The following is a 92,546-nucleotide window of genomic DNA, read 5'->3' as shown; positions in this document are numbered from 1 at the left end:
GCGCCTTTTTCCCGTATCCATTGGTTCCTCCTGAAGATAAGTCAGAAGGTGTAAACCTTATTCAGGACGAGACACCCATAAATAAAAAGGCCGCGATCCATATTGGATCGCGGCCTTTTCATTGGCTTCGATTCAGGCGTCAGACCGCATCCAGCTCCGGTTCGTCCGCCTGGATGTTAACGGTTGCTTTCACTTCATCGTGACGACGGATGAACTTCCAGTCCGCCTCGTCGATGTAGATACCGTTCGGGCCGCTGCCGCCTTCCAGGTCGATGGCGACGCTGGCGCAGACTTGCGGCTTCACACTCGCCAGGATCGGCACGAAGCCCAGTTGCAGGCTGGTTTCCAACAGCGCTGCCTGGTTCTTCTCGTCGATGTCCGCTGCCTCGTCGAGGTAGTACGGCAGGCGCACGCGACCGGCCTGGTCGCGGTCCATCAAGTGCAGCAACAAGTACATGTTGGTCAGCGCCTTGATGGTCATGGTGGTGCCGTTGGACGCCGCGCCGTCGATGTCGGTGTGGATCACCGGTTGGCCATTGACCTTGGTGATCTCGAACGCCAGTTCGAACAGATCCTTGAGACCGAGCTGATTGTGGTTGGCCGCCACCAGCCGTGCCAGGTATTCCTTGGCTTCTTCGTTCTTGTTGTCCTGCTCGGCGCTTTGGCTCAAGTCGAAGACGGAGAGGGTTTCGCCTTCTTCGTACTGACCGGCGCTGTGGATGATCTGGTCAATGTGCTTGAGCGCTTCCTTGTTCGGCGCGAGCACGATACGGAAGCTCTGTAGGTTGGAGACCTGACGTTTGTTGATCTCGCGGTTGAACAGCGCCAGTTGATGTTCGAGGCTGTCGTAGTCGCTGCGGATGTTGCGCAGGGTCCGGGCGATGTCGGTAACCGCCGCGCGACGCGCCTTGCCGAGGGTCAGGGCTTCATCGGTGCGGTGTGCGTACGCGTTGATCAGCAGTTGCAGGCGACGCTCCATGTCGTCTTCGCTGTCGAACTTGGCCACACCCTTCAGGCGAACCTGCGCGTAGAGCGCGTCGATCTGCCCGTCGGCCCGCAGCAGGCCTTGCCAGCTGTCCTGATAGTCATTGAGCAATGGCAGCAGGTTGTCCATGGAGTCGTCGACCGGGTCCATGAACGGCGTGCCGAACGGCAGGTCGGCCGGCAACAGCTGACGGCGGCGCAGGGCATCGTCGAGGGTGCGTTGCTTGGCTTCCATGTCACCGATCTGCCGGCCGACCAATTGCAGCTTGGCCGACAGTTGCTGGACGCGTTCGGTGAAGGCATCGCTGGAGCGTTTCAACTCGTCCTGGGCGGCTTCCATCTGCGCCAATTGCTCAAGCTTGTCGCCTTCTTCGGCGCTCAGGGTTTGCGCGCGGCGGAAGTCTTCCAGGGCTTTCTGCGCATCCAGCACCTGTTGGTACAGCGCCTCGGTCTGGGTCTTGCTGGCCGCACGGTCGGCTGCTACGGCTTGCTGGGTTTTCAGTTGCTTGAGTTCTTTGTCCAGACGCTCTTTCTGATCGCGCAGTGCCGCACGGTCGGCCAAGGCTTGCAGGGCCGGCGGCTCGATGTGCGACAGGTCGATGGACAGGCCCGGCACTTCGAAGCGCTCGCCTTTGAAGCCATCGAGGATCAGCTCCATGGACTTGACCCACTCACCGTCTTCATCCAGCGCGATGCCGTGTTCACCCAACGGCAGGCTGAACAGCGCGCTGTTGAACAGTCGCATCAGGCGCTCGACGTCCTGCTGCGAGAACTCTTCGCGCAGACGGGCATAGCTGTTGTTGTCAGCGTGATCGAGTTGTTGCTTCACCGATTTCAGGCGTTTTTCCAGATCCCGCAGACGCTCCTCCAGGTCTTCGGCCGAAAACTGCCGCGACTGGGCCAGCGCACCGGCCAGTTCATCGTGCGCGTCCTTGGCGGCGAGCAATTGCTGTTCGAGGACTTTGACGTCATCGACCAGGGCGAAGCGATGCTTGAGCACCGACAATTCGCCGAGCCAGCGCTGGATGCCGGTGATTTCCCGCTCCAGGCGCATCAGCTCTTGAGTGCCGCCACGCTGATCGTTTTGCAGGGCGTCCTGCTCGTTGCGGTAGTGCTCGGCCTGAATCGTCAGTTCTTCCTTGCGCGCACTGGCGTAGTCCGACCAGGTGCCGAGCAGGGAATCGAGCAGCGGCGACAGGCGATGCAGTTTGCCGCGCAGGATATCCCGCTGTTTCACGCCGTTGGCCAAGGCTTCGACCAAGGGACCGGCCGCGACCAGCGAGTTGTAGTCCTGCTCCATGCGGCGGACATCGCGGAACGCTTCTTCGCACGCGGCGATGTAATCGACACTGCCGGAACGCAGGCTGTGTTCGAAGGCATCGAGGAACAGCTGCTTGAGCTTGGCCGCGGTGATTTCACGCATGTGAAGCAGGTTGATGAACAGGGCGCGGAAGGTCTTCAGGCTCTGCTCACTGGTGGAACGCAGCGGGATCAGCGTCAGGTCGAGCGGAATCGAGGTGTGGCCGCCCACCAGCAAACGACGCAGTTCATCCGGCTTGAGTTCGTAGGCTTTCAGGCCTTCGCGCTCAAGATTGGTGAACAGCTCTTTCTGCCGCAGGCAGGTGTCGTCTTTCTGATAATGAGCCAGGTCGAGTTTGCCGGCGTAGGCAAAGAACTGATGACCGAAACCACCACCCGGGCCGCGACCGACCACGCCAATCACGTGCGGGCCGTGGGGCAGGGAGACTTCGACGAGGATGTAACTGGTGTCCGAGGCGAAGTAGAAACGCCGCGATTGTTCCAGGCTGTACTTGCCGAAACTCATGTCCGACATGCGCGCCAGAATCGGGAACTGCAAGGCGTTGATCGAGGCGGACTTACCAAGGTTGTTCGCGCCGTAGACCGACAGCGGCTCTTCCAGCGGGAACAGGCCGAGGCTGTAACCGGCGGTGTTCAAAAGGGCAAAGCGGCGAATGCCGTAGCGTTCCTTGCTCATGCGTCGGTCTCCTGTTCTTCGGCAATGGCGCGGGCCAGGGCGTCTTCTTCGCTCTCTTCTTCAAACTCGGTGAGATCGAGCGGGTCGTCGGTCTGCAGCAGCTTTTCGTCGCTGTCTTCGTCGATCAGCACCGGCGCCGGCAACGGCAGCACGCTGTGCAGGCTGGCGGCCAGGTCGCGGTCTTGCTGGACCGACAGGCAGACATCGAGGAAGCGGTGCATCGGCGGCAGGAAACGGTAGACACCGTTTTCTTCGCCGGCGAATCCGAGCTGGGTCATGCGGCGCATGATTTTTTCTTCGAGTTCTTCGACGGTCTGCACTTCGGCCTGGATAAACAGGTCGCGGTACTTTTCCAGCAACGATGGCAATTCATCGCGACCGAGGCTGCCACCGTCGAGCACGGCGATCGGGTCGCGGCCCTGGTCGGCCAGGTGTTCGACGAGGATGAAGGTGAACAGCGCCAGACGTTGCGCCGTCTTGTTTACCGCTGCCGCAGCCAGGTCGGGCACGAAGTAATAGAAACCACGGGTGTCGCACACCAGTTCAAAGCCCAGCGCCTTGAACAGGGTGCGGTACTGGTCCTGGAAGTTCGACAGTTGGGCGTACAGCTCCGGGTCGCGGCGGCTGACGTGGTAGCCCTTGAACAGCTCGCGAAAGATCGGCGCCAGCTGGGACAGTTCGTTTAGATCAAGATGCATGTGGGGTGCTCGCAGAATCCTCGGCGGCGGTGTCGCGGGCCGAGAGCAGGGCGAAGGAGCGCAGGCTGACCTGGTGCTCGTGAGTGTGGTAGTCGCGGCGTTCCAGACGCTCGCGCTTGAAGCGTTTTTCCCGCGACAGGCGCGAGAACCAATAGAGCAATTCGTCGGTGGCGCCGTCCGGCTCCTGCTCCAGCAGCCAGCTCATCAGGTCCGGCATCGGCAGGGCATCTTCGCAACGTTCGAGCATTTCCCGAACCGTGCGTGGCGCGCGCGGGGCTTCGCCTTTCTGGGTCTTGTGGGCCTTGGGGAAACGCGCCGGTTTCGGCTCGAAACGGGCCAGGGCGTAGACATAGGCTTCGACCTGGCTGGCACTGCCGAGGAAGGTGCTTTGCGGACGGGTGAACAGCGGCATCGCGGCTTGTGGCACCGCATCGATGCCTTTACGACGAATGGCCGACAACGCCAGGGCTGCGCCACGGGTCACGGCGTTATGCCGGCGCGCTTCTTCGCGCAGCGGCAGCAGCAGCTCGCGGGCGTGACGCAGGGTCAACTGGGCGCTGGTCTGCATTTCGAGGATGCGCGCGTGGGTGCGCAGCAGCATGTCGTCGTCGACCAGATGGCCGAGGCGCTGCTGTTCGGTGAGCATGCGCAACAACACGTTCTCAACCTTGCGCACGCCTTGTTCGAAGGCGCCGTCGGCATTCACCAGCTGAATCATCGGTTCGACGTATTCGTCCCAGGTCGCCAGCACTTCAGCATAACGCTGACGCAGCGGAATCTGCCGGTCGCTGGTCTTGGCCCGTTCGGCGACGGCCACCAAGGCCTGTTCGTCGTTGGCGAGTTTCTTCAGCACGTCCCGCACGCGCATGTCGAGCAGGCGCAACTGGCGCGCCAGATCGTTGCCGTCGCGAATGTCGAAGGCGTCCTGGATGTAACCGGCCAGGCGTTCGAGGTGGCGCAGATAGGCTTCGATTTCCAGGCACAGGCCCAGACGGTGCTCACGGCGCAGGTAAGCGAGGAAGTCATGGATCTGCGCGTTGAGCTCGAAACGGTTCGGGCTTTTCGCCACGGGAACCAGAATGTCGAGGCGAATCCACACGTCCAGCAGGCTGGTGATGTCCTGCGGTGTGCTGTCCAGTTGCTGGGCGGCCAACTGTGAACGCAGTTCGTTGAGGCTCAGGGTGCCTTGGTCGAAGTGCTCGCACAGTGGCTCCAGAAGTGCCCAGTGTTCAGCGAGGGCGCGCAAGACGCGCTTGGGTTCGATCATCGGAATGGCCGGCTGGTTGGCAATTAAAAGCCGCGATTGTACTTCATCGCAGCCGTGTCGATTCACTCTGGGGATGGGCTGTCGCTTCTTCTATCGGTGAAGTCTATCGATCAAGCGTGGGCGATCTTGAGCGAAGGGCGGTAGAATCACCGCACTTTAGTTATCCACAAGTGGCCGACCTTTGCTTATCGAGTCCCGTCGCCGCGCTTATTTGACCGCCATGCAGGTGGTCAACTGGCTGCCGCGCACCGAATTGCCCTTTGCTGCGCCATCGCGGCCCGAACTGCTGGAGATGCCCGAGCCAGCGGTCGTCGCCCCGGTTGCACCTGCTCCGGTGGCGCAGACGCCCGTGGAACCCGCGGCCAAACCGGCCGAGCGGGTGAAAATCGAGGTGCCACGGCCGACGCCATCGGCTGGAAAACCAGCAAGCAAAGCGACGCAAGAGAGCGAAGAGGTACCGCTCGTCGCCAAGGCTGCGCCAGTGCCGCCGCCGCGTTTCGCTCTGCAATTGCTGCGAGCCGGTCGCTGCCTGTTGCTGGTGGAGTTACCCACAGGCGAAACTTTCCAGACCCGCGACCCCGCTTATCTGTTGCTCAAAGACATGCTGCGCGCCGCCGGCCTGCCGGACAGCCCGCAGATCGTCGGCGAGCCGGTGCGCTGGCCGCTGCTGGCTCGCGGCACAATGGACCAAGGGCCGGAAGCGGCTCGGGATTTCGTACAAGGTTTTCTGTCGGCCCGCCTGGAAGACGCACCGTGCGTCTGTCTGTGGCTGATCGGCCTGCCGGCGGTGCGTTTTGCCGGTGAGGCCAACGCCGAATCCTTCAACCGTGAACTTCAGGTCGAAGGCCTGGGGTCGGTCTGGGCCTTGCCGGGCCTGGAGTTATTAATGGAAGAGCCACAGCGTAAGGCTGATGTCTGGCAAGCCATGCGTCGGCTGATGGCGCGTTGGAAAGAATCGAATGAGTGACGCTGTATCGTTCCGCCCGATGACCGAGGCGGACCTGGACGCTGTACTGAAAATCGAATACGCAGCCTACAGCCATCCCTGGACTCGCGGGATTTTTCTCGATGGCCTGGGCAAGTACCAGATCTGGCTGATGTTCGAAGGGCAGCAGCAGGTCGGTCATGGCGTAGTGCAGATCATCCTTGATGAGGCGCATCTGCTGAACATCACCGTCAAACCGGAAAATCAGGGCCGCGGCCTGGGCTTGACGCTGCTGGAGCATTTGATGTCGATTGCCTACAAAGCTGAGGCGCGGGAATGTTTTCTGGAAGTGCGTGACAGCAACCGGGCGGCATTTCGGTTGTATGAGCGGTATGGGTTTAACGAGATCGGACGTCGGCGGGATTACTACCCGGCGGTTGGCGGGCGAGAAGATGCCGTGGTGATGGCCTGCACCTTGGTTGATTGATCGTTTCTAAAGGCTTCGCGGGCAAGCTTCGCCCGCGAAGGCGTCTGCACGGACGTCAACGATCAAGGCTTGCCGTCCAATGGATCCTGCCGGGCCAGTTCCGCTTCATCCAGCCCATCGCCCCCACCGATATCGTCCCCGTCGACAATGCTCAGATCCCAATCCGCCTGGCCGTCTTCACCCGCTTCGTGGGCATCCCGTGCGCCGTCTTCACGGATCAGGGTTTCCGGGGTCAAGTCATCGTCGGTGGCGTCATTGTCATTGGTCGAGCCCCCAGTCATGCGGGGTTTACGGACGCGTGCGTCGGGCATCTGCTGTGTATGCTCGTGTTCAGGTGCCAGGTCGCCGATTCTGGTGCCGGGTTCTTCCTCGTCGAAATCCAGCTCATGCACCGAGCCCATGCGGTCTTCATCGTCGTCGATGGGCTCGGGTGGCTCCTTATCGAACGGACGTCGTGAATCAGTCATGGCTATTCCTCATACTGTAGGCCCTACTACAATTGACCCACTGGACTGCCGAGAATTCCCGCGGGCAGGGAGCGCCGGCTAGCCGCTACATACATCAGGACATCAGGGGGATCTGCATCTCGTGCGTGACCCCGACGGGCGGTTGTCTGTCAAAGCAGTGCATCATTCTCGAGGCTTCATTGCATGAACGACTTACAAGATCTGATTGATAACAACGAGCGCTGGGCTGATGCGATCACCCGCGAAGATCCTGATTTTTTTGCCAAGCTAGCCCGTCAGCAAACTCCGGAATACCTGTGGATCGGCTGTTCAGACGCACGCGTGCCAGCCAACGAAATCGTCGGCATGCTGCCGGGTGATCTGTTCGTGCACCGCAACGTGGCCAACGTGGTGCTGCACACCGACCTCAACTGCCTGTCGGTGATTCAGTATGCGGTGGATGTACTCAAGGTCAAACACATCCTGGTGACCGGCCACTACGGCTGCGGCGGTGTACGCGCCTCGATGCAGGATCGTCAGTTGGGCCTGATCGACGGCTGGTTGCGCTCGATTCGTGATCTCTACTATGAAAAACGCGACGAACTGGCCAAGTTGCCCACCGAAGAAGAGCGGGTCGACCGCCTCTGTGAGCTCAATGTGATCCAGCAGGTGGCCAACGTCGGTCACACCAGCATTGTGCAAAATGCCTGGCACCGCGGGCAGAGCCTGTCGATCCACGGCTGCATCTATGGCATCAAGGACGGTCGCTGGAAGAGCCTGAACGCCACCATCAGCGGTTTCGAGCAGTTGCCGCCGCAGTACCGTTTGCGCCCGGTCGAGGCACTGTAAAAGCCATTCAGATGAGACTTCGCCGACGCCAGTGTTGAAAGAACTGTTCTCCATTGGCATTCGGTGACTCGTCGTAGCCGATGATCCAGCCACGGCAGCAAGGACAACCGCAGCGGCAGGCGAACTGCCGCAGCAGCTTGTCTTCTGTCGCGGCGAAATCCATCGTCAGTCGGTCACCCTTTTTGATGTCTTTGAGCGCCCATAACCACAGCTCGCTCATATCGAGAAAGACGTTGGGGTCGCAGGAGTGACTCAGCAGACCACTGAAGCACGGATCGTAGACATGGATTCCCGGCGCCAACTGCCGGGTGTGTCGGCAGCGATAGGGCAATAGATGTCCGGAAACACGGCAGATTCGGCTGATGCGGGGAAACTCGCGCAGTGCCGCGACCGCCATTGCCGAGCCCTGAGCGTTATGGATGATTTCAAAGTCGTCTTTGGAGGGGAATCCAAGGCGAAGGGGCAACTCTACAAACGGATAGATGCCATTTGATGACGGCGGTGGTAGTCCTTGTTCGGCATGGCGTCTCATAACAATCCTTGTCAGTTGGGTGCTACGACCTCCGTCTGCTGACATCCTGTCAGCTCTGTAGCACGTGGATACGACACAAGCCTCTCGCAAATGAGATAACCGGTCTACTGTCAGATATGACAGTCGAGAAAAGCTCTTTCCCGCGTCAGCCATGGCTCACGCGGGAAAGACTTCCTTCGTTTTACAAGTGTGGGGCAGATGCGGAGGTCATAAGGGCCGGGGTCTGCAGCTGTTTCAGCTCGGATTTGACCGGCGCTGTCGAGCATTTGGCCACCGCTTGCTCAGGCGTCAGGTTGCGAATCGAGGTGTAGAACAGTTCGCAGGTTTTTTCTTTCTGGGTCACTTGCCAGGTCTGAGTGCAGCTTTTCAGCTGAGCGGTAGGGTCAGTGCCCGGTTTGCTGCCCATTCCGGCCTGCCAGCACGCGGCACTCAAATCCTGCCCCATGACTTTCAGCCCCGCGGCGTCGGCCTTGGCCTGCGCATCGTCGCCGCTATAGGCTTCGGGGTCGGCGGCGTACCAGATGTAGCTCGGGTGGTTGGAACCCAGTACGGGTACCGTCACCCCCTTGCTCGGGCTGATGGTTGCCAGGCCCAATATTTCTACGGTCTGCCCGTATTGTTGCTTGATCCAGTTACGCACTGGTGAACCAAAGGCGACCATTGGCAATGCTGCACCTTTGGCATTCTGGCTGACTTCCTTGACCATGGTGGTCTGGTAGTCCGTGAAGTAGTTGTAGACGCCTTCCAGATCCTTGCCGGCGGTGGACGGCGCGGCAATCGGCGCGATGTCGATGATGGTCTGATAGGCCGGCGTCTGGTCGGCGGGAATGTTGTTGGCGGTCAGCAGCGCGGCCCAGCGGTCGGTGGTCTTGGACTCCAGATAGTCCTGGGCCTGGGTCAGGGAATAATCTGGCGGGAAGTGCAGCAGTTCGACGCTTTTGCGGTTTTCCAGCGCCATGCCCAGCGGCAGGAACAGGTACCAGTTATAGTTCCATTTGCCATCGGCACTCAGCTTGTTGGCACCGTTGTAGGCCAAATCCCCAGCATTGAGCAGTGCGGTCAGTGGCTTGTCATAGCCTTTGGGCACACCGCTGATATGGGCGTGGAGCTGCTTGTTTTCGGTTTTGACCAGCACTTTTGCGGTCTTGTAGCCATCGCGCTGTACGCTTTGGGTCAGGTAATGCTCGACGGTCTGCTCCAGTGTCCAGTTGCGGAAGCAGATGACATTACAGTTGTTGGGGTAGGCGAACAGCCGGGTAACGCGCTCGGTACTGCCCAGATTCAGATCGACATCGGCGTGAGCGGCGGCGCTCAGGGTGAGCGCGGCGAGGGTGAATCCTGCGAGTTTGAACATGCTCAGATCCTTTTCAGCGTGAGCCCTCGGAGGTGGGGCGGGTACATACTGGAACTAGTTGTGTCGAACGGTCTAGTACACAAGTGAAAAGAGCGCCAGTCAGAGCCCCTTTTTCATCAGGCAAAGTGCAGTGTATTGCTCAAATCGCCCATGGGTTTCTGGCCACAGGCAATCATTGCATCGTCCCGCTGCCTGAGGCCATCGAGCTTTTCAAGCTGAAACACCCGGGTGATCAACCGCAGAATCGAGCCAGTGTCATAGACCGTGTGATCCACCATGCCCTTGCGCGCAAACGGCGAAACTACCAGCGTCGGTACCCGCGAGCCCGGTCCCCAGCGGTCGCCCTTGGGCGGTGCGACGTGATCCCACCAACCGCCGTTCTCATCGACCGTGACCACGACCACCATGTTTTTCCACTGCGGGCTTTCCCGCAGCACTTTCAGGGCGCGGACGATGTGCCGGTCGCCGGACGCTACATCGGCGTAACCGGCGTGCATGTTCAGGTTGCCCTGGGGTTTATAGAAACTCACCGCCGGCAGCTTGCCCGCCTCGGCATCGGCAAAGAACTTGTTGGTATTCGATTCATCGCCCAGCCCCGCATCCCGTAGACGTTTACCGCGCTCCAGCGGGTTTTCCGGCCCCTGCTGCTTGAAGTAGTTGAACGGTTGGTGGTGGTACTGGAAGTTCGGGATTTTCGGAATACCGCCAGAGTCCTTGTACTGATCCAGCGTCGCCTGCCAACCTCCGGCATACCAGGCCCAGTCGATGTTTTTCTTCGAGAGCTTGTCGCCTATGTGCTCGTGGGTCTGGGGGACCATGACGTTCGGCAGGTCTGGTTTGGCGTACGCAGGACGCTCCGGGTCGCGAATCCAGGTCGGCCAGTACGGCGGAGCGAGCGTGTTGACCCCATAGCCGTCCGGCGTCAGCGCGCTGGGGCCGAATTGGGGTGGGCCGGTCATGGCGCTGGCTGGGGATTGTTCCAGGGGCTTGAGGCGTGGATCGGCCGGATCATCGCTTTGCAGCGTGGCGATTTGTGTCTTGGCCACCGAGTTGACGGCGTCCGGATAGAACGGCGCGGTGGCGCTGACCAGGTATTGATGGTTGAGAAACGAGCCGCCGAAAGCCCCCTGGAAAAAGTTATCGCAGAGCACAAATTCTTGGGCAACGTCCCACAACCGCAGGGAATATCGACTCTGGGCGTAATGCCCCATGGGCAGGCCACCGGAGTCGCCCCAGGCGACAAAGCCGTCATTTTTGCCACCGTTGATCTGCATCTGGTTCTGATAGAACGCATGCCACAGGTCGCGCGTCACCAGGCCGAACGGCAAGTCTTCTGCGTTCGGACCTTTGAGGGCAAAGGGCGCGTTAGGCAGGTGTTCCTGGAACTGGGTTGCGCTGGGGTAAGTCACGCCATCGAGGGTTTGCGGGCCGATCTGCAGCACGCCGCCCCAGACTGGCGGCAGGGTCTGCAACAGGCTGCCATCGCGATCGCGCTGCTGATATTCGACGGGCTTGAGGCCCGAGAGCGGTTTCTCGACGCCAGGGAAGTCGCCGAACAGGTTATTGAAACTACGGTTCTCGGCGTAGATCACCACTACGGTTTTCACCTGGTCGCGTAGGGCTTTGTCCAATTCGACAGGTGAAAGCAGGCGTTCGAGCGGTTTATCCGACTCATCGCCATGACTGCCACAAGCGCTGAGGGTCGCGCCGACACCGAGTACCGCCACGCCACCCAGGAAGCGGCGGCGACTGGTGTCGGTGGGCGTATCTGTTTGCGGGGAAGAGGCGTCGTTGCGGTTTTCTTCATCGTTCATGGCGAGTTCCGTCTTGCTAAGTTGTTTCAATATGTTTCGGCGGGACGCTAGCAGCGAGGTGTGACAGAGGGGTTACGTTTGTGAAAACAATAAGTCGCCAGTGTGGAAGCAGCCCGCTTCCACACTGGATTGGTGGTGGATTGAAGGTCGGCGTCAAGGCATCACCGGCGCCATATACGTAAGCGTCGTCCCTAGCGCCCACAGCAGAAACAGCACCAGTGGCGTGTGCACCAGCAGTTGCACGAACGAAAACCCGATCAGATCCCGGGCCTTCAACCCAAGCACGCCCAGTAGCGGCAGCATGTAGAACGGGTTGATCAGGTTCGGCAGGGCTTCGGCGGCGTTGTAGATCTGCACGGCCCAGCCCAGGTGATAGTTCAGGTCGTTGGCCACTTGCATGACATACGGCGCTTCAATGATCCATTTGCCACCACCGGACGGGATGAAGAAACCGAGGATAGCCGAGTACACGCCCATCAACAGGGCGTAGGTGTCGTGGGATGCAATTTGTACGAAAAAGGTCGAGATGTGGTGGGCCAATGATTGTCCGTCGGTGCCCTTGACCACCGTCATCAGGGCGGCGATCGAGCCGTACAGCGGGAACTGGATCAGCACGCCGGTGGTGGTCGGCACCGCACGGGCCACCGCATCGAGGAAGCTGCGCGGGCGCCAGTGCAGCAGCGCGCCGAGCATCAGGAACAGGAAGTTGTAGGTGTTCAGTCCGGAAATCGCGCTGATCGCCGGTTTGGTCGCAAACTCATGGAACAGCCATCCGGCCGCCAGCAATGCCAGCAGAATCGTCAGCAGCGGGCTGTATTCCAGCCATTCACCAGGGCGGGTACGCGGTGCTGGCGCCGGCAGACTGAAACCCGGATCGATACCGCAGGCTTTGGCGTCACGGGCTGTCGCGGGGCCGGGCGCGGTGGCGTAGGCAACGATTAGTGAGACCACGGTCAGTGCCAGCAACAGCACACCCGACTGCCAGAGAAAGATCGTTTGAGTGAAGGGAATGACGCCCGTGATCGACAGAATCGATGGCGGCAAACTGGCGGGGTTGGCTTGCAATTGTGCCGCGGACGACGATAGACCCAAGGCCCAGACCGCGCCCAGACCAAGATAGGCGGCGGCACCGGCGGCTCGGTAATCCATTTTCAGATCGGTACGGCGGGCGAGGGCACGTACCAGCAGCCCGCCGAATACCAGTGACAGCCCCCAGTTCAGCAACGACGCGACCATGGAAATCAGCGCCACCCAGGCCACGGCGGAACGGCCGTTTTTCGGGACCCGTGCCAGGCGGTCGATCAGTTTCACCGCCGGTGGCGAACTGGCGACCACGTAACCGCCGATCACCACGAATGCCATCTGCATGGTGAACGGAATCAGGCTCCAGAAACCGTCACCGAAGGCCATGGCGGCGTCGGTGGGTTTGGCGCCCATGGCTATGGTCGCCACAGCGACGATGATCACTGCCAGTGCGGCGAATACCCAGGAGTCGGGAAACCAGCGTTCGGCAAAGTTTGAACAATGCAGGGCAAAGCGCGCATAGCGGCTATCTTCGATATCAGCGGCCACGGGAGTACCTCGTTTTTATGTTTATTGTGGGGTTCAGGGCGCAATGGCCCATCCGGTCGGTGCCAACAGTAAATCAATCGGCCCGTTGCGGGGACGCTGTTTGGGGCGTTTGGGACTATGGTCTAACGGGTTGTCCACAAGCGCATTTGCGTAGACCGTGGGCGCCTTGGTTTTTTGCCTGCCAGAGTTCTTTTACATGACGGCCAACATCAATGCGCGCCCGGCGCCCTTCACTCGCTCGGACTACAAGACCCTGGGGCTTGCAGCCTTGGGCGGTGCGCTGGAAATCTACGACTTCATTATTTTCGTATTCTTCGCGCTGACCCTCAGCCAGCTGTTCTTCCCGCCGGAAATGCCCGAGTGGCTGCGTCTGCTGCAAAGCTTCGGGATCTTCGTCACGGGCTACCTCGCGCGTCCGTTGGGCGGGATCCTGATGGCGCATTTCGCTGACCGGTTGGGACGCAAGAAGGTGTTCAGCCTGAGCATTCTGATGATGGCGTTGCCGTGCTTGCTGATCGGGATCATGCCGACCTACGCCCAGATCGGCTATTTCGCACCACTGTTGCTGTTGGCCCTGAGGGTCCTGCAAGGCGCGGCGGTGGGTGGTGAGGTGCCGAGTGCCTGGGTGTTCGTCGCTGAGCACGCGCCGGTCGGACATCGCGGTTATGCCCTCGGTTTCCTGCAAGCGGGGCTGACCTTCGGTTACCTGATCGGCGCCTTGACGGCGACTTTTCTGGCTCAGGCGTTCACCTCGGCGCAAATCCTCGATTACGCCTGGCGTTACCCGTTTCTGCTGGGCGGTGTGTTTGGCGTGATCGGTGTCTGGCTGCGCCGCTGGCTCAGCGAAACCCCGGTGTTCATGGCGATGCAGGCCCAGCGCGAGGCCGCTGTCGAACTGCCGCTGCGCACGGTGGATTTCCTTCACCTACAACATTGCCTACGCCGCCTGGGCGAGTGTCACACCGCTGCTGTTGATCGGTCTGATGCCATGGAGTCCGTGGATTTGTGTGATCTTCTGCGCGGTGATGGGGGCCGTGGGCATCAGCAGCGCGGTGTATTTCGGTGCGCGAATGCCGCGAGTCGGGCGCTGTTCGGTGGCTGGCGCGGCATGAGGCTGTTTGTGCCGCGACTATTTTTGTAGGACAACCCTGCAACACTCTTCAGAAAATACCTGCAAAGCCGATGGCTAGGCTGTAAGCCGCTTTTTATCTCTGTCCATCGGTGCTTCCCATGTTCAATAAACGCTTGAAGCAGGAGCTGTCGGCTCTTCGCGAAGAACTCTCCAGCCTTCTGCAAGTCAAGGAGAGTCTGGAAAGCGAGATGCTGGTCCTGACTCTTGACTCCGATGGGCGAATTCAATCGGTCAACCAAAACTTCGTCAGTGAGATGCTCTACAAAAGCAATGATCTGATCGGCCGGCACATCGAAGACCTTGTTCCGGTCCATGTGAAATCGGATGAATTCCATAACCGTTTCAAGGCCGCGCTGACCCGTGGCGAGCACTTTGCCGGCGCGGTCCGTTTGCTACGCGGCAACGGTGCCGAAGCCTGGTTGCGTTCGATCATGCAGCCGGTGCGCTCCTCGGACGGCCGTATCAAGAACTTCTCGATTTACTCCAGCGACCTGACCCGTACCATCGAGGCGTCCCGTGAGCATGAAAACCTGATTGGCGCGCTGGTGCGTTCGACGGCAGTGATCGAGTTCGACCTCAATGGCAACGTGCTGATGGCCAACGAGCGTTTCCTCAGTGGCATGGGTTACAGCCTGGCGCAGATCCAGGGTAAACATCACCGCATCTTCTGTGAGCCAGAGGAATACAACAGCGCTGAGTATCAGAACTTCTGGCGCCGTCTGAACGCTGGCGAGTTCGTCGCTGATCGTTTCAAGCGTGTCGATAGCCACGGTCGCGTGGTCTGGCTGGAGGCTTCCTACAACCCGGTGGTCGATGCCAACAACAAACTCTACAAAGTGGTGAAGTTCGCCACGGTGATTACCGATCAGGTCAATCAGGAGCAGGCTGTCGCCGAGGCGGCCAACATTGCCTACAGCACTTCTCAGCAAACCGACCAGAGTGCACAGCGCGGAACTGCCGTGGTGACCCAAGCTGTAGACGTGATGCGTGACCTGGCCAAACACATGCAAACCGCTGGCGAAGGTATCGAAGCACTGAACGAGCAATCGCTGGTGATCGGCACCATCGTCAAAACCATCAGCGGCATCGCCGAGCAGACCAACCTGCTGGCGCTCAACGCGGCCATCGAAGCGGCTCGTGCCGGTGAACAGGGACGTGGGTTTGCCGTGGTGGCGGACGAAGTCCGGCAATTAGCCTCGCGCACCAGTCAGGCGACCGATGAAATTGTCGGCGTCGTGCGTCAGAACCAGGACATGGCGCGCAACGCCGTGGCGCTCATGACTGACGGCAAGCTCCAGGCTGAACAAGGTCTGGCGCTGGCGGCGGAGGCGGGCACGGTGATCGTCGAGATCCAGGACGGTGCGCAGAAAGTGGTGAACGCAGTCGGGCAGTTTGCCAACCAATTATCGACTTGATGCTATCTATCCGGCGCGGGTAGTCCTCAAAAAGGCCTACCTCCCGGTAAGCCTTTCCTCATTCCTGCGTAAGACTCAATCCCCCAACGCTTCCCCCTCACGCCGTGGATCGGCCCCGCCGGCCAACGCGGCTTTCCCCTGCGCATCCTTGACTCGAACAATCGCCTGAGTCCCGCTAGTCATGTCGATCTCGCCCACGCTGTGCCCTTTGTCCTTCAGTGCCTGAATCAGTGCCGGGCTGAACTGACCCTGTTCCAGTTCGGTCGGGCCGTTGCGGCTGCCGAAATTGGGCAGGTTGATGGCGGCCTGTGGGTCGAGGTTCCAGTCGAGCAGGCCAATGGTGGATTTGGCCACGTACTCGATGATCTGCGAGCCGCCAGGGGAGCCGACGGTGGCCAGGAACTCGCCGCTCTGGCGGTCGAAGATCAGCGTTGGTGCCATGGACGAGCGCGGGCGTTTGCCGGGTTCGACGCGGTTGGCGACTTTTTGCCCTTGCTCTTCGGGGATGAACGAAAAGTCGGTCATCTGGTTGTTGAGCAGAAAACCCTGGACCATCAAGTGTGAGCCGAATGCCGCTTCCACGGTGGTGGTCATGGACACGGCATCGCCCTCGTCATCGACTGCCACCACCTGCGAGGTGGAGATGCGCAGCGGCGAGCGGTCCGGCGCGTAGGCGACCTGAATGCCCGGTGGGGTGCCGGGTTTGGCCTGGCCCATGCTGCGATCACCTATCAAGGCGGCGCGGCTGGCCAGGTAAGTCGGGTCGACCAACCCTTTGACCGGCACGGGTACGAAGTCGGTGTCGGCAACGTATTGCGCACGATCGGCATAAGCCAGGCGTTCGGCTTCGGCGATCAGGTGCACGGCTTCAGGGGCTGGCTCTATGCCCGCTGGTTTGCTGGTCTTGACCGGTTTGAGTGGTGCCAGGGCAAAGCGTGGGTCGCGGGTTTCCAGGGCCTGCAAGGTGCCTAGGATTTGTGCCACGGCGATTCCGCCAGATGACGGCGGCGGCATGCCGCACACTTGCCAGCGTTTATAGTCGGTGCACAGCGGCGCGCGTTCCTTGGCCTTGTAGCCCTGGAGATCGCTCAGCGACAGGCTGCCGGGGTTGGTATGGCCCTGAACCTTGGCGACGATCTCTTTTGCGATGGTTCCTGTGTACAGCGCGTCGGGACCTTCCTTGGCGATGCGCTTGAATACCGCGGCGAGTGCCGGGTTTTTCAGCTGTGTACCGACGGCTTTCGGGCTGCTATCGGCATTCAGAAAGTAGGCGGCCATGTCCGGTGAGCGCTGGATAAACGCGTCGGCCGCGATCAACTGATGCAGCCGTGGCGAGATGGCGAAACCTTGCTCGGCGAGTTTGATCGCGGGCTCGAACAACCTCGCCCACGGCAGCCGACCGTGCTTTTGATGGGCCAGCTCCAACGCCCGCAACACACCCGGCGTACCCACCGAGCGCCCGCCGATCTGCGCCTGAGTGAAAGGCATCGGTTTGCCGTCGGCTTGCAGGAACAGTTTCTCGGTGGCGCCAGCCGGTGCGGTTTCGCGACCGTCGTAGGTGCGCACGGCCTTGCCATCCCACAGCACAATCAACGCGCCACCGCCGATGCCCGACGATTGCGGTTCGACCAGCGTCAACACCGCTTGCATGGCAATGGCCGCATCAATCGCCGAGCCACCCTCGCGTAGCATCTCCCGTCCGGCTTCGGCCGCCAGCGGGTTGGCGGCTGCGGCCATGTGTCTGGAGGCGTGCTGCGTCTGCAGGTCGGTGCGATAACCGGAGGTGATTTCCGGCGCGGCCGGCAAGGTCGAGACCGAAGGCGAAGAGGGCGGGGCGTTACACGCGGCGAGGGTTAAAGCGGTGGCGATCAGCGAAAAGGCTGACAGGCGATAGCGGTTCAAGTGGAAGGCTGAGAACACGCGAGGCACTCCGTCCATGGGATAAAAGGTCCAGGGACTTTATCGGTCGAAGGAGTGCTACGCAAATCAGGGGGCGCCCGCCACTTTTCTCGAGGCATAAAAAAACGGCCTACCTTTCGGTAAGCCGTTTTTAGTACTTGGTGGCTACACAGGGACTTGAACCCCGGACCCCAGCATTATGAATGCTATGCTCTAACCAACTGAGCTATGTAGCCAAGTGGCGCGCATTATTCACCTGGAACGACGATGCGTCAAGCGTAAATCTAAAATATTTCTCCACACTTTCAACCGCTTATCCCGCTGACCCGAAAAAACGGGTCACGGGAGGGCATCAACCGAGCTGAAATCTCCCGGTATTCGCACTCAAGGCCTTGCTACCCTGGCTCAAGGTGTCCGCGGCGAGGTTCACCGCTCGCGCGCCTTCGAGCAAGCGTACCGCCGCCTGATCGACTTGCTGGATGTTGCCGCTGACTTCATCAGCAGTACTCGCTTGCTCTTCAACGGCAGTGGCGATTTGTGCCAGGGTGTCGGTGACGCTTTGCACCGCGCTGGCGATTTCCCCCAGGCGTTCGCCGAGACCGGTGACGGCTTGCGCATCCGATTGCGCCTGGCCGCAGGCGGCTTCCATCAGGCTTACCGCTTCGTTCACGGTGCTGCGCAGGCTGTCGACGGTGCCGGCGATCTGCGCGGTGGAGGACTGGGTGCGTTGCGACAGGCTGCGCACTTCATCGGCCACCACCGCAAAGCCGCGACCTTGCTCGCCAGCCCGTGCGGCCTCGATGGCGGCGTTGAGGGCCAGCAGGTTGGTCTGCTCGGCCACGCCGCGAATGGTATCGACCACCAATTGAATCTGCTGCCCTTGCTCGCTGACCCGACCCAGTGCCGCCGCCGTGTCATTCAACCGCTGATTGAGTTGCTGAATACTCGCTGTCGTACGCTGGCTGTCACGGCTGCTATCGGCGGCGATGCGCTGGGTATGCTGAGCGCTGCCAGACGCCTGTTCGCAACTCTGGGCGACCCCTTGGGAGGTCGCGGCCAATTGCGTGGCCGCGGCGGCGATCTGGCTGATCTGCAACTGCTGGGCTTCGACTTCGCCAAGGGCACCGCTGGAGTGATCGTTGAGGGTGCGCACCGCGTTGCTCAACTGCAGGGTTTCGTGATCGACTCCCAGCAAACTGTTGCGCAGTTGCACCACGGCGACGTTAAGCGAGGTGCTGATCGCCGCTAGTTCGTCGCGCCCCTGAACCGGTACTTGCAGGCTCAGGTTGCCGTCGCGCAGAGCTTCGGCCAGCAGTGTGATGCCGCTGGCGCTGCGACGGATCGAGGCCTGTAAACAGATGAACAGGTACAGCGCGGCTAATAGCAGGCAGCCAAAAATCGTCGCCACCAGGATGAACTGGCGGATGGCCGAACTGTGGTAATAATCCAGCCGTTGATCCAGAGAAACCAGCGATTGCTGGCGCAACGAGGCAAGGTTACCGAGGAGGGCGTCGAGACTGCGTTCGAAGTCTTCGGGCTTGAGGTTGATGCTGCCACCGAAGACGCCGTCGTCCAGCACTTTCAAACCGGCATCCAGCTGCTTGAGGCTGTCGTGGTATTGCCCGGCCCAGGTTTGCAGGGCGCTGGGCAGGCGCGCTTCCAGCAAGCTGCCAGTTTTCACCAGCTGTTCCCGAGCGTCGCCGATGCGGCTGCGCAAGTCGCGCAATTGCAGGCGGCTTTGCAGAGTGAACTGCCCGGACACCACCGAAGCTTGACCAACCGCGGCGAGGCGACCGACCCGTTCGATCAGGTCCGGTGCGTGTTGAGTGGAGATCTGCGTCAGCAGATAAGTTTCCAGCCATGGCGCGAGGGTCAGGCGATTGTCCATGGCGATTTGTTCGCGCAAGGCTTGCAGGGCGCTCAAGGCATTGGTGAAGCGATCATAGCCGTCCGGCCACCATCCAACGCTGCTCAGGCTTTTCGAATCCAGGCCGGTGAGGGCGCTTTGCAGGGCTTGATAGCGGGTGAGGGTCTCGCCCTCGGCGCCTTCGGTTTTCAAGGCATTGCCCAAGTCTGTGATTGCTTGGGCCACGGCCGGCTGAACCGTGTCGAACGCTGCCATCGCCGCGATGGTTGCTGGCGTCGGCTGGCGATTGGTTTCGGTGGCGCGCCAGCGCGCGGCGCGGTCACGCTGGGCGGCGAGCAAGTTGTCGAGCGCATCCAGGGCAATCAATTGCCGGACCCCGGCGCGTTCGCCGGCGATCAGGCTCAACTTGTCACGATAGTCCTGGCCGATCATCCACAAGCTGCCTGCCAGTGGCAGGATAAACAGCAGAAACAGCAGCTGAAATTTGCGCGCGAAGCCGAAACGCCCCAGCAGCCCGATCCCCGGTGATAAAAAAGCCTGCATGCCCCATGACTCCTCTGGACACCACGCACCATTGGCGTGCGTCGAGGCCATGGCGACCGCGACTGATGTCCTTCTAAAAGGCCTCGAAAGTTCACCTTGGTCCGCTCTGTAGGCCGACTCTGTAGCGAAACTTCCCATTCTCGGTCCCCTTTGTAAGGGGCCGCGTTGAAGCGGATAAGCAAGGCAAGATTCAGACCATGGCTTTGCGCTATCACCTTTTTGAGGTCGTTAGCAAGCTAAGGGGATGGCGCGACTGCACCGAAAAATGGCACATTGACCGACCTGCCTGTGCGCACCCATCCGCAGTACGGAAACTCTCATGGCCATCAGCAACGCTCAGTCCGCCGCGACATCGACGCCCGCTCCTTCACAAAGCAGTCCGCTGGTCATGCGCATCATCGGCGCGGTGGCGCTGGCGCACTTGATCAACGACCTGATTCAGGCGGTGCTGCCGTCGATCTATCCGATGCTCAAGGCCAACTATGGCCTGACCTTCACCCAAGTCGGCCTGATTACCCTGACCTTTCAATTGACGGCCTCGTTGTTGCAGCCGTGGGTGGGTTACCACACGGATCGCCATCCCAAGCCCTGGCTGTTGCCGGCCGGCACTGTCTGCACATTGATCGGCATTTTGATGATGTCGGTAGTCGGCAACTTTCCGATGATTTTGCTGGCAGCAGGGTTGATCGGCATCGGCTCGTCGACTTTTCACCCGGAAGCTTCACGCGTCGCGCGACTGGCCTCGGGCGGGCGCTTCGGCCTGGCGCAATCGACGTTTCAGGTCGGCGGTAATGCGGGCTCGGCCTTCGGGCCGTTGTTGGCGGCGGCGATCATCATTCCCTATGGTCAGGGCAATGTGGCCTGGTTCGGCGTGTTCGCACTGTTTGCGTTGTTCGTGCTGTACCGGATCAGCCGCTGGTACGCCAATCACTTGAACCTGTTCAAACTCAAACAAGGTCAGGCAGCGACGCACGGTTTATCAAAAGGCCGGGTGATCAGTGCGTTGGTGGTACTGGGGTTGCTGGTGTTCTCCAAGTATTTCTACATGGCCAGTCTCACCAGTTACTTCACGTTCTACCTGATCGAGAAATTTGACCTGTCGGTGGCCAGTTCGCAGCTGCATCTGTTCCTGTTTCTCGGTGCGGTAGCGGCGGGGACCTTCTTCGGCGGGCCGATCGGCGACAGGATCGGGCGCAAGGCAGTGATCTGGTTCTCGATCCTCGGTGTGGCGCCGTTCACGCTGCTGCTGCCCCATGTGGACCTGTTCTGGACCAGTGTGTTGAGTGTGGTGATCGGTTTCATTCTGGCCTCGGCGTTCTCGGCCATCGTGGTGTATGCGCAAGAACTGGTGCCGGGAAATGTCGGGATGATTGCCGGAGTGTTCTTCGGCCTCATGTTCGGTTTCGGTGGGATTGGTGCGGCGTTGCTCGGGCATTTGGCGGATATTCGCGGCATCGAGTATGTGTACTTCCTGTGTTCGTTCTTGCCGCTGTTTGGGGTGTTGGCGATCTTTCTGCCAAGAACCAAAAAAGTCTGAACCAACATCCCTCCACTGTGGGGACCGGCGAGCTCGCTAAGCTTCCACAGTGTTTCGCAAGTGGGGCCGATGATTCTGTTCGGCCCAAAAAGCCCGCCTCAAAAAATCCACATCGGCAGATTCGCCACCAGGCGGACCTCGTCGTAGCTACCGTCGATCTGCCCGCCCGTGGCCCGATGGTTGTAGACAATGGTGCGAAACACCGCGTTTTTCAGTGCTCCGGATTGCACCACGTACGCCACCATTAAACCGTTTTCGTCGTGTTTGGCATTGTCCAGACCCCGCACGTTGTAACCGGTATTGCGCCCGTTACGGTCGCCGCTGTAATGGGTGCCGTCGATGTCCCAGCCTTTTGCGTGCCACAGACTGGTCGTCAGGCCCGGTACCCCTAAAGACGCCAGATCCAGGTCGTAGCGCAGTTGCCAGGACTTCTCGTTCGGGCCGTTGTAGTCCGAGTACAACGAGTTGGCCATGTAATTGCCCGTGGACTCCCAGACGTAATCGAAATACTCGTCGCCAAACACCTGCTGCCAGGCCAGAGTCAGGCTGTGGGCCCGGTGCGATGCGGTGAACGCCAGGCTGAAGGCGTCATTGTCGATGTAGCCCAGGCGCTGCTCGCCCTGATCCTCGGTGTGGTAGTAATTCAGTGCAGTCTTGAGCGCAATCTCGCGCCGATCCCCGATCAACTGGGTCAATCCCAGATAGGTCTGCTGCCACATGTCCTCGAAGCGTGAGGTGTAGAGGCTGACGTCCAGACCGTAAGGGGTTTTGGCCATTCCTCCGAGGTAGGAAATACGCGACCCCGAATACGCCCGGTTACCGAAGGTGGTGGTGAGTTTTTCGCTGCCGGTACCGGTACGTGGAATTGCCCGTTCGAAGCTGCCGGCCTGCAATGACAGCCAATCGAGTTCGTTGCTGAACAGGCCTACGCCCTGAAAGCTCGAGGGCAGGGCGCGATTGTCCTTGTAACGCAGAATCGGGTTGTCGGTGAGCAAGCGACCGGCCTTGATTTCCGTGCTGGAAAAACGCAGCCGCAGATCACCGACACCCAAACGACTCCAGGTCGGTAGCGCATCGCCATCGCTGTCCACCAGCACCCGATCGCCACCATTGGCGACACGCCCATGTCCGCGCTCCAGGTTGATGGCGCTGAACAATGAAGCGTCCAGCCCGAAGCCGACCGCCCCTTGGGTATATCCGGAGCTGTAGTTGAGCATCGCGGTTTGCACCCAGGTTTCACGGATGCGGGTCCGCTCCAGGCCATCTTCTTTCTTGATCCCCAGGTAGGTAGAACGTCGGGTGTGTTGGTTGGCATAGTAATGGCGCAAGTTCAGCCCCAAATGGCTGCCGTCGACAAAACCCGGGGCCTGGGCTTGAGTGGTCGGCGTTTCATCCGCAGTTACAATCAAAGGGCTGCTGACGGCAATGCTGGCCATCAGAAGTACACGAAAATCCATTTCGATAAGTCTCTAGAGGAACAAATCAGGCGCACGTCGCTAATGCTGTCAGTGAAGAAATTTGAGCAACAAAAATCCTGTGGGAGCGAGGCTTGCCCGCGAAGAATGCACCGCGATTTTTCAGCGATTACGCGTTATCGTTCTTCGCGGGCAAGCCACGCTCCCACAGGCGAGACGGCGGGCTGGGCCAGTGGCGAATCGTGCCGCGCCAGTTTTCATAGGTCTTGCCGAGCCGAAGCAACCACTGGTCTGCGAAGCGCGGAGCGATCATCTGCAGGCCGATCGGCATGCCTTGGTCGGTAAAGCCGCAGTTGATTGACAGGGCTGGCTGCTCGCCCATGTTCCACGGCACAGTGAAGACGATGTGCTCGAACGGCAGGCGCGGGTCATTGGTGGGCGAGGCCCATTCAGCCGCAAAGGCACTGACCTGGTTGGTCGGCGACAACACCAGGTCGACATTATGAAAGACCTCGGCTGCCCGGCGCCGGATTTCGAACGTCTGGTTGAACCCCTCAACCGCCTGCACGGCGCTCAGGTTCTCGGCCGCTGCCGCCCAGTCGCGAATGTAGGGCAAGACCTGATCGAACCGTTCGGGGCTCAGGGCCTGCAACTGACTCCACTGTCGCGCCTGCCAGAATTGATCCAGGCCCTGGAGCACGGCGCGGTCCATCAGTGGCTTGATCTGACGTACCTGGGCGCCCCTGCTTTCGAATAGGCGAGCCGCTTCCCGAACCGCCGAGCACACCTGTTCGTCTGGTTGAATGCCACAGCCGGGATCGAGCATCAGACCGATTTTCAGCCCTTGGACCGACAACTGTCCCAGGGCCCAATCGCCTTGTTCCGGTAGCAGGCTGGTGGCATCCCGAGCATCGGGGCGGGACAGGTAGCGCATCATCAGCGCACAGTCATCCATGCTGCGGGTCATGGGGCCGGCACAACGGCCGGTGTAATAGGGGTCGATGGGGATGCGCCCGAGTGTCGGCTTGAACCCCGCCAGGGCGCACCAGGCTGCGGGCAAACGGACCGACCCGCCGATGTCGGTGCCGACATGCAGCGGCCCATAGCCGGCCGCTGCTGCCGCCGCCGCGCCGGCACTGGAGCCTCCGGGATTGTTCGCCAGGTTCCAGGGATTACGTGTCACGCCGTGGAAACTCGACAGCCCCGACGACAACATCCCGTAGTCCGGAACCGTTGTCTTGCCCAGGACTATCGCTCCGGCCTCACGCATCCGCGCCGCCGGTGGTGCGTCGGCTGTGGCCGGGATCAGCTCGGTCGCGGCGCAGCCCAGGGGAATGCAGTCGCCTTGCGTCGCTATCAACTCCTTGAGTGTCACGGGTAAACCATCGAGCAGACCACGGGGTTGGCCCCGGCTCCAGCGCTCGCTGGCGGCAGCCGCCTGTTCCCGGACCCGTTGCGGGTCAAAGGCGTACAAGGCATTAAGATGGGGTTCCCAGCGCTCGATGTGGGCCAGCAAATGGTCGTAGTATTCCAGCGGTGACAGTTCCTTGCTGGCGAACAACACCAACAGTTGCACCGCCGATAGATCATGCAAATCGTTGACGCAGCTCATGCCAATTGCCGTCCTTTGGTATTCAGGGGCAAGCGCCGCGACCGGCGGCGCGAAAAGGTCAGGCTCAGGCGCCTGGAACCACCGAAACGTCAGCCACCGACGAGGAGCGAAAGACGAAGAACAACGCCATGAGTGCCCCGACGGCCCCCATGACCACGCAATAGCCTACGCAGACCCAAGGGCTCCACGGCATCAGTCCGATCAGCAGAAGCGGTGTGGTACTGGCCCAGAGTGCGTAGGCAATATTGTAGGTAAAGGAGATACCGGACACCCGGATCCGGGTCGGAAACAACCCCACCATTACCGAGGGCACCGCACCCACTACGCCGCAGGTCAGGCCGGCCAGCGCATAGGCCACGCTGATCCAGTAGCCGCCACTGATCAGGCTGGCGTAAAGCACCGCGGTCCCCACCGGCAGCAGCAGGCTATAAACCAGCACCGCGCGCCAGGCGCCGATCCGGTCCACCAGTAATCCAGCCAGTACACAGCCGATATTCAGGAACACTATGCCCAGGCTGCTCAGCGCGAACGTATGGCTGGCGCTCATGCCGAAGCTCTTCTGCATGACAGTCGGGGTGATCACCACCAGCACCACCACCGCCGATGTCAACACACAGGTCAAAAGCATCGCCGGCAGGATGGATTTGCGGTGATCGCGCAATACTGTCCGTAATGGAAACTCCGCATCCAACTCACGTCGCGCCTGCAAGGCCATGAACACCGGCGTTTCACTCAGCCAGCGCCGCAGCCAGACCCCGATCACCCCGAATACACCACCCAGCAGGAAGGGGAGGCGCCAGGCGAAGTCGAGTATCTCGGCGGGGCTATAGAGCCGCGCCAGGAGGGTTGCGGTCAGTGCCCCCAGCAGATAGCCAAATGTTAATCCGGCCTGCAGCACACCCAGGGCATAGCCACGACGCCTGACCGGTGCATGCTCGGCCACGAACACCCAGGCGCTAGGCACTTCGCCGCCCACAGCGGCGCCTTGCAGCACCCGCAACAGAAGCAGCGTCAAGGGCGCCCAGTAACCGATCTGTTCGTAGGTCGGCATGATTCCGATCAACAGGCAGGGCAAAGCCATCATCAGGATGCTCAGGCTGAACACCCGCTTGCGCCCCACCCGGTCTGCGAAATGCGCCATCAGGATGCCGCCCAGCGGACGGGCCAGATAGCCGGTGACGAAAATTCCGAAACTTTGCAGCAAGCGCAGCCACTCAGGCATCTCTGGCGGAAAGAACAACTGGCTGAGGGTCAGGGCGAAGAACACAAAGATGATGAAGTCGTAGATTTCCAGCGCACCACCCAGCGCCGCCAGGCCCAGGGTCTTGTAGTCAGACCGGGAAAAGCGACCGGGTTGTGGATCAATGTGGGCCGTCATAAAGGGACTCTAAACAGGAACTCATGAAAACTCGCGACTGAAACAGCATTCGAAACCACGCCCTTGAACAGGCAGTGTCGTTCGAATGAAGCCATCAGGTACATAGCCGGTAATGGTCCATCCAATTACCGGGCGGGACAACCAGACAATGCATCTGGGTTGCTTTTTAGGGCAAATCTGTACATTGAGTTTTTGCGTGTTTAACCAATAATCGGGCACTTCCTAACCCTGGATATTGAGCGCAACATGGAAGAAATTCAGCGTAATTTCGACGATTTTAATCACCCGGACGTTGAAGCGATCGCGATTATCCGCGGTCGCGTGTTGCAGGCATTGCAACAATATTTGCTGGAGCGCGACTTCAAGCAGCTGATGCCCATTCTCATGTCGCCCATCACTGACCCCTTGAACCATGCGGTCTACCCCGCTGAACTCCAGTACGAAACGCGGCGCCTGAAACTGACCGCCAGCATGATCTTCCATAAACAGCTGGCATTGACCGCCAGAGGTCATGACAAGATATTTATCGTGGCGCCGAACATTCGTCTGGAAAAAGCCGAGATCAAGGATTCTGAGAACCACTTGCTGGAATTCTCCCAGTTCGACTTCGAAATACGTGGCGGCAACATGCACCAGGTCATGGCGCTGATCGAAGGCTTGATCAAGCACACCTTCGCCGAGGTCAGGCAACACTGCTCGGCCCAGCTGGCCCACCTCAATCGCCAGCTGCCGCACTACGAGACGCACTTTCCGATATACAGCTCGGACGAGTTGCGCGCCGAGTATGGCGACGACTTCGAGAAGATCATGTCGGCCAAGGCCCACACGCCGTTCTTCGTCACCAACTACCGCCGGGAATTCTATGATCGCGAAACACCCGGCAAGCGCGGCCAGTACAACAACTACGACCTGATCTATCCCGACAGCTATGGCGAAGCCCTGTCGGGTGCCGAACGAGAGTTCGAGTACGAACAGATCATCTACCGCATGGAAGAGTTGTCGATGGACCTTGCGCCCTTCGCCAATTACCTCCAAGTCGCCAAGCGCGGCCTGCTTCATCCGAGCGCCGGCGGCGGGCTGGGGATCGAGCGACTGCTGAAGTTTATCTGCGGCAAACGTCGCATCCGCGATGTTGCGCTGTTCGACCGCACCGTCGGTACCAGCTTCCTGTTCTGACCCACCGTCACTTTTGCGCTGCCCCGCTTTCAGGCGGCGGCAGGCGCTGCTCTGGAGAAAAACCATGCCCGCGTTGCGTATCCACTGGTGCTCACCGCTCGACAGCGGTCAACAAAAGGCTTCCGAGAAATACAACACTGGTGCCCTGGACTTTGCCGGTATTGTCGACTTCGCTCAGGAAGCCGATGAGTTGGGGATCGACTCGTTGCTGATGGGTATCAGCTACCACATGCCTGACCCGCTGCCAATGATCGGCGCCCTGGTCCGAGAGACCAGCCGAGTCAAATTCATCCTGGCGTATCGCCCCGGCCTGCTGCCGCCGACGTTGTTCACGCAGATCGTCAATACCGTGTCGTGGATGTCCGACAAGCGTATTGCATTGAACCTGGTCGCCGGTATTTCCCCCGATGAACAAGCCTTTTATGGCGACTTCGTGGCCCACGATGGACGTTATGAACGCACCAGCGAATTCCTCGAGATTTTGCATCGTTTCTGGAAAGGCGAAACGCCCCTGACCCATCACGGCGCTCATTACCGTATCGAGCAAGCGCAATTGGGACTGCCTTTCAAGGACAACGAACGTCCACACATCTATTTGAGTGGCGCTTCGGAAATCGCCCAGCAGATCGCCGTGAAACACAGCGATTGCTGGTTACGCTACGGCGACACGCCGCAGGGTATCGCCGAGGCCAGCCGGGCAGTGCTCGAGGCGGGTTGTTCGGTGGGGATTCGCATGCATGTGCTGGCTCGGGAAACCCGTGCGCAAGCCCTGTCGGCCGTTGAAAGCATGATGGAAAACCCGGATGAGCAGCATCGCGAATGGGTTCGTCAGTTCGTCGGGCGTTGCGACTCCGAAGCCGTCAAGACTTCGTTCCGTCTGGCCGACAAGGCTGAACATGACTGGCTGTCGCCAATGCTCTGGTCCGGTGCCGTGGCCTACCGTGGCGGCCCGGCGCTGTGCGTGGTCGGCAGCTATCAGGAAGTGGCCGAATATCTGCTGGAATACAAGAAAGTAGGGGTCAGCGAGTTCATCTTTTCCGGCTGGCCGACTCGTGACGAAATGCGCGGTTTCTGTCGCCATGTGTTGCCACGCCTGCGCAAGCTCGAGGCCGAACTGGAAAGCCAGCATGCATGACACAGCCCGGTTGCGGCGTTTCGGTGCCGGCCTGCTGTTCGCGCTGTTGGCGGAACAAACGGTGCTGTTCGCAGTACCGTTGATGATCTTCCAGCTCACCGGCAATGTCCGTTACTCCGGAGTGGCGTTCGCTCTGGAGTGGCTACCGGCACTGCTGGCCTATCCGTTTGCCGGACTGCTGGCGGACCGCTTCGGCGGGCGTCTGCTGTTTCGCCACGCCAATACCGCGCGAGCGGTGAGCCTGGGGTTGACTGCCGGGGTCTGCTGGTATGCGCCAATGCTTACGGTCTGGGCCTTGATCGGCAACGGCATCGTGCTCTCGCTGCTGATGGCGCCGGTGCGTATGGCGGTGGAAAAGAGCGTACCGCTGATCGCTGGCCCCGAACGCCTGGCCCACTGCCAGTCCCTGGTGCAGAACATGGAGCTGCTGGCCATGGCGCTGGGCCCGGCGCTGGCGGCACTGCTGGCGATGTACGCCGACAAGCGCCTGCTTCTGGGGCTGGCGGCGCTGGCATTCGCCGCGGCGGGTGTGTGTTGGAAAGGCCTGCCCAATACCCAGTCGGCCAGCCCGCCGAAGAGCATCCGCAAGGACCTGGTCCTGGGCTGGAGTCTGTTATTGAACAATCCGCCGGTCTTATCCCTGGCGCTGCTCAATTTCACCATCAACCTGGCCTTTGCCTGCGTTCTGAGTGCCAATGCCTTTGTCATCAGTGGCGTGTTCGGTGCCGCCGACGGGGTGTTCGGCCTGATGAACGCCGGGGCCGGTGCACTGGGCTTGCTCAATTTCATTCTGGTGCCGCGGCTGTTGGCGCGGATGTCGATCTACCGCCTCGGTACATGGGGTTTTGCCTTGCTCTGCCTGGGGCTGATCTGTATGGGCGCGGCCAGCGGTGTAGCGCTCTATGCCATCAGTTTTCTCCTGGCGATGGCCGGCTGTGCCTTGTTCAACGTGTTCAATCGGACTCAGCGTATCAAGGCGATTGCCGCCGACCACTTGGGCAAGGTGATGGGCCCGTTCTACCTGGTCAACCTGCTGTCCTACCCATTGGGCGGCCTGCTGACCGCCAGTATCGGCCATGAGTACGGAGTCCAGACATTGATCCTGGCCCTCGCGCTGCTGCTCGCCATCCCCGGCGCCTTGCTGTTCAACCTGACCACCCGGCGCTTTCGCACCGCCCTGGACTTTCCCCCCTCAGCCATGGAGGCAACGCAATGAAAGGATCGCAAGACTGCCTGATTGCAACCGTCGAATCGGATTCGCACATGTGGAATCTGGTTTATCTGCAGCTGTGGTTGGCGGAGCACGGTTTCAACGTCAAGAACCTCGGCAGTTGCACTCCGGTGGAGGTGGTTCTCGCCACCCTTGAGCTGCGGCGCACGCAATTGTTGGTGGTCAGCAGCGTCAACGGCCATGGACATTTCCAGGGGCTGGAGCTGATTCGTCAGGTGCGTCAACAGCACCCGGATCTGCATTGTGTCATCGGTGGCAAGTTGACCACCTCGGAAGACCACACGCGGGCGGTTCGCCAGGAGCTGCTGGCCGCCGGTTTCAACGAGGTGTTCATCGGCCCCGACGCCATCGAGAACTTCGAAAACTACCTGAACACCCTTGAGCGCTCGAAACCTGCGCTCGTCCTGGGTACCGGCACGGCACCGTGCTGGACCTGAGTCCAGCCCTCTTTTTTTCACAGGATCGAATCGATGCATATCGTTATCGTCAATCGCTGGCCGCGTTTCCAGGACCCAAGTCGCTGGGACAATGAACTGACCCGCTACGAAGAGTTCTTCGATCATCAGCGACATCGGATCAGCTATGTGGTCGACGGCCTTGGCGCCGAGGGCGTACTGGCCCCCCGGGAGCACATCGCCCATCTGGTACAGGTCGATGACGTCAATCAGTACCCTCAGTTGTTGGCAGGCGTTCAGGAAATCATCGATCGCGTCGGTCCCGTGGACCAATTAATCGCGCTGTCGGAGTTCACTCTGGAGATCGCGGCGTGGGTACGACAGACCCTGAACATTCCTGGTCACGGCCTGGAGCAGGTGGCGGTTTACCGCGACAAGGCACGAATGAAAGAAGTCCTCCAGGAACACGGCCTGGCGGTGCCACCGTTCATTCGCTGCAATGACGTGAAACAGGCGCTGGAGTTCGCCGATGTTGTCGGCTATCCAGTGATCGTCAAACCGGTGGATGGCGCCGCCAGCATCGGCGTCGCCAAGGTCGAGGACGCCCAGGCCCTGCGCGTGATACTCAGCGAAGTGGACCTGGGGCGCTATGAAGTCGAGGCCTTCATCCAGGGCCAGACTTATCACATCGACGGTTTCACCGATGACAGCGCCGGGGTGCCTTTCCAGGTGGTGTCGCGCTATATCAACAGCTGCCTGGATTTCGCCAACGCCAAACCGCTGGGTTCAGTGATCCTCCAGTCTTCGGAGTTGCGCACCCGGATCGAAGTCTTCAGCGAGTCCTGCCTGCGGGCATTGGACCTGCGCAACAGCGCCTTTCACCTGGAGATATTCGTCGAGGCGGATGGCTCGCTAGTGTTCCTTGAAGTGGGAGCCCGGGTGGGCGGCGCCGAAGTGCCACATCTGATCAACAAAGTCTTCGGTGTGAACCTCTATGAGCATTGGCTCAAAGGCCTGGCCGGTGAGCGCGTGCCCTTGCCGACGATCCAGGCGGATCCCAGCGGTGGCTGGCTGGTCGTCCCCAAACCGGCACAACTGCCATGCCGGGTAATCGAGGCGCAAACGCTGCGCCCGCACCTGAACTCGCTCTGGCGAGAACTGCTGCCCCGGCCCGGACAGATCCTTGAAGCCGGCGGCAGCTACGACGCCCTGCACAGCGGTCGCTTCATTTTCACCGACGCGAGCGAAATGGATATCGAGAGCGACATCCACCACGCGATCAAGAACTTTCACTTCCAGGCCGAACCGATATGAACATTGCCATTACCTCTGAAATGGCCGACGCCCCCTTGCTCGGCGAGTTGAATCGCTACCTCAGTGCGGTGGACCGACGTGCCGTCGCCACCCTGGGGGAACGGTTGGTCGATGCCGCTGGCGGTGTTGACGGGCTCGCGGACTACAAGCTGATGGTGGCCTATGGCGGCGGCAAGGACAGTTCCTACACCGTATCGCTGATCCGCGCCGTGCAACTGCACCTGAACGTACTGCATGGCCGCACCTTCTTCTTGCGCATTGCCAATATGCGTCACGCCGGGGTCCCGGATGCGGTCATGGCGAACATCGACCGGGTCTATCGGGCCCTGCACCTGTATGACGATCCTCGGGTCGAGATGCTGGTGGTCGATCACCAGCAGATTCGCCCGTTCGAACGTCACTTGCCATTCCCCGAGCAGGTGCGCGCGATGAACCGCTTCGATGTGCTGATGAACGGCCATCGTACCGCTGGCGACGGCCGCCCGACGTTCTGTAACAGTTGCAACCTGGCGGTCGCCGACTTCTACGGGCGTGCGGCCTGGTGGCAAGGCGGTGTCGACGCGGTGGTCACGGGTGATTCGCGCAAGGAACAGAAGCATTACTTCACTTGGATCATGCGCCTGGCCCAACGTTTGGGGCTGAACGTCGACGAGTGTCGGCGCCAGGGATTTCGCGGCCTGCTCCAGGCCCTTGATGGGGTGGCCCAGGTGTATTTCGTCGAACTGTTCGGTGAGGGCTTCGACGAACAGCGGGCTGAACGTAGGGTGGCCAGCGGCAGCGAAAGCGCCGACCCGGACTTCATCAGCATCTACGACCTGGTGAGCTACCGGGTGGAAGACCACTGGGAGTTGATTACCGAGTTTCTCGGTTTCCGCTTCGAAGAACTGGCGTTCAGTTTCACCGAATCAGACTGCGCGAACCCCATGCTGATGGCGCACTTTCGCGGGCTCAAGGCGCAGTACGTACAGGGTCGTCACTACCATGACGGTATCAGCGAATACCTGGAGCTGGCCCAGGGCTTGATGCGCAAAAAGGAAATGCCCCAGCGCCTGATCGACCTGGCACTGTCGGCCTACGCCGGGGCCGAAGGCAAGGACGCTCGTCGGGCGCTGGCGAACCGTTTCGCCAACGAGGCGTTCGGGCTCGACGAGATACAACTGACTTGTCTGCAGTTCGCGCCCTTCGTCGAGCGTGGCCGCGAGCTGTCGAGCTTCATCACGACCTGTCACCCTGAGCGCCTGGCAGATCTGGAGGACCTTCACGGTGTCCTGGCCGGTAGTCGCCAGGACAGCGCTCTGAGCCTGTGGCTGAACCAGGTCAGCGGCTTGCCGTTGCCGGCGCTACGTAGTCTGTACGCCCATCAACAGATCGATTTCGATAGCGACAGCAGCCTGATTGCCCGGGTTCGCGCCGGTGATCCGCATAAGGGCCGGATAACCCGTTTCGACCCGGCCACGGGTGAAAACGTGGTTGAACTGGTGTCGGGGCGCTAAGTGATGGACATGACAGGAGGTCATTTCCAGCGCTTCATCGAGCAGGCCCGGGAACGGCGCGAACTGGTGGTGCAACCACGCATGGGCTTCGGCGGACTGGCGCCGATGCGCGCCGGGTTGGCCGCGGTGGCCGGGTTGCCCTGCGCCACCATCGGAACCATCACCCTGGACAGCTACACCCGGGTCGGTGATTACCAGAGCGCGCTGCAGTGCCTGAACAGCGACAGCCCACTGAACGGTTTCCCGATCATCAGCCATCCGCTGGAAGCGGTGCGTGGCATGCTCGATGGGCTCTACGGCCCGTCGTTCCCGATCCAGGTCCGCCATGGCACCGCCCAACCGCAGCATGTTTTCAAGCGGTTGGCGGCCCTCGGACTCGACGCCACCGAAGGCGGCCCGGTGTCCTACTGCATGCCTTACAGCCGTTTGCCACTGGCGCGGGCAGTCGAGGCTTGGGCGCAAAGTTGTCAGTTGCTGGCCGATGCCACTGCCCATGGTCATATCGAGAGCTTCGGCGGTTGTTTGCTGGGTCAGCTGTGCCCGCCGTCAATGCTGATCGCGATGACCTTGCTCGAGGCTTTGTTCTTTCGCCAGCAGGGCATTCGCAGCGTCTCGTTAAGCTACGCCCAAGGCACGTCCATGGCCCAGGATTTCGGAGCTTTGCAGGCCCTGCGCGAACTGGCTGCCGACTATCTGGACGGCGTCCATTGGCATGTCGTGGTGTATTCCTACATGGGGGTCTTTCCCTCCACCGGTCATGGTGCTCGCCGCCTGATCTATGACAGTGCGCGCCTGACCCAGGCTGCCGGCTGCGAGCGATTGATCGTCAAGACCGTTGCCGAATCCCGGCAGATTCCATCGGTCGAGGACAACCTCGAAGCCCTGGCAATGGCGGCCGAAGCCGCCGCGGGCGACGCATTGGAGATCGACCCGGTCAGTGAAGGCTATCGCCAGGAAGTGTTGTTCGAGGCACGGCAACTGGTGGAAAGCACGCTGGACCTGCACACCGATATTGGCGTCGCGTTACTCCAGGCTTTCGCCCGTGGGCGGCTCGACATTCCCTACTGCCTGCACCCCGACAACCCTGGCCGCGCCACGACCCGCATTGACGACCACGGTGCCTTGCGTTGGGGCAATGTCGGTGGCCTGCCGTTGCCCCAGAGCTGCGGTCTTTCTTCGACCGGACCGGGTATTACCTCGTCCGAATTGTTCCAGATGTTGCATTACACGGTGAACCGTTATGACCAACCCTTGCACTGACTCCACTTTGGCGCCGCTGATTCTGGTCGACGCCTATTCCACCGGCGCTCTGCTGGCCCAGGCTTTGGCGGAGCATCGCCCACTGCTGCATGTGCGTTCACGCAACGACATGCCACCGGCCTTTGCCGCGAGTTGCCCGCAGACACTGTTCCGCGTGCACTACGGCGTACATGAGGAAGGCCTTGAACCGTTGCTGGAAAAGCTCGCGGCCCAGGCGCCAGCGGCGGTGTTGACCGGCAGCGAATTTGGTGTCGAATTGGCGGATTTGCTGGCCGCCCGTCTCGGCCTGCCCGGTAATGATCCCGAATACTCTGCCGCCCGTCGTGACAAATCACTGATGGCCGAACAGGTCGCTGCTGCCGGATTGCCGGTGGCTGCGCAACTGCGTACCGCCTCCAGCGCAGAGGCTCTGGCCTGGTTCCAGGCTCGTGGCGAATCGACGGTGGTGGTCAAGCCACTGGACAGTGCGGGCTCCGATAATGTGTTCATCTGTCACGATGCCGCTCAACTGCATGCGGCCATCGACTGCATTCTCGGCGCTACTAACCTGATGATGCGCAGCAACCGGGCGCTGTTGTTGCAGGAATACCTGGAGGGCGACGAGTACGTTATCAACAGTGTCAGTCATCAGGGCGAGCACTGGATCACTGATGTCTGGAAATGCACCAAGACGTTGAGCGCCGACGGTCGCAAGATCTATGACCGTGAAGACCTGTTGCCCGCCGATGCGCCGGAGCTTGATGGGCTGATCGATTACGTCGAAGGCGTGCTCGATGCCTTGGCCATCACCCACGGTCCGGCCCATACCGAAGTGATCCTCACGACTCGCGGCCCGCGCCTGCTGGAAACCGGTGCCCGTCTTTCCGGGCTGGCCAACCCACCGGCGCTGCAAGCGGCGACTGGCAACGACCAGGTCGCGCTGACCTGCACCAGCTATCTGGAGCCGGCCCGACTGGCATCGTTTCCCAAGCGCTATCGCTTGCAGCAGCACGCCCGCGGACTAAACCTGATCGCCCGCCATAGCGGCGTCTTCGCCCAACTCGATGTACGCAAGCGCCTGGAGGCTCTGCCGAGCTTTTACAACGCGCGCTTTCGTTTTACCGAAGGTCGCCCAAAAACGCCGACCATCGACCTCAACAGCTCGCCGGGTGCCGTATTCCTTGTGCACCCGAGCGCCGACAGAATCCGCCAGGACCATGAAACCTGGCGTGAATGGGAGAAAGACTGGTTGTAGTGACAGACGCCCCATCCCCGGGGTTTTCAATCATCACAGGAAGACACTTATGAGCGCTCATACCCGTACTAAACGATTGACGGTTCCGCAACTGGTCGCGATGAAGGGCCAACAGAAAATCGTATCCCTTACGGCGTACTCCAGCTCTATTGCCAGGTTGATAGACCCAATCGTCGATTTCATTCTGGTCGGTGACTCTACTGCTATGGTCGGCTATGGTCGGGCCTCGACGCTGAGTATGCAGCTCGAAGAAATCATCGGACACACCCGGGCCGTGGTCGACAGCACGCGCCTGTCTTGCGTCATCGCCGACATGCCTTTCGGCAGCTATCAGGAATCTAACGAACAGGCCTTTCGCAATTGCGCGCAGGTCCTGGCGCGCACCGGTTGCGATGCCGTCAAGCTGGAAGCCAACAAGGCCCTGGCGGGTACCGTCGAGTTTCTGGTGGCACGCGGTATTCCGGTCATGGCCCACGTCGGGCTGATGCCGCAGTTCGTCAATGTCATGGGAGGGTTCAAGGCCCAGGGCCTGACCGCCGAAGCCGGTGCGATGATTGCCGAGGACGCTCGGGCCAACCTCGAAGCCGGCGCCTTCAGTCTGCTGCTCGAGGGGGTGGCCGAAGGCGTGGCCCGGCAAATTACCCTGGATTCGAAAATGCCCACCATCGGCATTGGCGCCTCACCGGCCTGTGACGGCCAGGTGCTGGTGACCGAGGACGTGCTGGGTCTGGGCGGTGAACAGGTGCCGCGCTTCGTCAAGCAGTACGCTGATGTCGGCGCGGTGATTCGCGGCGCTTGTGAGCGTTTTGCCGAAGAGGTGCGCGATGGCCGCTTCCCTGAATCGCGGCATTGCTATGGGCTCTAGGCATAGCTATGGTTCTTCGCTGATAGCCTGGGCCAGTTTCTTCAGGGCCAGGGGAATATCCTTGCTCCAGTCGAGGGTGTAGCTCAGGCGCACGTGATGCCGCCAGGCCCCCTGCTGGCTGAATATTTCCCCGGGGGCGATAACGATGCGCTGGGCCAGCAAGCGCTCGAACACCCGCCGCATGTCCACCGAGTGTCTGGCCTCGAGCCAGAAGGTCGCTCCGCCTTGCGGGGCGACAACCCGTAACTGGCCATCGCCGTGCGCCTCCAGCAAGGCCTCCATCCGTTTCATCCGGTCCAGCAGCATGGCCCGCAGCACCATTAGATGCTGGTCGATGCGTTTGGAGCTGAAGAGTTTGGCGATCGCTTTCTGACGGATCGGCGACAGACGAAATGCCCGTTCCAGAAATAGCCGATGCAACTGAGGCCCGTGTCGGCGACACAGTACATAACCATAGGGCGCTTCCGAGCCGATGATCTTGTCGAAGGTTGAGAACACCAGCAGCTTTTCCGGATCGGCAAAATCGCGATAGCGCGCGGGTTTGGGAGAGAAATAGAACTCGCCATAGCTGTCGTTTTCGAACAGCCAGACATCCCGCTCCGCCAGCCAGCGACAGATTTGCTGTTTATCCTGCGCCGGCATCAGCTTGCCTTGGGGAATATTCACGGTCGACGACAGCACCGCCAGCCGAATGGGCTCACGCCTGAGCAACTCACTGAGCGTGGACAGATCGAAGCGTCCATCCTCGCCGAGCGGGACTTCGATCACGCGAATCTTTGCTGCCTGCAGCTGACGCAGGATCGCCCATGAGCAAGGCGACTCCACCAGCGCCACAGTGCCCCCCAGATTCAAGGCACTGAGGGACAACTCCAGCACACTGCGCAGGTCCGAGCCGATAAACACGTGCTCGGCCTGCCAGTAGCTGTGAGTGGAACGGGTGTAGCGGTCGGCCAGGGCGCCGCGTAACTCGGGCTCGCCGAACGGCTGATAGAGTGGCGCATGGGAGCGCGGGTATTGCCGGGCCAGTTCGCGCTCCATCATCAACAACGGGTTTTCCAGCGACAACAACATCGCCGGCGCGTCGCTGCTAAGGGCCAGCATCCCCGGCTGGCGCGCGTTGGAGAATACGCTGTCCAGCAGATTGGGCGAGCCCTCGTTCAATAAGGGGGCCGGCATCGCCTTGGTGAAATAACCGAACTTGGGTTTGGCATAGATCCGTCCCTCGTCTTCGAGAAGCGAATAGGCGTACTTGGTCGTCGACACCGACACATTCAGGCGCCGGGCCAGTTGCCGCAAGGACGGCAATTTCTGTTCACGTTCCGAATTGGCGGTTTCGATCAGCTCGATCAGATAGCGGTACACCGCCTGATAGGCGAAAGAGGCGTCTTTGGTTGTAACCAGGCTCACTTGTTGAAATTCCTGTGTGCCCACTGCACGAAAACGCTGGCGACCTGAAGCGGCAAGCCTGAGGTATGTTTTTCCAGGTGTTCAAGTCCGGCGATGATCTGGGACCTGATGGCAATGCCATCAAGCAAAACCAGGAGACACTCGAAAGGAAATGGCATGCTCTTCATCCCTGTAGTGATTGCCAATAAAACTATTCTTGCATAACTGGGCAGCGTTCCCGCGTTACCGGACAGGCTACGGATGGAGGAGGGGGGGTGTCCCAATATGCAAAATCCCCGTATCAGCGAGTGATTACGGGGATTTTGTGTCTATCGAGGTCCGTGGAAAACCACGGTTCCTCTTTACACGTTAAACCGGAAGTCGAGGCTGCAGGGGCCGTGGCTGAAGGGATGTTTGCGCTGGAATCAGAAATATAGTCACCCCCGTATACACTTTAATGTTGGCTACTCTTTTTTCAGGTCTTGATGCGCGGTTTGCCCCGCTTCCTGTAGATAAGTCATCCAGAGAGTGAATCACGGACCCGTTCCCGCAGGCGGCGCATGCCATCGGCCGTCGCGCAAGAAAAACGCAAGAGTGACTGGAATCGTGCATTTTTAATCATTTTTAATCATTTTCATTTTTTAACTATATATATAGTAGTTGCTTCCATAGCGAATTCTTTGCGCCATATCGAATCTGCACCAAAAAGGAATTTACATAATGATCTCTAACGAAAGAGGGTTTTGGGCTAGCGCTGCGCGTCATGTGAAAGGAAAAGATTCTATTGATGCAGTCCAGGTCAAGCAATGGATTAAGAACTTAGTGGTTTCGCTGGTCGGCTTGGCCATGTTAGATACGGGAACGGAACAGCAAATGAAAGCCTGAACATTCTTTTCGTATCCTGTGCATTTTGTTTGGCCGCCTCGTCAATCTACGGTTCCTGTAATCGACGATGTATTTTGTAGTCAAATCCAACTGGAGAAGTAATATGTCCGTCAATCTCGTCATCAGCTTTAATGTAAAAGAAGAAAAGCTGCAATCGTTCAAGGACATCATGAACGACGTGAAGATCAATCTGCCGAAGGTGGACGGTTGCCAAACGGTCAAGATCCTCAACCACTTGGAGGATCCACTCGCGTTCACGCTAGTGGAAGCCTGGGATTCGCGTGAAATGCACGGCACCCACGTCGACCAGATGATCTCGAGCGGTCAGTGGAGCGTCATCGTCGAGCATCTGAGCAGTGCGCCGGTCAGCGGCTACTTCAGCGAAGTTTGATGCCGTAACGTCAGCGGCAGGGCGCGTGCGGCGAGTCCGGCTGCGCCTCCGGCGCCATCTCGGGCATACACGCGCTATTTGCTGTTATGTATTTTCTGCTATTTTCCTGGATATCCTCTTCCGTCCCGAACGTCCTACACGCTTGGGTAGCAGCATGTCGCGCTGCTGGATACCGTCCTGTCCAAATGGGGCGGCCAATTTGTTGAGAAGCCATAGCAATGACACTCGAAGTAGTACCGGCGGCGCTTTATTCGATGCGCAACGTAAAGCCAATCCTCGCTGACGGTAGCTCGTCCATCCTCCATAAAACGCTTGAAACGAACCTGGAAAACAAGGCGATCTATATCGCCACGCCGTTGATCGTCTACATCAAGCAGGGCAAGCAGATTATTCGCGACTATGACGCCATGGCCAATGTCGTCGACGAGAATCATTTGATTTTCCTCTCCAAAGGCATTTACACGGTATCGGACTACGTCACTGGCAGCGATATCTTCGAGGCGGTGCTGCTGTTTTTCGACGACAAGCTGATCGCCAAATACCTGTCGCGTGCGGCCGGCACAGGTAATTCGCATACGGACGTCCTGCAGAAAAACGTGCACGGCACTTATACCCTGCACGCCAATGAACAGATTCAGCGCTATATCGATTCGCTGAATTATGTCTACAAGGGCGCGGAGGGCTCCGACGCGCTGCTGGAATTGAAACTGCTCGAACTACTGCACCTGATCGCCATCCAGGACAAGTCCTTCCGTTTCCTGCGCGAGCTGTCCTGCGGCGGCAGCCGCAAACGCCGCCTCATCACCGACTTCATGGAGCAGTACTATTCGCACAAGCTGAAGATTGAAGATTATGCCCTGCTGACGGGACGCAGCGTGTCGACCTTTATCCGCGACTTCAGGCGCAGCTACAACACCACCCCGAACCGCTGGATCATCGAAAAAAAAGTCGACATCGCGCATCAGCTGTTGACGGCTAAAAATTATTCCGTCACCGACGCGGCTGCGGAGGTGGGATATGAAAATACCTCCCACTTCATCAAGGTCTACAAGCAACGGTACGGTGTCACGCCGAAGAAAGCCAAGACCTTCGCAGCAGAACTGTAGCGCGACAAGGCCCAAGCCCCCCGCTGCCGCGACAGGGTGTTGTTTGGCCTGTCACAACAGGCGGTTCCTGACCGAAAGCCCTCATCCATAATGCACGCGGCTGACTGCGTCAGAGTGTTTGGATGCGCTATTGGGGCAAGCCATTGCTCACGTTGAAGTCGAACGTATTCCCAGGGAGCGGATACCCAGTGCTGCGACCGCTGTATGACGTTTTGTCAGTCAATCTGTATCTAACGTTCCCCCTTTGACCACCCTACTATCGCAGCCTTGGTCTTGGCGGTTCCCTATGCGTATGACGCGCTACGACTCGGCTGCGCGCGCTATCTGCTCTACCTTGCCTGGCAAGCGGTCAAGTCCAACACGCCGACCACGGCAGCATGCTGGCGCAATCCATCGTGCTTGGTTTTACGCAGATCGTCATTAGCGTGAGCGTCAACGCGCTGATTGCCGTCATGGCTGGCGCCATCGTGACATTTCTCGCCAGCAGGCCCGTGTGGCAGATCGTGCAACGCTGGCTGATGGGGACGGGGACGGTCCTCGCGAGCTGGCCGTGCGCATGGCCGTAGAAGGGCGGCGCTGAACCGGGCTGTTTGCGGTTGGCGCGGCGCGGTAAACCTGCGTCACCCGGATTTGAGAGCGGCCCCTGTGCATCGCGCCAGGCGCACTAGAAAAAGATCCGAGTGGGTTATCGAAAGCCCCTGACCAACCACTCTGAACGATAAGGACATGAAATGTTGCGCATATTGGGTAAGGCATCGTCGATCAATGTACGAAAGGTTCTTTGGGCATGCGCCGAGATCGAAATCCCCTTTGAGCGAGAGGATTGGGGGGCTGGTTTCAAGTCGACGCGCACGCCCAAATTCATTTCGCTGAACCCCAACGCAACGGTGCCGGTGATCCTGGACGACGACTTCGTGCTCTGGGAGTCAAACTCGATCATTCGGTATTTGGCGTCTCGCTATAACGGAGGTCATTTTTACCCGGTCCAACCGAGAGCAAGAGCGCGGGTGGACCAATGGATAGACTGGCAAGCGTCGGACCTCAACAGATCGTGGACGTATGCCTTCATGTCGTTGGTCAGGCATTCGCCTGACCATCAGGACAGCAGAGCCTTGGCAGCCGCTTGCAGCCTGTGGTCAAGGCACATGGAGATCCTGAATCGACAACTCGAATCAACAGGAGCCTACGTCAGCGAAGACGGGTTTTCTCTCGCAGACATACCGATAGGCCTGTCGGTTAACCGGTGGTTTGAAACACCGCTCGATCATCCAGACTTTCCTGCTGTAAGTGCCTATTACGAACGGTTGAGTCGTCGACCTGGCTACCTCCTGCATGGAAGAAACGGGACTCCGTAATAGTTCAGCATGGTGTCAGGCGGCGCCAGGGACATTTGTTCCCATTGCCTCCTCCACGGTCAACCGGCAGTTGCTGCAGTCGGCCAAGGGGGCGGTGGTCATGGCCGGCATGAACGCTGGTGTGCAGGCCGGTGGAGGCGCCGCAATCTACATGGGCTATCTGTTCTAGTCGCGCATAGCAGGTCGATATAACGCCCAAAAAAAAGCCGCGAATCAACGCGGCTTCTTCGATGCCAACAACGCTACACGTTGAAACGGAAGTGCATCACGTCGCCGTCTTTAACGATGTAGTCCTTGCCTTCCAGACGCCATTTACCGGCTTCTTTGGTGCCGGCTTCGCCCTTGTACTGGATGAAGTCGTCGTAGGCGATGACTTCGGCGCGGATGAAGCCTTTTTCGAAGTCGGTGTGGATCACGCCGGCGGCTTGCGGTGCGGTAGCGCCGACGCGGACGGTCCAGGCGCGGACTTCTTCGACACCGGCGGTGAAGTAGGTCTGCAGGTGCAGCATTTCGTAGCCGGCGCGGATTACGCGGTTCAGGCCAGGCTCTTCGAGGCCCAGGGCTTCGAGGAACATGTCTTTCTCTTCGCCGTCTTCCAGTTCGGCGATTTCGGCTTCGATTTTGTTGCAGACAGGAACCACCACGGCGCCTTCTTCTTCGGCGATGGCCTTGACCACGTCCAGCAGCGGGTTGTTCTCGAAACCGTCTTCAGCGACGTTGGCGATGTACATGACTGGCTTGGTGGTCAGCAGGTGGAAACCGCGAATCACCTGCTTCTCATCGGTGCTCATGTTTTTCATCAGGCTGCGCGCAGGCTTGCCCAGGGTGAAGTGGGCGATCAGCTGCTCCAGCAGGCCTTTCTGGACCACTGCGTCCTTGTCACCGCCCTTGGCGTTACGAGCGACTTTCTGCAGTTGCTTCTCGCAGCTGTCGAGGTCGGCGAAGATCAGTTCCAGGTCGATGATTTCGATGTCGCGTTTCGGGTCGACGCTGTTGGAGACGTGAATCACGTTCTCGTCTTCGAAGCAGCGGACCACGTGGGCAATGGCATCGGTCTCGCGGATGTTGGCGAGGAACTTGTTGCCCAGGCCTTCACCTTTCGAGGCGCCGGCCACCAGGCCTGCGATGTCGACGAATTCCATGGTGGTCGGCAGGATGCGCTTGGGCTTGACGATGGCCGCCAAGGCTTCCAGGCGCGGATCCGGCATCGGCACGATACCGCTGTTGGGCTCGATGGTGCAGAAGGGGAAGTTCTCGGCCGCGATCCCGGACTTGGTCAGGGCGTTGAACAGGGTGGACTTGCCGACGTTAGGCAGGCCGACGATGCCGCAATTGAATCCCATGGTGTTTCCCCTCGGGTAAGAGTCAGGCCTTCTGGCTGTGCAGGTTTTTCATCGCGCGGTTCCATTCCCCGGCGAGGATATCCGGCAGCACGCCGAGGGCAAAGTCGATGCTGGCATCGAGTTTTTCCTGTTCGGCGCGTGGCGCACGACCCAGGACGAAGTTTGAAACCATACTGGCAACGCCCGGGTGGCCAATGCCAAGCCGCAGGCGGTGAAAGGTATTCTGATTGCCCAGTTGCGCAATGATGTCGCGCAACCCGTTATGACCGCCATGGCCGCCGCCCTGTTTGAGCTTGGCAACGCCCGGAGGCAGGTCGAGTTCGTCATGCGCCACCAGAATTTCTTCCGGCTTTATGCGAAAGAAGCCGGCAAGTGCCGCTACGGCCTGGCCGCTGCGGTTCATGTAGGTGGTGGGAATCAGTAGACGAACATCCTGACCCTGGTGCGAATAGCGCCCGGTCAGGCCGAAATATTTGCGATCGGCCACAAGGTTGACACCCTGTGCCTGCGCGATGCGCTCAACAAAAAGGGCCCCTGCGTTATGCCGGGTCTGTTCGTATTCAGCGCCTGGATTTCCCAGGCCAACGATCAGTTTGATGGCAGTCACGATAGGGGCCCTTCCTTGAAGTGGTGGATAACATCGCCGCCATCAGGGAGTGCGGCGAAAGTGGACGACAAGTGCTCATTTACCATTATGTAAACTCCGCGTTCTCGCCCGCTTTCTCGCTACGCTCTAGTCCGCGATGTTTCCGGTCACTCCGGCGTACAGAGTGAAATTACTCTGCAGCGCCTTCTGCAGCTTCTGGAGCAACACGTGGAGCGTGAACGTTGGCAACAGCCAGGTCGTTACCGTGAGCCAGAGCAACAAATTCAACGCCTTTAGGAGCGCTGATGTCGGACAGGTGAATGATCGAGCCGACTTCGGCGTTAGCCAGGTCAACTTCGATGAATTCAGGCAGGTCTTTCGGCAGGCAGGACACTTCGATTTCAGCAACAACGTGCGAAATCTCGCCGCCTTTCTTCACCGGAGCAGCTTCGTTGATGAAGTGCACTGGAACGATAGCGGTCAGCTTTTGGCCAGCAACTACGCGTACGAAGTCAGCGTGCATCACGTGGCCTTTGGCCGGGTGACGCTGCAGAGCCTTGATGATTACGTTTTGCTTGGTGCCGCCAACGTTCAGCTCGATGATGTGGCTGTAAGCCGCTTCGTTTTCGAGCAGTTTGGCAACTTCTTTAGCCAGCATGCTGATGGATTCAGGGGCTTTTTCGCCACCGTAAACTACAGCTGGAACCAGGCTTGCGAGACGACGCAGGCGGCGGCTCGCACCTTTCCCCAGGTCGGAACGCACTTCAGCATTCAGAGTAAAATCGTTCATGTTGTATCTCCAAAATAACCACATTCGCCCCAGCGTTTGCGACCAGCGCTAAAGGCGATATGGGCAAAAAAGCCCCGCCCCGACATGAATGCCGGGGCGGGGCGCTTTTCGTCAACAGGATGTAATGAAAAGGGCAGGGCCCTTAACGGAACATCGCGCTGATCGATTCTTCATTGCTGATGCGGCGGACCGCCTCGGCAACTACCGGTGCGATATCCAGTTGGCGGATACGCGCACAGGCTTGTGCTGCAGCGGACAGCGGGATGGTGTTCGTCACCACCAGCTCGTCCAGCACGGAATTTTCAATGTTTTCGATCGCCCGACCCGACAGCACAGGGTGCGTGCAGTAGGCGAAAACCTTGGCAGCGCCATGCTCTTTCAAGGCCTTGGCCGCGTGACACAGAGTGCCGGCGGTATCGACCATGTCATCGACCAGAATACAGGTACGCCCTTCGACATCACCGATGATATGCATCACTTCAGAGTGATTGGCTTTCTCACGGCGTTTGTCGATGATCCCGAGATCCACGCCCAGGGATTTGGCAACAGCCCGTGCACGCACGACGCCGCCAATGTCCGGGGACACGATCATCAGGTTTTCGAAGCGCTGATCTTCAATGTCATCCACCAGTACCGGGGAGCCGTAGATGTTATCTACCGGAATATCGAAGAAACCCTGGATTTGGTCAGCATGCAGATCAACCGTGAGAACACGGTCGATGCCGACTACGGTAAGCATGTCAGCAACGACTTTCGCGCTGATAGCCACACGTGCGGAACGCGGACGGCGATCCTGACGGGCATAACCAAAGTAAGGAATAACAGCAGTGATACGAGTAGCCGAGGAGCGGCGGAAGGCATCAGCCATCACTACCAGTTCCATCAGGTTATCGTTGGTCGGAGCGCAAGTCGGCTGAATAATGAAGACATCCTTACCGCGGACGTTTTCATTGATCTCGGCTGTAATTTCGCCGTCGGAAAACTTACCGACAGAGATGTCACCGAGAGGGATATGCAGCTGACGTACGACACGCCGAGCCAGATCGGGGTTAGCGTTCCCCGTAAAGACCATCATCTTGGACACGCGCAGTACCTGAAGGCTGAGGGTAACCTGGATGAGTATATGAAAATGGCAGGGGCGGCTGGATTCGAACCAACGCATGGCAGGATCAAAACCTGCTGCCTTACCGCTTGGCGACGCCCCTGTATCTGTTGCTACGAGTACCCAGTACCCGATTCCTTTTAGAGCAGACTTTGCAGCTTGCGATGCAACATCGAAACGTTGCTTCCTTTTGCTACAAACCCTGTAAGGGTCTCTGTAAGAAGGGCCGAGACTTTATCAGCTTCAGCTTTGCTTGGGAAGCCCCCAAACACACAACTTCCAGTTCCGGTGAGTTTTGCTTCGGTAAATTTACCTAGCAAATTCAAGGCGTTACGTACCTCTGGATAACGTCTTGCTACCACCGGTAAGCAGTCATTTCGACTGTTTCCCTTGGGAACGGGGCGCACTTTAATGGGAGGAGTGTTACGTGTCAACAGCGGATCTGAAAAAATTTCTGCTGTACTTACAGATACTTGCGGCACAAGCACCAGATACCACGGTTCCTCGGGTTCTACAGGCGTGAGTTTCTCCCCCACGCCCTCGGCGAAAGCCGCGTGGCCACGCACGAAAACCGGGACGTCGGCGCCAAGTGTCAGACCCAGCGCGGCCAGCCTGTCGTCATCCCAGCCCAGTTGCCAAAGATGATTGAGGCCCAGCAACGTGGTCGCCGCATTCGAACTGCCGCCACCGATTCCACCGCCCATGGGCAGGATTTTTTCGATCCAGATGTCGATGCCCAGCGAACAACCGGATTGCTCCTGGAGTTTTTTCGCGGCTTTGACAATCAGGTTGCTGTCGTGAGGGACGTCGGCGAATTCGGTGTGCAACCGAATCACGCCATCGTCGCGAACGGCGAAGGTGATTTCATCGCCGTAATCGAGAAACTGAAAAATCGTCTGCAACTCGTGGTAACCGTCTTCACGGCGGCCGAGGATATGCAGCATCAAGTTGAGTTTGGCGGGCGAGGGCAGAGTCAGGCGTGGGGCAGTCATCTTCACTGCCCCAGTTTGCGCGGTTGCCAGTCCTTGATCACCAGCGTGACATCAAGGTCGGTGCCGTGCAGTTTGATCCGCTCGGGCAGCCAATAGCCGTTTTGCTCGGCATAACTGAGGTACTCGACCTGCCAGCCATCCTGTTCGAGATTGGCCAGGCGGCTGTCGACGTCCAGGGTCAGACGACTTTTGCTGTCCGGGGCCGGGAGACCGCGAACCCACCACGCCAGATGGGACACCGGTAATTTCCAGCCCAGTTGCTCTTCGACCAGGGCTTCCGGAGTCGACGCGTCATAACGGCCCTGATTGGCCACTTCCAGCGAGACTTTGCCGGGGCGCCCGGTCAAGCGGGCCGCGCCGCGACCCAGCGGGCCGGAGAGGCGGATGTCGTAGTAATCCTGGCGTTGCAGCCAGAACAGGGTGCCGCTGCCCGAATCTTTTGGCGCGCGGATACCGATCTTGCCGTTGATCTGCCAGCCGTCGAGGCTGCTCAGTTGTTGTTTGTGCTCGCGCCATTGGGCCGGGTTACCGTGTCCCCCGACCGATTCACGGGCGCTGAAGCCCGCGCAACCGGCGAGCAGGGCGATGAAGCTGAAAACGATAATGTGGCGCAAAAACATAATTTTAAAGAGTCTCTGATCCGGTCAGGCGCTTGATGGTACTGCGCAGGGTAGGACTGTCGGGCTGCTCCTTGAGGAACTTGCTCCAGACTTGTTTGGCTTCGCGTTGTTTGCCATTGGCCCACAGGACTTCGCCCAGATGAGCGGCAACTTCCTGATCAGGGAAGCGCTCCAGTGCCTGGCGCAAATAGCGCTCGGCCTCATCGAGGTTGCCCAGGCGGAAATTCACCCAGCCGAGGCTGTCGAGAACGGCCGGGTCTTCCGGGTTCAACTGGTGCGCCTGTTCGATCAGGGCCTTGGCTTCGGCGTAACGCGTGGTGCGGTCGGACAGGGTGTAGCCGAGGGCATTCAACGCCATCGCATTGTCCGGGTCACGTTTGATGATCAGTCGCAGGTCTTTTTCCATCTGCGCCAGGTCATTACGTTTTTCCGCCTGCATGGCTCGGGTATACAGCAGATTCAAATCATCCGGGAATTTCTGCAGGGCTTGCTGCAAGACGTTCCAGGCCTTGTCGCCCTGTTTGTTGGCCGACAAGGTTTCGACTTCGATCAGGTACAACTGGATCGCGTAATCGGGTTGCTCGTCGCGCTGGGCCGCCAGACGGCTTTGGGCTTCGGCGGTCCTGCCGTTGTTCATCAGAATATCGGCCTGACGCAATTGCGCTGGCAGGTAATCGTTGCCCGGCCTGACCTGGGCGTACTCGATCAGCGCGCCCTGGGGGTCGTTACGCTCTTCCGCGATACGCCCAAGGTTCAGATGCGCCGAGTCGACGTGGCTTTCCCTGGCGATCAAGTCTTCCAGATAACCTTTTGCCTCGTTCCAGGCCTTGGCTTCCAGGCAGACCAGAGCCAACGAATAACGCAGTTCGTCGTCTTCCGGGTATTGCTGCACCAGGCTCGAGAACTCGACCTTGGCGTCGTCCATGCGGTCCTGTTCGACCAGCGTGCGCGCGTAGGTCAGGCGCAGGCGTTTGTCGTCCGGGTATTTCTTGATGCTTTTTTGCAGTAACGGCAAGGCTTCACCGCCACGGTTGAGCCCTTGCAGCAGGCGCGCGCGCAGCAGAATCGGCGCTATTTCGCCTTCTTCCGGCGGGTTGTCTTCGAGCAGGGTCAGCGCGCCTTTGGCGTCGCCATCCTGTTGCAACAGCAAGGCCTTGCCGAAAATCAGCTGGTTGTTGTGCGGGTGGCGCTGCAACAAACGGTCAAAACCTTTCATCAGGCCGTTGCGGGTTTCCTGGTCGGTATCGGCCGCAGACAGGGCGAGGAAGTCGAAATGAGTGTCGCCTTTGCCTTGCAGGACTTTTTCCATATAAGCCATGGAGTCGTCGTAACGCCCGGCACGGGCGAGTTGCACGGCCGCCGCCCGTTGCGCCTCGAGATCGTTCGGGGCGTTTTTTGCCCAGATCAGCGAAGTGTCGAGGGCCGCTTGATCGGCGCCCAGGTATTCGGCAATGCGAAATGCCCGCTCGGAGATGCCCGGATCCTGGGTATTGATAGCCTGGGTCACGTAGTTGTCCAGGGCAATGTCGTAACGATTGCGCTGGCCAGCCAGTTCGGCGCTCAACAGGCTGAAGACAGTTTCTTCGCTGAACGAGCTGTAAACCTTGGGCTTTTCAGGCGCCGGAGTGCTGTCTTCGACCGGCGGCGTACCGTCCGACGAAACGGGTGCCAAGGCCTGGCAGCCGCTGAGGAAGACAAAAGCGAGGAGCAACGCGGAAGATCTATTCATATAGGAAGAGGACGACTAACCTGCGGTCGGATCATCATGACACAAGCCTTCGGCCAAACATAACCGCCCGGCCAATTTACCCGCATACGCAATCCCGGCAGGCCCGGTGCCGGTGTAAACGAGAACGGATCGCAGCTTCGGCAGCGTCAACCGGGACGATAGATATCGAGTGGTTGTTCTAGCTCTGTCGAAGTAGGACAATTGTCGGCTTCACGTCACCATCAGCGACCTTGAATGGCCTTCCTTGCACTCGGTATTAACCACAAGACTGCTTCAGTAGACGTCCGCGAGCGCGTGGCCTTTACCCCTGAGCAGCTGGTTGAGGCCTTGCAGCAGCTCTGCCGACTCACCGACAGCCGCGAAGCTGCGATCCTCTCCACCTGCAATCGCAGTGAACTGTATATAGAACAGGATCACCTTTCGGCTGACATCGTGCTGCGCTGGCTGGCCGATTATCATCATTTGAGCCTCGATGAGCTGCGTGCGAGCGCTTATGTGCATGAAGATGATGCGGCAGTTCGCCACATGATGCGGGTCGCCTCCGGGCTCGATTCGCTGGTGTTGGGTGAACCACAGATTCTCGGCCAGATGAAATCGGCCTACGCCGTGGCTCGCGAGGCGGGCACCATTGGTCCGCTACTCGGGCGTTTGTTCCAGGCCACGTTCAATGCGGCCAAACAGGTGCGAACCGACACCGCCATCGGTGAAAACCCGGTGTCCGTGGCGTTTGCCGCGGTCAGCCTGGCGAAACAGATTTTCAGTGATTTGCAACGCAGCCAGGCCTTGTTGATCGGCGCCGGCGAGACCATCACCCTGGTCGCCCGCCATCTGCATGAGCTGGGCGTGAAGCGAATCGTGGTCGCCAACCGCACCCTGGAGCGCGCAAGCACCCTGGCCGAGCAGTTTGGCGCCCATGCGGTGTTGCTCTCGGACATCCCGACAGAACTGGTGCGCAGCGACATCGTCATCAGCTCCACCGCCAGCCAGTTGCCTATTCTCGGTAAAGGCGCGGTGGAAAGCGCCTTGAAATTGCGTAAGCACAAGCCGATTTTCATGGTGGATATCGCAGTCCCTCGGGATATCGAGCCGGAAGTCGGCGAGTTGGATGACGTTTATCTGTATAGCGTCGACGATCTCCACGAAGTGGTCGCCGAAAACCTCAAGAGCCGTCAGGGCGCCGCTCAGGCGGCCGAAGAGATGGTGTCGGTCGGTGCCGAAGATTTCATGGTTCGCCTGCGCGAACTGGCGGCGGTGGATGTGCTCAAGGCTTATCGTCAACAAAGCGAGCGCCTGCGCGACGAAGAATTGCAGAAGGCCCAGCGTATGCTCGCCAACGGCAGCAGTGCCGAGGACGTGCTGGTGCAACTGGCCCGTGGCCTGACCAACAAACTCTTGCATGCCCCGAGCGTGCAATTGAAAAAGCTCTCTGCCGAAGGCCGCCTCGATGCGCTGGCCATGGCCCAGGAACTCTTTGCCCTCGGTGAGGGCTCATCGGATAGCTTTTCGGATAAGAAACCGCAATGAAAGCGTCACTGCTCAATAAGCTGGACATCCTCCAGGACCGTTTCGAGGAATTGACCGCCCTGCTTGGCGATGGCGAAGTCATTTCCGATCAGAACAAATTCCGCACCTATTCCAAGGAATACGCGGAGGTCGAGCCGATCGTCGACACCTATAAACAGCTGCTTAAAGTGCAGGGCGACCTCGAAGGCGCACAGGCACTGCTCAAGGACAGCGACCCGGACATGCGTGAAATGGCCGTGGAAGAAGTCCGCGAAGCCAAGGAACGATTGATCGAGCTCGAAGCCAGCCTGCAACGCATGCTGCTGCCCAAGGATCCGAACGACGGTCGTAACGTGTTCCTGGAAATCCGCGCGGGCACCGGTGGTGACGAGGCGGCGATTTTCTCCGGCGACCTGTTCCGCATGTATTCGCGTTACGCCGAGCGGCGTGGCTGGCGGGTAGAGATTCTCTCGGAGAACGAAGGCGAACACGGTGGCTATAAAGAAGTTATCGCCCGTGTCGAAGGCGAGAACGTCTACGGCAAACTGAAGTTCGAATCCGGTGCGCACCGTGTGCAGCGGGTTCCGGCCACTGAATCCCAAGGTCGTATCCACACCTCGGCCTGCACCGTGGCGGTATTGCCCGAGCCGGATGAGCAGGAAGCCATTGAGATCAACCCGGCGGATCTGCGGGTCGACACCTATCGCTCCTCCGGTGCCGGTGGTCAGCACGTCAACAAGACCGACTCGGCGATTCGTATCACCCACTTGCCGTCCGGTATTGTCGTCGAGTGCCAGGAAGAACGTTCCCAGCACAAGAACCGCGCCCGGGCGATGTCCTGGCTGTCGGCCAAGCTCAACGACCAGCAGACCAGTGCCGCGGCCAATGCCATCGCCAGCGAGCGTAAATTGCTGGTCGGTTCCGGTGACCGCTCCGAGCGGATCCGTACCTACAACTTCGCCCAGGGCCGGGTCACCGACCATCGGGTCAACCTGACGCTGTATTCGCTCGACGAAATTCTTGCGGGCGGCGTGGATGCGGTGATCGAACCGTTGCTGGCCGAGTACCAGGCCGATCAATTGGCAGCGATAGGTGAGTAAATGACGATCATTGCCAGCTTGCTGCGCGCCGCCGATTTGCCTGATTCGCCCACCGCGCGTCTGGATGCCGAATTGCTGTTGGCGGCGGCCTTGGGCAAGTCCCGCAGCTTTCTGCACACCTGGCCTGAGCGTATCGTCCCGAGCGAAGCGGCACTGAAGTTTGCCGAGTATTTGCAGCGCCGCCGCAGCGGTGAGCCAGTGGCCTATATTCTGGGTCAGCAAGGCTTCTGGAAGCTCGACCTGGAAGTCGCGCCCCACACGCTGATTCCGCGTCCCGACACTGAATTGCTGGTGGAAGCGGCGTTGGAACTGTTGCCGGCCACCCCAGCCAAGGTGCTCGATCTGGGCACCGGCAGTGGTGCCATCGCCTTGGCGCTGGCCAGCGAGCGTCCGGCCTGGAAGGTCACCGCCGTGGATCGCGTGCTGGAAGCCGTGGCCCTGGCCGAGCGCAATCGTCAGCGCTTGAACCTGAACAATGCCACGGTGTTGAGCAGTCATTGGTTCAGTGCCCTGGAAGGCCAGCGTTTTCAACTGATCATCAGCAATCCGCCCTACATAGCTTCGACCGATCCGCATCTGGTAGAGGGCGACGTACGCTTTGAGCCGGCCAGTGCCTTGGTGGCGGGTGTCGATGGGCTCGACGATTTGCGTCTGATCGTCGCCCAGGCACCGGATTATCTTGAAGCGGGTGGCTGGTTGATGCTCGAACACGGTTACGATCAAGCCTGCGCAGTGTGCGATTTGCTGCTGACCCGCGGCTTTGAAGAAGTCCATAGCCGCACCGATCTGGGCGGTCACCAACGCATCAGTCTGGGGCGCTTGCCGTGCTGAATGATCAGGAATTGCTGCGATACAGCCGGCAGATTCTGCTGCAACACGTCGACATCGACGGCCAGTTACGGCTCAAGGAAAGCCGTGTGCTGATTATCGGTCTCGGTGGCCTAGGTTCGCCGGTTGCGCTGTACCTGGCCGCGGCCGGTGTCGGTGAGTTGCATCTGGCGGACTTCGACACGGTCGACCTGACCAATCTGCAACGCCAGATCGTTCATGACACCGACAGCGTCGGCCTGAGCAAGGTCGATTCGGCAATCCGTCGCCTGACCGCGATCAATCCAGAGATTCAGCTGATCGCCCATCGCACTGCATTGGACGAGGATTCGCTGGCCGCCGCTGTTGCCGCGGTGGATCTGGTGCTGGACTGTTCCGACAATTTTTCCACCCGCGAGGCGGTCAACGCTGCGTGTGTGGCCGCGCGCAAGCCGCTGGTCAGCGGTGCGGCGATTCGTCTGGAAGGGCAATTGTCGGTCTTCGACCCGCGTCGTCCAGAGAGCCCGTGCTACCACTGTTTATACGGGCACGGCAGCGAGGCCGAGTTGACCTGCAGCGAGGCGGGCGTCGTCGGTCCTTTGGTCGGGTTGGTCGGCAGCCTCCAGGCACTGGAAGCGCTGAAACTGCTGGTGGGGTTCGGCGAGCCGCTGGTGGGGCGCCTGTTATTGATCGATGCCTTGGGCTCACGCTTTCGTGAATTGCGGGTCAAGCGTGATCCGGGCTGCAGCGTCTGCGGGTCGCGCCATGCGTGAAGCGCCGATTGCTGTGTTCGATTCCGGCGTCGGTGGACTCTCCGTGCTGGCCGAGATCCAGCAGTTGCTGCCCAACGAGTCTCTGTTGTACTTCGGCGATTGCGGGAATATTCCCTACGGCGAGAAAACCCCGGCATTCATCCGCCAGCGTTGCAGTGTCATGGCGCAGTTCTTTCAGCAGCAAGGCGCCAAGGCGCTGGTGCTGGCTTGCAACACCGCGACGGTGGCCGGTGTTGCGGACTTGCGGCGCGATTACCCCGAGTGGCCTATCGTCGGCATGGAGCCTGCGGTCAAACCGGCCGCTGCGGCGACGCGCAGCGGCGTGGTCGGCGTGCTCGCCACCACCGGTACTTTGCAGAGTGCCAAGTTTGCTGCCTTGCTCGATCGTTTCGCCACCGATGTACGGGTGATTACTCAGCCGTGCCCCGGGCTGGTGGAGCTGATTGAAAATGGCGATCTGCACAGCGAGACATTGCGTCAGTTGCTGCAAGGGTATGTCGAGCCGCTGCTGGCTGCAGGTGCAGATACGATCATTCTGGGCTGTACCCATTATCCCTTTTTAAAGCCACTGCTAAGGCAGATGCTCCCGCAAAGCATCAGCTTGATCGATACGGGTGCCGCTGTGGCGCGGCAGCTCCAGCGTCTGCTGGCCGAGCGTGAATTGCTGGCCGAGGGGCCTGCTCGCCCCGCACAGTTCTGGTCGAGTGCGGACCCAGAACATTTCAGAAATATCTTGCCGATCCTGTGGAATATGTCTGGGGTTGTGCGAAGCTTCGAAAAGTAGAGACGCGTAGCAAACGAATAATTGGGGTGAGCTTCTGATTAAACGGTGACTTCTATAGCTTTGTTTGTTTTGCAGCATAAAAATCATACTAAATTGTTCGGAAAAGGATGTTTCTAATGAAGCGACTATTCTGTTTGGCCGCGATTGCGACCGCATTGATGGGGCACAGTTTTACCGCGCAGGCGGCAGGGGTGGAGTTCGGGGTCGGCCAGACCAGCGATTCGACCATGACCTACCGACTGGGCATGCAGTTCGATTGGGACAAGAGCTGGTTGCAGAGTGATGTTGGCCGCTTGACCGGCTACTGGAGCGGCGCTTACACCTACTGGGAAGGCGACAAAACGGCGAGCAATCACAGTTTGTCGTTCTCGCCGGTACTGGTGTACGAGTTTGCCGGTCAGACCATCAAGCCCTACGTCGAAGCGGGTATCGGTATCGCGGTGTTTGCCAACACCGAATACGAAGATAACAAGCTCGGCAGTGCCTTTCAGTTCGAAGACCGTTTCGGGTTTGGTCTGCGCTTTGCCGGCGGACATGAAGTCGGGATTCGCGCCACCCACTACTCCAATGCCGGGATCAGTAACCCGAACGACGGTGTAGAAAGCTACGCATTGCATTACACGATGCCGTTGTAAGCCTGCAGTGTTTAGATGTGGGAGCTACCTGTGGCGGGGGCTCTCACATGGCATCGGGTGACTGCGATCTCACCGATACGCCGTCGCAATCCCCTGGCGTTCGGTGATGCATTCCGGTGCGCCCATTTCGAACTCCCGGCAGATCAGCGGACGCTTTTCATAGATGGTGCACATCATGCTGTTGCGATCCAGTGCGGCGCACCAGCCGTCATCCAGTCGCAGCATGACTTCACCACCCCAATCATCGGTATCGATAAAACGTTCGGGCACGCCGGTGTCAGTGATCAGCATCACTTCAAGCTGGCAGCAGCAGGCTGCGCAGGTCGAGCAGGTGACCGCAGGCTCGGCGACTTGCGTGTGGGGAATGGTTTTCATGGCGCGCAGTGTAAGGCAGTGGGCCCACGCTGTGTAAAAGGCCTGACAGACGCTCAGGCTTCACGGCAGATCCTCGATCGGCGGCTTGTTTCGCGCTTGTTCGTCGATTGCCAGTCCCGCCCGGTCGGGTTGTTGCGGCAGGGGCCAAAGAACAGGCATGAGCAGCTCCGGCAAGGAGCATTCCAGTGGACGATTCTTGATCATGTCGAGGAGGTATCGCGCGGCTTGGCCTGCCGACCAGTCGAGATGTATCGGGGCGCCGTCGTTCAGAGGCGTATCGATAAGCCCTGGGCTGACCACGGTCATTTCGATGTTTTCCGGCGTCATGTCGATGCGCAATGACTCGAATAGATGACGCAACCCGGCCTTTGAATCGCCATAGGATTCGGCCCACGGCAGGGGTAACCAGGTCACCGAACTGGCAATGCCCACCAGATGCGGCGCAGTGCCCGCCTGCAGCAAAGGCCGGGCGGCTGCGATGCAATAACTGCTGGCAAGCAAGTTGGTACGCATGATGTGCTCGATGATTGACGAATCGAGCTGATTGGCGTCGACGTATTCGCAGGTGCCTGCGTTAAGGATCATGGTGTCCAGAGAGCCCCATTCCTGCGCAATCTGCTCACCGATTTCGCGCACCCTTTGGCTGTTGGTCAAATCGCCCGCGACCACCAGCACTTGACCGGGATAGCGCTCAGACAGGGATATCAGTGATGCCACCGAGCGGGAGCTGGCCGCCAGATGAGCCCCGGTTTTCAGTATTTCTTCAGCCAGCACAGCACCAATACCGTTGCTGGCGCCGGTCAACCAGTATCGCCTTGGAGGTGTACGACTCATCCCAATCCCCTTATTACCCAATATTTCCCTGGCTCAATTCCGTGTTCATGACGCAACGCTGCAGCATCAATTTAATGACGGTGGCGATAAACCCTGTCGTGATGGCAGGTTCTTGAACGCGTCCAGGGCCCGTTCACGGGAAGCACTCAGATTGACGATAGGCGACGGGTAGCCCCTCACACCGAACAATCCGCCGAGATTGGCCAGATTGTGCAGGTCTTTATTGTTCATTTCGTTGAGCTCCGGCAACCAGTGCTTGATGAACACCCCTTGTGCATCGAACTTTTCCGACTGGCTCAGCGGGTTGAAAATCCGGAAGTAGGGCGCCGAATCAGTGCCGGTGGACGAACTCCACTGCCAGCCACCATTGTTCGCCGCCAGGTCGCCATCAATCAGGTGCCGCATGAAGAAGCGCTCGCCTTCACGCCAGTCGATCAGCAGGTTCTTGGTCAGGAACATCGCCACCACCATGCGCAGACGGTTGTGCATCCAGCCGGTTTCCAGCAATTGGCGCATGGCGGCATCGATGATCGGCAGGCCAGTGCGGCCTTGCTGCCAGGCCTTGAGTTCTTGCGGGGCGTCACGCCAGACCAGGGCTTCGGTTTCCGGCCGGAAGGCGCGGTGCCGGGATACACGGGGGTAGCCCACCAATATGTGTTTGTAGAACTCGCGCCACAGCAGCTCGTTGATCCAGGTGATGGCGCCGACCTTGCCGCTTTCGAACTCGCCCTGATTGCTTCGCAACGCGGCGTGCAGGCACTGACGAGGGGAAATCACCCCGGCGGTGAGATAGGCCGAGAGCTGGCTGGTGCCGGGCTTTGCCGGGAAGTCGCGTTCGCTGTGGTAATAGTCGATCTGGGCGTCGACAAAGGTGTCGAGGCGGCGCCGGGCTTCGGTTTCACCGGCTGGCCAGAGGGCACGCAAGCTGTCGTTGGGAGAATCGAAACCCTCGACACGGGAGGGCGGTTCGTCGCTGCTGATATCCAATGGAGCCTGAAGGGCGGGTGCAGCGACCAATCCGGGCAATGAAGCGTGCAGGCGTTCGTAGCAGACCTTGCGAAACTGGCTGAAGACCTGGAAGTAGGTTCCGGTTCTGGTGAGCACGGTGCCTGGCTTGAACAGCAGCTGATCGAGGTGGCTGTAAAAGTCGATGCCCCGGGCTTTCAGCGCTTGGGCCACCGCCGCATCACGGCGGGTCTCATGAATGCCGTATTCCTCGTTGACGTGCACCGCGTCGATCTTCAGCTGCTGGCACAGTTCGAGCAGAACCTTGGGCGCTTCATCCCAGCGGGACGCCTGGCGAATCAGTAGCGGGATGTTCAGGGCGTCCAGCGCGCGTCGTAATTCGGCGAGGTTGCGCAACCAGAAGTCCACTTTGCACGGCGCGTCGTCGTGCGCAAGCCACTGCTGCGGGCTCGGCAAATACACCGCCACACACGGGCCACGGGCTGCGGCGGCCGAGAGGGCGGTGTTGTCGTGTAGACGCAGGTCGCTGCGCAGCCAGATCAATTGCATGGTCGTATCCGTACGATTCATCAAAAAAGCGCCATTAAATGAGCCCGCGCTGTATCAGGTCCAGATGGGCCGATAACGGGTTATCGGCCAGGATCAAATCAGCAATGGCGGTGTTTTTTGCGGACAAATCGGCGTGGTGGATGCACACCGTTGGTCCGGCGATCATTTTTGGGCAACTGACGCCATTCAAAAGTTTCGACAATTTTGCAAGATTCATGGCTTTGCTGGAATACAGCAGGACGCCGCGGGCTTGCAGGTGATCGACCGCCAGCGTCAGTTCGCCGGCCGGGAGTGGCCAGTCGAAAACTTCCACCGGGCAATCGGTGCTGCTGATCAGCCAGGCGGTGAGCCATAGATGAGGTTCCAGAGGCAGGTCCGATTGATTGATCAGCAACAGCGGCGCAGTACGTAACTGGCGGTTGTTGTGGTAAATCCTCGCGCCGAATTTGCTGCGCAACCAGGAATAGACAAACACCCGCTCCATCTGCGCGCCGAACTGGCCTTGCCAGCGTTGTTCCAGTTCCGCCAGCCACGGCATCAACAGGTGTTCACACAAGGTGCGTGGCGGATACAGCGCCATCGCCTGGTTTACGGTGTCATCGAGGGTGCGTTCGGCCAGTTGGGTAACGGCTTGTAGCAGTGTCTGGCGCAACACCAGCCAATCGTTTCCGACGGGCTCGGCAAGTACCTGAGGCGTGTCGAGCAGTTGCTTGACCTGACCGACCGCCACGCCGCGATTGAGCCAGGTGAGGATCGTCAGGATGCGTTGAACGTGTTCGGCACAGAACAGCCGATGCCCCTTGGGAGTGCGCTGAGGCACGATCAGCCCATAGCGCCGTTCCCAGGCGCGCAAGGTGACAGCGTTGACCCCGGTCTGCCGGGCCACTTCACGGATGGGCAGCCAGCCTGCGTCCAGGGCCTTTTTGAAGTCGGTGCCGAGGTCTTCGCTGGCGCTGGTGTCCGGTGGGGTTTTCATTAGACTGCGTTTCGCAGGCTGAGGTTTTCCGGGTGCGGTTGCAGGTAAACCTGTTGCGCAATGTATGGATCCGGGTGCTGGCGAAAGTAGTGTTTGAGCAACGTCAGCGGTACCACCAGCGGCACGATGCCGTGACGATACTGGCTGATCACATGCTGCACTTCCTGTTTGTCTTCAGTGCTGATGGCCTGTTTGAGATAGCCGCTGAGGTGTTGCAGGACGTTGGTGTGGGTGCGGCGCGTGGCGCATTTTTTCAAGGCCGCCATCAGCTCGCTGAAATAGCGCGGGCCGATGACTTCAGGGGCGGTCCGGCCCATGTTGCCGAGCAGGTTTCCCAGGGTTTTGTATTGCACCGGGTTGTGGGCCATTAACAGGTATTTGTAGCGCGAGTGAAAATCCGTGAGGCCGCGCCGGGTCAGGCCGGTTTGCAGCAACTGCTGCCAGGCGCTGTAGGCGAATACGCGGGTAAGGAAGTTTTCCCGCAGCACCGGATCGTTGAGCCGGCCTTCTTCCTCCACCGGCAAATCGGGATGCAGCGCGCAGAAGGTCCGGGCGTAAATGCCACGGCTACCGCCGTCCACCGGCGCGCCGTTGGCGTGGTAGACCTTGACCCGCTCCAGACCGCACGAAGGGGATTTCTGCATAAAGATATAGCCGCAGATGTCGCCCAGTTCCAAAGCCATTTTCCGAGCATATTCGGCCAGCGGCCGGGTGACGTTGTTTTCAGGGTTGACCGTGCCGACCGCCTGCGGATGTTCAGGGTTGCCGACCAGGCGGATCGGTTCGCGAGGGATACCCAGGCCGATGGCAACTTCCGGGCACACCGGGACGAAATCGAAATAATCGGAAAGGATGTGGCTGCACAGCCGTGACGTCTTGTGCCCGCCGTTGTAGCGCACCTCGGCCCCCATCAGGCAGGCGCTGATGGCGATTTTGGGTGGGGTCGTTGATTGTGCAGGCATCGGGGCACCTCGAATCCAGACCTGTACGGATTGTTAAATCTGTACAACATTCGTTCAGCATAGATTCAAAGGTGTACAAGTCAATTTTTTTGTATAGGTTTTTTCAGGGCTGCTGTCCGTGTCGACAGCAGCAATGTGCTCGAATCGAGGCGGTTCACTGCAGGTGTTCGTGCAGACGGCGGGCCGCTTCCTGGCCACTGAGCCAGGCGCCTTCGACACGGCCGGACAGGCACCAGTCACCGCATACATACAAGCCCAGATCAGCATCAGCCAGGGCACCCCACTCATGGCTGCTGGCCGGACGGGCGTAAAGCCAGCGGTGAGCGAGGCTGAAAGTCGGTGCAGGCATGGCGTCGTGCAGCAGTTCGGCAAAGGCACCATGCAATTGCTCGATCACCGCTTCCTTGGACAGATCGATATGTTGCCGGCTCCAGGCGCTGGTGGCGTGCAGCACCCACGTGTCGAGGGTGTTGTCGCGTCCCGGTTTGCTACGGTTGCGCGCCAGCCAGTCGAGGGGGCTGTCCTGCACGAAGCAGCCTTCGATCGGGGTATCCAATGGTGTGTCGAAAGCCAGGGCGACCGCCCAGGTCGGCTCCATTTTTACCCCGGCGGCGGCCCCGGCGAGTTTCGGCGCGGAGGGCAGCAGCGCGGTCGCCTGAGGGGCTGGCGTGGCAATCACCACATGACTGAACGGCCCGTGGGTGAAGCCTTCGGCGTCTTGCAGATGCCAGTGCTCTTCACCGCGATAGACCTCGGTGATCCGGCAACTGAACTGCACTTCCAGGTCACCGAGCAGGGCACGGGTGATGGCGCTCATGCGCGGCGTGCCGACCCAGCGTGTCTGTTCGTCCGGCGAGGGGCTGAGTTGGCCGCCGTGGTAGGTATAGAGCTGCGGTGTCCACACGGCGACCCAACCGTTGGCTTGCCAGCGCTGGACTTCGGTAACGAAGCGACGGTCGCGGGCAGTGAAATATTGCGCGCCCATGTCCAGAGCACCCGCATCGCTGCGCTTGCTTGACATGCGTCCGCCACTGCCGCGGCTTTTATCGAACAGATGAACGACATGCCCGGCCTCCGTAAGGGCCTGGGCGGCTGAGAGTCCGGCGATGCCGGTGCCGATGATTGCGATAGGTACAGTCATAGGGGCCTCGTTTGCCTTTCTGTACAGACTACGCCGTGGTTCAAACCTGTACAATATTGTTTTTTGGTATAACTTTTAGCGTTCTCGTTCTGAGAGCTTGGCCTATTGTTAAACACAGAACCTGCCCGATACCAAAGATCCCTGCTTATAAAAATAGACTAGTGATCCGGGTAAAACGCCACGCGAGGAAGATGTCATGCACATATTGCTGACCGGCGGTACTGGTTTGATAGGACGTCAGCTCTGCCGACACTGGTTGAGTCAGGGACATCACCTCACGGTCTGGAGTCGCACGCCCGCTAAAGTCGCCAAAATCTGCGGCACTCAGGTACGGGGAATCGCACGGCTTGAGGATTTTGGGCCAGAACCGGTGGATGCAATTGTCAACCTTGCGGGGGCGCCGATCGCCGATCGGCTCTGGACCCACAAACGCAAAGCGCTGTTGTGGAGCAGCCGGATCACCCTGACCGAAACCCTGTTGGCCTGGCTCGAAAGTCGTGAGCAGAAACCGCAGGTGCTGATCTCCGGCTCAGCGATTGGTTGGTACGGCGACGGCGGCGAGCGGGAGTTGACCGAGCAATCGCCACCGGTCATCGATGATTTCGCCAGCCAGTTGTGCATCGCCTGGGAAGAAACCGCGCAACGTGCCGACGCCTTGGGCATCCGCGTGGTTCTCATCCGCACCGGGTTGGTGTTGTCCGCCGAGGGCGGCTTTTTGTCGCGGCTGTTGTTGCCGTTCAAACTGGGGCTGGGCGGGCCGATCGGCAGCGGTCGGCAGTGGATGTCGTGGATTCATATCGAAGATCAAATCGCCCTGATTGATTTTCTTCTGCATCGCAATGGGGCCAGCGGTCCCTATAATGCCTGCGCGCCCAAGCCGGTGCGCAATCGCGAATTCGCTAAAACGTTGGGTGACGTGTTGCATCGTCCCGCGTTCATGCCGATGCCGACTCTCGTCTTGAAGGTCGGACTGGGCGAGTTGTCATTGTTGTTGCTGGGGGGGCAGAAGGCGATGCCGGCTCGCTTGCTGGAAGCGGGTTTCACTTTCCGGTTCACTGATTTGCGCGCGGCATTGGACGATCTGTCCGGCCGCCTCTGAAATAGGACGTTGCATGACCGATCACGCATTGCTTCTGGTCAACCTGGGTTCACCTGCCTCCACCTCGGTGGCGGATGTGCGCAGTTACCTCAATCAATTTCTGATGGACCCGTATGTGATCGACCTGCCTTGGCCGGTGCGGCGTTTGCTGGTGTCGCTGATTCTGATCAAGCGCCCGGAACAATCGGCTCACGCTTACGCGTCGATCTGGTGGGAGGAGGGCTCGCCGCTGGTGGTGCTCAGCCGTCGCCTGCAACAGGCCATGACCCGGCAGTGGACTCACGGGCCTGTTGAGCTGGCGATGCGGTACGGCGAGCCGTCCATTGAGTCCGCGTTGGTGCGGCTGGCTGCCCTGGGGCATAAGAAAGTGACCCTGGCACCGCTCTATCCGCAATTCGCCGACAGCACTGTGACCACGGTGATCGAAGAAGCCAAGCGCGTGGTGCGCGATAAAAAGCTCGACATGCAGTTCTCGGTTCTGCAGCCGTTTTACGATCAGCCGGAATACCTCGATGCGTTGGTGGCGAGTGTCAGGCCTTATCTGCAACAGGATTTCGATCATCTGCTGCTGAGCTTCCACGGTTTGCCGGAACGTCACCTGAAAAAGCTTAATCCGGGGCACAGCTTCGAGGGTGGCGGCGATTGCTGCGCCGGTGCGCCACCGGAAGTGGTCGCGACCTGTTACCGCGGTCAGTGCCTGCGCACGGCCGCAGAGTTTGCCAAACGTGTGGGCATACCGGACGGCAAGTGGTCCGTATCGTTTCAGTCGCGTCTGGGCCGGGCCAAGTGGATAGAACCCTACACTGAAGCTCGCCTCGACGAGTTGGCCAAAAGCGGCGTGAAGAAAGTCCTGGTGATGTGCCCGGCGTTCGTTGCCGATTGCATCGAGACGCTGGAGGAAATCGGTGATCGTGGGAAGGAGCAATTCCGCGAGGCGGGAGGGGAGGAGTTGGTGCTGGTGCCTTGCCTCAACGATGAGCCGCTGTGGGTCAAGGCGTTGAGTGCCATGTGCGAAAGGGCGCCATTGGCTTTATAGGAACGTACATTGAAGTGACGGCTGGCTGGTTGTGGCGAGGGAGCCTGCTCCCGCCGGGTCGCGAAGCGGCCCCAAAATCTTTGCAGTCAATGAAGATTTTGTGAGTGCTGCGCACTGGTGCGCCAGCCCGGTCAAGCGGGAGCAAGCTCCCTCGCCACAGGGGATTGAGTCGCCTGCTTACAACAGCGGCTCATCCGCCTTCTTGTGCTTCCAGCTGTCATTGCCCGGCAGCAACAGGTTCAGTGCAATCGCCACCACCGCGCACAGCGCGATGCCTTTGAGGCCGAAATCGTTCTGGCCGGTACCGGTGCCGACCAGCATGCCGCCAATCCCGAACACCAGCGTCACCGAGACAATCACCAGGTTGCGTGCTTCGCCCAGGTCGATCTTGTGGCGGATCATGGTGTTCATGCCCACCGCGGCAATCGAACCGAACAACAGGCAGAGAATCCCGCCCATCACCGGCACCGGGATGCTTTGCAGCAGCGCGCCGAATTTGCCGATGAACGCCAGGCTGATTGCGAAGATCGCCGCCCAGGTCATGATTTTCGGGTTGTAGTTCTTGGTCAGCATCACCGCGCCAGTCACTTCGGCGTAAGTGGTATTGGGTGGGCCGCCGAACAGACCGGCCGCGGTGGTGGCGATGCCGTCACCGAGCAGGGTGCGGTGCAGGCCGGGCTTTTTCAGGTAGTCGCGACCGGTCACGCTACCCACGGCAATCACGCCACCGATGTGCTCGATGGCCGGGGCCAGGGCCACAGGAACGATGAACAGAATCGCCTGCCAGTTGAATTCCGGCGCGGTGAAATGTGGAATCGCGAACCACGGTGCCACGGCAATCTTCGCGGTATCGACCACGCCGAAATAAAACGCCATGGCAAAACCCACCAGCACACCGGAGATAATCGGCACCAGGCGGAAAATACCTCTGCCGAACACCGCGACGATCAGGGTGGTCAACAGCGCGGGCATCGAAATCATCATCGCCGTCTGGTAATGAATCAGCTCAGTACCGTCGCCCGCCTTGCCCATCGCCATGTTGGCGGCAATCGGCGCCATGGCCAGGCCGATGGAGATGATCACCGGGCCAATCACCACCGGAGGCAGCAAACGGTCGATAAACCCGGTGCCTTTGATCTTCACCGCAAGGCCGAGGAAGGTGTAGACGAACCCGGCCGCCATCACACCGCCCATGGTCGCCGCCAGGCCGAACTGGCCCTTGGCGAGAATGATCGGGGTGATGAAGGCGAAGCTCGACGCCAGGAATACCGGCACCTGACGCCCGGTGACAATCTGGAACAGGATCGTCCCTAAACCTGCGGTGAACAGCGCCACGTTCGGGTCGAGGCCGGTAATCAGCGGCATCAACACCAGGGCGCCGAAGGCCACGAACAGCATCTGCGCGCCGGACAATACCGTGCGCCAGAGCGGATCGTTGAACTCTTGCTGCATGGTCACGCGTCCTTCTGCTTGGTGCCGAAGATCTTGTCACCGGCATCGCCCAAGCCTGGGATGATGTAACCGTGTTCGTTCAGTTTCTGGTCAATGGAAGCGGTGTAGATGGTCACGTCCGGGTGAGCCTTCTCCACAGCGGCGATACCTTCGGGAGCGGCCACCAGGACCATCGCGCGGATGTCCTTGCAGCCGGCCTTCTTCAGCAAATCGATGGTGGCGACCATCGAGCCGCCGGTGGCGAGCATCGGGTCGATGATCATCGCCAGGCGTTCGTCGATTTCCGGTACCAGTTTTTCCAGGTAGGTGTGGGCTTCGAGGGTTTCCTCGTTACGGGCCACGCCCACGGCGCTGACTTTGGCGCCCGGGATCAGGCTCAGCACGCCTTCGAGCATGCCGATACCGGCACGCAGGATCGGCACCACGGTAATTTTCTTGCCGGCGATTTTCTCCACCGACACCGTGCCGCACCAGCCTTCGATGTCGTAGCTTTCCAGCGGCAGGTCTTTGGTGGCTTCATAGGTCAGCAGGGCGCCGACTTCTTGAGCGAGCTCACGGAAATTCTTCGTGCTGATGTCGGCGCGGCGCATAAGGCCAAGTTTATGACGGATCAGCGGATGGCGGATCTCACGGATGGGCATGGGGAAAGGCTCCGGCGGCGGGCAAAAAAACCGGCCTAGATTAATCTATCCGAGGGTGTTGTCCTATAGACATACAGTACGTTAGTCCACAAACGCTTGATCTGGCCGTGCGGGATGCGTACCTTTGCCCGCTTTTCCGAATCCGTCCCTCCCCCTCAAACCCCTTGGAGAGCGCCATGTCCGCTGATCTCGAGCATATCCGTCAAATCATGCGAGAGGCTGACTGCCTGTACACCGAAGCTGAAGTCGAGGCGGCCATCGCCCGCGTCGGTGCACATATCAACGAACAACTGGCTGAAAGCAATCCGGTGGTGTTCTGTGTGATGAACGGCGGCCTGATTTTCGCCGGCAAGCTGCTCACCCATCTGCAATTCCCGCTGGAAGCGTCCTACCTGCACGCTACCCGCTATCGCAACGAAACCAGCGGCGGCGAGCTGTTCTGGAAAGCCAAGCCGGAGGTTTCGTTCATCGACCGTGACGTGCTGATCATCGACGACATCCTCGATGAAGGTCACACCCTGGGCGCGATCATCGACTTCTGCAAACACGCCGGCGCCCGCAAAGTGCACACCGCCGTGCTGATCGACAAGGACCACGACCGCAAGGCTCGCCCGGACCTGAAAGCCGATTTCGTCGGCCTGCCGTGCATTGACCGTTACATCTTCGGTTATGGCATGGACTACAAAGGCTACTGGCGTAACGCGAACGGAATTTTTGCCGTTAAAGGCCTGTAAGCAGGTTGACTGTCTGGGGGCGGTTTTAGCCGCCAGACACGTTGATGCTTGAAGGCAGATCTCCCATCCGAATGCGTGCGCAGTTCGCTTGAACCGCGCGCTCAGTCCTGCCCGACGAGCCAGCGTTCGCTTTTGCGTCGAGCCTGTTCCAGGTTGTTCACGTAAGCCAATTGACGCTGTTCCCGATGGATGCCCGCGCGCCTGAGTTTCAGGCGCACGCGCGCAGCCGTCCCGACCAGAATCAGGCCGATGCCGTCGGTGCGATAATCCCTGAGGATATTGTCGAAGGCTGCCAACGCCGTCATGTCCAGCATGGACACGGCACTCATCTCGACAATCACCACTTTGACCTCCGGGCTGAATTTGCGCAGCACGCCCAGGGCCTTTTCCGCTGCACCGAAAAACAACGGTCCGCGTATCGCATAGCAACGAACATGCTCCGGCAAATCCTGTAAGGCTTGATGGAACTCTCGAGGCAGTTCGGCGGTGTCCGTGAGGTCGCTCATGCGCTTGACGAACAACCCGGCGGCCAGCAATAGCCCAACGGCAACGGCCAGTACCATGTCGAACAGCACTGTCAGGCTCAGGCAGGTCAGCAAGACCAATACATCGCTGCGTGGTGCAATGCGCAGGGTGTGCACGACATGCCGGGCCTCGCTCATGTTCCACGCCACCATCACGAGCAGCGCCGCCAGCGCGGCCATCGGCAAGTAGCTGAACAGCGGGGCGAGGACGAGTATCGCCAGCAGCACCACCGCGCTGTGGATAATTGCCGCCAATGGCGAAAACGCCCCGCTGCGCACGTTGGTGGCGCTGCGGGCGATCGCCGCGGTGGCGGTAATGCCGCCGAACAACGGTGCGACCAGGTTACCAATGCCTTGACCCAGGAGTTCGGCGTTGGGGTCATGTTTGCTGCCCGTCATGCCATCGGCCACCACCGCACACAACAACGATTCGATGGCGCCGAGCATGGCAATGGCGAACGCTGGTGCCATTAATTGGCGGATCAGGTCGTAAGACAGATGCAGCGGCTGACCATTGGGCCCTGGCAGATTCCACGGCCAGTCGAAGCTCGGCAGAAACGGCGGAATGCCGGGGTGGCTGACACCATCGACGATATAGCTGAAGCGCTCGCCCAGCGTCGCAATCGGTAACCCGCCGCTTTCCAGCGCCAGCCCCAACATTGCGCCGACGGCCAGCGCCACCAGATGCCCCGGAACCCTTGGCACAAACCGCGGCCAGACGATCAGAACCGCCAGGCACATGACACCGATGATTCCGTCCCCCAGGCGGGCGCTGGGCAATGCCTGGAGCAGCGCACCTAATTGCTCGATGTAATGTTCGGCATGCCCGGTGGTACTCAGGCCCAGCAAATCCTTTAGTTGGAGTGTGGCGATGACAATGCCTATCCCGGCGGTAAAGCCCAGGGTCACCGGATAAGGAATGTACTGAATCAGCCGACCGGCCCGAATCAGCCCCAAGGCAATCAGGATGGCCCCGGCAAGCATGGTGCAAAGCAGCAGGCCACCCAGGCCATATTGTTGGGTGATCGGCAGCAGTATCACCACGAACGCGGCTGTCGGCCCGCTGACATTGAAGCGCGAGCCTCCCGTCAGGGCGATCAGGGGGGCCGCGATCAGCACCGTATATAAACCTTGCTGGGGCGCTACTCCCACCGCAATCGCCAGGGCCATGGCCAGGGGAATGGCGATAATCCCTACCGTCACCCCGGCACTGATGTCGCCACGCAAGCGTCTGAGGCTATAACCTGCACGCAGAGTTTGACGCCAGGCGGCGAATAACGGGGGGATGGAGAATGGCATAGGGACTCCACAGTAGACGGCACGCCGTCGAAATAGGGCTGAAGGCTCTTTCAGTATGCCCAGCCTTGTCTTCGAGAGTATTGATCTGGATCGGTTATTCGCCCGATTGATCATCATGCTAGAGTGCTCGGCCTCGTCCCAGGAGCCTGTCATGAGTCTTTTGATCCGCAGCTGCGCCGCCCTGATGTTGGTCTTCAGCCTACCCCTGGCCGCCGCTCCGGCACCGATGCATGTGCAGTTTTTGCCCCCGGACGACTTGACTCTGCGTGAAGCGGAACCCGAGCAGCAACAACTGTTGCAGGTCACCGAGTATTCGGTGGTCCTCGGCAGCCAGCGTCAGTCCAACCAACAACCGATCCCGGTCACCTCACCCTTGCTGATCCGCCTCAAGGGCAAACCCTTGAACAAGGGTGCGACCATCAGCCAGGTGCTGGTCAACTTCGATGGCGAAAGCAAAAGCCTGAAAAAGCCGATCTACGACAACAAAAGCAAAACGCTAACGCTCTATTACCCGTTGGCCCAGTACCGGGTGGTGATCGACTTGCTGCGCAACGACACGGTGTATTGCCAGTTTCTGAGTTACGCCAACGGCCATATCTGGGCCGATCTGCACACCGGCAGCGTTCGTCCGCGTTGAGCCCGGCATCAAGGCAGGGGTAAACTGCCCGCCCTGTGAAATGTCTGCGAGCTGGAGTCGGCAATGCGTAAAGATAAGAAGCAAGTGATTGGTGACGAGATCGGCGATGCGCAGATCAAACTGTTCCTCGATTTTGAGCCGGTCGACGCCACTTCACCGTCGCTGCACAAACTGATCAAGGCCTACCGCGGTCTGCGCATCGATGACTTCGAGCGTTTTCTGACGTTCTTTGTCGAAGCCGGCTACGATCTGGACGGCAAGGATGCGCACGGCAATGACTTCGTGGCCCTGATTCAGGATCAACGTAACGCGGCCGAGTACATCGAGTTGATCGACAAGGCTCGCGGTTAACGTCAGGCACACTGGAATTTTGTGGCGAGGGTGCTTGCTCCCGTTGGGCTGCGAAGCGACCCCAAAATGCTGCGAATGGCGGAGATTTTGTGAGCGCTGCGCACTGGTGCGCCAGCCCGGTCAAGCGGGAGCAAGCACCCTCGCCACAAGATTGTTTCACCGCACACAAAAAAACGCCCCGCCCTCAATGAGGACGGGGCGTTTTTTATGCGGCTGAATCAAGCGTAGCTTTGGGTTTCGCTGCTTGCTTCAACCAGTTCCAGTGCGACGTTGTTCTGCGCATTGATCTTGCGATACAGCGCAGCGTCGGTTTCCAGGACTTTCTCCCGAGCCGGGAAGATTTCCGCCAGTTTGGCAGCCCACTCGCCCTTGGCCTTGTTCGGGAAGCATTTCTCGATCAATTCCAGCATGATCGACACGGTCACCGAGGCGCCTGGCGAGGCGCCGAGCAGAGCGGCAAGGGAACCGTCCTTGGCCGCGACCAGTTCGGTACCGAACTGCAGAACGCCGCCTTTCTTCGGGTCTTTCTTGATGATCTGCACCCGTTGGCCGGCCACTTCCAGGCGCCAGTCTTCGGCTTTCGCTTCAGGGTAGAAGCGACGCAGGGATTCCAGGCGCTGCTCCATCGACTGCATCACTTCGCTGACCAGATACTTGGTCAGGTCCATGTTGTTTTTGGCCACGGCCAGCATTGGACCGATGTTGCCGGCGCGAACCGACATCGGCAGGTCCATGAACGAACCGTGCTTGAGGAACTTGGTGGTGAAGCCGGCATAAGGTCCGAACAGCAGGGACTTTTTGCCATCGACCACACGGGTGTCCAGGTGCGGCACGGACATTGGTGGCGAACCGACCGCGGCCTGGCTGTAGACCTTGGCCTGGTGGTGCTTGACCACTTCCGGGTTGTCGCAACGCAGCCACTGGCCGCTGATCGGGAAGCCGCCGAAGCCTTTGCTTTCTTCGATGCCCGACGCTTGCAGCAGCGGCAGTGCCGCGCCGCCGGCGCCAAGGAAGACGAATTTGGCGTCGACTTCGCGGGTATTGCCGCTGTTGACGTCCTTGATGCTGACGGTCCAGCCGCCGTTGTTACGCTTCAGGCCGGTGACGCGCTTGCAGTACTTGACCTGGGCATCGGGCGCGCTGGTCAGGTGCTTGAGCAGTTGGTTGGTCAGGGCGCCGAAGTTGACGTCGGTGCCGTTCATCACGCGGGTGGCGGCGAGGACTTCGTCAGCCGGACGGCCCGGCATCATCAGCGGCATCCACTCGGCCATCTTGGCTTTGTCTTCGGTGTATTCCATGTCCGAGAAGGCATGGTGCTTGCTCAGGGTCTTGAAGCGTTCCTTGAGGAAGGACACGCCATTCTCACCCTGCACGAAGCTCAGGTGCGGCACCGGGCTGATGAACGATTTGCACGAACCGAAGGTGCCTTTCTTGGTCAGGTAGGACCAGAACTGCTTCGACACCTCGAACTGGGTGTTGATGTGCACGGCTTTCTTGATGTCGACGGTGCCGTCAGCGGCCTGCGGCGTGTAGTTCAGCTCACACAGCCCGGCGTGACCGGTACCGGCGTTGTTCCACGGATTGGAACTCTCCGCGGCACCGGAATCCATCAGCTCGACGACTTCCAGCTTGATCGCGGGGTCGAGCTCTTTAAGCAGTACAGCGAGGGTGGCACTCATGATGCCGGCCCCAACCAGTACTACGTCGACTGCTTCGTTATGCGCCATTTAACGCGTCTCCAAAATCTGCAGCACCAAATTGTCGGCATAGCTGCCAGGCGTTCCGGGGCGTGTCAGTGATGCCCCAGGTACCCATGGCCAGGATCGCCATGTCCGAATCTTCGCAATTTTTCGCAACTTCGACGGATGCATGCGGCCTGGCTTCAAGAGTCACATGAACTCATTTCGGCACGCGGCTGGCAATTCGACTTATGGTCGAGACATCCGTTTGTGCAACCAAATCCGTAGCGGACAGGCTTCAGGCTCCGGTGTTCGAGGAGTACTCGGTCCTGTGTCGTTGGGCTGTTGTAGACGCTAATGGTGCATTTTCAGACGCAAAACTATTCATTTGCTCGCCACACTCTTGTGAAGTTGTGAAAACCCGTTTTTTTCACGCTCTTTTGAAGACGTGAACCTCAAAAAAGGGCTGTCCCAGCCTGGCACCGTGCCCGGATGGATTGCCGCCATGGGGTGCATGGGCAGCAAAAACGGGCAAACAGCTCAGTGACCGAGCGTAATGACAGCTCTGCAGATTCGCGAAAAGTGGGGGGTTTGCTTGAGAAACAGCAAGCGCGCCAGCTTCACTCGATCTGTGTGGGCGGCTCTCTGTGGGCGGTGCGGGGTGTCAATACCGAGGCATTGAACGATGCTGCGAGGCCCGATCAGGAGACGTCCTTATAATCGGGGGGAGATTGTATCTAAGAAACGCAGGGAAATGGTCGTGTTTAATGACTTTTATTAGGCGTCGGGTCAGGTGGTCAGCAGTTGCTGCGCGCGTGCACGTGGCTGGTGCTGGCTGACACGGGCACTGGCGGGCAGAGGCTGGTGCAGCCAGTTGAGGCGAATTTCTTCGATTTCGACCCAACCATCGCCCATGGGCTGGAGGCTGCACTGCTTGAAGGCCTGGCAGTGGCCATTGTGATCGAGCAGGGCGAAACTGCGGTGCAGCGGGCGTGGCGCGAACAGGGAGACGAGAAAACGCATGGCAACGTACCTTTTGGGGGTGACTGCCATAAAGGTTGCCAGCGGGCGGTGACAAAGGTGTGACAGGAACCGCGCTGCGCCGGGTTTGTCAGAGATTTCAGTAATCGTTGCGCGAAGCTAGTTCGCCGCAGTGGCGCACCGCTATACTGCGGGCATCGTTAGTTGCCTGATTCTGGAGAGAAGAGCATGTTGCAACGCCTGTTGTTCGGTTTGATCACTGTGACCAGTTTGACCCTCGTCGGCTGCGCCCACAGCCCGCAACAACTGAGCCCGGAACCCAAGCTGACGGCTCAGCTGGCGCCGGTCGGCCATGGTCAGCCGGTGGTGGTGCGTGTGGTGGACGGTCGTCCATCGCCAACCCTGGGGACCCGTGGCGGTTTGTACCCGGAGACCAGTGCGATCACGGTGCAGGGCGCGCAGATTCTGCCGAAGCTGCAGGCTCAAGCTGAGGCGGCCGTGCGGTTGCTGGGCTTCACGCCGACGGCCAATGCGCTGAATGCGCCGCAATTGACGGTGACCCTGGCCGAGCTGAAGTATCAGTCGCCCAAAGAAGGTTTGTATGTGACTGAAGCTACAATTGGCGCGACGTTCCGTTCCGATGTGCAGAATGCCAACCGTCGTTACAGCGGTCGCTACGGCGCGTCGCTGGATCAGCGTTTTGGCATGGCACCGAATCAGGAAACCAATACCAAGCTGGTCAGTGATGTGCTGAGTGATGCGTTGACCCGCTTGTTCAAGGACCCGACGATTGGTCAGGTGCTTGGCGAGTAACGGTTTGTAGCTTGTTTAAAGAACCCGGCGCCAGCGATGGCGCCGGGTTTTTTTGTGCCTGCCGTTCCAGCAAGGGAAATCAAGCCGCTTGCGAATAGAAGTCCAGAACACTCACCCCGGTCAGCAAATCCGTCTCCGGCAAATCCGCATGTTGATGCCCGCCCAACGCGCAATACACCAGCCAATGCCGGTCCTGTACATTGAAGGCGAGGCTGCCGACTAAGGTTTGTTGTTCGTCGCTTTGGGCAATGAGGTAAAGACGATCCTGGTTTTCGGCGTGGAGCATGACGCGGTCCGTGTCGGTTTCGAAGGGCGACAGACTGGCGGATTCAGATGACGGCGCCGTGACACAGGACAATAATCGGCTAAATGGTTTCGTTATTTGTCGGAAAGGGGGGGCAGGCCGGAGCGCTTTCGGTAGAATCCGCGCCGTGGTCGTCGGTCCCGGCGTCTGTTACACCGGTTTGCCTGAGGTTTGTGATGTCGCTGCAATTGATTTCGCTCTTTACCGCTCATCCCGCCAAACTGATCAACCTGCTGGCCTTGCTGTTCGCCTGCCCGGGCGGCTGGTTGCTGCACGCCACCCGTCGTCGTGAACAGCGCGCGATGGCCAGTATCGAAGCCCAGCGCCAGAGCAGGCCCAGCGAAGAGCCAACCCTCGATTGGGCGACCTTGCGCATGAACCGGTTTTTCTATCGCTTCGGTTTTGCCTGCCTTGGGATGGCGTTGCTGGTGTCGTGGGTCAGTACTCGCGTCTGAAGTTCTGACACAGTTACAGTGTCTGACTGACCTACTGCACCAAGACAAACAAAAACGGCGCCCGAAGGCGCCGTTGTCGTATCCAGCCATTACCCTACAACGGTAACCCGGCCTTGACCCGATACTGATTACGCACCGGCATCGCATATTGCAGCACCAGGAACGGACGATGTTCCTCGGGGCAAGCTTCCAGTCGACGCTGCCATTCTTCCTGAGCCTTGGCCAGTTCATCTGCCACAAACAGCTCGGCCGCTTTCGGCACCTGCAATTGCGGGTCGGCGTCTTTCCACTGCGCATACGCCAGGTAATGCACCGGGAATAACCGGTAACCGCCCAGAATCTGCTTGTCCATTTCGATCGCCAATTGCTTGGTGTCTTCGAACAGTTCGGTGATCGGTGCGGCGAAGTTCACGTGGACCCGGCCTTTGTAACCGGTGATGCCCTTGGCGATGCTCGCGTCATCCTCGCCCGGTGCCTTGGTGTAGGTGCCGGTGGTGGCGCGAATGTACAGCTCGCGGGCCTTGGCCTGGTCGCAGGGGTCGTACTCGTAGCTGATCGACACCGGGGTGAGGTTCAGCGAACGGATGACTTCGCCGAACGGCTCGTCCTTGCGGCTCATGTGGAACATCTTGAGGATCGCCGACTCGGTGCGGTCGTCGCCGTCCTTGGCCCGGCCTTCAGCCTGAGCGATCCAGATCGAGGCGCAATCGTTGCGGATCGAATGGTTGATGTAGGCCGACAACAATTGATACGCCGCCATTTTCTCGCGACGACCGGTGATCGAACGGTGCACGATGAAGCTCTTGTTCAGGCGCATCAGGTCGCTGACAAAAGGCTTCTGCAGCAGGTTATCGCCAATGGCGATGCGTGGGGTCGGCAGGCCGGCGTGGTACACGGCGTAGTTGACGAAGGCAGGGTCCATCACGATGTCGCGGTGGTTGGCGATGAACAGGTAGGCACTGCCGGACTTGAATTGCTCCACGCCGGTGTAGGTCACCCCGTCCGTGGCGCGCTCGATGGTGTGGTCGACGTAAAACTCGACTTTGTCCTGCAACGTGGCCACCGACGTGACGCCGGCGAACTCACGGCGCAGCCGATGCGCTATAAGAGGTTTGAGCATCCAGCCGAAGGCACCGGCAAAACGCGGGAAGCGGAAGTGGGTGAGGATATCTAGAAACGCCTTGTCGCCGAGCAGCCGTGCCAGCACCGCTGGGACTTCGCTGTCGTCGTAAGGTCGGATGGCATCGAATTCGCCCATCATGCTCTCTTGTTAGAAACGGCTAGGGTAAGTAAAGGTATTGATCGAAAACCAACGGGGCACGGTCTGAAAGGTAGTCAGACAAAAATAGCCCTGCAAATAGACCGGCGATTATACGCACAAGTCACCTGGGAGACCGCGATGCTGGAAACTGCGCAGTATGAATGTCCGTATTGCGGTGAAGAAGTCGAGGCTGTTCTGGATTTGTCTGGCGGTGATCAGACCTATATCGAGGATTGTCCGGTGTGTTGTCGTCCCATTACCTTTGTCTTGCAGGTTCACGGCGAGGAGTGGCACCTCGACGTCTACAGCGAAAACGAATGAAGGGGTTCACCCATGCAGCGTATCTACGAGCCGGAAAACCTGATGGAAGGCGAATTGCTGCTAAGCATGCTGGCCAGTGAAGGCATCGAGGCGCATCTGGTGGGCCGGGATTTGATCGGCGGTACCGGGGAATTGCCGATATTCGGCCTGCTGGGTGTATCGGTCGATAACGACCAGGCGCAATACGCGCGGGAACTGATCGCCGCGTACAATGCCGCGCTGCCGCTGTCCGGCGATGAACCGGACAGCTTTCCCGGCACGCTGGTCTGTTAGGCTGACGTTCGTTTGATCAAGAGTCGTATTGCCCCATGTGTGGACGTTATGCCCTGTTTCGCTGGAACCCCGCCTTCGCAGCCCTGCCCGGATTTCCCGCCGATCAGCAGGCCCAGTGGAATATTTCTCCCAACGATTCGGTGTTGATGCTGCGTGCCGGTGCAGACGGGCAGCGTGAGTTGGCCCGCGCCCGCTGGGGCCTGACGCCGCCGTGGCTGACCGACCTGTCCCGCACGCCGGCCCATGCCCGTGCCGAAACCGTTGCCGAACAGCCGATGTTTCGCGAAGCCTTGCGCCTGCGCCGTTGTCTGCTGCCGGCCAATGGTTTTTACGAGTGGCGCGGCACTACGCGCAAACGCCCATACTGGCTGACGCCGGGGGAGGGCTCGACGCTGTACTTCGCGGCGATCTGGGAGGCATATCCGGTGCAGGAGCAGGTATGGCTGAGTACGGCGGTAATCACCCAACCTGCTTCGAGTCAGCGTCGGCCGTTGATTCTCGATGCGGCGGGGCAGGAAGCCTGGCTCAATCCTGAAACCCCGCTACATGCCTTGCAGGCGCTGCTGGCCAGCGAGCCCGCGGCGCTGCGCGAGCGGGTGCTGGCGAACATGGTGAATGATCCGAAGCTCAATGGGCCGGAGTGTTTGACCCCGGGCTGAGCGCGTAATGATCGTTCCCACGCTCCGCGTGGGAATGCAGCCATGGACGCTCCGCGTCATTGAACCCTAAACCTTGAACTGATTGATCAACCGGCGCTGCTGTTCCGCCAACTTGGTCAAATCCGCACTCGCTGCGCTCGATTCATCCGCGCCACCAGCCACTTCATTGGCTACTTGCCCGATGTTGATCACGTTGCGGTTGATGTCGTCGGCCACCGCGCTCTGTTCCTCGGCGGCGCTGGCGATCTGGGTGTTCATGTCGTTGATCACCGACACCGCTTGCGTAATGGTTTCCAGCGCTTGGGCCGCTTTCGCCGCGTGCTGCACGCTTTCGTCGGTGCGGTTCTGACTGTCTTCCATGACCCGCACCACATCGCGGGTGCCTTGTTGCAGTTGCTGGATCATGGTCTGGATTTCTTCCGTGGCCTTCTGGGTTTTCTGCGCCAGGTTGCGTACTTCATCGGCCACCACCGCAAAACCCCGACCCTGTTCACCGGCCCGCGCGGCTTCGATGGCCGCGTTCAAGGCGAGCAGGTTGGTCTGCTCGGCGATGCCGCGAATTGCCGTCAGGATCGCGTTGATGTTTTCGCTGTCCTTGGCCAGGGTCTGCACCACGCCGACGGCTTTGCCGATTTCGATGGCCAACACACCAATCGAATTCGACGTATCCCGGACGATTTGCATGCCTTGTGCCGCCGCCTGATCTGCATGACTGGCAGCTTGCGCGGCCTGGGTGGCGTTGCGCGCCACGTCCTGGGCGGTGGCGGTCATTTCGTGTACGGCGGTGGCGACCTGATCGATCTCGGCCATTTGTTTGTGCACACCGATGTTGGTGCGAATGGCGATGTCCGCGGTGTGTTCCGACGAGTCGCTGACGCTCTGCACCGAAGTCACCACTTGAGTGATCATCGCCTGCAACTTGGCCAGGAAGGTGTTGAAGCCCTTCGCGATCGAGCCCAGTTCGTCGCTGCGGTCGCTGGTCAGGCGGCGGGTCAGGTCGCCTTCGCCCTGGGCGATGTCATCGAGCATGGTCACCATCTGCTTCAGCGGCCGGGCAATGCCGTGGCCCACCAGCCAGATCACCAACAAACCAATGCCGGCGATCAGCAGGCCGACCATGGCCATGCCAAAGGTGTCGGACTTGCGCTGTGCGTCCAGGTCACTCTGAAGTTTTTGCAGGTCGGCCATCACCGCGTTCAGCGGCAGTTGCAGCATCAAGGTCCAGCGGGCGTCGGTCTGGCCGATGCCGAAGGGCAGGTACAACTCGATCCGGCCCTGGGCCTTGTCGACGGTGTAAGTCACTTCGCCACGCTTGAGATTGGCCATGTTGGCAATCTGCTTGCTGTCGAGGATGTCGCTGACCTTTTCGCCGAATTTGCTCGGGTCTTTGGTGTAGGCGACGATCCGGCCGTTACCGCCGATCAGGGCCATTTCTCCGGCGCCGCTGTACAGTTTCTGATTCGCCCCCAGGAGCATTTCCTGGATGAAGTTCACCGACAGGTCGGCGCCGACGATGCCCTGGAACGCGCCGTTGAGCATGATCGGTTCAATGAAGGAGGCGAGCATGACGATCTTGTCGCCAACCTTGTAGGGCGCCGGATCGATCACGCAGGATTTTTTGGTTTCCTTGGAGCACAGGTAGTACTCGCTGGCGCGCACACCGGTGGACAAGGTTTTCTGGTCGTCGACGTCGACCAGTTTGTCCAGGCCCAGGCTGCCGTCTTCGTTACGGAACCACCACGGCAGGAAGCGCCCGTTACTGGCGTCGATGCCGACTACTTTGGTGTCGACGTAGGCCGCATCGTTGTGGTCGAGGGCGTTTTTTTCCCACCCAATGTAGGTGCCGAGAATTTTCGGGTTCCGGGCGACGTTTTCCTTGATCAGGCTGATCAGTTGCTCGCGGCTAAGGCTCAGTTGCGGCAGGCCATCGGCGCCCGGTGTGCCGATCAATGCGTTGACCCGCACCAGACCGCCGGCAATCAGCAGCGGTGCTTCGAGTTCGCGCTGGATCTGGCTGACCTGGGTTTGTGCCAGCGACGTCAGGCGCTGTTCGATGACTTGCTCAAACTGCGCCTGAGTCCGTTGCTGGACCATGTCTTGGGTCCGGGCGCCGGAAAACAGCGCATACAGCACCAGGGCTGCGACAACGCTGAGCACAATGGCGCCGGCCAGGGCGGCAACGGAAAACTGGATCGACTTGAATTTCATGGGTGCTCCGCACGCAAGAGGACGTCTGCAGAGCTGTATCGGCACTGGGGCGGTGGGGCATGAGCCAGGTGTAACGAATTGGCTGTTTTAGAGTGCTGGATGTCGTAAATGAATCATTGCTGGCCGTGATCAGCCGCGGTGGACGCTGTTGTGTGAATTTTTTCCTACGGTAATCGGGGCTTTGTCTGAAATGTACGTGCTACACGTCCGTTGTATCTGGCGCCGATACAAATCCCCACCTAGGATACGCGGCATGTTTCCAGGGAGCTTCTTGATGAGTAAGACATTGGTTTTGTGTGCACTGAGTGCAAGTCTGCTGCTTGCCGGTTGTCAGTCGGTCAACACCACCAGCGGTGGCGCCGTGGGCGTTGAGCGCACGCAATACATGTTCAGTATGTTGTCGACCTCCGAGGTCAACCAGATGTACGCCCAGTCTTATCAACAGACCATCGGGGAGGCGAGCACCAAAGGCGTGCTGGATAAATCCAGTAACAATGCGAAGCGCGTCCAGGCCATCTCCAATCGCCTGATTGCCCAGGCACCGGTGTTTCGTCCGGATTCGGCCCAGTGGCAATGGGAAGTGAACCTGATCAAGAGCGATGAGCTGAATGCCTCCTGCGGGCCTGGCGGCAAGATCATTTTCTACAGCGGGCTGATCGACACCCTGCAACTCACTGACGACGAAATCGCCGCCATCATTGGCCATGAAATCGCTCACGCCTTGCGCGAGCACAGTCGTGAAGCGATGTCCAGGGCTTATGGTCTCGAAATGGCCAAGCAGGGCGCCGGTGCGTTGCTCGGTCTGGGGCAGGACAGCCTGGCCCTGGCGGACACCGTGGCCAAATACGGCATGACCTTGCCCAACAGTCGCGAGAACGAAAACGAAGCCGACTTGATCGGCCTCGAACTGGCCGCCCGCGCTGGTTACAACCCGAACTCTGCGATCACCCTGTGGAACAAAATGAGCAAAGCCTCGGAAGGCGCACCGCCAGAGTTCTTGAGCACTCACCCGGCGTCGGCCAGTCGGATTGCGTCGTTGCAGGCGGCGATTCCGAAAGTCATGCCGTTGTACGAGAAAGCCAGGAAATCCTGATCATCAAGTGCTGAGGCTTGTGGCGAGGAGGCTTGTCGGAACGCCCCCTCGCCACAATCTGTTACTCACAGATCCAGGGTCAAACCCAGCCACTGCTCTGCATCGCCTTGTACACCGCGACAATCGCCAGGATGAAGAACGCCGACGCCGCCAGGCGACGGATCAAAGTCAGAGGCAGTTTTTCCGCTGCAAAATTACCCGCCAGTACCACCGGCACGTTGGCAATCAACATCCCGGCGGTGGTGCCGAGGATCACCAGCCACAGATCCGGGTATTGCGCGGCGAGCATCACGGTCGCGACCTGGGTCTTGTCGCCCATCTCCGCGAGGAAGAACGCAATCAGCGTGGTCAGGAACGGTCCGAACTTGCGGGCGGTGCTGGCTTCGTCTTCGTCCATCTTGTCCGGCACCAGTGTCCACAGCGCCGTGGCGGCGAAGCTGGCGGCGAGGATCCAGTGAAGCGTCGCATTCGAGAAGAAACTGCCGAACCAGGCGCCTACCGCACCGGCCGCCGCGTGGTTGGCCAGGGTCGCGGCGACGATGCCGGCGATGATCGGCCAGGGTTTGCGAAAGCGAGCGGCGAGAATGAGTGCGAGCAGTTGCGTCTTGTCGCCGATTTCGGCCAAGGCAACGATTGCGGTGGGAACGAGTAGAGAGTCCAGCATCATCAGGGTTTTCCTAAGGGGCGGGTCGACACGGCTATGACACGTACAGCCTTCCCGCCCCGGGTAAGGTGTTCGTGTCATAGGTCTTGTCAAACCCTGCGATCCGTCTGATGCGGACGCGTGGGTCGCATACGCCATGGTCTGAGGACCAAGTATGTTGACGTATGCCGGACGAGCATGGCGCTCGTGGGAGACTACTCCCCTAGGACGGAGCGGATTCTGCCTAGGCAAATCCGATTGGGCAAGCCTTCTTTTACAAAAGCGTTTTCAGCCGCGCTTGGCCCGGTAGATTCTAAAACCCTGTCCTTCAGCCTTGATCGCACACGCGCCCAAGTGCTCTTCGATCAGCGGCTGATACTTCAGGAAACTGTTGGCAACCAACCGCAGTTCGCCGCCATTTTTCAGATGTTTAGCTGCTTTTCGCAGCAAGTTCTCTGTGGCGAAGTAGTCGGTGTGTACGCCGACATGGAACGGTGGATTACTCAGAATCGCGCTCAAGCCCATGGGCGCTGCGTCGATGCCGTCACCGGTCAGCACTTCCGCTTCCAGACCGTTGGCGGCCAGGGTCAGGCGACTGCTGGCGGCGGCAAATGCGTCGACATCGAGCAAGGTGACCTGGTTGTGCGGATAACGCCGCTTGACCGCGGCCCCCAGCACGCCTGCACCGCAACCGAAGTCCAGCAGGTGGCCGCTGGGCAGTTTGTCCAGATGTTCCAGCAGCAGGGCGCTGCCGCGATCCAGTCGACCGTGGCTGAACACGCCCGGCAGGCTGATGACTTTCAACGGCCCTTCGGCCAATGGCAGTTCATAGGTCTGGGCCAGGCTTTCCAGCGATTTGGCTTCTGGCGCATTGGCCACGGTGACCTGCCAGAGCTGGCAATGCCGTGCGCTGTCGAGCTTGCGTGGTTTGCCGAAGGGGTTCAACTGCTTGGCCGCGCCTTCGATGCCGCTGCGTTTTTCGCCGACCAGATACAACTCACGACCGGCCAGACGAGAGGCGAGGGCGTTGAGGATATAGTCGGTCAGGTCCTTGGACTTGGGCAGAAACACCACGGCGCTGTCGAATTCGCGCTCGGGCGCATTCACGCCAAAATGGCTGCGCCCGGCGAAACGGGCGTCCAGTGCTGCTTGATCGCCGGCGTGCCAGCACCAGCCGTGGGCATCGGGCAAGCGACCCAGCAAGTCATCGGCGGGCAAACCGGCCAGCAGCACCGAACCCTGGAACAACTCGGCCTGACGAAGCAGTACTTCACTGCGCGGATCCATACTCTGCTCCTTGAAAAAAGTGCCGCAGTTTATCAACTGACGACCCGCAGCGCTTTACCGCTGAAATAAGCCTGAGCGTTTTCCGTCAACTGGCCAACGATTCGCTGCCGCGCCTCGCGGCTGCCCCAGGCGTTGTGCGGGGTGACGATTCGCCGTGGAATGTCCTGGGCCAGCAGCGGATTGCCCGCAGTCGGTGGTTCGACACTCAACACGTCGGTGGCCGCGCCGCCCAAGTGGCCGTTGCGCAGGGCGTCGGCCAATGCTTGTTCGTCGATCAAGCCGCCGCGCGCGGTGTTGACCACGAAAGCACCGGGCTTCATCGAGGCCAGTTCACGGGCACCGATGAAGTGTCGGGTGTGTTCGTTGAGGGGGCAATGCAGGGTCAGGGCGTCGATTTGCGGCAGCAGCTCGTCCAGCGGCAAGCGGTCCGGGCGGGCAGGGCGGCCCGGAATCTGCCCCAACAAGACGCGCATGCCGAACGCTTCGGCCAGCCGCGCGACGGCACCGCCCAGTTCACCGTGGCCGAGCAAACCGAGGGTTTTGCCTTCGAGTTCGACGATCGGGTAATCCAGCAGGCAGAACTGTTTCGCCTGTTGCCAGCGACCTTCGGCGACGGCTTTTTGATAGTCGCCCAGGCGCGTCGCCAGGTTCAGTAACAACATGATCGTGCGCTGAGCCACCGACGGCGTGCCGTAACCCTGGCAATTGCAAACAGTGATTCCGTGGGCGCGGGCTGCAGCAAGGTCGACATTGTTGGTGCCGGTGGCGGTGATCAGGATCAACTTCAACTCGGGGCTGGCCGCCATGGCCGCCGCATCAATCAGGATTTTATTGGTGATGGCGACAGTGGCGCCTTTGAGGCGTTCGATCACCTGCGCAGGCGTGGTCTGGGCGAACAGCTGCAAGTCGCTGAAGCACTCGCGTAGTGGGCTGAGGTCGAGATCGCCGAGGTCCAGGGACGGATGGTCGAGGAAAACGGCGCGGCGAGAGTTCGTCATCAACTGTACCTTTTGTGCGTTGAACTGAAGGCGTAATCTGCCGAGCCTACCAGATGAAACAAGCAGTTACGCTTGGCCAAAGGGAGCCCCCATGTACTGGACAGAATTCTTGACCGTTGCGCTGATTCACCTGCTGGCTGTTGCAAGCCCCGGCCCGGATTTCGCCGTGGTGGTGCGAGAGAGCGTGACTCACGGTCGCCGCGCCGGGACCTGGACGGCGCTGGGCGTTGGTTCGGCGATTTTCCTGCACGTCGGTTATTCGCTGCTGGGGATCGGGTTGATCGTGTCTCAGTCGATCGTGCTGTTCAACGCCTTGAAATGGGCCGCTGCCGCGTACCTGCTGTACATCGGCTACAAGGCCCTGCGCGCGCAACCGGCCAAACCTGCGGCTGACGATCTGCACCAGGAAGCGGGTGAGCGCACCGCGCGGGGCGCCTTCACTGCGGGGTTCGTGACCAATGGCCTGAACCCGAAAGCCACGCTGTTTTTCCTGTCGTTGTTCACCGTGGTGATCAACCCGCACACGCCGCTGGCGGTACAGGCCGGTTACGGGATCTATCTGGCAGCGGCAACGGCGCTCTGGTTTTGCCTGGTGGCGATGTTGTTCAGTCAACAACGCGTGCGCGCCGGTTTCGCCCGTATGGGCCACTGGTTCGACCGGACCATGGGCGCGGTGCTGATCGCCATCGGCGTGAAACTCGCGTTCACCGAGATGCATTGATCGCGCTGAGTGTCTACGGGGGATTGAGCTCGCTCAATTTGTTCAGCGCGTTCAGGTATTCCCGAGGGTTTTCCCCGAGCAAGCGGCGAAACATCGCGCTGAACGCCCGAGCACTGCCGTAGCCCAGATCGCGCGCCACGCTCTGCACGCTTTCCCCGGCGAGCAGACGCGGCAGGGCTTCCATCAGGCGCAGTTGCTGGCGCCAGGCATTGAAATTCATCTTCAGTTGCTGCTGGAACAGCCGCGCCAAGGTTCGAGAGCTGGCGCCGACCTGTTGTGCCCAGTCTTCCAGGGTGTTGGAGTGATTCGGTGCGCGCAGCAGCGCCATGCAGATGCCCTGCAGGCGTCGGTCCTCGGGCATTGGAATGTGTAGCGGAAGGTTTTCCAGGCTGGCGATCTCTTCCAGCATCAGCTTCTGAATCAATGAGTTTTCCGCGTGTCGCGGACCTTGCACCGCGCGCAGGATCAGCTCGCGCAGCAGCGGTGTGACGGCCAGCACACAGCACTGTTGCAGCGTTGGCGGCGACAGTTCGGGGGCAATGAACAGCGAACGCATGCGCACCTCGCCCGACATGAAAATTTCATGCGCCACCAATGGTGGAATCCACACGGCTCGGGTTGGTGGAATGACCCAGGCACCTTGCGCAGTGACCACTCGCATGGTGCCGCAAACGGCGTACAGCAACTGAGCTTCGCGGTGTTGATGCAGTTCCTGGTGAGCACCGTCCACGTAATCTCGCGGATAGGCGCTGACCGGCCCGTGCAGGAAATGGCTGATTAACATGTCAGATCCAATGACTTTGTTGTCAGGATTACTCTTTTTCGCCAACTTAGCATAAGCCGCTCACTACAACGTAAGCGTGCCGCGATGAACCAGTCCAGAAATGTCCTCCGCTATATCAATGCAGCCCATGTGATCGATCACATGTTCATGCTGATTTTTCCCGCCGCCGTTCTCGGCATGACCCAGGCCTTCGCACTGGACTACGCCGCGATGATCGGCCTGTCTCTCGGCGGCTTTATTGCCTTTGGCGCCTGTTCGCTGCCGGCCGGCTGGCTGGGGGATCGCTGGAGCCGACGGAAAATGATGCTGGTGTTTTTTTTCGGCATTGGCGCTTCGGCGATCTTTACCGGCGTGAGCAGCAGCGCACCGATGCTGGTACTCGGCCTGACGCTGATCGGTATTTTCGCCGCGATCTATCACCCGGTGGGCACCGCGATGCTGGTGGCTTACGCGCACAACCGGGGCCGCGAAATCGGTATCAACGGCATGTGGGGCAACCTTGGCGTGGCGTTTTCGGCGCTGATCACCGGGTTGCTGGTGGCGCAACTCGGCTGGCGTTCGGCGTTCGTTTTGCCTGGCGTGGTGGCGATTGGGATGGGCATCGGTTTCGCGTTTCAGGTGCGCGAAGAACCGATCCCCAAGCGTGCGCACACACCGCTCAAAGATGCGGCCGGTCAGCGGATTTCCATGGTCATGGTGTTCGGCGTACTGGCCTTGGCCACCGCGACCGGCGGTGTGGTGTTCAACGCCACGACCATGACCTATCCGAAATTGTTTCAGGAACGCCTGCACGATTTGTTTACTTCACCGCAAATCCTTGGCGTCGTGGTCAGCCTGGCGTATGCCTTCGGCGCCGTGGCGCAGTTGAGCATCGGCCGGGTCTTGCATCGTTTCAGTCTGAAATGGCCGTTCATAGTGTTGACGCTGTGCCAGGCGCCACTGTTGTTCGGGTTGGCCTATGTCGACGGCTGGGCCGTGATCGTGCTGGGTGCGGCGTTCATGTTCGTGGTGTTTGGCCAGGTCACGGTGAATGATGCGATGGTCGCCAACTTTGTCGCGCCGCAATGGCAATCCCGAGTCTTCGCGCTGCGTTACTGTTTATCGTTCGGTGCCAGTGCTACCGCGATTCCGCTGATTTCGTTCGTCGAACCGCGCCAAGGTTTTGTAGGTCTTTACCTGATATTGGCGAGTATTGCGGCGTTGACCTTCGTGGCTGCAATGGTTTTCCCCCGGACACCGGCCGAGGCTGCCGTAGGAAAAATGGCGTAACGGCTGACGAATTCTCGCAAGTGCTGGCGTAAAGCTAGCATTTGTACGGCTCTGCAAATCATACCTTTGGCTGATTTGGCTGGCGTTCAAGGCCTCTAGAGTGCTTAGCTTTAGCAGCCAAGACTGTGCAGTCAAAAAGGGACTCTTATGTTGCAGACTCGCGTTATTCCTCCAGCCGAGGGCGCTTACCAGTATCCGCTGTTGATTAAACGGCTGCTGATGTCCGGCGCCCGTTACGAAAAAACTCGCGAAATCATCTACCGCGATCAGTTGCGCTACAGCTATCCGACCCTGATCGAGCGGGTTGCGCGGCTGGCCAATGTGCTGACAGAGGCCGGCGTGAAGGCCGGGGATACCGTGGCGGTAATGGACTGGGACAGCCATCGCTACCTGGAGTGCATGTTCGCCATCCCGATGATCGGCGCGGTGATCCACACCATTAACGTGCGGCTGTCGCCAGAACAGATTCTTTACACCATGAACCACGCCGAGGACCGCTTTGTGCTGGTCAACAGCGAGTTCGTCGGTTTGTACAAGGCGATTGCCGGGCACCTGACCACGGTGGAGAAAACCCTGCTGCTGACCGACTTGCCGGAAAAAACTGCCGAGTTGCCGAACCTTGTCGGCGAGTACGAGCAACTGCTGGCCGCGGCGAGCCCGCAGTACGACTTCCAGGACTTCGACGAAAACTCGGTGGCCACCACGTTCTACACCACCGGCACCACCGGTAACCCCAAAGGCGTGTATTTCACCCATCGGCAACTGGTGCTGCATACCATGGGCGTGGCGACCATCATGGGCGCCATCGACAGCGTGCGGCTGTTGGGCACCAACGACGTGTACATGCCGATCACCCCGATGTTCCATGTGCATGCCTGGGGCTTGCCGTATGTGGCGACCATGCTCGGGCTCAAGCAGGTTTATCCGGGCCGTTACGACCCCGAGTATCTGGTGGAGCTGTGGCGCAAGGAGAAGGTGAGCTTTTCCCACTGCGTGCCGACCATTCTGCAAATGGTCCTCAATGCCAAGGCGGCGCAAAACGTCGATTTCGGTGGCTGGAAAATCGTCATCGGCGGCAGTGCGCTCAACCATGCGCTGTACGACGCCGCCAAGGCCAAGGGCATCCAATTGACCGCCGCCTATGGCATGTCGGAGACCGGGCCATTGGTATCATGCGCCCACCTCAACGATGAGCTGATGGCCGGCACCGAAGACGAACGCACCACCTACCGGATCAAGGCTGGTGTGCCGGGGCCGTTGGTCGAGGCGGCAATCGTCGACACCGAGGGCAACTTCCTGCCTGCCGATGGTGAAACCCAGGGCGAACTGGTGCTGCGTGCGCCGTGGCTCACCGAGGGTTACTTCAACGAGCCGCAAAAAGGCGCCGAGCTCTGGGCCGGGGGCTGGCTGCACACCGGCGACGTGGCAACCCTGGACAGCATGGGCGTGATCGACATCCGTGACCGGATCAAGGATGTGATCAAGACCGGTGGCGAGTGGATCTCTTCCCTGGACCTGGAAGACCTGATCAGTCGCCACCCTGCGGTACGTGAGGTAGCAGTAGTGGGCATCGCCGATCCGCAGTGGGGCGAGCGCCCATTTGCGCTGTTGGTGGTTCGCGAAGGGCATCAGATCGGGGCCAGGGAACTCAAGGAGCACCTCAAGCCGTACGTTGAACAGGGGCACCTGAGCAAGTGGGCTATCCCGAGTCAGATCGCCGTTGTTACTGAAATTCCCAAGACCAGCGTCGGCAAGCTCGACAAGAAGCGTATCCGCGTCGACATCACCGAATGGCAGGCCAACAACAGCACCTTCCTCTCGACGCTTTAAGCGTCATCTGGCGTGCCCGAAAGGGCACGCCAGAGCCACCAAGCAAGCGCTTGGCTTGTGAAATCCGATTTTTCAGCCATCCTTGCCGTGCCGACATGTGTCGGACTGGCGAAAGGACTGTTCCAGGGTGGCCGGCAGCGCAAATCACACTTTAGAGGGATCAAGCACTACTACCTGCTGGCTATAGTCCGCTCAAGGATTTTTAAGAACGGAGCTCACGCAATAAACGGGGCGATGCAACTTTGGAGTGACTTCGGACCGCTTGGCTTCCGGTTACCCACAGCGTTTTTAAAAGTACTAAGCCATAACAATAATGCACATGGAGTAGCGTCGATGACATCAGTAAACCAGTTCTGGCGCCGGGCGAAACTGCCCCTGGCGGTCAGTCTTGCCTCTTCGCTCGCCGGGCCCGCATTCGGCGTCAGTTTCAACGTTGGTGAAATCGAAGGTCAATTCGACTCATCCCTGTCGATCGGAGCCAGTTGGTCTACTCAGAGTCCCAACAAAAACCTGATCGGCGTCAATAACGGGGGCCATGGCCTGTCCCAGACGTCCGATGACGGTCACGCCAACTTCAAGAGTGGCGAAACCTTCTCGAAGATCTTCAAGGGTATTCATGACCTTGAATTGAAATACGGCGACACCGGTGTCTTCGTCCGAGGCAAATACTGGTACGACTTCGAACTCAAGGATGAAAGCCGCGAATTCAAGGACATCAGCGACAGCAACCGCAAGGAAGGCGCCAAATCCTCCGGCGGCGAGCTCCTCGACGCCTTCGTCTACCACAACTACTCCATTGCCGATCAGCCGGGTTCCGTGCGTCTGGGCAAGCAGGTTGTGAGCTGGGGTGAAAGTACTTTCATCGGCGGCGGCATCAACTCGATCAACCCGATCGACGTCTCCGCGTTTCGTCGTCCCGGCGCCGAGGTCAAGGAAGGTCTGATCCCGGTCAACATGTTCTACGTGTCCCAGAGCCTCACCGACACTCTGTCGGCCGAAGCCTTTTATCAACTGGAATGGGACCAGACCGTCGTCGATAACTGCGGCACCTTTTTCTCCCAGCCCGACATCATTGCCGACGGTTGCGACAACAACCTGCGCGTGCTGAACAAGCGTTCGACCATTCCGGGCGCCGCCTTGCCCGCATTGGCCAGGCTGGGCGTCGACGTTAACGACGAAGGTGTACTGGTGCGTCGTGGCCCTGATCGCGATGCACGGGACAGCGGCCAATGGGGCGCGTCCCTCAAATACATGTTCGAGCCGCTGGACACCGAGTTCGGTGCCTACTTCATGAACTACCACAGCCGTGCGCCGATCTTCAGCGCTACGGGGGCTCCAGCATCGGCCTATGCGCAGGCAGCGGCCTTGCCGGGGGCGCTTCGGGCTCTGGCGCCGTTGGTGGTCGCGGGTAACTCGAACTACTTCGTCGAGTACCCGGAAGACATCCGCCTCTACGGCTTGAGCTTCTCCACCACCTTGCCTACCGGCACGGCGTGGAGCGGTGAGCTCAGCTATCGTCCGAACGCGCCGGTGCAGCTCAACTCCACCGACATTCTGTTCGCCGGCGTGCGTCCATTGGGCGGCACCCTGACCAATGCTTCGCTGCTTAACGGTGTGCCGGGTCAGGACTTGCACGGCTATCGCCGCAAGGAAATCACCCAGTTCCAGACCACCCTGACGCACTTCTTCGATCAGGTCATGGGCGCCAGCCGCCTGACCCTGGTGGGCGAAGTGGGTGTGACCCACGTCGGAGGCCTGGAAAGTACCTCTGACGTCCGTTATGGCCGTGACCCGGTCTACGGGCCTGGCGAACTGCCGTCCACCGGTGGCCTCGATACTTGCTCGGCAATCCTCAACACCAGCACCATCAATGGTGCCGGTGCGGGTGCCGCTACCAACAACCGCAGCCGCAATTGCAACAACGACGGCTTCACTACGGCTACTTCGTGGGGTTATCGCGCCCGGGCCATTTGGGAATACCCCGACGTATTCGCCGGTGTGAACCTCAAGCCGAACGTGGCCTGGTCCCACGACGTGAGCGGTTACTCGCCAGGCCCTGGCGGCAACTTCGAGGAAGGTCGTAAAGCGGTAAGCCTGGGGCTCGATGCCGAATACCAGAACACCTACACCGCGAGCCTGGCGTACACCAACTTCTTTGACGGCAAGTACACCACCGTAGATGACCGCGACTTCGTTGCGCTCAGCTTCGGCGTGAACTTCTAAGCACTGCATTTTCAGGACGAACACATTTATGAAAATAACAAAGAGTCTGTTCCATGTTGGTGTTCTGGGGCTTTCGCTGCTGGCGACCGCTGTCATGGCGGCGGTCCCTGCGGCCGAAGCGGACAAGCTGGGCAAGAGCCTGACCCCGATGGGGGCCGAGATGGCAGGCAACGCCGACGGCTCGATCCCGGCCTGGAAACCGATGCCAAAAAACGCCGGTAGCGTGGACAGCAAGGGTTTTCTGTCTGATCCGTTCGCGAGTGAAAAACCGCTGTTCACCATCACCGCGCAGAACGTCGACCAGTACAAGGACAAACTCGCGCCGGGCCAGTACGCGATGTTCAAGCGCTACCCGGAAACCTTCAAGATGCCGGTCTACCCGTCCCATCGTGGCGCCACTGTGCCGGATGAGGTGTTTGCCTCCATCAAGAAGAACGCTACCAACACTAACCTGGTGTCCGGTGGTAATGGTCTGGAGAACTTCGAAACCGCGATCCCGTTTCCGATTCCGAAAAGTGGCGTTGAAGTCATCTGGAACCATATCACCCGTTATCGCGGCGGTAGTGTGACCCGTCTGATAACCCAGGCCACGCCGCAGGCGAACGGCTCGTTCAGCCTGGTGTACTTCGAGGACCAGTTCGTGTTCCGCGACAGGATGAAGGATTACGACCCGAAGAACCCGGGCAACATTCTGTTCTACTTCAAGCAGAAAGTGACCGCGCCGGCTCGTCTGGCCGGTGGTGTGCTGCTGGTGCACGAAACCCTCGACCAGGTGAAAGAGCCGCGTTCGGCGTGGGTCTACAACGCCGGGCAGCGTCGTGTGCGTCGTGCGCCGCAAGTGTCCTATGACGGGCCGGGTACCGCTGCCGATGGCCTGCGTACCTCCGACAACCTGGACATGTACAACGGTGCGCCGGATCGCTATGACTGGAAGCTCGAAGGCAAGAAAGAGATGTACATCGCCTCCGACAGCTACAAGCTCGATTCGCCACAGCTGAAGTACGCCGACATCATCAAGGCTGGTCACATCAACCAGGACCTGGCTCGCTATGAACTGCGCCGGGTCTGGCATGTGGTCGCGACGCTTAAGGAAGGTCAGCGTCACATCTACGCCAAACGTGATTTCTACATTGACGAAGACACCTGGCAGGCGGCAGTGGTCGACCACTACGACGGTCGCGGGCAACTGTGGCGCGTCGCCGAGGCTCACTCCGAGAACTACTACGACAAGCAAGTGCCGTGGTACGCCCTCGAAACCTTGTACGACCTGCAATCGGGCCGCTACCTGGCACTGGGCATGAAGAACGAAGAGAAGTCGGCCTATAACTTCGGCTTCACCGCCAGCACCGCCGACTTCACTCCGGCCGCGTTGCGTCAGGAAGGCGTTCGCTAAAACGTTGTAACCCGAGGCCGCATCCTCGAAAAAACGCCCCGACTGGTTCGGGGCGTTTTTTTGGCAGTTCATAAAGATCGTTGTCCGGTGTGGCTGTCCGGTTTACCGACATTTTTGCTCGTAGTCTTTTTGTAGCCATTTGTAGCAATAACCTTCAATAGCTCTTCGTTTACCGCTAGGCTGCGGACATCTGTAACGCCGCCATCAGTATTTCAAACAAGAGCCGGCCATGACTGATCTGTCCCCACTTCCGGGCCCTGCAAGCGTTGCCGTCGCGGCACTGGACGGGCGTTTTTTCCGGCCTCCGCTGCCCGCCGGCCATGTGCTGCGGCCGCGTCTGTGCGAGCGCCTGAGTGCAGGTCTCGGTGGCAGGCTGTTGCTGGTCAGCGCGCCGGCAGGGTTCGGCAAGAGTTCATTGGCGGTGGAGTTTTGTCAGGGGTTGCCGGATCACTGGCAAAGCCTGTGGCTGGGCTTGAGTCTGCGGGACAGTGATCCTGGCCGTTTTCTTGAGCGCCTGCTCGAAGGTCTTCAGGACTACTTTCCACAACTTGGCAGCCAGGCGTTGGGGCTGCTGAAAATGCGCCAACGTCATCAACCGTTCGCCTTTGAAGAATGGCTGGACGGTTTGCTCGATGAACTGGCCGTGCACCTCTCACCCAACACGCCGCTGCTGTTGGTACTTGATGACTATCATCTGGCCCAGGGGCCGGTGCTCGATCGTTGTCTGCAGTTTTTCCTCAATCATTTACCCGATGGCCTGTTGGTCATGGTCACCAGTCGGCAGCGTCCGGACTGGCATCTGGCACGCCTGCGGCTGTCGCGGCAACTGCTCGAGTTGCATGAGCAGGATCTTCGGTTGACCCATGATGAAGCCCTGAGCCTGCTGGATCGACACAGCATTTCATTGCGTGGCGAGGCGCTGGAGAATTTGATCCAGCGTAGCGAAGGCTGGGTGGCAGGGCTGCGCTTTTGGCTATTGGCGGCCTCCGAGGCGGGCAGCGAGGGTGCATTGCCCCAGTCGCTGTACGGCGGGGAAGGACTGATTCGCGATTACCTGCTCGAAGAAGTCATCGATTGCCTGCCCGCCGAGGTGCAGTCATTCCTGTACGACACCGCGCCCCAGGAGCGCTTTTGCAGTGAGCTGTGCGACGCTGTGCGCGAAGCCCATGACAGCGCCGAAATCCTGCGTTTCCTGCTGGCGCATCAGGTGTTCCTGGTGCCGCTGGACGAACACGGTCACTGGTATCGCTATCACCACCTTTTTTCCGATCTGTTGCGCAGCCGGCCCACCGCCCAGGCGATGGTGCCGACGGCCAGCTTGCACCTGCGCGCCTGCCGCTGGTTCAACGCCCAAGGGCTACTCGATGAGGCGGTGGAGCAGGCGTTGCGCGCCGGGCATCTGGATGTCGCGGCGAATCTGGTGCAAAACCTTTCTGAAGAGCAACTGCTGGCCGAGCAGAACGTCGGCATGTTGCTGCGCTGGAAAATGGACTTGCCCGATAGCCTGTTAATCAGCACGCCACGGCTGATCGTGCTCTACAGCTGGGCATTGGGGCTGGCCTGTCAACTGGACGCCGCCGAAGAGCTGGCCAGTCACCTGAGCCGCTTCCTGCCGGCGCCGTCGGCTACTGCGCAAAAATCCATGCTGGCGCAATGGCTGGCCCTGAGCGGGATCATTGCCCGGGGGCGAGGCAATCGCGAGCTGACCATGCTCTATTGCGCCGAAGCACTGGAAAGCCTGCCGGCCAAACGGTATGGACAGCGACTGATGTGCCTGTCGACCTTGTCCAATCTGGCGATTGCCGATGGCGACTTGTGGCGTGCCCGGGGGTTGAATCGTGATTCGCTGGAGTTGGCACAGCGCGTTGGCAATCCGTTGTTCGAGGCCTTGGCTCATTACGACCGCGCCCGGGTATTGCAGGCGCGAGGGGAGATCCTGCGTTCGCTGGATGAAGTCCGTCAGGGGCTGCAACGCCTGCAAGGTTTATCCCCACAACGGCTTTATGCGGTGCGCGCACGCCTGACCTTGTACGAGGGTTTTTTGCTGGCGCTGCGCTTGCAACCCCAGGCCGCACGGGCACGTTTGCAAGCGGGGTTGGGCGAAGCCCGGGCCTGTCGCGATATCAGCGTATTGATCGGCCACTGCGTGATTGCCCGGCTGGAGGGCAACAGCGGCGAATTCGCGAAGGCCTTCGCCGAACTTGCCGAGGCCGAGCGCCTGATGCACATCTGGGACGTCCCGCCGATTTACTATCTGGCGATGATTACCCTGGTCAAATGTGAACTCTGGCTGGCTCAGGGTCGCACCGATCTGGCCGAAGCCTGGCTTGCGCGACTGGGCCAGACCTATAACGGCGAGCACCCGGCTGCCCCCCCGGAATTCCATCCACAACTGCCGCTGCACATTGAGTTGCAACAGGCGGTGCTGGACATGATGAAGGGCCAGCCCATGCTCGCCGAAGGGCGCCTGAATGCGCTGCATGAACACGGTCAGCGCAGCGGTCGGCAGATGCTCAGCGTGATGGCGCTGAATCAGAACGTTACGCTGTTGTTGGCGGGCGGACGCGAACCCGAGGCCCGCAAGGCGCTGGCCCAGGCTTTGGAAGCGGCCGCCGGAGGTGTCCTGCAACCGTTTGACCGATTACTGGCCGAGCATCCGAACTGGCTGCGTGGGCAACTTCAACCCTGTGCGCCGACGCCGGTTTCGCAGCATCTGCTGGAAAAGCTTCCGGCCATGGCCTCCCGTCCAGTGGTTGAGTCATCGCCTGTTGCTGAACAACTCAGTACGCGTGAACTGGCGGTTTTGCGGCTGATCGCGCAGGGATGTTCGAATCAGGAAATCAGTGATCAGTTGTTCATTTCGCTGCATACAGTCAAGACCCATGCCAGTCATATCAACAGCAAATTAGGTGTTGAGCGGCGCACGCAGGCCGTGGCTCGGGCGAAAGAGTTAGGGGTGTTGGGGTGAACGGGGCCCCCGACATTTTTCGCGTTCAAGTCTTGGCGCTTGGGTTCAGTCTTGGTGATACAAAACAAAACACCCCGACATTGGTCAGGGCGTATTGTTCAAACCTTGGTCAAACTACCAAGTCCTTGGCACTGAAGGTATCGACGCCTACCAGTTGGATTGCGAAATCTGCATCCAGCCTGCCGTTGACGTTGCCGTACAACACATGATCTTCGAAACGCAGTTGTCCTGCTCCTGTGAACGCATTCGAGTCAATGAATGTAAAGGCGTTGAACGCAGTGGTGAGCATATTGGCATCGAGTTTTGACAGGTCGATCTTGTCGCCCTGTAGGCTGCTGAAGTCGGTGATGACGTCACTGTTTGCCCCTTTGCCCAGCTCACTGAGTAAATTGAAAACAAACCGGTCGGCACCAGAGCCGCCCGTCAGGATGTCTGTGCCCAGACCTCCTATCAGCAGGTCATTGCCCATACCACCATCAAGCAGGTCGTTGCCTGCTCCACCATTGAGCACATTGTTGCCACTGTTGCCGGTCAGCACGTTATTCAGGGCGTTGCCGACACCGGTGAGGTTGTCGCTGCCGGTGAGGGTGAGGTTTTCCAGGTTGGCACTCAGGGTCCAGCTCACCGAGGAACGTACGGTGTCGATTTCGCTCGCCAGGGTACTGGTCTCGGTGACCGCGTCCTGGAGGTTGTCGACGATATAAGTGTCGTTGCCAGTGCCGCCGATCATCAGGTCGGCGCCGGTTCCGCCATCCAGAACGTTATTGCCGCTGTTACCGGTCAGACGGTTGCCCAAGGAGTTGCCGGTGGCGTCGAGGTTGTCGCTGCCGGTGAGTGTCAGGTTCTCGAGGTTGCTACCCAGGGTGTAGCTGATCGACGACATAACCGTGTCGATTTCGACCAGCGAGGTGCCGCGTTCGATCACCGTGTCGCCGAGGTTGTCGACCACGTAGGTGTCGTTGCCAGCCCCGCCGTCCAGGGTATCAGCCCCGGCCTTGCCGTCGAGGAAGTTGGCAGCGGCGTTGCCGAGCAGGGTGTTGTTCAGGTCGTTGCCGATCACGGTGAAGTTGCCGAGGCCGGTGACGGTGACATCTT

General features: G+C 59.7%; 81 protein-coding genes, 2 tRNA genes, 3 pseudogenes and 1 riboswitch. Of the genes and pseudogenes, 44 read left to right on the top strand and 42 right to left on the bottom strand.

The genetic code is table 11. From position 1 onward, the window contains the following. Window positions 1-139: 139 nt before the first annotated feature. From mksF to mksB, 3 genes are read right to left on the bottom strand one after another with little or no spacing between them, the layout of a single operon-like run. Entirely contained in the window at window positions 140-2,980 is a 2,841-nt protein-coding gene (mksF, locus tag AC07V0_RS24915; RefSeq protein ID WP_018929533.1) for an Mks condensin complex protein MksF, read from the bottom strand. Further along, window positions 2,977-3,678 carry an Mks condensin complex protein MksE gene (mksE, locus tag AC07V0_RS24910; protein ID WP_018929534.1) on the bottom strand — a complete coding sequence of 234 codons (702 nt, stop codon included), beginning with the start codon at window positions 3,676-3,678 and terminating at the stop codon, window positions 2,977-2,979. The genes mksF and mksE overlap by 4 nt, the downstream gene beginning before the upstream one ends. Continuing rightward, window positions 3,668-4,945: an Mks condensin complex protein MksB gene (gene mksB / locus AC07V0_RS24905; RefSeq protein WP_026286675.1), complete on the bottom strand. Its 1,278-nt coding sequence runs from the start codon at window positions 4,943-4,945 to the stop codon at window positions 3,668-3,670. Before mksB ends, mksE begins: the two co-directional genes overlap by 11 nt. A gap of 220 nt (window positions 4,946-5,165) precedes the next feature. Between mksB and AC07V0_RS24900 the strand changes: the two genes are divergently transcribed. Together AC07V0_RS24900 and rimI are read left to right on the top strand one after the other, a co-directional pair. Continuing rightward, window positions 5,166-5,912, top strand: coding sequence for a hypothetical protein (locus AC07V0_RS24900; protein WP_064616162.1), 747 nt, complete (start codon window positions 5,166-5,168; stop codon window positions 5,910-5,912). Further along, complete coding sequence (rimI, locus tag AC07V0_RS24895; RefSeq protein ID WP_018929537.1) at window positions 5,905-6,357, top strand: ribosomal protein S18-alanine N-acetyltransferase; 453 nt, start codon at window positions 5,905-5,907, stop codon at window positions 6,355-6,357. Before AC07V0_RS24900 ends, rimI begins: the two co-directional genes overlap by 8 nt. Before the next feature lie 62 nt (window positions 6,358-6,419). On the opposite strand, the gene AC07V0_RS24890 is transcribed toward rimI, so the two are convergent. Beyond that, a complete protein-coding gene (locus AC07V0_RS24890; protein ID WP_192351625.1) occupies window positions 6,420-6,824 on the bottom strand; it encodes a serine kinase/phosphatase in 405 nt (134 codons plus the stop codon). Between the two features lie 183 nt (window positions 6,825-7,007). On the opposite strand from AC07V0_RS24890, the gene can reads away from it, so the two are divergent. Further along, on the top strand, window positions 7,008-7,652 hold the full coding sequence (gene can / locus AC07V0_RS24885; RefSeq protein ID WP_007939732.1) for a carbonate dehydratase: 645 nt from the start codon (window positions 7,008-7,010) through the stop codon (window positions 7,650-7,652). A gap of 7 nt (window positions 7,653-7,659) precedes the next feature. Here can and AC07V0_RS24880 read toward each other — a convergent pair whose 3' ends face one another. The 4 genes from AC07V0_RS24880 to AC07V0_RS24865 all read right to left on the bottom strand — a co-directional run bounded on the left by AC07V0_RS24880 (window position 7,660) and on the right by AC07V0_RS24865 (window position 12,924). Then, window positions 7,660-8,184: an SET domain-containing protein-lysine N-methyltransferase gene (locus AC07V0_RS24880; protein WP_477747033.1), complete on the bottom strand. Its 525-nt coding sequence runs from the start codon at window positions 8,182-8,184 to the stop codon at window positions 7,660-7,662. A gap of 181 nt (window positions 8,185-8,365) precedes the next feature. Then, window positions 8,366-9,538 carry a hypothetical protein gene (locus tag AC07V0_RS24875; RefSeq protein ID WP_495019999.1) on the bottom strand — a complete coding sequence of 391 codons (1,173 nt, stop codon included), beginning with the start codon at window positions 9,536-9,538 and terminating at the stop codon, window positions 8,366-8,368. Window positions 9,539-9,654: 116 nt separating this feature from the next. Next, on the bottom strand, window positions 9,655-11,352 hold the full coding sequence (locus tag AC07V0_RS24870) for an acid phosphatase (protein WP_495019998.1): 1,698 nt from the start codon (window positions 11,350-11,352) through the stop codon (window positions 9,655-9,657). Window positions 11,353-11,505: 153 nt separating this feature from the next. Then, window positions 11,506-12,924, bottom strand: coding sequence for a short-chain fatty acid transporter (locus AC07V0_RS24865; protein ID WP_018929542.1), 1,419 nt, complete (start codon window positions 12,922-12,924; stop codon window positions 11,506-11,508). Window positions 12,925-13,120: 196 nt separating this feature from the next. On the opposite strand from AC07V0_RS24865, the pseudogene AC07V0_RS24860 reads away from it, so the two are divergent. The 3 genes and pseudogenes from AC07V0_RS24860 (at window position 13,121) to AC07V0_RS24850 (ending at window position 15,471) form a co-directional block, all read left to right on the top strand. Next, window positions 13,121-14,036 (top strand): annotated as a pseudogene (locus tag AC07V0_RS24860) (MFS transporter). Between the two features lie 118 nt (window positions 14,037-14,154). Further along, a pseudogene (locus AC07V0_RS24855) lies at window positions 14,155-14,931 on the top strand (PAS domain-containing protein); the annotation flags it as partial. After that, window positions 14,911-15,471 carry a methyl-accepting chemotaxis protein gene (locus tag AC07V0_RS24850; RefSeq protein WP_371929210.1) on the top strand — a complete coding sequence of 187 codons (561 nt, stop codon included), beginning with the start codon at window positions 14,911-14,913 and terminating at the stop codon, window positions 15,469-15,471. The pseudogene AC07V0_RS24855 and the gene AC07V0_RS24850, both read left to right, overlap by 21 nt. 75 nt (window positions 15,472-15,546) lie before the next feature. Here the strand turns inward: AC07V0_RS24850 and ggt are convergent, their stop codons facing one another. The 3 genes from ggt to AC07V0_RS24835 all read right to left on the bottom strand — a co-directional run bounded on the left by ggt (window position 15,547) and on the right by AC07V0_RS24835 (window position 19,780). Further along, the gene (ggt, locus tag AC07V0_RS24845) at window positions 15,547-17,391 is read right to left on the bottom strand and encodes a gamma-glutamyltransferase (RefSeq protein WP_495019997.1); all 1,845 of its coding nucleotides are present in this window, start codon (window positions 17,389-17,391) and stop codon (window positions 15,547-15,549) included. A gap of 138 nt (window positions 17,392-17,529) precedes the next feature. Then, a tRNA-Met gene (locus AC07V0_RS24840) sits at window positions 17,530-17,606 on the bottom strand. Between the two features lie 116 nt (window positions 17,607-17,722). Beyond that, a complete protein-coding gene (locus AC07V0_RS24835) occupies window positions 17,723-19,780 on the bottom strand; it encodes a methyl-accepting chemotaxis protein (protein ID WP_495019996.1) in 2,058 nt (685 codons plus the stop codon). A 319-nt stretch (window positions 19,781-20,099) separates the two neighbouring features. Between AC07V0_RS24835 and AC07V0_RS24830 the strand changes: the two genes are divergently transcribed. Beyond that, entirely contained in the window at window positions 20,100-21,317 is a 1,218-nt protein-coding gene (locus tag AC07V0_RS24830; protein ID WP_018929546.1) for an MFS transporter, read from the top strand. A gap of 98 nt (window positions 21,318-21,415) precedes the next feature. Here AC07V0_RS24830 and AC07V0_RS24825 read toward each other — a convergent pair whose 3' ends face one another. The 3 genes from AC07V0_RS24825 to AC07V0_RS24815 all read right to left on the bottom strand — a co-directional run bounded on the left by AC07V0_RS24825 (window position 21,416) and on the right by AC07V0_RS24815 (window position 25,722). After that, entirely contained in the window at window positions 21,416-22,774 is a 1,359-nt protein-coding gene (locus tag AC07V0_RS24825; protein WP_495019995.1) for an OprD family outer membrane porin, read from the bottom strand. A 127-nt stretch (window positions 22,775-22,901) separates the two neighbouring features. Continuing rightward, window positions 22,902-24,344 (bottom strand): amidase, encoded by a 1,443-nt coding sequence (locus tag AC07V0_RS24820; protein WP_495019994.1) that lies wholly within the window; start codon window positions 24,342-24,344, stop codon window positions 22,902-22,904. Window positions 24,345-24,408: 64 nt separating this feature from the next. Then, window positions 24,409-25,722, bottom strand: a complete 1,314-nt coding sequence (locus AC07V0_RS24815) for an MFS transporter (protein WP_018929549.1) — start codon at window positions 25,720-25,722, stop codon at window positions 24,409-24,411. A gap of 246 nt (window positions 25,723-25,968) precedes the next feature. Here AC07V0_RS24815 and AC07V0_RS24810 point away from each other — a divergent pair, with 246 nt between their 5' ends. From AC07V0_RS24810 to panB, 9 genes are all read left to right on the top strand, one after another. Further along, on the top strand, window positions 25,969-26,898 hold the full coding sequence (locus tag AC07V0_RS24810) for an asparagine synthetase A (protein WP_018929550.1): 930 nt from the start codon (window positions 25,969-25,971) through the stop codon (window positions 26,896-26,898). Window positions 26,899-26,962: 64 nt separating this feature from the next. Continuing rightward, entirely contained in the window at window positions 26,963-28,033 is a 1,071-nt protein-coding gene (locus AC07V0_RS24805; RefSeq protein WP_018929551.1) for an LLM class flavin-dependent oxidoreductase, read from the top strand. Then, a complete protein-coding gene (locus AC07V0_RS24800; protein ID WP_064616173.1) occupies window positions 28,026-29,249 on the top strand; it encodes an MFS transporter in 1,224 nt (407 codons plus the stop codon). The genes AC07V0_RS24805 and AC07V0_RS24800 overlap by 8 nt, the downstream gene beginning before the upstream one ends. Next, window positions 29,246-29,701, top strand: coding sequence for a cobalamin B12-binding domain-containing protein (locus AC07V0_RS24795; protein WP_018929553.1), 456 nt, complete (start codon window positions 29,246-29,248; stop codon window positions 29,699-29,701). The genes AC07V0_RS24800 and AC07V0_RS24795 overlap by 4 nt, the downstream gene beginning before the upstream one ends. A 33-nt stretch (window positions 29,702-29,734) precedes the next feature. Continuing rightward, window positions 29,735-30,973: an ATP-grasp domain-containing protein gene (locus AC07V0_RS24790; protein ID WP_138866789.1), complete on the top strand. Its 1,239-nt coding sequence runs from the start codon at window positions 29,735-29,737 to the stop codon at window positions 30,971-30,973. Next, window positions 30,970-32,466 (top strand): hypothetical protein, encoded by a 1,497-nt coding sequence (locus AC07V0_RS24785; RefSeq protein ID WP_495019993.1) that lies wholly within the window; start codon window positions 30,970-30,972, stop codon window positions 32,464-32,466. Before AC07V0_RS24790 ends, AC07V0_RS24785 begins: the two co-directional genes overlap by 4 nt. A gap of 3 nt (window positions 32,467-32,469) precedes the next feature. Beyond that, window positions 32,470-33,726, top strand: coding sequence for a methylaspartate mutase (locus tag AC07V0_RS24780; RefSeq protein ID WP_495019992.1), 1,257 nt, complete (start codon window positions 32,470-32,472; stop codon window positions 33,724-33,726). After that, the gene (locus AC07V0_RS24775; RefSeq protein WP_018929557.1) at window positions 33,707-34,960 is read left to right on the top strand and encodes an ATP-grasp domain-containing protein; all 1,254 of its coding nucleotides are present in this window, start codon (window positions 33,707-33,709) and stop codon (window positions 34,958-34,960) included. The genes AC07V0_RS24780 and AC07V0_RS24775 overlap by 20 nt, the downstream gene beginning before the upstream one ends. A 49-nt stretch (window positions 34,961-35,009) precedes the next feature. After that, a complete protein-coding gene (panB, locus tag AC07V0_RS24770; RefSeq protein ID WP_018929558.1) occupies window positions 35,010-35,825 on the top strand; it encodes a 3-methyl-2-oxobutanoate hydroxymethyltransferase in 816 nt (271 codons plus the stop codon). A 6-nt stretch (window positions 35,826-35,831) separates the two neighbouring features. Here panB and AC07V0_RS24765 read toward each other — a convergent pair whose 3' ends face one another. Further along, window positions 35,832-37,232 (bottom strand): aminotransferase-like domain-containing protein, encoded by a 1,401-nt coding sequence (locus AC07V0_RS24765; RefSeq protein ID WP_495019991.1) that lies wholly within the window; start codon window positions 37,230-37,232, stop codon window positions 35,832-35,834. A 699-nt stretch (window positions 37,233-37,931) separates the two neighbouring features. On the opposite strand from AC07V0_RS24765, the gene AC07V0_RS24760 reads away from it, so the two are divergent. The 5 genes and pseudogenes from AC07V0_RS24760 to AC07V0_RS24740 all read left to right on the top strand — a co-directional run bounded on the left by AC07V0_RS24760 (window position 37,932) and on the right by AC07V0_RS24740 (window position 40,948). After that, window positions 37,932-38,096 (top strand): hypothetical protein, encoded by a 165-nt coding sequence (locus tag AC07V0_RS24760; RefSeq protein ID WP_495019990.1) that lies wholly within the window; start codon window positions 37,932-37,934, stop codon window positions 38,094-38,096. A 103-nt stretch (window positions 38,097-38,199) separates the two neighbouring features. Continuing rightward, window positions 38,200-38,487, top strand: a complete 288-nt coding sequence (locus AC07V0_RS24755) for a putative quinol monooxygenase (RefSeq protein ID WP_018929562.1) — start codon at window positions 38,200-38,202, stop codon at window positions 38,485-38,487. A gap of 218 nt (window positions 38,488-38,705) precedes the next feature. Further along, window positions 38,706-39,593 carry a helix-turn-helix domain-containing protein gene (locus tag AC07V0_RS24750; RefSeq protein ID WP_086946017.1) on the top strand — a complete coding sequence of 296 codons (888 nt, stop codon included), beginning with the start codon at window positions 38,706-38,708 and terminating at the stop codon, window positions 39,591-39,593. Window positions 39,594-39,851: 258 nt separating this feature from the next. Continuing rightward, window positions 39,852-40,173: pseudogene (locus AC07V0_RS24745) on the top strand (LysE family translocator); the annotation flags it as partial. Window positions 40,174-40,324: 151 nt separating this feature from the next. After that, on the top strand, window positions 40,325-40,948 hold the full coding sequence (locus AC07V0_RS24740; protein ID WP_495019989.1) for a glutathione S-transferase family protein: 624 nt from the start codon (window positions 40,325-40,327) through the stop codon (window positions 40,946-40,948). Between the two features lie 242 nt (window positions 40,949-41,190). Here the strand turns inward: AC07V0_RS24740 and ychF are convergent, their stop codons facing one another. The 8 genes from ychF to AC07V0_RS24700 all read right to left on the bottom strand — a co-directional run bounded on the left by ychF (window position 41,191) and on the right by AC07V0_RS24700 (window position 48,110). Next, window positions 41,191-42,291 carry a redox-regulated ATPase YchF gene (gene ychF / locus AC07V0_RS24735; RefSeq protein WP_018929566.1) on the bottom strand — a complete coding sequence of 367 codons (1,101 nt, stop codon included), beginning with the start codon at window positions 42,289-42,291 and terminating at the stop codon, window positions 41,191-41,193. 22 nt (window positions 42,292-42,313) lie between these two features. Next, window positions 42,314-42,898 carry an aminoacyl-tRNA hydrolase gene (pth, locus tag AC07V0_RS24730; protein ID WP_008074178.1) on the bottom strand — a complete coding sequence of 195 codons (585 nt, stop codon included), beginning with the start codon at window positions 42,896-42,898 and terminating at the stop codon, window positions 42,314-42,316. A 169-nt stretch (window positions 42,899-43,067) separates the two neighbouring features. Then, window positions 43,068-43,667: a 50S ribosomal protein L25/general stress protein Ctc gene (locus AC07V0_RS24725; RefSeq protein WP_018929567.1), complete on the bottom strand. Its 600-nt coding sequence runs from the start codon at window positions 43,665-43,667 to the stop codon at window positions 43,068-43,070. A gap of 142 nt (window positions 43,668-43,809) precedes the next feature. Then, a complete protein-coding gene (locus AC07V0_RS24720) occupies window positions 43,810-44,751 on the bottom strand; it encodes a ribose-phosphate pyrophosphokinase (protein WP_003171603.1) in 942 nt (313 codons plus the stop codon). Window positions 44,752-44,797: 46 nt separating this feature from the next. Further along, window positions 44,798-44,872 (bottom strand) — tRNA-Gln (locus tag AC07V0_RS24715). Window positions 44,873-44,909: 37 nt separating this feature from the next. Continuing rightward, window positions 44,910-45,761 carry a 4-(cytidine 5'-diphospho)-2-C-methyl-D-erythritol kinase gene (gene ispE / locus AC07V0_RS24710; RefSeq protein ID WP_064616180.1) on the bottom strand — a complete coding sequence of 284 codons (852 nt, stop codon included), beginning with the start codon at window positions 45,759-45,761 and terminating at the stop codon, window positions 44,910-44,912. Window positions 45,762-45,763: 2 nt separating this feature from the next. Continuing rightward, a complete protein-coding gene (gene lolB, locus AC07V0_RS24705; protein ID WP_018929569.1) occupies window positions 45,764-46,381 on the bottom strand; it encodes a lipoprotein insertase outer membrane protein LolB in 618 nt (205 codons plus the stop codon). Between the two features lie 4 nt (window positions 46,382-46,385). Beyond that, entirely contained in the window at window positions 46,386-48,110 is a 1,725-nt protein-coding gene (locus AC07V0_RS24700; RefSeq protein ID WP_086946020.1) for a tetratricopeptide repeat protein, read from the bottom strand. 234 nt (window positions 48,111-48,344) lie between these two features. Between AC07V0_RS24700 and hemA the strand changes: the two genes are divergently transcribed. From hemA to AC07V0_RS24670, 6 genes are all read left to right on the top strand, one after another. Beyond that, a complete protein-coding gene (hemA, locus tag AC07V0_RS24695) occupies window positions 48,345-49,634 on the top strand; it encodes a glutamyl-tRNA reductase (protein WP_007939757.1) in 1,290 nt (429 codons plus the stop codon). Beyond that, the gene (gene prfA, locus AC07V0_RS24690) at window positions 49,631-50,713 is read left to right on the top strand and encodes a peptide chain release factor 1 (protein WP_007939759.1); all 1,083 of its coding nucleotides are present in this window, start codon (window positions 49,631-49,633) and stop codon (window positions 50,711-50,713) included. Before hemA ends, prfA begins: the two co-directional genes overlap by 4 nt. Further along, window positions 50,714-51,544: a peptide chain release factor N(5)-glutamine methyltransferase gene (prmC, locus tag AC07V0_RS24685; RefSeq protein WP_028939864.1), complete on the top strand. Its 831-nt coding sequence runs from the start codon at window positions 50,714-50,716 to the stop codon at window positions 51,542-51,544. Next, a complete protein-coding gene (locus AC07V0_RS24680; protein WP_018929574.1) occupies window positions 51,538-52,293 on the top strand; it encodes a molybdopterin-synthase adenylyltransferase MoeB in 756 nt (251 codons plus the stop codon). Before prmC ends, AC07V0_RS24680 begins: the two co-directional genes overlap by 7 nt. Continuing rightward, entirely contained in the window at window positions 52,286-53,077 is a 792-nt protein-coding gene (gene murI / locus AC07V0_RS24675) for a glutamate racemase (protein ID WP_018929575.1), read from the top strand. Before AC07V0_RS24680 ends, murI begins: the two co-directional genes overlap by 8 nt. A gap of 116 nt (window positions 53,078-53,193) precedes the next feature. After that, window positions 53,194-53,712, top strand: a complete 519-nt coding sequence (locus AC07V0_RS24670; protein ID WP_018929576.1) for an acyloxyacyl hydrolase — start codon at window positions 53,194-53,196, stop codon at window positions 53,710-53,712. A 69-nt stretch (window positions 53,713-53,781) separates the two neighbouring features. Here the strand turns inward: AC07V0_RS24670 and AC07V0_RS24665 are convergent, their stop codons facing one another. The 6 genes from AC07V0_RS24665 to AC07V0_RS24640 all read right to left on the bottom strand — a co-directional run bounded on the left by AC07V0_RS24665 (window position 53,782) and on the right by AC07V0_RS24640 (window position 59,515). Further along, window positions 53,782-54,087: a YkgJ family cysteine cluster protein gene (locus tag AC07V0_RS24665; protein WP_018929577.1), complete on the bottom strand. Its 306-nt coding sequence runs from the start codon at window positions 54,085-54,087 to the stop codon at window positions 53,782-53,784. A gap of 60 nt (window positions 54,088-54,147) precedes the next feature. Next, complete coding sequence (locus AC07V0_RS24660; protein ID WP_026286680.1) at window positions 54,148-54,921, bottom strand: SDR family NAD(P)-dependent oxidoreductase; 774 nt, start codon at window positions 54,919-54,921, stop codon at window positions 54,148-54,150. A gap of 66 nt (window positions 54,922-54,987) precedes the next feature. Further along, the gene (gene phrB, locus AC07V0_RS24655) at window positions 54,988-56,436 is read right to left on the bottom strand and encodes a deoxyribodipyrimidine photo-lyase (protein ID WP_086946021.1); all 1,449 of its coding nucleotides are present in this window, start codon (window positions 56,434-56,436) and stop codon (window positions 54,988-54,990) included. A 34-nt stretch (window positions 56,437-56,470) separates the two neighbouring features. Continuing rightward, complete coding sequence (locus tag AC07V0_RS24650; RefSeq protein WP_258613129.1) at window positions 56,471-57,412, bottom strand: MerR family transcriptional regulator; 942 nt, start codon at window positions 57,410-57,412, stop codon at window positions 56,471-56,473. Next, the gene (locus AC07V0_RS24645; protein WP_495019988.1) at window positions 57,412-58,374 is read right to left on the bottom strand and encodes a YbgA family protein; all 963 of its coding nucleotides are present in this window, start codon (window positions 58,372-58,374) and stop codon (window positions 57,412-57,414) included. Before AC07V0_RS24645 ends, AC07V0_RS24650 begins: the two co-directional genes overlap by 1 nt. Window positions 58,375-58,528: 154 nt before the next feature. Next, complete coding sequence (locus AC07V0_RS24640; RefSeq protein ID WP_018929582.1) at window positions 58,529-59,515, bottom strand: NAD(P)/FAD-dependent oxidoreductase; 987 nt, start codon at window positions 59,513-59,515, stop codon at window positions 58,529-58,531. 196 nt (window positions 59,516-59,711) lie between these two features. Between AC07V0_RS24640 and AC07V0_RS24635 the strand changes: the two genes are divergently transcribed. Together AC07V0_RS24635 and hemH are read left to right on the top strand one after the other, a co-directional pair. Next, complete coding sequence (locus tag AC07V0_RS24635) at window positions 59,712-60,614, top strand: TIGR01777 family oxidoreductase (protein WP_026286681.1); 903 nt, start codon at window positions 59,712-59,714, stop codon at window positions 60,612-60,614. 13 nt (window positions 60,615-60,627) lie between these two features. Next, window positions 60,628-61,650, top strand: a complete 1,023-nt coding sequence (gene hemH, locus AC07V0_RS24630; protein ID WP_495019987.1) for a ferrochelatase — start codon at window positions 60,628-60,630, stop codon at window positions 61,648-61,650. A gap of 177 nt (window positions 61,651-61,827) precedes the next feature. On the opposite strand, the gene AC07V0_RS24625 is transcribed toward hemH, so the two are convergent. Next, entirely contained in the window at window positions 61,828-63,102 is a 1,275-nt protein-coding gene (locus tag AC07V0_RS24625; protein ID WP_018929585.1) for a uracil-xanthine permease family protein, read from the bottom strand. Window positions 63,103-63,104: 2 nt separating this feature from the next. Further along, window positions 63,105-63,743 (bottom strand): uracil phosphoribosyltransferase, encoded by a 639-nt coding sequence (gene upp, locus AC07V0_RS24620; RefSeq protein ID WP_007939777.1) that lies wholly within the window; start codon window positions 63,741-63,743, stop codon window positions 63,105-63,107. Between the two features lie 176 nt (window positions 63,744-63,919). On the opposite strand from upp, the gene AC07V0_RS24615 reads away from it, so the two are divergent. After that, on the top strand, window positions 63,920-64,477 hold the full coding sequence (locus tag AC07V0_RS24615; RefSeq protein WP_007939779.1) for a hypoxanthine-guanine phosphoribosyltransferase: 558 nt from the start codon (window positions 63,920-63,922) through the stop codon (window positions 64,475-64,477). A gap of 101 nt (window positions 64,478-64,578) precedes the next feature. Here AC07V0_RS24615 and dauA read toward each other — a convergent pair whose 3' ends face one another. Next, window positions 64,579-66,300, bottom strand: a complete 1,722-nt coding sequence (dauA, locus tag AC07V0_RS24610) for a C4-dicarboxylic acid transporter DauA (RefSeq protein ID WP_018929586.1) — start codon at window positions 66,298-66,300, stop codon at window positions 64,579-64,581. A 151-nt stretch (window positions 66,301-66,451) separates the two neighbouring features. Here dauA and AC07V0_RS24605 point away from each other — a divergent pair, with 151 nt between their 5' ends. Then, complete coding sequence (locus AC07V0_RS24605; RefSeq protein ID WP_019651163.1) at window positions 66,452-66,937, top strand: hypothetical protein; 486 nt, start codon at window positions 66,452-66,454, stop codon at window positions 66,935-66,937. A 63-nt stretch (window positions 66,938-67,000) separates the two neighbouring features. Then, window positions 67,001-67,288 (top strand): PA4642 family protein, encoded by a 288-nt coding sequence (locus AC07V0_RS24600; RefSeq protein ID WP_495019986.1) that lies wholly within the window; start codon window positions 67,001-67,003, stop codon window positions 67,286-67,288. A gap of 218 nt (window positions 67,289-67,506) precedes the next feature. Here the strand turns inward: AC07V0_RS24600 and mqo are convergent, their stop codons facing one another. Both mqo and AC07V0_RS24590 read right to left on the bottom strand, forming a co-directional pair. Then, a complete protein-coding gene (gene mqo, locus AC07V0_RS24595) occupies window positions 67,507-69,015 on the bottom strand; it encodes a malate dehydrogenase (quinone) (RefSeq protein ID WP_018929589.1) in 1,509 nt (502 codons plus the stop codon). A gap of 741 nt (window positions 69,016-69,756) precedes the next feature. Beyond that, window positions 69,757-69,990 (bottom strand): hypothetical protein, encoded by a 234-nt coding sequence (locus tag AC07V0_RS24590; RefSeq protein ID WP_064616185.1) that lies wholly within the window; start codon window positions 69,988-69,990, stop codon window positions 69,757-69,759. A gap of 186 nt (window positions 69,991-70,176) precedes the next feature. Between AC07V0_RS24590 and AC07V0_RS24585 the strand changes: the two genes are divergently transcribed. Beyond that, window positions 70,177-70,761 carry a YajG family lipoprotein gene (locus tag AC07V0_RS24585; protein WP_018929591.1) on the top strand — a complete coding sequence of 195 codons (585 nt, stop codon included), beginning with the start codon at window positions 70,177-70,179 and terminating at the stop codon, window positions 70,759-70,761. A 79-nt stretch (window positions 70,762-70,840) separates the two neighbouring features. Here AC07V0_RS24585 and AC07V0_RS24580 read toward each other — a convergent pair whose 3' ends face one another. Beyond that, window positions 70,841-71,047: a hypothetical protein gene (locus tag AC07V0_RS24580; protein ID WP_018929592.1), complete on the bottom strand. Its 207-nt coding sequence runs from the start codon at window positions 71,045-71,047 to the stop codon at window positions 70,841-70,843. A 194-nt stretch (window positions 71,048-71,241) separates the two neighbouring features. On the opposite strand from AC07V0_RS24580, the gene AC07V0_RS24575 reads away from it, so the two are divergent. Next, the gene (locus AC07V0_RS24575; protein WP_007939791.1) at window positions 71,242-71,520 is read left to right on the top strand and encodes a hypothetical protein; all 279 of its coding nucleotides are present in this window, start codon (window positions 71,242-71,244) and stop codon (window positions 71,518-71,520) included. A 94-nt stretch (window positions 71,521-71,614) separates the two neighbouring features. Here the strand turns inward: AC07V0_RS24575 and AC07V0_RS24570 are convergent, their stop codons facing one another. After that, the gene (locus AC07V0_RS24570) at window positions 71,615-72,781 is read right to left on the bottom strand and encodes a 1-acyl-sn-glycerol-3-phosphate acyltransferase (RefSeq protein ID WP_495019985.1); all 1,167 of its coding nucleotides are present in this window, start codon (window positions 72,779-72,781) and stop codon (window positions 71,615-71,617) included. A 138-nt stretch (window positions 72,782-72,919) separates the two neighbouring features. Here AC07V0_RS24570 and AC07V0_RS24565 point away from each other — a divergent pair, with 138 nt between their 5' ends. Genes AC07V0_RS24565 through AC07V0_RS24555 form a run of 3 tightly spaced genes read left to right on the top strand, consistent with a single transcriptional unit; the run spans window position 72,920 to window position 74,034 of the window. Further along, on the top strand, window positions 72,920-73,102 hold the full coding sequence (locus AC07V0_RS24565; RefSeq protein WP_018929594.1) for a CPXCG motif-containing cysteine-rich protein: 183 nt from the start codon (window positions 72,920-72,922) through the stop codon (window positions 73,100-73,102). Between the two features lie 12 nt (window positions 73,103-73,114). Continuing rightward, window positions 73,115-73,375 (top strand): putative signal transducing protein, encoded by a 261-nt coding sequence (locus tag AC07V0_RS24560; protein ID WP_007939795.1) that lies wholly within the window; start codon window positions 73,115-73,117, stop codon window positions 73,373-73,375. Between the two features lie 35 nt (window positions 73,376-73,410). Then, window positions 73,411-74,034, top strand: coding sequence for an SOS response-associated peptidase (locus AC07V0_RS24555; RefSeq protein ID WP_007939796.1), 624 nt, complete (start codon window positions 73,411-73,413; stop codon window positions 74,032-74,034). A gap of 66 nt (window positions 74,035-74,100) precedes the next feature. Here AC07V0_RS24555 and AC07V0_RS24550 read toward each other — a convergent pair whose 3' ends face one another. Continuing rightward, the gene (locus AC07V0_RS24550) at window positions 74,101-76,242 is read right to left on the bottom strand and encodes a methyl-accepting chemotaxis protein (protein WP_495019984.1); all 2,142 of its coding nucleotides are present in this window, start codon (window positions 76,240-76,242) and stop codon (window positions 74,101-74,103) included. Between the two features lie 274 nt (window positions 76,243-76,516). Between AC07V0_RS24550 and AC07V0_RS24545 the strand changes: the two genes are divergently transcribed. Continuing rightward, window positions 76,517-77,335: a M48 family metallopeptidase gene (locus AC07V0_RS24545; protein ID WP_018929596.1), complete on the top strand. Its 819-nt coding sequence runs from the start codon at window positions 76,517-76,519 to the stop codon at window positions 77,333-77,335. Window positions 77,336-77,414: 79 nt separating this feature from the next. Here AC07V0_RS24545 and AC07V0_RS24540 read toward each other — a convergent pair whose 3' ends face one another. The 3 genes from AC07V0_RS24540 to AC07V0_RS24530 all read right to left on the bottom strand — a co-directional run bounded on the left by AC07V0_RS24540 (window position 77,415) and on the right by AC07V0_RS24530 (window position 80,263). Beyond that, the gene (locus AC07V0_RS24540) at window positions 77,415-77,999 is read right to left on the bottom strand and encodes a TMEM165/GDT1 family protein (protein WP_026286682.1); all 585 of its coding nucleotides are present in this window, start codon (window positions 77,997-77,999) and stop codon (window positions 77,415-77,417) included. Between the two features lie 91 nt (window positions 78,000-78,090). Continuing rightward, window positions 78,091-78,215: riboswitch (yybP-ykoY riboswitch) on the bottom strand. Window positions 78,216-78,266: 51 nt separating this feature from the next. Continuing rightward, the gene (locus AC07V0_RS24535; protein WP_064616188.1) at window positions 78,267-79,265 is read right to left on the bottom strand and encodes a methyltransferase; all 999 of its coding nucleotides are present in this window, start codon (window positions 79,263-79,265) and stop codon (window positions 78,267-78,269) included. Window positions 79,266-79,297: 32 nt separating this feature from the next. Beyond that, window positions 79,298-80,263 carry a 2-hydroxyacid dehydrogenase gene (locus tag AC07V0_RS24530; RefSeq protein ID WP_495019983.1) on the bottom strand — a complete coding sequence of 322 codons (966 nt, stop codon included), beginning with the start codon at window positions 80,261-80,263 and terminating at the stop codon, window positions 79,298-79,300. Window positions 80,264-80,354: 91 nt separating this feature from the next. Between AC07V0_RS24530 and AC07V0_RS24525 the strand changes: the two genes are divergently transcribed. Beyond that, window positions 80,355-80,984 (top strand): LysE family translocator, encoded by a 630-nt coding sequence (locus AC07V0_RS24525; RefSeq protein WP_019582369.1) that lies wholly within the window; start codon window positions 80,355-80,357, stop codon window positions 80,982-80,984. Window positions 80,985-80,997: 13 nt separating this feature from the next. On the opposite strand, the gene AC07V0_RS24520 is transcribed toward AC07V0_RS24525, so the two are convergent. Beyond that, window positions 80,998-81,768, bottom strand: a complete 771-nt coding sequence (locus AC07V0_RS24520; protein WP_111454523.1) for an AraC family transcriptional regulator — start codon at window positions 81,766-81,768, stop codon at window positions 80,998-81,000. 84 nt (window positions 81,769-81,852) lie between these two features. Here AC07V0_RS24520 and AC07V0_RS24515 point away from each other — a divergent pair, with 84 nt between their 5' ends. The 5 genes from AC07V0_RS24515 to AC07V0_RS24495 all read left to right on the top strand — a co-directional run bounded on the left by AC07V0_RS24515 (window position 81,853) and on the right by AC07V0_RS24495 (window position 91,451). Beyond that, the gene (locus tag AC07V0_RS24515; RefSeq protein WP_495019982.1) at window positions 81,853-83,037 is read left to right on the top strand and encodes an MFS transporter; all 1,185 of its coding nucleotides are present in this window, start codon (window positions 81,853-81,855) and stop codon (window positions 83,035-83,037) included. 147 nt (window positions 83,038-83,184) lie between these two features. Beyond that, window positions 83,185-84,867 carry a fatty acid--CoA ligase gene (locus tag AC07V0_RS24510; protein ID WP_018929602.1) on the top strand — a complete coding sequence of 561 codons (1,683 nt, stop codon included), beginning with the start codon at window positions 83,185-83,187 and terminating at the stop codon, window positions 84,865-84,867. A 333-nt stretch (window positions 84,868-85,200) separates the two neighbouring features. After that, window positions 85,201-87,090 carry a DUF1302 domain-containing protein gene (locus AC07V0_RS24505; RefSeq protein WP_477744012.1) on the top strand — a complete coding sequence of 630 codons (1,890 nt, stop codon included), beginning with the start codon at window positions 85,201-85,203 and terminating at the stop codon, window positions 87,088-87,090. A gap of 28 nt (window positions 87,091-87,118) precedes the next feature. Continuing rightward, window positions 87,119-88,483 (top strand): DUF1329 domain-containing protein, encoded by a 1,365-nt coding sequence (locus tag AC07V0_RS24500; RefSeq protein WP_018929604.1) that lies wholly within the window; start codon window positions 87,119-87,121, stop codon window positions 88,481-88,483. A 229-nt stretch (window positions 88,484-88,712) separates the two neighbouring features. Continuing rightward, window positions 88,713-91,451 (top strand): winged helix-turn-helix domain-containing protein, encoded by a 2,739-nt coding sequence (locus AC07V0_RS24495; protein WP_495019981.1) that lies wholly within the window; start codon window positions 88,713-88,715, stop codon window positions 91,449-91,451. A 109-nt stretch (window positions 91,452-91,560) separates the two neighbouring features. Here the strand turns inward: AC07V0_RS24495 and AC07V0_RS24490 are convergent. After that, the coding region (locus AC07V0_RS24490) for a calcium-binding protein (protein WP_495019980.1) at window positions 91,561-92,546 on the bottom strand (986 nt) is incomplete at its 5' end.

The sequence above is a fragment of the Pseudomonas sp. GW821-FHT01E10 genome (assembly GCF_059422365.1).
This window is presented reverse-complemented; position numbering and strand designations above follow the sequence as displayed.

Coding starts and splice junctions, on each gene's coding strand:
- mksF (WP_018929533.1), bottom strand. CDS start 2,980: ATGAGCAAGGAACGCTACGGCATTCGCCGCTTTGCCCTTTTGAACACC.
- mksE (WP_018929534.1), bottom strand. CDS start 3,678: ATGCATCTTGATCTAAACGAACTGTCCCAGCTGGCGCCGATCTTTCGC.
- mksB (WP_026286675.1), bottom strand. CDS start 4,945: ATGATCGAACCCAAGCGCGTCTTGCGCGCCCTCGCTGAACACTGGGCA.
- AC07V0_RS24900 (WP_064616162.1), top strand. CDS start 5,166: ATGCAGGTGGTCAACTGGCTGCCGCGCACCGAATTGCCCTTTGCTGCG.
- rimI (WP_018929537.1), top strand. CDS start 5,905: ATGAGTGACGCTGTATCGTTCCGCCCGATGACCGAGGCGGACCTGGAC.
- AC07V0_RS24890 (WP_192351625.1), bottom strand. CDS start 6,824: ATGACTGATTCACGACGTCCGTTCGATAAGGAGCCACCCGAGCCCATC.
- can (WP_007939732.1), top strand. CDS start 7,008: ATGAACGACTTACAAGATCTGATTGATAACAACGAGCGCTGGGCTGAT.
- AC07V0_RS24880 (WP_477747033.1), bottom strand. CDS start 8,184: ATGAGACGCCATGCCGAACAAGGACTACCACCGCCGTCATCAAATGGC.
- AC07V0_RS24875 (WP_495019999.1), bottom strand. CDS start 9,538: ATGTTCAAACTCGCAGGATTCACCCTCGCCGCGCTCACCCTGAGCGCC.
- AC07V0_RS24870 (WP_495019998.1), bottom strand. CDS start 11,352: ATGAACGATGAAGAAAACCGCAACGACGCCTCTTCCCCGCAAACAGAT.
- AC07V0_RS24835 (WP_495019996.1), bottom strand. CDS start 19,780: ATGCAGGCTTTTTTATCACCGGGGATCGGGCTGCTGGGGCGTTTCGGC.
- AC07V0_RS24830 (WP_018929546.1), top strand. CDS start 20,100: ATGGCCATCAGCAACGCTCAGTCCGCCGCGACATCGACGCCCGCTCCT.
- AC07V0_RS24825 (WP_495019995.1), bottom strand. CDS start 22,774: ATGGATTTTCGTGTACTTCTGATGGCCAGCATTGCCGTCAGCAGCCCT.
- AC07V0_RS24820 (WP_495019994.1), bottom strand. CDS start 24,344: ATGAGCTGCGTCAACGATTTGCATGATCTATCGGCGGTGCAACTGTTG.
- AC07V0_RS24815 (WP_018929549.1), bottom strand. CDS start 25,722: ATGACGGCCCACATTGATCCACAACCCGGTCGCTTTTCCCGGTCTGAC.
- AC07V0_RS24810 (WP_018929550.1), top strand. CDS start 25,969: ATGGAAGAAATTCAGCGTAATTTCGACGATTTTAATCACCCGGACGTT.
- AC07V0_RS24805 (WP_018929551.1), top strand. CDS start 26,963: ATGCCCGCGTTGCGTATCCACTGGTGCTCACCGCTCGACAGCGGTCAA.
- AC07V0_RS24800 (WP_064616173.1), top strand. CDS start 28,026: ATGCATGACACAGCCCGGTTGCGGCGTTTCGGTGCCGGCCTGCTGTTC.
- AC07V0_RS24795 (WP_018929553.1), top strand. CDS start 29,246: ATGAAAGGATCGCAAGACTGCCTGATTGCAACCGTCGAATCGGATTCG.
- AC07V0_RS24790 (WP_138866789.1), top strand. CDS start 29,735: ATGCATATCGTTATCGTCAATCGCTGGCCGCGTTTCCAGGACCCAAGT.
- AC07V0_RS24785 (WP_495019993.1), top strand. CDS start 30,970: ATGAACATTGCCATTACCTCTGAAATGGCCGACGCCCCCTTGCTCGGC.
- AC07V0_RS24780 (WP_495019992.1), top strand. CDS start 32,470: ATGGACATGACAGGAGGTCATTTCCAGCGCTTCATCGAGCAGGCCCGG.
- AC07V0_RS24775 (WP_018929557.1), top strand. CDS start 33,707: ATGACCAACCCTTGCACTGACTCCACTTTGGCGCCGCTGATTCTGGTC.
- panB (WP_018929558.1), top strand. CDS start 35,010: ATGAGCGCTCATACCCGTACTAAACGATTGACGGTTCCGCAACTGGTC.
- AC07V0_RS24760 (WP_495019990.1), top strand. CDS start 37,932: ATGATCTCTAACGAAAGAGGGTTTTGGGCTAGCGCTGCGCGTCATGTG.
- AC07V0_RS24755 (WP_018929562.1), top strand. CDS start 38,200: ATGTCCGTCAATCTCGTCATCAGCTTTAATGTAAAAGAAGAAAAGCTG.
- AC07V0_RS24750 (WP_086946017.1), top strand. CDS start 38,706: ATGACACTCGAAGTAGTACCGGCGGCGCTTTATTCGATGCGCAACGTA.
- AC07V0_RS24740 (WP_495019989.1), top strand. CDS start 40,325: ATGTTGCGCATATTGGGTAAGGCATCGTCGATCAATGTACGAAAGGTT.
- ychF (WP_018929566.1), bottom strand. CDS start 42,291: ATGGGATTCAATTGCGGCATCGTCGGCCTGCCTAACGTCGGCAAGTCC.
- AC07V0_RS24725 (WP_018929567.1), bottom strand. CDS start 43,667: ATGAACGATTTTACTCTGAATGCTGAAGTGCGTTCCGACCTGGGGAAA.
- ispE (WP_064616180.1), bottom strand. CDS start 45,761: ATGACTGCCCCACGCCTGACTCTGCCCTCGCCCGCCAAACTCAACTTG.
- lolB (WP_018929569.1), bottom strand. CDS start 46,381: ATGTTTTTGCGCCACATTATCGTTTTCAGCTTCATCGCCCTGCTCGCC.
- AC07V0_RS24700 (WP_086946020.1), bottom strand. CDS start 48,110: ATGAATAGATCTTCCGCGTTGCTCCTCGCTTTTGTCTTCCTCAGCGGC.
- hemA (WP_007939757.1), top strand. CDS start 48,345: ATGGCCTTCCTTGCACTCGGTATTAACCACAAGACTGCTTCAGTAGAC.
- prfA (WP_007939759.1), top strand. CDS start 49,631: ATGAAAGCGTCACTGCTCAATAAGCTGGACATCCTCCAGGACCGTTTC.
- prmC (WP_028939864.1), top strand. CDS start 50,714: ATGACGATCATTGCCAGCTTGCTGCGCGCCGCCGATTTGCCTGATTCG.
- murI (WP_018929575.1), top strand. CDS start 52,286: ATGCGTGAAGCGCCGATTGCTGTGTTCGATTCCGGCGTCGGTGGACTC.
- AC07V0_RS24670 (WP_018929576.1), top strand. CDS start 53,194: ATGAAGCGACTATTCTGTTTGGCCGCGATTGCGACCGCATTGATGGGG.
- AC07V0_RS24665 (WP_018929577.1), bottom strand. CDS start 54,087: ATGAAAACCATTCCCCACACGCAAGTCGCCGAGCCTGCGGTCACCTGC.
- AC07V0_RS24660 (WP_026286680.1), bottom strand. CDS start 54,921: ATGAGTCGTACACCTCCAAGGCGATACTGGTTGACCGGCGCCAGCAAC.
- phrB (WP_086946021.1), bottom strand. CDS start 56,436: ATGCAATTGATCTGGCTGCGCAGCGACCTGCGTCTACACGACAACACC.
- AC07V0_RS24650 (WP_258613129.1), bottom strand. CDS start 57,412: ATGAAAACCCCACCGGACACCAGCGCCAGCGAAGACCTCGGCACCGAC.
- AC07V0_RS24645 (WP_495019988.1), bottom strand. CDS start 58,374: ATGCCTGCACAATCAACGACCCCACCCAAAATCGCCATCAGCGCCTGC.
- AC07V0_RS24640 (WP_018929582.1), bottom strand. CDS start 59,515: ATGACTGTACCTATCGCAATCATCGGCACCGGCATCGCCGGACTCTCA.
- AC07V0_RS24635 (WP_026286681.1), top strand. CDS start 59,712: ATGCACATATTGCTGACCGGCGGTACTGGTTTGATAGGACGTCAGCTC.
- hemH (WP_495019987.1), top strand. CDS start 60,628: ATGACCGATCACGCATTGCTTCTGGTCAACCTGGGTTCACCTGCCTCC.
- AC07V0_RS24625 (WP_018929585.1), bottom strand. CDS start 63,102: ATGCAGCAAGAGTTCAACGATCCGCTCTGGCGCACGGTATTGTCCGGC.
- upp (WP_007939777.1), bottom strand. CDS start 63,743: ATGCCCATCCGTGAGATCCGCCATCCGCTGATCCGTCATAAACTTGGC.
- AC07V0_RS24615 (WP_007939779.1), top strand. CDS start 63,920: ATGTCCGCTGATCTCGAGCATATCCGTCAAATCATGCGAGAGGCTGAC.
- dauA (WP_018929586.1), bottom strand. CDS start 66,300: ATGCCATTCTCCATCCCCCCGTTATTCGCCGCCTGGCGTCAAACTCTG.
- AC07V0_RS24605 (WP_019651163.1), top strand. CDS start 66,452: ATGAGTCTTTTGATCCGCAGCTGCGCCGCCCTGATGTTGGTCTTCAGC.
- AC07V0_RS24600 (WP_495019986.1), top strand. CDS start 67,001: ATGCGTAAAGATAAGAAGCAAGTGATTGGTGACGAGATCGGCGATGCG.
- mqo (WP_018929589.1), bottom strand. CDS start 69,015: ATGGCGCATAACGAAGCAGTCGACGTAGTACTGGTTGGGGCCGGCATC.
- AC07V0_RS24590 (WP_064616185.1), bottom strand. CDS start 69,990: ATGCGTTTTCTCGTCTCCCTGTTCGCGCCACGCCCGCTGCACCGCAGT.
- AC07V0_RS24585 (WP_018929591.1), top strand. CDS start 70,177: ATGTTGCAACGCCTGTTGTTCGGTTTGATCACTGTGACCAGTTTGACC.
- AC07V0_RS24580 (WP_018929592.1), bottom strand. CDS start 71,047: ATGCTCCACGCCGAAAACCAGGATCGTCTTTACCTCATTGCCCAAAGC.
- AC07V0_RS24575 (WP_007939791.1), top strand. CDS start 71,242: ATGTCGCTGCAATTGATTTCGCTCTTTACCGCTCATCCCGCCAAACTG.
- AC07V0_RS24570 (WP_495019985.1), bottom strand. CDS start 72,781: ATGATGGGCGAATTCGATGCCATCCGACCTTACGACGACAGCGAAGTC.
- AC07V0_RS24565 (WP_018929594.1), top strand. CDS start 72,920: ATGCTGGAAACTGCGCAGTATGAATGTCCGTATTGCGGTGAAGAAGTC.
- AC07V0_RS24560 (WP_007939795.1), top strand. CDS start 73,115: ATGCAGCGTATCTACGAGCCGGAAAACCTGATGGAAGGCGAATTGCTG.
- AC07V0_RS24555 (WP_007939796.1), top strand. CDS start 73,411: ATGTGTGGACGTTATGCCCTGTTTCGCTGGAACCCCGCCTTCGCAGCC.
- AC07V0_RS24550 (WP_495019984.1), bottom strand. CDS start 76,242: ATGAAATTCAAGTCGATCCAGTTTTCCGTTGCCGCCCTGGCCGGCGCC.
- AC07V0_RS24545 (WP_018929596.1), top strand. CDS start 76,517: ATGAGTAAGACATTGGTTTTGTGTGCACTGAGTGCAAGTCTGCTGCTT.
- AC07V0_RS24540 (WP_026286682.1), bottom strand. CDS start 77,999: ATGCTGGACTCTCTACTCGTTCCCACCGCAATCGTTGCCTTGGCCGAA.
- AC07V0_RS24535 (WP_064616188.1), bottom strand. CDS start 79,265: ATGGATCCGCGCAGTGAAGTACTGCTTCGTCAGGCCGAGTTGTTCCAG.
- AC07V0_RS24530 (WP_495019983.1), bottom strand. CDS start 80,263: ATGACGAACTCTCGCCGCGCCGTTTTCCTCGACCATCCGTCCCTGGAC.
- AC07V0_RS24525 (WP_019582369.1), top strand. CDS start 80,355: ATGTACTGGACAGAATTCTTGACCGTTGCGCTGATTCACCTGCTGGCT.
- AC07V0_RS24520 (WP_111454523.1), bottom strand. CDS start 81,768: ATGTTAATCAGCCATTTCCTGCACGGGCCGGTCAGCGCCTATCCGCGA.
- AC07V0_RS24515 (WP_495019982.1), top strand. CDS start 81,853: ATGAACCAGTCCAGAAATGTCCTCCGCTATATCAATGCAGCCCATGTG.
- AC07V0_RS24510 (WP_018929602.1), top strand. CDS start 83,185: ATGTTGCAGACTCGCGTTATTCCTCCAGCCGAGGGCGCTTACCAGTAT.
- AC07V0_RS24505 (WP_477744012.1), top strand. CDS start 85,201: ATGACATCAGTAAACCAGTTCTGGCGCCGGGCGAAACTGCCCCTGGCG.
- AC07V0_RS24500 (WP_018929604.1), top strand. CDS start 87,119: ATGAAAATAACAAAGAGTCTGTTCCATGTTGGTGTTCTGGGGCTTTCG.
- AC07V0_RS24495 (WP_495019981.1), top strand. CDS start 88,713: ATGACTGATCTGTCCCCACTTCCGGGCCCTGCAAGCGTTGCCGTCGCG.